We start from the raw sequence: 104,224 nt of genomic DNA, 5'->3' as shown, positions 1-104,224 counted from the left end.
ACGTACAAGGTCGCGCTACCGCTGCATCCGGAGTACCGCACCATGCCGATGGTCTGGTACATCCCGCCACTGTCGCCCGTCGTCGACGTGGTCCGGGAAACCGGCGAAGACGCCGAGAAACCGGAGAACCTGTTCGCCGCGATCGACGCACTGCGGATCCCGATCGAATACCTCGCCGAACTCTTCACCGCCGGCGACGTCGCCCCGGTCGACCGGGTGCTGCGCAAGCTCGCCGCGATGCGCTCCTACATGCGCGACATCAACCTGGGCCGCGACCCCAACGCCTCCATCCCGGCGTCGGTCGACATGAGTGAGGAGCAGATGTACGACATGTACCGGCTGCTCGCGCTGGCCAAGTACGACGAGCGCTACGTCATCCCACCCGCACACGCCGAGCAGGCACACGACCTCGAAGAGATCGCGTGTTCACTGGACTACGAAGGCGGCCCCGGCATGGGCGGCTCCGGTCCGTTCGGCGAGGGATCCGGCACACCGACACCGATCGCCGTCGAGAACTTCCAGATGCTGCAGGACCGTCAGACCTCGGACACCCTCGCGGCACCGAACGACAAGGCCGCCCGGGTGAACCTGCTCAACTGGGACGGAAAAGGCAGCCCCACCGGTCTGTTCCCACCCAAGTCCGACGGCCCCGCAGCAATAACCGACGCCGGGCCGCCGGACACCAGCCACGACGGGCAGACCGAACCCGGCGGGACCGGCGGACTCACCGGAGGGGCTGACCACCGATGAAGCGCAAGCCTCGCTTCCAGGGCGGGCTCACCGAGGAGCAACTGACGACGGCCTGGCAATCCGCGTCCCTCCTCCTCGCCTACCCCGACCACCAGCTCCCCGACCACCTCGATCTGATCCATCGCGCGTCCCGTCAGCTTCCGGACCGGGTCGGCGAACCGTTGGGCGCGACCGTTGGCCGCCTTGCCGACACCCCGATCGCTGAGCTCGAGGCCGACTACGTCGAAACGTTCGACAGCCGCCGCAGGCACAACCTGTTCCTGACCTACTTCGCGCACGGCGACACCCGCAAACGCGGAGTCGCCCTGCTGCGGTTCAAGCAGACCTACCTCGCCTCCGGCTACGAACTCACCGACAACGAACTGCCCGACCACCTGTGCGTCGTACTGGAATACGCCGCGACCATCGACCACACCCGTGGCCGCCAACTGCTCCTGGACCACCGGGCCGGCCTCGAACTACTGCGCCTGGCACTGACCGACACCGGATCCCGCTGGGCCGGGGCGGTCGAGGCCGTCACCGCGACGCTGCCCCCGTTGCAGGGCAACGAGGTCGAGGCGATCCGACGGCTCGCGGCCGAAGGACCACCCGCGGAAGAAGTCGGACTCACTCCATACGCAACGCCGGCCTTCGACACCGGCCCTGCCATGCCGAACCCCGGCGCACCGACCCCGCTGCCGATGCCGACCTTCCCCGGAGCGCGCTGACCATGGACACCTTCTGGTGGGTAATCGTCCCCTACATCTGCCTCACGACGTTCGTCGTCGGCCACATCTGGCGATACCGCTACGACAAGTTCGGTTGGACCACCCGGTCCTCACAGCTCTACGAGGACAAGCTCCTGCGGCTCGGCAGCCCACTGTTCCACTTCGGGCTCCTCGCGGTGTTCCTCGGCCACGTCATGGGCCTCGGCGTACCGAAGTCGTGGACCGAGGCCGTCGGGATCTCCGAAGGCCTCTACCACTTCATGGCGGTCTCGATCGGCGCTGTCGCCGGCATCGGCACCGTGGTCGGTATGGCGATCCTCATCTACCGCCGCCGTACCGTCGGCCCCGTCTTCTCCGCCACCACCAAGATGGACAAGGCCATGTACGCCGTCCTCGCAACGGTCATCCTGCTTGGGCTGGCCAACACCGTCTTCGCCAACATCTTCGGCCACTACGACTACCGGGAAGGCGTCTCGATCTGGTTCCGCGGTGTCTTCCGCTTCCAGCTGCATCCTGAGCTGATGGCCGATGCGCCGCTCACGTTCCAGCTGCACGGCCTCGCCGCGATGCTCCTGTTCGCGCTGTGGCCGTTCACCCGCCTGGTCCACGTCTTCAGCGCCCCACTCGGCTACCTCACCCGCCCCTACATCGTCTACCGCAGCCGCGACCCACAACTCGGCACCCACCGCTCCCGCCGCGGCTGGGACCGCGTGAACTGACTCACTCGTCGCCGGCGGGAGCAGCGATCACATTCGGCCCTCGCGATCGGGACCTACGACCTTTGCACCGACACGACCAGCCGCTGTACCAATGAGAGATGAGCACGCACGACCCAGAACACCGATGGTTCGAGCCGGCACTCTTCCAGCACCTGCCGCCCGAGGAGTGCCGAGACCTCCTAGCCGCCAAGTCAGTAGGACGAGTCGCCTTCAACGGCCCGGACGGACCACAAGTACTGCCCGTCAACTATGTGGTCCACCGCCGCAACATCGTCTTTCGGACCGCGAAGGGCAGCAGGCTGGCCGACGCGATGCGCAACAGCCGCGTCGCCTTCGAAATCGACGACATCGACGAATTCCTCCAAAGCGGGTGGAGCGTCGTAGCCGTCGGCGACGCCGACCTCATCGATGACCCCGACCTCCTCGTTGAGCTCTGGGGAGACCAAGGCCCCAAACCATGGGCGGTCGGTCTACGCACGCAGTTCGTGCGGATCACACCAACTCGTCTGACCGGTCGACGCGTCCTCCAGCGCTAGTGCCGTCGGCCACCACTCGAGGATTTCGTCCCCAATCGTGCGGACGTGTGGCCCTGATGAGTCCGTCTGCGCCGCAGCAGTCTCGACAGCAGCCTGAACGTCGATCTGGCAGTGTGTCCGCCGGTGCCACCGAGCACGGCCGCCGGCACGGCGTGTCCGTGATCGACGGCGGCTGCCTCTGCCTGTTCGATCCGACGGCGGACGTCGGCCACAAGGCGATGCGTGCCGTCCTCACCCTCTCCGGCACGACCCCTCGACGAGTGTGAGCCACGACCGCGCCGACGGGCCCCAGTCACCGAACAGGAGCAGAAGACCGCCAACGGTGTAGCAGACCATCACCAGCAGCAGTGGCAGCTGGCCGCTCAGCGCTCCACGCCGGGGAAACAGCCTGACAGCGGTCGTACGCTGACATGACACCGAGGAGGTGACCACCGACAACAGCGGCCATCTGAACAGTGGCGATGACGGTGACGTGAGCGGTGATCCCGGTGTTCACCTCACGGTGAGCCGTTCTGAACACGTTCCACCCCCTGCTGAGCGGATCGCTCAGCAGGATCAGCGTGTGCTGGCCCTCGAGCAGGAACATCGTTGCGTAGTGGGCGATCACGTAGCCGAGAACGATCGGTACGACGGAATGCGCGAACGGTCCCGGCAGCGCGGTCGGGTGCGTGCTGTCTGCGGCGAGCGGGTGCAATGCCGTTCTCCTAGGGTGAGCTCACGGGAGTGGTGCGCGGCTGCATCCACGGAACGTCGTCGCGAGCACCCGGCAATCGAGCTGACGGTCTGCCGCGACGTCTACCGACGCAAAGGGCCTTGTGGCCCATGGATCTGGCCCCTTCGGCCCTCATCCGGCATGCGTCGGCGGGCTGTAATGGCAGTGGGCGAGGGAAGCCAGGCACAAGGGTACGGAGAAGCGGGAACCATCCGCGCACCGTACAACTCGGCTCGCTGCAGTAGCGGCGATGGGCTTCCCTCGCTCCGGGAGGTCAGCAGGCGCGGATGACCAGGCTCGACCCGAACCAGCGCCCGCTGAGATGCGCTTGCGCCGGACAAGCAGCATTGCGCCTGGCCGGGACGGTGGCGGTCATCGCGTCAGGCACACGATGCCCAGGCATATGCCGTCCGTTGCACTCAGCACCCAGCCCCATGGTCCTACGCCGACCTCCGCACGCCCAGAGCCGGACTCAGCGAGTTCGATGCTCGCCCCGGACCACGTGGCTTGCACCGCTCCTGCACGTGACCGCGCAACCACGCAGATACGAGACGCGCCTTCAGCCAGACACGCGCCTGATTGATGCCGTCAATCGTGTCGTCGGAACTCAGGAGGCGGCAGGGCCCATGGACGCTGGCCGAGCTCCCAGAGGTCCCCACCCGGCGGGACCCATGCCACCCGGCTGAACGAGGGGGCCGCCAGGCCCTTCGGTCAGGGGTCAGGCGACCCTTCGGCGGGACCCACCTCGGCCACATGCTGAAAGTAGGTAAGAGGAGGCAACGAATGAACACCTGGACACGTACAGGACCCGTCGTCGTCGAGGTCGACGGCAGTACCGACGGGCCGCGGATCGTCGGCTATGCCGCCCGGGAAGCACTCCGCGCCGGGGCTGAGCTGGTGCTCGTTGCGCCCCACCACAATTACTCGCCGTACGCCCCGATGATGCCGCTCTGCGACCCGCAGGGGCCGGCGGCAGCGGCGGAAGAGATTCTCCGGCAGGCGGTCGAGTTCGTGCGGCACTCATACGGTGACGACCTGGAAGTCAGCACGACGGCGAGGGAAGGCTCGCGGCTCAGGGCCATGCAGACAGCCGGCCGCGACGCACGGGTCCTCGTCGTCGCACGTGAGCATGACAGCGGTCCGGCAGGAATCGTCTCGGCACAGGGCAACCTCGCCCTGGCCGGGCGCACCTGGTGTCCCGTCATCGTGGTCCCGGCAGGCGGGACGCCGCGCTCGGCCGAGAGCGGCGTCGTGGTCGGGATCGACGGTACGCCGTTGTCGCTGGAAGCTGTCGAGTTCGCCTTCCGGACCGCGGCCGAGCGCAGTGTCAACCTGACCGTGGTGCACGCCCACCACCATCCGTACCGGCATCTCACCGCGGACGACGGCACCTGGCAGGAGCGCGGCGCCCTGACCGTCTCCGAAACGCTCGCCGGATGGCACGAGGAGTATCCAGAGGTGAAGGTGACCCGGCTGCTCACGACCCGCCCGGTCGTCGCTGCGCTGGCGCACGAGAGCCTTCAGGCCGCTCTGGTCGTCGTCGGCGCTCACGCCGGCCCGTTGCCCATCGGCGATCCCGTCGCCCGCCAAACCATCGCAGAGATGACCTGCCCGGTCGCCATCGTCGCCCATCACGTCACCCCGGCCGAACACGCCCGAGGGCGCCGGACGCTGTCCTCCAGGCCGGACGTGGTCGTCCCAACCTCCTGAGAGTTCACCACCAGCGGCCGAATCTGGATGTTCGTCCGGCTGTGGATGATCGCGGGCCGACCAACGCCTCGATGGCAGCGCCGGTCCCCTGTCTCGGCACTACTCACCGCGCAGCAGAAGATTCGCGCCACCTGGGCACCCTCGTACGGAACGGACACGCTGCCGATCGAGCGAGGAGTGGGTCCGTCGCGACTCTGATCCCTCCATCACTACCCGTCTGCTCGACCAACGACTAGGTTGCAGGAGCTGCGCGCCGCGACCGGCTTGTCTTCGGAGCACGAGTTCGCTCGCGGCGGCCCGACCACAACAACCGCTACTCGGCCCAGCCCTCCATGGCACCAGCCTCGTCGTGTGTCAGATGCATCCGGAGAGCCTCTCAGACCGAGGAATGGCGCGCCCTCCAACTACTGCCGCGCACGTCCGCTTCAAAGGCGAAGGTCTGATCCACAAGAGCACGAAGTCACGAGCCGGCCTGGGTCAAGCTGCTCGATTTCGAGACCACCCCAACCAAGGCGGTCGAGGACCTGATCGCTGCAGTCCTGATCGCGGTAGTCGTAGTACTGCAGGAACATGTCCACGCCGGTGTCGATCAGCCGCTGCGTTGTGTGCGGGTCCAGAGTGTCGCTACAGGTGCTGGCGACCAGGTGCGGGTAGAGGACCAGTGCGTACAACTGGAGGATCGCGGTGTCCACGTCAGGCATGGTCAGACGGCCGGCCGCGATCAGACGCTCGAAGGCGCCGCGAGGGTGGGGCGGGCACGGTCGGGGCCGTGCTCCCGCCAAGCCGTGCCGAGCTCAGGGAAGCGCCGCACCTCGCTCGTCACGAGCCTGCGCAGAGCCAGCACCTCGGGTTGGATCATGCTGGCCACCCACGCCGCCGCGGTCCACTTGAGCGCGGCGCGCAGGTCGTCGGACTCCGCCAGGCGCTGCGCCGTACCGGCGCTCGCCTCGCCGAGGGCGCGCTCGAGCGCGTGGTCGGCGCGGCTGTGCTGATCATCCTTGGGGTGAAGGCGTGGCGGAGCTGCGGGGCTGAGGTGACGCCGACCGAGTCCCGGCCGGTACGGGTGGAGGCTGGCGGCGCTCGTTCCGCATGGCACTCCTGGTCTCCATGTCCAACCCGAAGGCGGCTGGTGTTCATGATCGCGTTCTATCCACATTTCGGGCCGGCCGACCGGCCGCTGATGCCCACCACGGCCCTTCTCGGCACAGTCCAGGTGACGCTGGAGACGGCCCTCCACCTCGGGGCTCGCCGCGCGGTTGCCCGCGCCGGCAGGTGGTTCCGGCGGCCGAAGATCCGGCGCCGGCTCGAGACGGTGAGCGGCAGCGTGCTGGTCGCGCTCGGCCTACGCGTGGCGGTCAGCAGCCACTGATCGGGACCACCGGGTCCCCCGCTACGTACGGCGCCGCTACCTGACCGTTCACGTCGCCCGGCGACTCCATCGAGAACGCCGACGCGGCCTTCCGCGCCCGCCGCAGCCGGGCGTCACCGCATCCCCCCGAGAGGTCCAGCGCGCCCACGACATCCGCAGATCCACCGGCCGGGTCGCCCTCGTCGTGCTGGCCGCCATGTCCGGCATGGAGCGCGAATTGTCAACGCAGCCTCATTGAGACTGGTCGGGTTCGGCTCGACCCCGGCGAGGCTACCTAGCTTGCTGACCTCTACAGGCTGTCCCGGGCCGACCGGACCTCGCTGCTGGAACTGACCGAACTCGCCGGCATGCGCTCGCTGGCTGACGAACTCGGCTGGGTCACCGCACACGTCTTCCGGAAAACCACAGCGACCATTCTGGAGGAGTCGGGCCAGTCACCGCGACAGATCGCAGACCAGCTGGGTCACGCGCAGACGACAACGACGGTGGACGACTACGTCGGTCGACGGGCCCGAAACCCGGAGGCGGCTCGCCATCTCGAACAGGCTCTCCGCGACATCCACGAGCAAGGGCGTCTAACGCCGGAAGGACCTGCGATCTAGTGGCACCGCGGAGCGACCGATAATCGCAAAGCGGCGAGTAAGCGGCGAGTTCGGACCCGGAAGTTCATCAGTTCCGGGTTATATGGCCAGGTCGGAGAGCCGGTGAGGGGACTCGAACCCCTAACCCCCGCTTTACCAGGCCATACCTCTCGTCGTGCCGCAGCACTACCCGAAAATAGCCGTTGACCTGCTTACTCTCCAATGGAGAGTATGCAACTGTTGACCACCGTGCTCGACATATTTCGTTCAATCCGGTGAGTAAAACGGTGAGTTGCCGTGAAGCGCTCGCTGGAACCTGACGAGGCTGGGCCGGTCGCTTTCGCAAGGGCGGCCGCTAGTGTCGTTGGCCCAACTGCATGCAGTGGTCGACCAGTGGAAACCACACTTTAGAGATCGCTGATGCGGTCGACGGTCTGAGCTAATGCGGCTGTCGAGAATCGACGAGTTGAGAGTCAGAGGCCCGTGGCTGGCCCGGACGCGCGACCTCCGCTGCTCGTCGGTGAGGTCGGCGGCGTTCAGTTCGGCACGGACGAGATCTGCGTTGAATTTCCACTTTATAGACTAAATGAAAGCAGCGCATAATTCCGGTTATGCGCTAGACTATGGCTGTGGATGACTCAGCCGACGACACACCCGGCCCCCTGGCGTTCCGCCCCGCCGAAGCAGCGGTCGAGCTGCCACGGCCCGACGGGACGACCGAGGCCGCGGTACGGCGGACCCTCGGGCAACGTCGACCGCTACGGGCTCCGCATGGCTCGCCCATGGTCGACCGGCTCGACCTGCTCGCCAGCGCGCTGACACCGGAGCTGACTGCGCTGGTCGTGCTGTGGCTCGGTGGCACCCGGCGCGGCAGTCGGGACACCCGGATCGCCTACGCCGACGACTTGCTGCTGTGGGCCGACTGGGCCCGCCACGATCTCGGCCGAGAACCCTTCAGCCTCGACCTGCACCGGGGCGAGGTCACGATCTGGCTCACGCGCCAGCAAGACGCCGGCGCCGCCGTCTCCTCGATCTCCCGGAGGCTGTCGACGCTCTCAAGCCTCTACAGCTACGCCGCCAGCTGGGGACTCCCGGTCGTCTCTCCCATCTCCGTCGACGACCACCGGCCCAGGATCGAACGTGGCCGCCGCGCCACCTCGGCCCGCGTGCTGGAACCCGGCCAGATCATGGCCATGCTCGCCGCAGCACGCGACGTCCGCGACGCGCTCGTCGTCGGCCTGCTGTTCACCGACGCCCTGCGCGTGTCCGGGATCTGCGCAGCCAACGACGAAGACCGCCGCGATGAAGGCCGGCGTACCTGGCTCAAGGTCACCGTGAAGGGCGGCACGACCAAGCTCGTGCCCCTCGACACCACGGTCGCCGAGCTCCTCGACCTCTACATCGTGACTCGCCCGGCGTGGACCGGCCCCGGGCCGGCACCGCTGATCGTCGACGCCAGCGGGAAACGGCTCGACCGCCACGACGTCACCCGCATGCTGCGCCGGCTCGCGCGCGCCGCGGGCATCCCCCGCCCGGAGAAGGTCACCCCGCACTCAATGCGCGCCTCGGCCGCCACCGACCAGAAGCGCCGCGGTCTTGCCGCCGAAGACATCCAGGAACTCACCATGCACGCCGACGTCCGCACCGTCATGATCTACCTCGACAACGACGGCCGGAACGAACGCGTCGCCGCCATCACCGACGACCTCGGCCGCGTCATGACCGCCGTACCTCAGCACCTTCGCCGTCCAGATTAAGGACACCCCTAGGTGTTCTGCCCTTCCGGGTGTGCGCCACTCGCATACTTGCACGCGCACTCCTCGGAGCTTCGGCGCGTGCTCCACACCACACTGGGGCGGGACCCTCAGTGCTGCGACCCAGGCCCCTGCAACGTTTTCCCCTGTCAGCGGCAGTAGTGGGTGCGCGCAGCGAGTTGCACCGGCAAGGAGTCGGTCAGCCTGAGGGAAGGTCGGCATGGGAACTAAGTGGGAGCAGATCACCGAAAAGGTACGCAAGTACGCGCTGCCGATCGTGCAGACGGTCTCGGCGGTCGTGAACATTGCCAGATTCATCAAGGACTTCTTCGACCTGTAGGTCGTGGGCCGGTCCGCCGGGAGGTCTTCCCGCGCGGGCCGGCCCTGCAACGTTTTGGCGCGAGCGCGGCAGTAGTAGGTGGCAGCGTCCAAGTCTTGTGTAGGAGGTGAGCCGCGTGATGGGTTGTCTGGACCAGCTCTGTGTGGTCTTCGTGCTGCCGGTTCGACGGCGGTTACGAAGGCCTGGGGGGAACCAGGCGAAGCGCATGGACTGGCGACGTCATGGATGAGCCACGCGCACCGGAGACGATTGTGGTGGATCGTGCCCAACAGGCGATGCTGACGCCTGCCGAAGAGGCCGCATTTGACGCGTTCTACAGGAAGAACTGGAAGAAGGTTTGGGCTGTAAGCGTCCGACGAAGTGCCGGTGAACGGGAACTTGCCGACACAGTCTTCCAGGAGGTCTTCGTCCTGGTCGGCCGGAAGTGGCGCGAGGTCCAGGGCATGAAGCCGGCGCGGCAGCAGGGCTGGCTCTTCACCTCTCTCGGGAACATCGTCAGACACGAGTACGCAAAGCAGCTCACGCGGCTGGGGCGCGAGTGTCCAGCCGGCGATGACTATGACCTCGAGTCAGATCCCGTCGCGCGCAACGACATCGGGGTACGGCAGCGTCCTGTGGACGACGTGGTCCTTGATCGTGTCACCTATCAGCAGGTTCTAGCGCTGGCGCCCAAGGTGCTGAGCGAAAGGGAGTTCTTGGTGGTCGTCATGACCCATATCGACGGCTTCCCGCGAGTCGAGATCGCCGGCATGCTCGGCGAACGTGCGGGCACGATCCGGTCAGACCTGCACAGAGCCATGAAGAAGCTGAGAGAAGCGCCGGAGCTTCGACGACTGATCGAGCATTTCAAGGAGGGACGACGATGAAGCGCACGCACCTAGCTCAATGGCTCCGGCGGCGCTCCGAAACGGCCTTCTGGAAGCGAATCAACAAAACAGCCCGAGACTTTGAGCGCGAAACTCCCTTCGACTCGCGGGCCACTGACCGGCTCTGGGCACGCCTTGCTGCCGAAGGCATCGTTGCGTCCGGCCAGACCCAGACCCAGACTGACGAAACCCACTCGGTCAGAGTTGACGATCCCGGTCGTGATGCGAGTTTTCGCAGCGCACCGGCACCCACGCCAGCGGCGCCAAAACCCAGCTCGCTGAACGGACGTCCCGCAACATCAAGCTCGAGAACGCAGGATACGAACCACGACCGCGATCAGAAGCGACCATGGCACTGGTCGCACATACTGCTGAGCCCGCTGACGGCCGCCGCCGCATGCATCGCTTTTCTAGTCACGTTCTCGCTCAACGGCTGGCAGGGCGTGCAGGTTTGGCAATCGGGCGGCGACGGCTGCTGCGCTATGCAAGGTCCTATCTCGACCCCAACTCCGACGTACTCGAGGGCCCCGGTTCCTAGGCCGGTACCTGAATGGCATCCGTTGCGCCCAATCAAGCTCCCGACTGGATGGAAATGGGACGACTTCCGGGTCGCCGTCAAGCACCCGGATGCGACGGTAGCGACACCGCCTCCCGTAGTACGGATTAACGGTGTTGGTGGTTCGATCACTTCGTGCAGTGCTGTCGGAGCCCAGTCGATGTATTTCGAGGCGCCGAACGCAAACGCCGTCCAGATCCAAACAGTCGTGGGCGTCGTAACGCGCTCTCAACGGGTGTACATCAAGGTCCTGGCGGACGGCCGGCAGGTCGCCAGCAGCATATTTGTGACCGACTGGAGCACCCGTGTCCGGATCCCGCCGGATGCTGGTCGGTTGGAGGTCGTGGTGTCGATCGAGTCCTCCGCTGGCTGCAAGGCTCTCCCCGTCCCAGTCGTGCTGAGGCTGACCGCCGTCAGCTGAAAGGGCACTTCCCTCTCACTCACTGAGCGCGGGAGGAGTACGGCTCGTGCCCGACCAGCTTCGCCCGCCCTTGAGCCGACCCGGCCAAAGGGATTGTCTGCTGACTCCGCGGACGTGATCGGCAGGTGGGCTCATCGCCCAATCGTCGCGCCCAGGTGGCCACGTGAAGCAGCCAAGGGAACGTAAGTCGGCAAGGCTGAGTTCCCACGGAGAGGCCAGGGCGTCAGGTCTCGATCGGCAATGGCTCCAGGAGCTCGGGGCCGACCAAGCCCTAGCTGTTACTTGTCCAGTTTCGGATCTCTCAGCAGAGCGTCTTCCACCTGGACCTTGCGCGGAAGATCTGGTGCCCAGCCCACGCCGCTGTGGGTGAGTGCGCCGTGCAAGAACGCAATGACGAAAAACAAACGAAGATGTCGACGATCACGATCGGGATGTAGGCGCCTTCCGGCACAACCAACAACAGACTCGCAACCAGTGCAGCGATCAGCAGTACGACGATGCCCCATCCGAAGGACCGCAGCCTGTCCCTGCGGACCTCCTGCACGCTGGCGACCTCGACAAGAATCAGGGTTCGGCAACCAGGGCAGGTCCTGGTTTCGACGGCCGAGCCTTCCTGTGGTGTGGTGAATTCGACCGGGCTTATCACGTATTTGGTGGTGTACTTCACCTCGGTCACCCGCCACTCGGCCGCCTGGCTCCGGACATGACCCAACTGGTACCGCACGACGGGCTTCAGGAACAGTCTCATTGCGTCACCCCAGTGCGTCTCTTCGCGTGAGCCGAGAACAGCGTACTAGGCGACCCGTCCGCACAAAGATTGAAAGGGCTGACAACCGTTGCCCCCGGCCGGTTTTGCGCAAGGACAGCAGGTAGCCGTTGCGTCGCGACGTGCAGCCAGCAGATTTACTGCGAGGGGTCGGGCGATCACTTCGCTGTACTACACCGTATCGTCCGCAACACTGAATACCCCTATGGGAGGACACGACGTCACTCCACGGGGTGTTTTCGGTCGATTCTCACGATCTCTAGCGTCGCCTCAACGTTCTCCCAAGGAGAACCAAGGGACGAGGAGGTCCTGAGTTGAAGACCTTACTGAAGCCGCGGCAGTGGTTGCGCGGCGGTGTGCTCGCCACCATGCTCGCAGTGGTCGGCACCGCGACCGCGATCACGTCGGCGTCGGCGGCCACCGCCGGATGCTCCGTGGTTCCGTTCACTCCGAGGGTCGAGAGCGGTTACAGCGTCGTCGCAACGAACAGCACGGCCTGTACCGGACCGGTCTACAACGTTCGAACGTCTGTGAAACTGCTGCAGTACAAGCTCGCCTGGATCACCGCCGCGAGCAGCAGCGCATCATGGGGAACGGTCTCGGTGTCGCGCTACGGCTATGTCAACGCGTGGATACATCCGCAGCCCACCGCGGCCTGCTACCGGTACATCACCCAGGCGTCGGTGAGTTGGACCTACTCCAATGGAAGTCCAGGAGTCCAGACGCTGTACTCGCCCACGACGACACTCCGGCTGGGTGGCACCTGCTGACGCCCTCAACCGCAGGCGCCACAGGCCTCTGACCCCGAGCGCTTCCGTGACCGGCGTGGCTGCGAGTTCCGCCGGCCATCGCGGGAGGACGTTGCTGGAGCACGATCCGCGCACGTCAGACGCTCGCTCTGCACCTGCCCACGCAGGAGATCCCGAATGAGAGGAGGTGAACGACGATGTCGACCAACCCGACAATGACGCTCGATCTCGAGGATCTGGAGGCACTTCGCCTACTGGACCCGAACGACCTCGAGGTAAGCGAAGCGCAGTCCTACGAATTGCCGCGTGCGAGCCTGATGCCGCAGTGCGGCGGCACTTCGTGCGATCCGGGCGCTTCTTGCTGCGAGTTCAGCATGTGAACAAAGGTCCTCTGCGGTCGTTCAACGGCAAGCGGCCGCAGAGGATCGCAGCGCGGAATGCTTCGCGCCCCTGGGCCGCGAGATCGTCGCCATCGCTTGGGACTTCTCATGCTGCGCTCGATGCCTTGTCGTGCAATTGAGCGCTTCGATGTCCGAATCGGACGTTCAGGTCGGGCTCGGGAGCCGCGAGTCGGCGGAGTCAGATCTTCAATCCAGGAAAGGAGCGGACCACATGAGTCGTGAAGGACAGCCGACCTTCGTCCGAACACTGCCTTGGCTGATGGCCAAGGCCGACGCCGACTCAGTAACGCTGATGGCGGGGGTTCGAGCTCTTAGCTATCGGGGCGGCGCAGCGCGGTTGCTGAAGTACGTCCTTCCCCTGCTTGACGGACAGCGGACAGCCGTGGACATCGCGGAGTCGGTAGGTGCGCCGCACCTGGCCGAACCGATCGCCAGAATGTGCCGCCGGATGGTGGCGGACGGGTTCGCCGTGGATGTCAACGACGGCGCGGCTCAAGGCTGGGCACCGTGGGCTGCCTCTGACGTTCCCGCATCCACGCGTCCGCTCCATGTCGTTGGTACGTCGGACGAGTACCGGGCGTTCGCCGCGGCGGCGCCCGCTGGGTGGTCGCCTGAGCACGTTCACATCGACAAGCTTGCGGATGCGGACAACGACAGCGGCGCGATTGGCATCGTCTGGGTCGCGGATCGCAACAGCCGCGACGTCGCGGAGTGGAACGAGGTCGCGTGCGCCAAGCGGCTGCCGTGGTTGCCGATCAGCCATTTCGACGGCCAGATGGCCGCGGTAGGTCCGCTCATCGTTCCCCCGGACACCGCGTGCTTCGAGTGTTACCGCCGTCGCCGTGCCGCTGCACTGGGCCTCGGCCTGACGGGTCTGGAGGTGAGTTCGGTCGCGAGCACCCATCCGGCAGACGATGTCGCGATGCCGTTCCTAGCCGGGTTGGCGATGCTGCTGGTGCATCGCTGGGTGACTCGTGCGGACCCATACGTGCCAGGCGCGGTGTGGACCGTGATCCCTGGCCACGGGGTGCAGGTCGGGACGGAATTCGTGCTCCGTGTGCCGCGCTGCCCTGTGTGCCGGCCGACCGCCGCCACGTCCCGTACTGCGCCGTGGTCGGACTACGCGGTGAACGAACGATGATCGGAATCGAGCGACTGGCAGGTCAGTTCGTCGGCCTCTGCCCTGCGCCCCACGAGATGATGTACTCGGCCGGTGGGCCGCGGATGAGCGCGATGGGTACACAGCTGCACCACCCAGAACCGACGTTGGGTCGTCACACCGTCGCGAAGGGCTGGGGCCGTGCCATGGACCGCGAGCAGGCGCGTCTGGCCGCGCTCGGCGAGGTCTTCGAGAGGTACAGCCTCAAGATCGGCGACCCGTCGAGGATCAGCTTTGGGTCGACTGCTGAACTACGCCAGCGCGGGCAACGCCCGATCGCACCGCAAGCGTGGAAATGGTACTCCGAGAAGCAGTACCGGGACGGGTTCGGCCTCGGCCCGCCGCCCGACGAGGAGGAGACGATCGCATGGTTGCCTGGCTTCGACCTGGCTCAGGGACAAGAGGTTCTTGTTCCGGCAGACACATGCCTCTTCCGGACTCGCAACAACCGGCCGTATGACGCACGGTCCCAGGAACGTAGCTGGCCGTTTTGGATGGCGACCACCAGCAACGGCGCTGCCTGCGCAGCCGACGCATTTACCGCATGTCTGTCGGGACTCTACGAACTCCTCGAACGCGACGCATTCATGCTGATGTGGTACCACCGACTCAGCTTGCCCCATGTCGTCCTTGATCCACACAGCAGGGCCGGTCGCGTCGCAGAACGAATGCTGGCCCCGGCACGGATCGAGTACCGGTTGATCGACCTCAGTTTCGTGCACGGCATCCCGACGCTGATCGCGATCGCCTCCCGAAGAGTTCTCGACCGCATGGTGTACGGATTCGGCGGTGCCGCCGGCGGGGACCCTGAAGCCACCGCCGTCAAGGCCCTGACAGAAGCCGCAGCCGGGTTCGATTTCCTCCGCATGATGACGGAGGCCGACAACGTCCCGACAATGACGGCTGGTGACGTGCGTGACTTCCTCAAACACACGTACTACTACGCAGATCCGGCTCACCACGACGCGCTCGAGTTCATGCTCGAGCCGCCCGCCCGGCGATCGATCGCGGAGCTTCCACGCGGCCCCCAGGGTTCTCCGGTCCACAGACTCCGCACCCTTGGCCGGCAATTGCAGGCTCGCGAGATCCAAACCGTGGCCGTCGACGTCACACCCGTCGAAGGTCCGAGTGTCGGTTTGGTTACGTACAAGGTCGTTTCGCCGCACCTGGTTCCGCTCGAGTCGGATCACAACCGTCGTTCATTGGGCCACGAGCGGCTGCGCTGTGAGCCGACTCGACGAGGCTGGCGCACGGGGCTGCCCGAATGGCAAGAGCTCAACCACGAGCCACATCCGTTCCCGTGAAGAAGGAGGATCTCGTGCACCATGTTGCCACGGTCAAGGGCCTGCGGAGGCTACGAGACGAGACACCCGATCCGGCCGACCGAGCGGAAGAATTCCACGAAGCCTCGAAGTTCCATCGGGCAACGTTCGGCAGGATGGTCCATCACCAGCGGTTGTCTGTCGACCCCGACGTCGCGGCCGGCGCCCGGCTGGGAGCGCGGACCCTGTCGCACTTGCCGCAGCGGCCGCTCGACCGCGACGATTTCGAGGCGGCATCACGGGACCCGCGTTTCGCCTCGCTCGTGCGCGCACCCTCGTGCCGCACATTCACCGGCGAAGCGCTCCCGCCGCAAGTTCTCAGCCGCCTTCTCGGACTCAGCTATGGCGCCTACCCGCAGAAGGCCGCCACGGGTCGTCGTCGCCGCCCGCTTCCGTCCGGCGGTGCGCTGTACCCGCTGGAGATCTATGTCGTCGGCGACGTCGACGGCAGTGGGAACAAGGGCGCCTACCACTACAACGTCCTGGACCATGCACTCGAGGAGGTTCAGCGTGGTCTGCCCGCCGAAGCTGTGCGAGGGCTCGGGATTCAGCAAGATCTACTAGAGAATGCGGCGCTGATCGTCATCATCACAGCAGTGTTCAACCGCTCCCGATTCAAGTACGGACCCCGTGGCTATCGATTCTGTTTGATGGAGGCCGGGTCGCTTATTCAGCAGCTGCAACTCGTGGCGCAGGCGCTGGGCCTGGGTTCCGTTGCGTTCGCCGGACTCCTCGATGATGCGGTCGAGGACTTGCTGCGCATCGACGGAGTCGATGAGTCCTTCGTGAATGCCGTGCTGGTCGGCCGAACCAGTGTCGATGCAAAGCTCGGGGAAGGTGCGTCCGGTGCGCAGACAACTTGACGGCCTCCCGGCTCTCGGCGTTGGCCTCGGGTATCGAAGGGAGCTCGCGGAGCAAATCACAGCCAACAAGCAACACATCGACTGGCTGGAGATCATTACCGACGACTTCATCGACGATCCGCAAGGGTTCGCCTCACTCGCCGACCTGGCTGCGAACTTCCCCGTGGTGACCCACGGCGTGGACATGTCCATCGGCTCGACGGATCCCCTCGACATGGCCTACGTGGAACGTGTCGCCGCGGTTGCCGCGGAGGTCGACGCACCGTGGGTCAGCGATCATCTGTGCTTCACCGCGGAGGCAGGTGTAGATCTGGGCACTCTCACGCCGGTCCACCGCACCCGGGACCGAGCAAAGGCCATCGGCCGGAAAGCACAGCAGGTGCAGGATCGCTTGGGCAGGCCATTCCTACTCGAAAACATCACCTACTACGTAGACCTGCCGGGAACCATGACGGAAGCACAGTTCATTACCGAGGTGCTCGATCATTGCGATGCCGGCCTGCTGCTGGACCTGGAGAACGTCGTCATCAACAGTGTCAACCACCAGTTCGACGCTTGGGAATTCGTCGATGCGTTGCCGCTCCAGCGAGTCGTGCAGGTACACGTCGCCGGGGAAGGCCGTGATTCCCAGGGCGCCGGTATGCGCATCGACAGTCATGACGGGCGCGTGTCCGCCGAATGTCTGCGTCTTCTGACACATCTCGTCGACCGAGCCTCTGTGCGGGCCGCGATGGTCGAACGAGACAGCAGCTTTCCGGAGGACTTCACCGAGATCCTGGATGACCTGAATCGAGTCAGAGCCGCCTTTCATGGACGGACCGCCAATGCGTCAGGATAGTGCTGAGGCCGTGCAGGCCCTGTTCGCCCACCTCCTGACGCAGCCGCTCCACCGTGAAGTGACACAGGATGCGACCGCAGCGGTACGCCTCAACTGCGACGCTGCGGCGGCACAGCTGATCGAAGGCCTCAACGAAAATCACTTGCGGATCGCCAGCCATCAGGTGCGCGCCGGCCGGAAGCATCGGCTGCTGCGGATCGTACCGCTCAGCATCGCGTCTCTCGGAGACGTAGGTGAGCCAATCATTGAGGAGTACCTCGACGTGCCCCTCGAAGCCGGGGACCGTGCGAACCGCGCTACCAATGATGCGCTGCGATTTGCGGCGCATCTACAGCGTCTGCCCGGCGTCGCGGTGTCGTATGGTGACGTCTGTCGCTTCGAGGCGCTCCTTCGGGATGTCGCCGGACGTTTTCTCCTCTCCCGCGGAGAGAAGGCGGTAGGGCAGTGTCCGCGGCTCTCCACACTTGCCGAGGTCGCAAGATTCGGCCACAAAGCGGCCGACGGATATGACCGGATACGGCAGGGCGAGCCGATCGACGAGTTGCCGGCCCGGGTGACTCGCTACGTCTTCGCCTGCCGATCTGGTCGGGTAGTCGTCCACGAGGTATCCGCCCCGATTGCCCTCGTGCTCGAAGCATGCACCGGCTCGCGCAAGCCGGCCGACCTCGCCGATTTGTGCGGTGTGCGAGCGGCTTCTGTCGAATCCATCCTCGCCTGGGCCGACGGCCACTCCCTACTCACGTGAGTGCGCGGTTTCCGGTCCTGGCATCCCACAGGACCTGATAGCGGCGCCGCCCCTGCGGGCATCTGGGGATGCATCGGCCGTGTGGACGTCACCCCGGAGATGTGGGCCGAAGGCATCGACACGCGGCCTCTCGCCACCGGATGCAAGTGTGACCGGGCTACACCGTTGGGCAGCACATTATGCACTCCGTCCTCGCAGTCGCGGTCAGCCTCCCCATCCAGACCCTTGTGCCTCAGTGTTGGATCAGGCCCACGACCGGGACGGGAGGGACGTGGCCAGTTGCCGGAAGGGTCTGCGCCAGGGCAAGGCCGACGTCGACCAGCGATGATCGGCGGAGGCGAATGACCTCGGGGATCGGAGTCCAGACCGACTCGATGGTGTCGCCGTTCGGCTCGGGCCGGAGTTGACCGCCAGTGACACGAACTTGGTAGAAGATGCCCAGATTCTGATGTTCGACTCCTGCATGCGCCTCGGCCGCAGGGATCACTCGTGAGTCCACGCCCAGCAGTCGTTCGACCACTGCGTCGCAGCCCGTCTCCTCAGCCAACTCACGGATCACCGCGTCGAATGGATCCTCAGCGTGCTCAACCCGACCGCCCGGAAGAGTCCAGCAATTTGACGCGGCAAGGGCGAGCAGGACTCGCCCGTCCTCGATGCACACCGCGTACGCCGCCAGCCGAAAGGTTCCCCGCTTCGACTCCCCTGCGTTCGCAACGGCTGTACGGTCTGTTTCTTGACTCATTGGATCCTCTTTCCGCTTCCATTGAAACTCGCAACCGAACACCGGGACAGGGAGGGCCTAGCTCGGGAGAAAGCCGCCGGCTGCTCTGCGCCCAATGGGCTTGCCTCGAATCCGATCACGTTACTGGTCGATCCGAACGTCTGGGAGTTCTTTCCCATCGGCGTCGTGGGATGCTCGTCGTTCGTCTGAGAGTCCAGCAGCCGCCAGGAGCTTTTGGATCATCACGTTCTTGCCCTGGCCGTACTCGTCGATATTCTCCGAGGCGCCGAGCCGGCGCTTGACTTCGGAGTACTCGTCGCGAAGGACCGGATCCGAGCGCAGGATGTCGCGGACGGCCAGGTGGTTGCGGAGCGGGAGCGAACCTTCGACGACCACATACGTGTTCGTTCCCGCCAGGCGCTTCGGCTCCTTGAATGCCCACCGCAGCGGAACCCCCGACTCGCCGAGGGAGTCGAAACCGAGCCAGCCCAACGTGGCGGCTGCCGCAGGCACATCCTGTTCCGCGACCACGATGTCGCAGTCGATGACTGGCTTTGCGGCGAGGCCCGGAACCGCTGTGCTACCTATGTGCTCGATCGCCATAACGGGCACGCCAGAGGCGGACAGTGTGTCCGCGTACAGTTGCCGCAATTCCTCGAATCGCTGAGGCCATCGCTCGTCGTACTCAACTACCTCAATCACGTCGACTCACCATCCAGGCGTGCAAGTTCTGCGGCCGGCCGGGCCACACCTTCTTCAAAACTGACCAACCCCCGGATACGCACGGAGAGCGAGCAACGTTCGCGCAAGGCCGCACCCATCATCGGCGGTCGGCCGGGCCGTTCGCCCAGGGCAACTGAGAGCGTGAATCGTTGCTCGCTGTCCTTGCGTAGGCCGCGCTACGGGTGCACAGTGCGCGAATCGGCGACGATGTCGGCCAGGACGTGCTCGCGCGCACAGTCGGAGTCATTGCCCGGATACGGGCCATGGCAGAACGAGTTGCCGCCGTTGTTCCACCACACGGCGCCTGCGAAGTGCTGGCCGAGCATGCCCTGCCACGCGTCTCGCATCAGGGTTGCGCCGGTTGCGGCTGGATCGCCGTCCGGCGGGTCGGCTTGAACGCCGAACTCTCCGACGACCGGGTTCTTCGGTGTGTATCCGTCGGTTGCCATCTTCGATGTCACCGGCGTCCAGTGGTCGGCGAATGGGTTGGGATTCTTTGTCCCGATGTAGATGTCGAACGCATCCGCGTCGATCACCGAGCTCGTGCCGGTGTACCAGTCGGCGACCGTGTGAGTGTTGCCACCCTTCCAGTCCGGGTGCCACCAGCGCCAGTCTCGGGCAGACGTCGCTGGCTTGAAGGTGAAAGGGGCCATGAAGAAGGGCGACAGCCACGCGACGTTGGTCCCGCCAATTGCCCGGCACCGGTTGACGGTACGGCGAAACAGTGCACGATAGTCGGCCGCGGCAGTGGCGGTGCTGATGTTTTCCTCCGGCTCGTGATAGATCGACGCCCAAACCGGGTGCGGCGCGACTGACTTCAGATCCGAGCAGACCTTGTCGACGGCCGAGTTCGGCACGGTGGTCAGCCTGTACGGACTGAGCTTCCATGAGGTGACCGGGATCCGGCCGGCAGCGACGTCGTTCTGCACCGCCGCCAGATTCACTCCCCAGTTGGTCAGGTTGTAGGACCGACGGAGCATGAACGGATGAGACATGTGTGCCTGGACGGTGCCGAACGTCGGATTGTCGTTGATACCCGTCGCGAGCTTGTTTGTGCCGGGGTCGCCCGGGAACCGCCCGGAAGTGTCGACGATCAGCGAGTTCGCGGTCTTGCCGAGCTCGGACGTCGACGTAGGCGACGAGTACCACAGACATCGGTAGCCGTAACTGGAGTAGGGATCGCCGTCGCGTTGGAACGTCACCCGTCGCACAGTCGTTCCGGAGATCATTTGACGTGGCGTCTCAGCAGTGTCCGTACCGCCTGGACGGACCCGCCAGGACCGGCCCAGCACGTAGATCGTGGCCCCGCCCGGATCGATGTCACAGCTCCACGAGAAGTTCGACCTGTCTGGTGAGTCGAGTGTCGCGAGGTTCAGCGTTCCGGTCACCGCCGCACTCGCGGCGCCACCGCTGGCGATCACCACGGCGACCGCCACGGTTGTGGCGCCCACCAGGGCGACCGAGAATTTCGGGGGCTTCATAATGCTCCTTCACAACGGCGCCGGTCTTCGCGGCGTACCCATTCGGTTGTCTCTCGGACACGCCTATGCATCAGCCAGCCACTGAGCCGCGCAACCGCTCGCGATGCCGGTACTCGTCGACTGCTCAATCCTCGGATCCCCTTTCCGCTTGTGCGCCCCGTTCCGTGTCGCGCGTCACGAACCGTGATCCGCTCATAGCCACGCGCGGCCCAGTTCGCCGCGACCTTCACCCCGACAGATCTGACACTGAGCGCCGAGAAGAGCAGCAGGGCCATGATCTGGTCGGCCGGCTGGCCGTGGATGTTGGTGTTCGCAGGCACGATCGGCACCAAATCATGAGGACCGATGTCAATGCGGTCAGTGCCCTCCGAAACCACGTACCGGAACGGACGTAGGTCACTAGCCCCTCCAGATCTAGACAGCAGAACGGGCTGATCCCGACCCGCTGTGGGAGCGTAGGAACGTTCGCGGCAACTCGAACTCACCCTCAGGGGGGAATCGAGATCCCCCTCCAGTGGTACGCGCTGCCGCGTCCAGCCAGATTGAGACCGGGGCTCGGAGCAAGCCTGCGGGCTGGATCCTGCAGCTCTGCTGACAAATTGCTGATATCGCCATGCCACCGCTGCCACTCGGGGGTGACCTCGGGCTCGAGAGGGCTCACGGTCGGACCTTGCCGTCCGGGTCTGCCAGGGCAGTGGTTGCCGGTGGCAAATGGGAGCCGGCGGGTTGCGCTGAGACGACGTGGCGTGTACCGCTGGAGGGGGAGGTGGGTTCACCCAGCAAGGTGATGGCGGGACGAGATGACAGACCTATGCTTTCCCGTCGTGCCGAGATCAGGCGAAGGCTGTAGGAAGTAACTGCAGGCGCAGTTCGAGGTCCGCGGCAGGTGCAGTGCACCCCTCACGAACGAGGGCGTGACCAGTCCGCCGCTGGCCGAACGTGGAGACGACGATGGACCACCAGGATCACCGCCGGACACCGGCTCAGGTACGCAACGAAGCGGACCTGGCGGCGTATTACGACAACGAGGTGCAGGCCAGGGTCGACCGCGACCTGTCGCCGGAACGTGTCGCGTGGCGTGCGGCGTACATCGAGCTTCTGAGGACCGAGGGCCTGACGTCGATCCTGGAGATCGGATCAGGTCCAGGCCGCGACGGTCAGGCATTCGCTGCCACAGGCCTGACATACACCGGGGTTGATATCGCGCCGCGCAGCGTGGCGATGTGCCGCAAGCTCGGTCTCGACGCCCAGGTCGCTTCCGTGTTCGACCTCCCGTTCGACGATCGCTCGTTCGACGCCCGGATGGACGATGAGCACGCTCCTTCATGTCGCTGACGAGGACCTCGATTCGGCACTCGCCGAGATCATGCGGGTCTTGCGGCCACAGGCACCGCTGGCGGTCGGTTTGTGGGGCGACCGTCGTGGGGGCCGGCAGGCCTGGGAGGACGAGACGAGTTTCGGTCCGTCCCGGTTTTTCAGCTTCCGTACCGACGACGGCCTGCCGGCGGCGCTGCAGCGGCACGGCACCATCGAGCACTGGACGACGTGGACCGATCGGGCCGCCATGCATTATCAGTGGGCAATCATTCGCCGCGGCGCCGATTAGCTCGCACGGGGTCCAGTCCATGAACAAACTGATCTACCGGTTCGAGATCATCTGTCACGGCTGTCTCCGCGGCGAATTTCCGGAGCAGGCCAGGAGAGGCGCCAAGCGGTCGCATCTTAATCACCGACGAGCTGGTGCGGACCGACCTGATCGACCGGCTAGGGACGATGACGGCGGTCAGGCTATCCGCGGAATTGTCGGCGGCTACGCCATCACACCAGAGTCGACATACCTCGACGTCGTCTGTCACCGGCCGACACCTTCGATCCGTCAGTGCTCCGCGGATACCGGCCACTCGCCGACAGGATTCGAGGCGGCCACCCTCGCCTACCTACAGGGCGAACTGGACATGACCGTCAGCCCGGATGTCGGCGGACGTACCACTGTAGGAGGAGGACCATTCACCCCAGAAGGGTGATTGCCTTGTACAACCGCCGATCTACCGTCGTCGTTGTGCCGCGGTCAAGGCGGCCCGGCGGTCTCGCTGGGACCGTCGCAATCGCCACAGGTCGCGCCGGAACGCCGACGCGCAGCCATGATCCCCCGTCACTCCTCCCGGCTGCGCGTCGGCTCCGGTGCGATCGTCTCCCGCGCTCAGTCGCCAAAGCACACATGCCCACTGGACCGGCGAGGTCAATCATGCATCAGGGTAATGACGACGGGCTGCGTAGCATCGGGGTCTCGCCGTTCGACGAGATCGTCTACCGCAGGCTCGTGCAGGATCCGAGCTCGACACTGACCGGCTTGGCGAGCAGGACCGGCGCAACGACCGCCCGACTGGCGAGATCGCTGCGCCGGCTGGAGAAGCTCGGCCTTGCCATCCGGCGCGACGGACCGTCCATGTGTTTCGTCGCTGCTGATCCGGCTGTCGCAATCGAAGCGCTGGTACACCAGCGTCAATCGGAGCTGCTGCGGACCGCGCGCGTGACAGCCGAACTGAGTACGGCGTATCGCGAGAGCCATCAGGAGATTCCTGGACAGCTGGTCGAAGTCCTGACCGGCCACGATGCCGTGGCAGAACGGTTCGAGGAGCTGCAGCGCGGCTGCCGTACGGAGATTCTGCTGTGCGATCGGCCGCCGTACGTCAATCCGCCGGGCAATCCGCTTCAGGACGCGGTGCTGGCGCGCGGCGTGAAGTGGCGCACGATTTATGCGCCCGAGTCCCTGGACTCCGAACCGGCACTCGGGCGAGCCGCTCACCTGCGGGTTTGTGGTGAGCAGGCCCGCCTGCTGCCGGGTCTGCCGATGAAACTGATGGTCGTGGACCGCCGGATTGCCTTGATGCCGTTGGCGATGCAGACCGGCATCGAGCACAGTGCCGTCATTCAGCGGTCGACTTTGCTCGATTCGATGGTCACGCTGTTCGAGGTCTTCTGGAGCCGTGCCCTGCCGCTGGATCAATCGATTGCGGCGTCCCAGGCCGAGCTGCCCGAGACCGAGCGCCGGTTGCTCGATCTGCTGGTGATCGGAACCAAGGACGAGGCGGTCGCCCGGGCCCTGGGTATCAGTCTGCGAACTCTTCACCGCCGGATGCATCGATTGCTGCAGACGCTCGATGCCGACACCCGGTTCCAGGCCGGGCTGCAGGCAGCCCGTCGCGGGTGGGTCTAGCCGGCGCGTCCACCTAGGCGTAGCCATCAGCGCAGTCGATACGCGTCGTAGAGAGTCTGCTCGATGCGGTTGCCTTCCGCGTCCCATGCGACGGCTCTGAGGCTGACTTCTCCAGTCCGGCGCGGGTTGTGCACGAGTCCGACGAAGTCGCGATCAACTCCGCCGGCAGGCTTCGCCGTGACCGCAACGGGTGTCCACTGGCGGCCTCCGTCATAGGAGACCTCAAGGGTGAGGCCCTCGATCTGCGGACCGTGGCCTGCCTGACGATGGGCTGTTATCCGCACGTCCTGCACCCCTGGATTGCGTACGGCGTTGTCGAGACCCAGGCCGGCGTCGTATCGCAGGAAGATCAACGGTTCCGGCCGGCAGGGCGCCGTAGAACCCGCGAGCAATGTCTTGACGCAGGCGAAGCCGGGCGGAGTCTCGTCATCGGTGACCTCGCTCGAGCTGAAGTCCCAGGCGGTGCTGGTCTTCTCGTCGGCGATCGTCAGGTGATACCGAGCTCGCTCAGGAGACAACTCGTAGTTGACAACGTCGCCCATCCAGGGGTCCGCCTTCGGTACTTCGAGGCCGTCGCGATAGAGGTGAACATCGGCGTCACCCGTCATCGCGCCGAGTGCACCGGCATCATGGCGGTCGGCTTGTGTCAGAGCTACGACTGGGAAGAACGTATTGCGCTGCCGGCAGCCGGAACATCCCAGCTGCGTCCTGGGCATATCAGCCGGTGCTGCACCGATCCCGGGATCGGGGACGCCCGGCGCGACTGGAGCCGAACCCCAGGAAGCCTCGATGTGCCTTCGATCGGGCAGCAGGTAATAGCCGTCCTCGCCGTTGGCGGAGACGGTATGTACGGCGTCGCGATACAACGGCCCGCTCGCCACGGCGATCGTCCGCCGTGTCGGCACCGGCCCGTACACAACGGCCCGGAGTTGCTCGTCGGTGGCCCGGGTTGTCATCCATTCGACCGTCGTGGTGCTCGGCTCGGCGGCCGGCAACGTCATCGTGACGGTCGCGAGATCGGCGGGCGTGAAGTGGTAGTCCAGCCCTTCCGGAATCCGGTTGGTCTCGTACGGCTTCAGCGTGTACAGGTAAGGGCTGTTCCCGGGCGGCGTCGCTTGCATCGCAAGTTCGCCACCCCCGGCGCTGAGCAGCTTCGCCAGGGATTCTGCCTCGTTCCCAGGCAGAGTCGCCCATGGAATTTGCGGAACGAGGTGTGGATCCGTCACGCCGATGCGCTGGACGTCGGCGTGGCCGGCGTCGAACAGTACGCCGGATGCGCCCGCATCGAGGGCGCGCTGCAACTGTGCATTCGATACGATCGGACGGTTCGGATCCTCGAGTCGCATCAGCACGAGACTCCCGGACACGGAGACTCGCGCGAAGTCCTCAGCGCTGCCGTGTCCAACTGACACGATCGGCAGCTTTCGCGAACCGGAGAAAGGCAAGGAGTTTCCGTAGTACGGAGCGAACGGATGCAGCGCCGGTCGCCCAGGGCCTTCGACGGACAGCTCCAGGCGGGGCGCCGCCAGCATCCAGTGATGCGCCAAGGTGAAGGAACCGGCGGTCGAGGCTTCGACTGGTGTCACCCAACCGATCTCGCTACCGAACATCGACTCCTTCGTGAACGTGGTGCTCCCGCCGCCCTGCGCCCGTGCGGTCAGCGTCAGCCACTGGCTGTCGGCTTCGGCGGGTCGAGGAGTGGACAGCGCGATGTGCTGGGCCAGGTCGGCGTCCAGCCGGATTTCGGTGTCACCGTCGACCCTGGCTCCGGGCTCGATCAGCAACGCCTGCTGCAGTCGACCGCCCGCGGACCAATCGCTCAGTGTGCGGATGAAGTAGACACCGGCCGGCGCCCGGAAGACGACGGAGTGGTCCCTGGGCGCCGGTTCAGTCCAGCACACCCGATGGTCCCGGTAGGCGGTTCCGTTGCCACTCAACTCGAACATGATTGCCGAGGCGCACCGTGGGCCGGGTTGCACCGGGTCGACTCCGAGCGATCGGCGGCTGATGGTCACCGTTACGTCATACAACTGCGGCTCGATGGTGTAACCGATCGGAATCCTGAGCCGCTCGCCCGCTGGGGACGAGATCGTGACGCTTCCTGTGTAGCGTCCTGACGGCAGGCCTGCAGCGTTCAGGGCAATGGTGACTTCGGATGATCGATGTGCCGGCATGGTTTGGTGCTCTGGCACACTGAGGGCACCGTCGACCGACGGCCCGCCTTCGACCCGGCGCAGGTCCGCTGTCAACTGGACCGTGACAGGCTGATCCCCTGCGTTGCTGATCGAGACACCCCTTTGCCGGGCAACCGGCCGTTCGTCGAACGCGATGGCACCGAATCCTGCGCTGCCGGTCTCCGCCACGAGAAGCTGACGCGCGGCCGCCGCCACATCGACCCGCCCCGCGCCCTGCTCGTCGGCGGAGTACCCGTCGTCCTTGGCCGTGCTCATCAGAGCTGCTTTCAGGGCAGCCGGCTTCCAGTCCGGGTGCCGCTGAATCAACAAAGCCGCGGCACCTGCGACGTGTGGCGTGGCCATCGAGGTTCCGGAGAGGCTCGTGTATCTGGCGTCCACCGGCGTGCCGAGGTTCGTTCCAGCCGCTCGCGCGGCCACGATGCCGAGACCTGGTGCCGTGATGTCCGGTTTCATTGCAGAGTCCGTCCGGGGACCGCGACTGGAGAAGTCAGCCAGCCGGTCCGCCTTGTCGACGGCGCCCACCGTCAACGCGGCGTCGGCAACGCCCGGCGCACCGACCGTGCTCGCGCCCGGACCGCCGTTGCCTGCCGCAACGACGAACAGGGCTCCTGTCTGCTCGGTCAGGCGATCGACCGCGAGACTGGCCGGGTCGGTTCCGTCGCTCGGTCCGGAACCGAGGCTGAGGTTGACCACGTCAGCGTGTTCGGTCGTTGCTGCCCACTCCATCCCGTCGATCATCCACGAGGACAGCCCGGCACCGTCGTCGTCGAGGATCTTGCCGATCGCCAGCGCGGCACCTGGTGCGACTCCGGTGTACTTCCCGCCGCTTCCGTGGCCGGTGCCGGCGAGGATCGACGCGACATGCGTGCCGTGTCCGTTGTGGTCCCGAACGCCCTGCCCCGGGACGAAGCTCGCGCTGGCAGTCACCTGACCGGCCAGATCGGGGTGGGTGTCGTCGGCTCCTGTGTCGAGTACGGCGACCTTCACCCCACTTCCGTCGTAACCGGACGCCCACACCTGCGGCGCACCGATCATCGGCACGCTCTCGTGCAGGTCCATCCGCGTCCGCCGATCCAGCCAGACCTTGGCGACCGAGGGCCTCAGGCCGGCCGAACCGATGCCGTTCGTGCCTGGACCGATGTCACTGAGGCTGTCCCAGAACACGTTTGCGGATTTCGTGTCGACGGCCATGGCAACAGCGTCGATGCTCTCCAGCTCGGCGGTCACCGACGCGCTCCGAAGTAGGCGAGCCGAACCAAGCCTGTCCGAGGCAGTCAACTGCCGGGCGTAGGCGACGATCACCGGCAAGCTCGCGGTGTCGTCGTAGCCGTTACCGGCAAGGTACGTGACGTCGAACAGTCCCGCATCCAAGCGGCCGGTGTCGACCAGCGATGCCACGTCGTCAGGAATCGCGTAGACATCACCGTCGCCGCGGTTGGACACCGATACCGACGGTCGTGAACCGTCCGACCGTGGAGCAACCGCAATCGCGACCGCATCACGGTTGCCTGCGCCGCGCGTCAGCGTGACGACGTCACCTGTCATCAGAGTCACGGTCCGGCTGCGCGTTGTGACATTGCCCAGAATCGGTGGGTCTTGCTCAAGTGCCGCGGCTGCTGTTGCGCCACCCGCTGATGTCGGCACGGCCAATAGTGACGCCAGTAACGAGACAGACGTCAGCACGGCAAGGCGGAAGCGAGCCATCACAGGATCTCCTGGGGTCAACGCCGGCAGCAGTTCGCTACGCGGGCGGAAGGGGCCGGAACGACCATCGCATCGCACCCGGCGAACGTCCATGGACAACAGTGGCGGCAAGTTGCCATTGGCAAGTGAGGGACAGCGGCCCCCCGGTGTCCGGTGCTCTGTCCTGGTCCGCTCCGCGCCGCAGGGACTCAGTTTCGGTCGTAGGCGCGGCCGGCTTGAACCAGGCCGGCCTCATAGGCCAGGATGACGGCCTGGACGCGATCGCGGAGATCGAGCTTGCCGAGGATGCGTTTGATGTGTGTCTTGACTGTGGACTCCTCGACGACGAGCACGTGCCCGATCTCGGCGTTCGAGAGCCCTTGGGCGACCAGCTCCAAGACGTCGCGCTCGCGAGGTGTGAGCTTCCGAACCCGCCGTTCCGCGACGGGGTCCCGCTGCGGCTGCTGCACCATCTGATCGATCACCGTGCGGGTCACCGACGGCGACAGCAAGGAATCCCCGGCCGCGACCGTGTGGATGGCTGCGATCAGATCCTCCGGTTGGGTGCGCTTCAGCAGAAAACCCGAGGCACCGGCGGTCAACGCTCCGAAGATGTAGTCCTCGTCCTCGAACGTGGTCAGCATCAGGATCCGTGACGACATCCCGCCACCGGTGATCAGGGAGGTGGCGGCGATGCCGTCGAGGTCTGGCATCCGCACGTCCATCAAAATCACATCGGGAACGAGTTGCTGGCTGAGCTCGACCGCCGTCCGGCCGTCTGCGGCCTCGCCGACCACCTCGATCGCTTCATCGGTCGACAGGACTGCACGGAGACCGGCACGCATCAGGTCGTCGTCGTCCGCGATCACCAGCCGCAGCCGGCTCACGGGCTGCTCCTCCGTTCGGGAAGCAGGGCATGCAGGCGGAACGTGCCACCGTGCGGGCCGGCGTCCAGCTTGCCGCCGAGCAAAGTAGCTCGCTCGTGCATCCCGACGATTCCGTGTCCTCCGCAGGACGCCGTGCCGCTCCTGGAGCCGATCGGATTCGTGACGGTGATCTCGAGCTCGTCCGGCCGGAACGCGAGGACGACCTCAGCGCAGCCCTGTCCGTGTCTGGCGGCGTTGGTCAGGGCTTCCTGGAGGATGCGGTGAGCCGCGAGAGCGACCCCGCGCTGGAGCAGACGCGGCTTGCCATGGACGGCGGAGCTGACGGAGAGACCAGCGTCCCGGTGCCGGTCGAGCAACTCATCCAATGCGGTCGGCTCCACCGGCGCGGGAGGCTCGATGCCGCGATCTTCGCGCAGGGCACGGACCAGCCGGTCGATCTCGATTATGGTGCCGCGGGCAACATCTTCGATGGTCCCTATCGACCGTCGCGATCCTGCTGGATCGCGGTCGAACAGCATGCGGGCGGCGCCGGCCTGGACAAGGATCACGTTGATGGCGTGCCCGGCCGAGTCGTGGAGTTCCCGGGCGATCCGGGTGCGCTCCTCGGCGGCCGCCAGGCGGCGGTCCTGCTCGACTGCCTGCTCGGCGCGGATCGCCCGTTCCTCGAGGCTGCCGAGGCGTTCGGCCTGCAGTCGCGAACGGTCACCCGCGATCCAGGTCCCGGCGATCACGGCCGCCCAGAACGCCATCGCCGGCAGAATGGTGTCCACATGGCCACCGCGGAGCGCGTAGGCCGCAACGGTGACGGGGACGAACAATGCGACCGAGCCGATGACCGCCCATCGACGCCACAATTTCGCGTCTCCGCCGAACGCCGCAGCCAGGGGATGAATCGCCAGCAAGACACCTATGGGTATGTCGAGGGCATAGTCGAACCGTACGAGAGTCACGGTTGCCGCGGCCACGACCACGTAGACGGTGCAAGGGAACCGCCTGCGGACGAGCAGCGGAACAGCCGCGGTCGCGGCAAGGATCATGCCAGGGAGATCCAAACCGCGACTGCTCGGATCGGGGGATCCGAACCCGTGCGTAGCGACGAGCAGCACCGACACGGCCAGGGCAAAGGCCGCCGGACCCACATCGATCACCATGTGTCGCCTACGCACGATCTCAGGGTAGACCTGCGACATTCGCCGCCGCGTCGCCCGCGGGGAGGCATCCTGGTCCCCCCGCAGGGGGAGAACCAGGGCAACTCCCCCTGGGCGAGGTCCGAGGTCCTCCCATGGAGGGACGCAGAGATCGCCCTGGCGGGCGTTTCGGCCGGCCGTCGCCGTCACATACCGTCACTGGCGTACCCGTCGACTCGGAGGTTCAGCGATGGCCGTTTCACTGCGGGAGGATGCTCGCGGCAGCGCATTCGAACGGCTCGCCCTGGTCGCACGGCACGCTTGGCTGGCGCTGACCGTCTGGATCACGGTGACGGTGACGATCAGGGCACGGACCGTCGGCACGGCTCATCACAACGACTTTTCGTTACCTGGGACGGAATCAAACAGGCCCTCGCTCGAGGATCTGGCCCCTCCAGGCCGGACCCTGGATGACGCACGAGGACCTCGGCATGATGGGCCGGTCCGTCGTCGTGCATCCCGGCGAGGCCCCGGCTCGCCTGACGAACACGGCATGGCTCTCCATTCGAGCGAGCTGGCGCACGACTCCGACCATCACTAGACCTGCTCAACCGTTGGATCTCCTCTCCAGCGGAAGCAGGATCGGTCGCGCCGGTGGGACCGTTCAATCACCGGCGCGGCCGAGTCCTCCCCAGCGCACCTGGGACCAGGTGCGGAACAAACGGAGGTGATGCGGTGGCGGGGCACTCACATGTCGTGCCAGACGGCTTCACCGGGTCGTGGTCGGGAAGCGCGACTAACCATCCATGCGCGCCGCTCGCCTCGACAAAGCGGCTGTTCTTCGCGGGACGCCACGAGTGACGGCCGTCGTAACGCAATCGTTGCTGGGAAGGCGACCCCGGTCCGGATCGGCTCTTGTCGATTCCATTCGCAGTGATTTGCCGCACGTCTGAGAAACTGAATGACGAGGTGCGATCTGATGAGACGCTTGACCGTTCTCGGCAGCTGTGGTGCCTGGCCGGAGCCGGGCCGGGCGTGCGCGGGCTACCTCCTGGAGTATGACGGCTTCCGAGGACTGCTGGATCTTGGATATGCCGCTCTACCTCGACTCCTCAGATACTGTCCGGACGGTCAAGTCGACGCGATTTTCGTGACACACTGCCATCCGGACCACTGTGTCGATGTCAGCGGTCTGGCCCGGGTCCGGCAGGACGAGGTTCCCGACGCGCCGCCTATCCCGTTGTACGCGGCCCCGGGCGTCGTCGACGTACTGCAGGCCATCGAGCCACAGCCCCATCCTGGGGAGGTGTTCGATGTCCAAGAGTTGGGCCCTGCGGAGGTCGGACCGTTCCGGATGACGGCGATCCGGCTGCCGCATGGCGTGCCGAATCTAGGGGTCCGGCTCGAAGCTCCAGATCTCGTCGTCGCTTATACCGGCGACAGCGGTCCTTCGGAGAACCTCAGTGGCCTTGCCGACGGAGCAGATCTCTATATCGCCGACGCCACTCTGCAGGGCGTAGCGCCCCAGAGAAGGTCTCGCAGCGTGATGACAGCCACCGAAGCTGCCATGAGCGCCGCAGGGGCGAAGCGCCTGCTACTGACCCATTTCTGGCCGAGGAGCGATCGATCCGCCGCCGCCGGAGAGGCTGCCGCAGTGTTCGACGGCGAGATCATCACTGCGGACGAGGACCTGGTGATCGACTTGGCGTAAGGCGTTAAGTTCGGGTCAGCTAACCGTGATGCCCGTTCTCAGGGGTTGTAGGCGGTGCGCTCAAGCCCTGGCGACCAGACAGGTTTCGTCGAGATGCAACGCCTCTCTACGGGGGCTAGTCGGTCACGTTGTGATCGAACAGTTCCCGTGTACGGCGTAGCAGCGCTGCCCGTACGTCGTCGGGTGACAGGACCCGCAATGGTGTGGCCAGGCTGAGGAGATACTTGGCGAGCCCGTCGGGGTCGTGGCCGCCGATGTGGACAATTGTGGAGTTGGGGCCTTCGGGGCGGTGAGTACCGACCGTTGGCGGGACCAGCCTCAAAGCCTGCTGTACAGGCAAAGGGAGGCGGATCGTCACATAGAGCGGGTAGGCGCCGGTCGCGATGGAGCGGGAGACAAGCAGCGCCGGGTCGGGTGGGTCGGTGAGTTCCACCGGGACCCCGACTGGCTGAATCTGGCCGACACGGTCAGCCCGGAAGGTACGCCACTCGTCTCGCGCCACGTCCCGCGCGACGAAGTACCAGCGGCGCCCCGTGTGCACCAGGCGGTACGGGTCGACCTCCCGTATCGAGGCCTTCCCGTCCTGATCGCGGTACGTCACGCGGGTGCGCTCGCCCCGGCGACATGCGGCGGCCAGGCGCAGGAGCATGCCGGGCGCGATCTGGGGCTCACCGAGTCTTGTGGTGTGAACAACGGCGGCGTCCATTTCGCTCAGCCTGTCCGAGATTTGGCGTGGCAGAACTTGGCGCAGTTTCAGCAGAGCAGACAGCGCGGCCTGGTCTTCACCGAGAACGCCGCTCAGTGCGGCTTCGCGCAGCCCGACGGCCACGGCGAGTGCCTCTTCGTCATCGAGACTCAACGGCGGCATCCGGGCTCCGGCACGGAGGCGATAACCGCCCCACGGCCCGGCGTCGGACTCGACTCCATAGCCGAGTTCTCGGAGCCTGGCGACGTCCCGCCTCACTGTGCGCTCGGCGACTCCCATCTGGTCGGCCAGCTCGCCGCAGGTCCACGACGGACGGGCGGACAGCAGTGAGACCGGGCGCAGCAGGCGGGCGGATGTACTGATCACGTTCCGAAGTGTCCCGCATGACCAGGACCGAATCTGTCCTCATCACGTCATAGCCTCTTTCCATGCACACTGAAAATGCGTCGGCACCCGCGATTCGCTACTCGGCTGTCACTTTCGACTGTTCGGACCCCGCCGAACTGGCTCGTTTCTACAGCGACGCCCTTGAGTTGCCGATCGCCTACTCCAGTGACGACTTCGTCCTCCTTGGCCAGGAGGGCTCGGCCGGACTGGGGTTCAACCGGTTGGCCGGCTACCGCCGCCCTACCTGGCCTGACCCTTCCCAGGAGAAGCATGCCCACCTTGAACTGGGCGTCGATGACTTGGATGCGGCCCAGGCCCGGCTGCTCGCCCTGGGGGCAGTCGAGCCCGCCGCTCAGCCGGCGCCCGATCGGTGGCGCGTCCTACTGGACCCCGCAGGTCACCAGTTCTGCATTTCCACCTTGGTCTGACCATGATCGGCAGACTGATGACGATGTCAGCGGAGCCAGGCAAGGGCGGCGAACTCGCAGCCGTTCTGCTGAGCGTGGCGCAGAGGCTGCGCGGCTTCCCGGGCTGTGAGATCTATCTGATCAGCCAGGACGCGGCCGATCCGGACACGGTGCATGTCACCGAGGTCTGGCGGGACGACGCCAGTGCACAGGCAGCTCTCGCCGCTTCGTCGCGCGCCGGCGGTCCGACTCCCGGAGATGTTGTCGCGCTGCTGTCGTCCGCACCGCACCGCACCGACCTCATCGTCCTGGGCGGAGTGGGCCTCCCCAATGCCGACGACCAGCCGTGAGACCCCCCAGCGACAAGAATGGCCCGGCCGTGCTGCCGCGGACAGGACCTGTCTACTTGCGCTCTGCTTGAAGTTGTTCGCCGGCGCGACCTCTCGGCCCGGAGCCACCGTCCGGCACGGCATCATGCCTGATCGGCCGCTGCGCTCTCCTGTCGTCCAACCAACGACCTTGGGTTCAGGTGGACCGGCCGGCCGCTGCCGTCGAGCGGCGCCGGGCACCGGTCGTTCCCGAGGCAGCGGGGCCTAATGTTGCTGCCGCCAGCGCGACTACCGCTGCGATGACCAGCCAACCGATCGGGCTCCAGGTCACCGTGAGCGCGGTGAAGGCGGCCGGGGCGAGCATGAGCTGCAACTGGTGGCCGAGCCGGAACGCGCCCTGGTATTGGGCACGCTGGTCCGCCGGTGACAGTTCGCTGGCCAGTCCCCAGGCGCCGGCCGACTGGAAGAGTTCGCCGAAGGTGATCGCGACGTACCCGACGAAGAGTAGGGCGATCGTCGTCCACCTGCTGGCTGCCGAACTGGCCAGCATCGCCAGGCACCAAACCGTGAGTGCGACGGCCGCCAGACGTGAGGCGCGAACGGCGCCACGAACCGTCTCGGCACCCCGCGCTGCCCAGACCTGAAGGCTGACGGCAAGGAGGGTATTGAGCCCGAACAGCCAGGCAACCACCGCGTTCGGGGCATCTGTGCGTTCGACCAGCCAGAGCGGAAATACGACCATCAGCAGTGCATGGTGCGAACCGAGGATGCCGTTGAGGAGCGAGACCGCGAGGAAGGGTCGGTCACGCAGTGCCGAGAACCGAGAGACCCGTTCACCTCGTCGCTTGTGATTGGTTTTCGGCAGCCGCGAGATCAGCAAACTGTTCAGCAGCATGAGCATGCCGGCAACGAGCGGAATCGCGGTGATCACCGTCCGGCTGCCGGCCGCGAGCGCGAAGCCGCCGAGCAGCCCACCGAGGGTGAATCCCAGGTTCAGGGCCGACCGGGTGTAGGCGAGCACCCTGACGCGCTCGCTGGACGCCAGAATGTCGAGGGTGTAAGCGCCTCGACCGGAGTTGCCGGCGGACTCGGCCAGAGCGAGCGCGACGACGATTCCGAGAAATGCGGCGAATCCTCGGGCCCACGGGTAGGCCAGATAGATGCTCCCTTCGACCAGCGCGGCGAGGAGCCAGGCCCGTCGTGGACCGACGTGGTCGACGGCAGAGCCGAGCGGAACCGAGACCACGAAGCCGAGGATTCCGGCGATCGAGATGCCGAGGCCAACCTGGGCGGCGGAGAGGCCGACGACCTGGGTGAAGAAGACGGCATTGCCGGAGAGGAAGACGCCCGAGCCAACGGCGTAGAGGGCCGACTGTAGGCATAGCGGCCGGGCCATTCCGGGAGGGGGTAGGAACCGGTGCCACCAGGCGGACGCGTGAACATTCATGCCCAGAATCGAATCCCACTAGGTCTCGATCGGGGAAACGATTCACTCTCCGCTGAATCGTCGGCGATAATGGACACGTGTTGATCACTCGCTTCGGGGTGGACGACCTGGCCGCGACGCGGTTCGCCATTTCTCCGCTGTGTGACACGGTGGCGAGCCGGTGGTGCGTGCACGAGCCGGCCAGGAACGCGATCCACCTGCCCTGGCTGAAGACGGCGGTGCGGGTCGATCGGTCAGCTGAGTTTCGTCCTCACCGGGCGCTGATGGACGCGCTGATCCGTCCAGGCGTTTGGCTCCCCGACTTCCTCACCCCGCCGCCGCAGACGCCGCTGACCGACGTGCACAGTGAACTGGCCGTGCTTGCCGCGACCTCGCCGGAGACTGTGAGGGCCGACTTGGAGGCGGTCGACAGCCACACGCCGTTGACAGACCTCGGGTTGCGCGTCCACGCGGAACCCCAACGCTACGTCCCACTGCTCGTCGACGCCCTGGAGACCTGGTGGCAGCTGGCGATTGCGCCGGTGTGGCCCCGGATGCGGACCCTGCTCGAGGCCGACATCGCTTATCGCACGCGAACCCTTGCCGACCACGGTCCGAAGCAGATGTTCGCCGAACTGCACCCGGCTCTGAGGTGGAACCAAGGAAGCCTGGAGTTGCAGTTGCGCTGGGACATCGAGCGCGACCTGCGCGGCGACGGGATGCCGCTTGTTCCCAGCGTGTTCCTCGGCAGTCGTCCCGCGCTCAACGTCCGGCGCGAGTCCACGGTGGCGATGTACTACTCGGCTCGGGCGGTCGGGACTTTGTGGGAGCGGTCGCCCTCTCCCACCGCGCTGCCGCTGATCCGGTTGCTCGGAAAGACCCGAGCCAGGATGCTTGCGATCTTGGACGCGCCGCAGACGACCAGCCAGCTGGCGGCCCGGTTGGAGCTAGCGCCCGGCGGTGTCTCGGCACACCTCAAGGTGCTGCACGAGGCTGGTCTGCTGACCCGTCACCGCCAGGGCAAGCAGGTGGTTTACGTCTGCACCGAGCTGGGTCGCGACCTGATCGGTCAGTGACGTTCGCCGTACGACGAGATCAGAAAGGGGTGACGGGGATGCAGTAGTCGAGGACGGTGCGGGTCTTGGGGCCGGGTTCGGCGGTGTGGTGGGAGATCTCCAGGGGTAGCCAGTCGCCGTACTTTCCGCCACAGGTGCGGCCGATTGCGCGGGATCGGCGCGGTCTATGCGCAGTACGGCGTACCCGCCGCCGAGATCAATTAGGCCAGCGTCGACGTTCATCAGCAGTCCCGGCCGGACCGGGCTCGCCGGACCGAAGTCCTCACTGTCCGACTGTGCGCCGGCAGCCGGAACGTCCGTCATATGCGGTTCCCCCTCGGGTGCACAGTCCGGATCCGCGGCGGCGCAGCCAGTACCGCCGCAGCCCGTGTATCGAGGATGGCGCTCACCAGAGAGGCCAGATCAGCTAACAGTGGTGGCTACAGGTGAGCTGGGGTGATTCGCCGGGGCGGAGGACGACGAACTGGCCCATCATGCCGAGGTCCTCGTGCATCATCAGGTGGCAGTGGTACATGTACGGCATCGTGCGGTCGGCGTAGTCGCGGAAGTGCATGATGATCCGGACCGTGCGCTGCGGCGGTAAATAGACGGTGTCCTTCCAGCCGGCGAGCTGCGGGGACGGCTTCTGTCCGTCGATCGTGAGTACGGCGAACTGCACGTCGTGCACGTGGAAGCTGTGTGGCAGCTCGTTCTGGTTGGTGATCTCCCAGATTTCGGTCGTGTCGATGGTCGTTGCCACGTCGACGCGGTCCATGTCCATATCGTGGCCGTTGATCTCCATGTCGCCCATCCGGAATGTCCGTGTGGTGACAGCGTCGGACTCGGACGGATGCCGAACCTCGACCAGCCGCCTGGGCACCTGCGCAGACGGCGTGAGCTGTCGCCCAGCGCGGAGCTCGAGGACTTCGAACGTGTCAAGACCGCCGGCCAGACGGGTGATGCCGTGCTCGGTGCCCAGCTCTGGAGGTGACGAACGCAGGACCAGACGTTCACCGGGTTTGACCGCGACAACGATCTGGGCCCGCTCGGCGGGTGAGAGCTGAATGCCGGTCGCCTCGATCGGCGTCGGCAGGAGGCCACCGTCGGTACCGATCAGCTCGAAGCTCCGGCCGTCGGCGAAGCCGAAGTTGTAGATCCGTGCCGTCGACGCGTTCAGTAGCCGCAGCCGGACCCGCTGGCTCGTGACCGGCAGGTACGGCCCGACGGTGCCGTTGACGACGAGCGTGTCGCCGAGGAATCCGGTCGGCCCGTGGTCCTTCTCGTCGAGGCTTCCGTCGTCCTCGAAGTTCTTGTCCTGGACGATGATCGGGACGTCGTCGATGCCGTACCGCCGGGGCAGGTCGAGCGCCCCCTCGACCTCGTCGTCGATGACGAACAGTCCGGCGAGCCCGCGGTAGGTGTGTTTCTGGGTCTGACCGTGCGGATGCGGGTGGTACCACAGCGCGGTGGCAGGCTGGTCGATGCGCCACGTCGGGGACCAGGTCGCGCCAGGCTCGATCGGCTGGTGCGGGCCGCCGTCGTACGCCGCCGGCAGATGCATCCCGTGCCAGTGCACGGTCGTGGTCTCGCCCAGTTCGTTGTGTACGTCGATGCGCACGGTCTGCCCGCGGCGCGCTCGCAGGGTCGGACCGAGGTAATCGCCGTTGAAACCCCAGGTCCCGGTACGGCGACCTGCGACGAACTCCCGCTCGCCGCTCCGGGCGGTCAGATCGAAGACGAGGGTCCCGTCGGCTGCGACCTTCGGCTGGAGCAGCGGCGGTACGGCCAACCGCTGCTCGAACGCGACACTGGCCGGCGCCTTCCCATTCTTGCCATTGCCTCCGTTGTCCTCGCTGCCTCCGTTGTCCTCGCTGCCGCCGTTGCCCGGAGCAGCACAGCCGTGGACCGCGAGGGTCAGACCGGCGCCTGTCGCAAGGCTGAGGAGTTCGCGTCGGCTGACGACCTTGCTCATGACGCACCGTCCATCGGTGCACCCGCAACCTGAGTCGTGTGCTGACCCTCGAGCGCCAACCGGGGCAGGCGCTGAGCCAGCGATCCGGGCAGCCACCATGCTCTGGCACCGAAGAGCCGCATCACGGCCGGCAGGATCAGGCAGCGGATGACCAGTGCGTCGAGCAGAACGGCGATCGCCAGTCCCAGCCCGAACTGCTTCAGCATGCGTCCCGGATCGAGCAAGAACGACGCGAAGACGACCACCATGATCGCGGCCGCGGCGGTGACGATCCGGCCGGTGTCGGCCAGCCCCTCGCGGACTGCGCGGCCGGCGTCTCGGGTGTGCTCCCATTCCTCGTGCATCCGCGATAGGAGGAACACCTCGTAGTCCATCGACAGACCGAAGGCGATCGCGAAGATCATGACCGGTACGAAGGCCTCCACCGGGCCCGGTTCGACGCCGATCAGGTGGCCCAGTACGCCATGCTGGAAGACCAGCGTGATGGCGCCGAGCGCGGCGCCGACGCTCAGCAGATTGAGGACGGCCGCCTTCACCGGGATGAGCACGGACCGGAAGACCAGCATCAACAACACGGCCGACAGCCCGATCACGACCAGTACGAAGGCCGGCAGCCGGTTCGCCACTGCGTCGGCGAAGTCCTCGGTGGCCGCGGTAGGTCCGCCTACCAGGAATGTCGCGCCGGTTTGCGCAGCCAGGGGCGGCAGGACGTCGGTCCGCAGCCGCGTGACGAGTCCGCGTGTCGCGGAGTCCTGCGGCTTCCCGGTGGGTACGACGATCAAAGTACTGAGATCCGGCTTACCCGCCGACGACGGTGGTGTGGTCACGGCGACGCCGGCCGTGCTCGAGAGCACGTGTTGTGCATGGCCCGCCGCCTCGGCCGAACCCTTCACCACGACGATCAGAGGTCCGTTGAAACCGGGACCGAATCCCTGCGCGAGCAGGTCGTACGCCTGCCGGCTGGTGCGGTCCTCGTTGTTGTTGCCGGCATCGGCGAATCCCAGCCGCATCCCCAGCACCGGAGCCGCGAGCGCGAGCAGCGCGAGTACGCCGGCGATCGCGATCGGCAGCGGTCGCCGCTGGACGAAGTCCGACCAGCGCCGCCACCGCGTGCCTTCCTCTTCGCGGCGCTTGTCCGCCCGCCGCCGTATGCCGCGTTCGATCCGGCGGTGCATCACGGTGAGCAGGGCGGGCAGCAATGTCAGCGACGCGATCATGGTGACGAGGACCGTCAGCGCCACTGCGACTGCAACCCCTTGCAGAGAGCCGAGCCCGAGGACGACGAGGCCCAGCAGGGCGATGATCACGGTGCACGCCGCGAAGAAGACGGTCCGGCCGGCGGTGTCCACCGCGGCACGTACGGCACCGGCGTGATCTCCGCTGGTCAGCAGTTCCTTACGGTAACGGGAGAACAGCAGCAACGCGTAGTCGATGCCGACTCCGAGGCCGACGAGGATCATCAACGGCGTGGTGAAGTCAGCCACCGTCGCCAGGTGGGATGCGAGGACGAGCAGACCGATGGCGCTGCCGACCGCGAACAGGGCGACGATGATCGGCAGGCTCGCGGCCAGGAACGAGCCGAACAGCAGGATCAGGATAATCAGGGCGGCCAGCAGGCCGACGCCTTCGGCCGGTCCGCCACCGCCCTCCTCGGCGCCGGCGATCGCCTCGCCGCCGAGCTCGACCCGCAGACCGTTGCCTTCGGCGCCTTGTGCGGTGTCCATCAGTTTTTGGACGTCCGCGGTCGGCACGTCCTGTGCCTGGCCGTCCAGAATCACGCCGGCGTAGCCGATCGTGCCGTCCGACGACAGCGCATGAGGCTGTTGGTAAGGACTCTGAACGTCGACGACGTGCGGCACCTGCCGTACCTCGGCAAGCATCCGCTCGACCCGCTCGCGTGTGCCCGCATCGCGTAACCCGCCCGAGGCCTGTACGACGATCTGCACCGTGGCACCGGCACGGTCTGGCGCCTGCGCTTTGAGCGTGTCGAGGGCCTGCTGCGACTCGGTTCCGGGTAGCGAGAAGTCGTTGTGGTAGTCCGTACCGGCCGTCCGAGCCCCGATGGTCACGGCAACCAGAACGGCGATCCAGACGAGCAGAGCGAGCCACCGATGGCGTTGCGACCATCCGGCCAACCGCTCGAACCTGCTGGCGCGGACTTCGCCCCGGGGTGAAGCGGGCATCACTGAACCTCCGAATCGACGAGTTACCACAGTGACGGTAAGTAGCGGTGATGCTCAGCGGAAACGCCCGCGAGGGCGAACCACGCGTACCTCCACGGGGGGACGGAACCGTTACCGAGGGAGGATCCGCCCCTGGTTCTCCCCCCTGGAGGAGCACTCGGCTGTCTCGTCGCGGGCGACGTGGCCGCGCACGTGGCGGTCTGGCCTGAGATCGAGCGCAGGCGACAGATTGTGTTCGACACACCTCAACGAGGCCTTTGGGCTGCGCTGTAGTCAGACCCAGCCGGGGCGGCCTCCTGCAATCCGGGTGTCGGCAACTCACGGATCTGTGTGAGTGAGTCGGCCAGCGTCGACTTGCCGTCCAGCGGATTCGAAAATCAGTAGCCATGACGTCACACCGGCCCGCTAGCGTGGTGAAGTATGGCGCATGCTGCTGGGGTCCGGTTGCCCTTCGAGAAGCTGCCCGCCGCGGTGCGGGCCTGGGTGGAGCACTCGCTCGGCTCAACCGTGGTGTCGGCCGTCACCCAGCACGGCGGCTTCTCCCCCGGCGTGGCCGCCCGTCTGGTCTCCGCCTCCGGCCGCCAGGCCTTCCTGAAGGCCGTCGGTACGCCGCTGAACCCCAAGACGCCGGAGCTGTTCCGCCTGGAGATCACCGCCGTGCAGGCGATCGGCCCGCTCCCGATGACCCCCCGGCTGTACGACGTGTACGACGACGGCGACTGGGTCGGACTGCTCTTCGAGGACGTCGAGGGCCGGCTGCCCGCCCACCCGTGGGAACAGTCCGACGCGACTCGGGTGCTGCACGCCCTGGATGAACTGGCCGACGCCCTGGACCCGTCACCCTGGCCGGATGCACCGGTGGCCGCCATACGCAGTCATGACTTCCTGAGCCGCTGGGAGAACGTGCTGGAGGACGGCCTCGCCGTGCCGGATTGGATGGACGGCCGGGTGGAGGAGTTCGCGGAGCTGTCCCGGTCCGCGATGCGGGTGCTGGCCGAGGGCAAGGCGCTGGCGCACTGGGACCTGCGGGCGGACAACATCATCCTGGCCGGCGACCGGGTCGTGTTCATCGACTGGGCTCACCCGGCACTGGCGCCGCGCTGGGCCGACACCGTGATCCTGCACGCGGACATGCGGGGGTCGGTGGACCTTCCGGCGCTGCCCGACGACGAGGCGATCACTGGATTCATCGTGGCCATCGCCGGTGGCCAGTGGTGGGGAGCGGCGCAGCCCGCGCCACCGGGCCTGCCGACCATCAGGGAGTGGCAGCGAGAGCAGGCGCTCGTCCACCTCAACTGGGTGCGGGAGCGGATGCAGCGTTTCTGATCGCCGCGTCTTCTGGGGCGTGACGAATGGTGAGCATCGGACGCTCGCCGCCTGCGCAGGCCGCTGTGTCGGAGCTCTACCAGCTCCACTGTCGGTGGTCCCATTCACACTGTCACCCACCGTTGGCTCCGGGATCGACGGATTGGGGCGCGACGTGAACCTGTCTCATGCATGGTGGCGAGATGTCGAGCCGAAGGACTGGGCTCCGTTCGCAACCCAGCGGTAAGATCTCGCGAGCGGTACGTCTCAGCCCCACGCGTCGCGCCAATAGTGTTTGTCCTTGAAGGCTGTCGCGAGATCGCAGAGTTGCTCGCGCAGCACCGGCGCCTCCGGAGCGCCCGCGTCCCGGGCCTCGTCGTACCCTACGAGTACGAGTCGCAGTGCCGCGCACTGGCGGTGGATGTTGAGCGCCCAGCGCAGGAACGCGGCGGAGCCCGGACCCTTGCTGTATTCGCGCGCTTCGGTGGCGACCTCGAGCAGTCCTCGGCCAGACATCGACCGCGGTCTCGAAGGCAAAGTCCGGCACCGTCGAGGAGCTTGGGGCGGCGCGGACGAGGGCGTCGATGTGTTTGTTGAGTGCCTTGATTTCTTCGTCGAGTGCCTTCCAGCGGCGGGCGAGGTCGCGGAGCGCGGTCTTCACTCCGGCCATCAGGAGCCGGTCGGGATCGGTGATCAGGGCGAGAAGATCCTCCGCGCGTCAGTACGGTGTCCTCGAGTGAGTTGTCCGGCGGGTTCAGACACGGCGGGCGGTCGCAGAGCAGAATCTCCGCACGGCATCCGCGCCGATGCTCCTAAAATCGTTGGGCCACGGTGCCGTGGCCGGTCCGAGATTCTCCAAGCGATGCAACTATCTCGTTACCCGTCGGCCGTCGCGCCGGTCCTGTCGGCAAAGCCGGAATGGAGACGGTCCTGTCGAGTCTGCGGTTGAACGCCGATGCACCGGAACCGCGAAGACAGTCGTCATCAGCAGGCATGCTCCACCGCGGTCTTTCAGCGGGCTGGGTGCTGCCGGTAACGGGGTGGGCGGTTGCGCCAGGACGGCGCCGTAGCCGGTGGAGGATATCCGGGAGGATCACGGCTTGGGGCAGCGTCCCGGCGCAACCTGATGACCGCGATGTTCGCGGTACCCGACGACCCTAGGCAAGTAGTAGCAGCACGCAATCACCTTCGGAGATGAGGAGTGGGTCCTCCCACAGTGGTACGTGATCGGAGCCTTCACTCCGAGGCGTTGCCCGGTACGTCGACGTACATACCGGCTCACTCTGCAAAAATGCCAGGCACAATGGCGACTCCAGATGCGCTGATGTCGGGCTTCAGCGTGCCACTGATCCGCATGCCTCGACTGGCGAACTCGGCCAGCAGGTCCGGCTTGTCAACAGCTCCAACGGTCAGTGCCGTCGCGACCACCCCCACGACGTCCGCATACCCAGTCGCCGCCGCCGGTTCCATCTCGTCGATGATCCAGGACGACGGGCCGGAGGAGGCACCATCGCAGGTCTCTCGGAGTCGAACGGCCGGGGGTGGACCCCGATGGGCGAGACGGCAGAACAGCCGGATCGACCGTGGCCATCGCTGATCGCCCAGGTCCACCGAGTGCGTGGGCCCGCATGTGCCATTGGCAAGTGCGCGCCACAAGCGAAGCATGTCGCCCCGCTCGCCTGTACCCCTACCGGAGGACACCGGGTCCTCCCCAGGACGATTGCCGACGAGGTGCCGACGCTGTCACTCTCATGCCGGACGACGAATAGGGCGGTCAGCGGTTGCCTGGGTAACCACGGCGCCACGACCACCGCGGATGCGATATGGACGCATCTGACGGAGTCGTGCTCCGCACGAACAGGCAACCCGACATGGATGGATCTGGTAAATGACCAACAGCGCAACGCAGCGCCTGATGAGCCTGGTCTGTGCGACCGCCTTGGCCCTGACGGCAGGATGCGAACGGCATCCTGATGGTGCGGGAGGCAGTTCACCCGAGAGCCCGGCGACCTCCTCGGTCACCGCGTCGACGCCACTCTCGCCGACCGTTGACACCACCACACCGGCCCGGGCCGGGGGGCGATGTGGTCCGGCGCAGGTGCCGATGCGACCGATCGGCCTGCGCACGTCCGACGGGGTCCAGATCGCGGCCGCCGAAGCGGGAGCCGGAGCCCGAGGTGTCGTACTGGTCCACGAACTCGGTCGCCAAGGTATGTGTGGATGGTGGGACTATGCCGCCTACCTGTCGACTCGCGGCTTCCACGTGCTGCTGTTCGACCACCGGTGCGTCGGCGACAGCGGATGCCCCGCCGGTGGCAACGACCGCAACGGACTCATGTCCGACATCGACACAGCTGGTCGGTTCCTGCGCCTGCACGGCGCTCGAAAGCTCGTGCTGATCGGCGCCTCGCAAGGCGCATCGGAGGCCTTGATCGCCGGCGCGATCCCGCGCCCACGCATCGACGGCGTCGTCGCACTGTCGGCCGACGAGCTGGAGCTGCCACTGACCGCCCCCCCGTACCCACCGACCGCGCGAGCTGCCGCGCCCAAGCTGCGCCTGCCTGCAATGCTCGCGGTCGAGGCGGCCGACCGATACGTGTCCGTGCACGACACGCGCCGGCTCGTGGCCGGAATCAACTCCCGGGACAAGCGGCTGATCGAACTGCCGGCCGGCGCTGGTCACGGATGGAACCTGGTCGCCACCGACGGGTCCGGCAAACGCCCGCCGCTCTCCGACACCGTCGTCGCCTTCCTGCGGCGCGTCACGACTTGAGGACGGGCTCCTCACCAGGTGTCGCGCCGAAGGACGGCGTCAAGAAGTTTGAGGACGCGCTCGGGGAGAAGGCGCCAGGTCTACGGGCGTTGGGCGAACCGCTCAACAGACTGATTCCGTACGGCGATCCGCTGGTCACGAGAACCGCACCGAACGCCAGTATTCTCTCGCCGCGTGCCTCCATTTGCCGCGCGGCTTCACAACGTGCTCACAGTGACGCTGCCGTTCTCGCGAAAGGCAGTTCGGAGCGCCCGGAGATCTTCGAGGCTCGTATCTCATCGGCAGGCATGCCCCACCGCGTCCTTCAGCGGCCGGGGACGGGGCCAGTAGCGGGGTGGGGGCGGTCGCGCCGCGACAGGCGCCGTAGCCGGTGGAGGATATCGGGGGGATCACGGCTAATCGGCGACGACGTGACTCGAGCCCGTGGTCGATCGGCGCGAGACCGTCTGCGGATCCAGTTGGTGTTCCAAAACTCCTCTGCGTCGCTCGACCCGAGGATGACTGTCGGCTCGCCGACGCGATCCCGGCCGGCTCCCGCGCCGCCCCGGACCGCCGGGTGGCCTGCGAGGGCGAGGTGCGGCGGCTTCTCGAACGGTTTTCGGCCCGGACCGAAGGACTCTCCGGGTCGATTGGGCCGAAGGCAACGATTTGCCTCGTGGCGATTCTGTTTGTACCACTGCGGGGGGACGCAGATTCACCTCGCAGGATGATGTGCTGGCCGTCGCTGCGTACCTACGCTTGTTGGTCGACGCTCGCGATCTGGTTGCTCAGCCTGGCTCGCATTCGGCGATCGCCGGGCGGCGGGCGTCAGGAGGAAACGTGACCGCGGCTCTGCAGGCCCAGGGATTGGGCAAGAAGTACGGTCGACGCTGGGCGTTGACCGACTGTGATTTGGAAGTGCCGGCCGGGCATGTTGTCGGGCTGGTCGGGCCGAACGGGGCCGGCAAGAGCACGTTGCTGAACATGTCGGTCGGGATGCTCCGGCCGACGACTGGGGCGGTCGACGTGTTCGGAGCGCCGGCCGGGACGCAGCTGGCGAAGGTCGGGTACGTCGCTCAGGACACTCCGACGTACAGCCGACTCAGCATCGCCGACCATCTGAAACTCGGCGCCAGGCTCAACCCCGCTTGGGACGAATTCCTTGCGCAGCAACGGATTCAGCACCTTCAGCTCGATCCGAAGCAGCGGGCCGGCAGGTTGTCCGGTGGTCAGCGCGCTCAGCTCGCGCTCACGCTCGGCCTGGCCAAGCGCCCCGAACTGCTGATCCTCGACGAACCCGTCGCCGCGCTCGATCCACTGGCCCGTCGGGAGTTCCTGCAGGATCTGATGGAGGCGGTCGCCGAGCAGGAGCTCAGCGTCGTCCTGTCCTCGCATCTGGTCTCCGACGTCGAGCGCTCGTGCGACTACCTGATCGTGCTCGTCGGTTCACGAGTACAGGTCAGTGGCGAGATCGACACCCTGCTGGCGACGCACGTCCGGCTGACCGGACCGCGACGCGATCCGAAGGACCTGCCGAGCGACCAGCACATCGTGATCGAGAGCCACACCGACCGGCAGTCGACGTACCTGGTCCGGATCGAGCGGGCGATCCTCGACCCGACCTGGACCGTCACCCAACTCACGCTCGAGGACCTGGTGCTGGCCTACATGCGCCGCGAGCTGAAGCCCGAGCATCCGGTTCTGGAGGTGCGGTGATGATCTGGCTGACCTGGCGGCAGTTCCGCGTTCAGTTCCTTGTGGTCGCCTCGGTGATCGCCGCCACCGCCATCACTCTCGTCTTCACCGGCCCGGGGCTCGCTGACGACTATCGACGGTTCGCCGACTCGTTCATCCAAAACCTGGGCTTCCAACGCCTGAACCCGCTGCTGTATCGGATCGGCCAAGTCCTCCTGTATGCCGCTCCCGTGGTGATCGGAGCGTTCTGGGGCGCATCGCTGATCGCGCACGAATTGGAGGCCGGGACGCATCGGCTGGCGTGGAGTCAGAGCATCGGCCGCCGTCGCTGGCTCGCGACGAAGTTCGGAGTCACGGGTGGCGCCGCGATCGCCATCACCGGGCTGCTCAGCCTCGCGGTGACCTGGTGGGCCGATCCGATCGACAGCGCGATCAACGCCGGTCAGTACTCGAATAGCTACCTGCCGCGGATGTTCCCGGGTGTTTTCGGCGCCCGCGGCCTGGTCCCGATCGGGTACGCCGCCTTCGCCTTCGCCCTCGGTGTCGCGGTCGGTCTCGTCATCCGTCGTACGCTCGTCGCGCTCGCGGTCACGCTCACCGCGGTGATCCTCGTGCAGGTGCTCGCGCCGTCACTCATCCGGCCGCATCTGCTGACGCCGACGGATCAGTACATCGTCGCGTCGGCGGAGAACATCGTTGGCTTCGGGTTGAGCGGTGCCGAACCGAATCCTCAGGTGAAGCAGATGGAGGTCGCACCCGGGGCCGTCGGCGCCTGGAAGCTGTCCGACCAGACTGTGGACAAGTCGGGCAAGGAGCTGACCACGCTGCCCGACTGGGCCATCAAATGTGCGCCGGTGCCGCCGGGACCGCCACAGGAAACCAGCTCCAACCCGAAGCGGGATGCGTGCTTCCAGCGGCTCGCCGATGAGGGCTACCGGCAACATGTGCGGTACTACACCGCGGGCACCTTTTGGGATCTTCAGTGGCGAGAGTTCGGGCTGTTCATGCTGCTGGGGTTCGGACTGACCGGGTTCAGCTTCTGGCGGATCCAGCGGGATCTGTCCTGACTGCTCGCCGCACGCTCAAAGCAAGGCGAGGAGTACGGCCGCCACCCACCGCGGACGTCCACGGCAAGACGACCTGGGCAGCGCACGGTTCGGTACGGGGGCGAAGGTGTAGTCGGCGACAGCGATCGGGGGCGCGGCGCCGGCCAGGGCCCCTACCGGTACGCCGCCAGCTGGGGATTGCCGGTCGTCTCCCCCATCTCCCTCGACGACAATCGCCCCAAGATCTAGCGCGGCCGCCGACCGGGATCGGCGCGCGTCATGACCGCCGACGAGATCATGGCCCTGCTCGCGGCCGCCCGCACGTCCGCGACGCCCTGGTCGTCGGGCTGCTCTTCACTGTCGCGCTCCGGGTCTTCGCGATCTGCGCGGCCAACGACACCGACTGGTACGACGAGGGGCGCCGGACCCGGCTCAAGGTCACCGTGAAGGCGGCAAGGCCAAGCTCGTCCCGCTCGACACCACCCACCGTCGCCGAACTTCTCCACCTCTACCTCGCCCACCGGCCGCCATGGACCGGTACGGGCCCGGCCCCGCTGATCGTCGACACCGCCCGGAAGCAGCTCGACCGCCACGACGTCACCCGCATGCTGAGCCGGCTCGCCGACAAGGCCGGTGCCAAACTCCTCCTCGTCGGCGACGACGCCCAACTCGGCGCCGCCGACGTCGGCGGCGCCTTCCGCCTCATCGCCAACGACACCAACGCGGCCGAACTCGGCGACGTCTGGCGCTTCACCAACCAATGGGAGCGCGAAGCCAGCCTCCAACTCCGCAACGGACAACGCGATGTCATCGATCTCTACGACGAGCACAATCGGCTCTCACACGGATCCCTCGAAGACATGGAGACCGCCGCCTACCGCGCCTGGCAGGCCGACACCGCTGCGGGCCAAACCAGTCTCCTCATCGCCGCCGACAACGCAACCGTCGCTCGCCTCAATGGCCGCGCCCGACTCGACCGAGTTGCCACCGGCGAGGTTGAACCAGACGGAATCGTCCTCCACGACGGTACCCGTGCTGGTCTCGGAGACCACATCGTCACACGCCTCAACAACCGCCGGCTACGCATCGGCCGACGCGGCTTCGTCCAGAACGGCAATCGCTGGACGGTCATCCGCCGCTGGGACGACGGCTCGCTCACAGTCCAGAACGACGACCTGCAAACCGTCACCCTCCCGAGCGCCTATGTCCGCGAATCCGTCGAACTCGCCTACGCAACCACCGCCCACCGCGCCCAAGGCGCAACCGTCGACACCGCACACCTGCTCGTCACCGACAAGCTCACCCGAGCCCTCATGTACGTCGGCATGACCCGCGGCCGTCACAGCAACCGCGCGTACATCGCCACCCACACGACCACGGCCGAGATGCACGAACCCCAATTCCCCCAAACCATGCAGGACGTCCTCGAGGCCGTCCTGGATCAGGACGGAATCGATCGCTCCGCCCACGAGACCATGCGCACAGAACTCGACAACGCCACCCGACTCGACCGCCTAATCCCCATCCACGAACACCTCTGCCAATTAGACGCCCGCGAACGCTACCGCCCTGCCATCACCAACAGCGGCCTCGACCCCGTCGACCAAGCTGCCCTCCAGTCTTCCCCCGCCTTCGGCCCCCTCATAGCCGCGCTCCGGCGAGCCGAACTCCTAGGCCTCGACGTCCCCACCATCCTCCACAGGGCCGTCACCCAGTCCTCCCTCACGACGGCCAACGACATCGCATCAGTCCTCCACGCCCGCGTCGAACGAATCATCGCCCGAGCGGAACGACGCACGCGCTCGACAGCACCGGCGCTTATCGCCGCCCTTCTCACGCCCGCCGTACACGTCTCCAACCCCACCTACAAAGCCGCCCTCCAAGAGATCGAGTCACAGATCGCCCAACGCGCGGACTGGCTCATCGAACAAGCTGCCTCGGCCAACGAGTCGTGGTACCGACAACTCACGGACTCCGTGCCAGAGCAGACCGAGCTACGGCACCAACTCATCCGTGACATCGCCGCCTACCGCGAGCGCTATCAAGTCCACGCACCGGATCCTCTCGGCCCAGCGCCACTCACAGCTCACGGCCAACAGCGCAACCACAGCCACCTCAAGCGAAGGTTGCAGGAGATCTCCGGCGGCGTGCCGGTAGCACCGGCAACACCTGATCCAGCCTCAACCACTCGTTCCACCACCTCCAAGGCGATGCCGACGATCGACCACTGACCGCTGCAAGATAGCCGACGCCTGCGTCTGATGGTCGGTCTCCGTCGGCACCCCGGGCGGGCTGTCAAGGGTCCATGGAAGCGGCCGCACATTCGCGCCTGGCATGTCTGAAGCGAAGATCATTGACCGGAAGCGGGGATTCGCCCTGTTTCAGCGCACCCACGGCCCACGCCTCGCATGCAAGAGGTGTGTCAGTGGTCAACGACCCCTTGCTCGACCCCACCATCGGTGCGACGCTCCCGTTTGGCCGCTGCGGTTCTCCTGGGACAGGACCGACGTTGCCTGGTCCCGCCATCACTCACCCACGTTCGACCGCCGTGAAAGCAAATGTGGCCTCAGCTCGGAGGTCACTGGGTCCTCAGTGCATCGGCGCGAACGGGTCCTCGTGGTCAGCGTCGAGCGTCCAGTAGTCGTAGCGGGTCTCGAGCACACCGAGAACCTCGTGGGCGCGCAGCCCACCGGGATCCAATCCGTAGCCATTTGCGGTCGCGAAGTATGACACTGTCAGATGGTCGCGAAGCGACTGTGCTGTAACAGCCGAAACATCGATCTGCAAGTCGGCGGGATCTTCGGGCTCCCAGCGAGCAATGCGTTCCATCAGGGCGGGATCATTACCGTCTTGCCCGCGTTTCGCCAGGCGATAGTTGAGGACCTGGCTGAAGAGGGCCATCAGGACGTGCCAGTCCTTCCAGCCGTCGTCGCGTAGCTCCGCGGCTACCTCGCGGATCCGGCCGTCCTCCAGGAGCCTAGGCAGCGTGACTTCCAGGCTGCGGGTCAACAGCGGATATCTTCTGGCGGTTCGCTCCTCTGGTGACTCGTCTGTGAACACAGGTCCGCGCGTAATCCGGGGCGATAGATAGGTCGATGTGAGTACGTCACCGAATCCCGTGGTTGCGAGTGGGGTGGTTGACCGCCGCTTAGCCGCCGCAAAGCTATCGCGTGGTAAGACCGCGTACGCCCTGTCGTACCTGATGTGCGGCATCACCGCTCGCGCCAGAGCACCTTCAGCCCCGATGCGCGACAAGATGTCTTCGATCGAGGCCTGGGGTAGAAGCGACGCTGTCACGCAGAGAGCCCCTGCAACACTTGTCACCTCGGCAATGGCTGCCTTGAACTCGACAGAATGCGGTCCGAGGTCGCGAGTCAGCGTCGCCCTCCAGAGCAGAGCACCGTCTTCGGCCCGCCCACGGTCCTTGAGATGCCGTCCAAGTCCTTGCTGAGTTGCTGGTGCTGGGCGCTCGGTTCGGACGTCGACGTCCATCGTCACGGTTGCGAGTACGAGGTCGTCCTCGCCGAGCGCCGCGACGATGATCTGGATCACGGCGGCGAGCCGTTCGGCCGCTCTCACGTCGTCGTACGTGTTTCTGGTGCGTATGCGCCACTGAACCTCGCGGGTGGTGAACGTCATCAAGCGATGACGGCCGCCATCGGCAAACGGCGCTTGGCCTAGCTCCGACGCCACGCGGTCGATCAGTCCACCATCAGGGATCGCCGTAGCCAGCTGGCTGAAATCCAGATGTGCCTCATCTCCCTGATCAACTGGTAATCGCTCGTAGATCCACTGCGTCAGGTCGGGATCCCCCGCCTCGTCGACGACTGCGGCGACCGTTGCCAGTGACCGGGCAATCTCGACGGTGTCGTCCCACAGAATGGGCTCGTCGGCGGCGATCCGAAGGTCTGTATGTGCGTCGGCCGCCAACGGAAGTATTGCGATGAACGAGAGCCAGTTGCCGGCAAGGAAATCGCACCGGGCCGCGAGCAGCAGGCTGTCGACCACGAGTGGCTCCGGCTCCTCTCGCTCCATTGCGGCCACCGCTCCTGCTGCCAGTGCGTAGTACTTTGCCGCGTACAGCAGGCCGAGCTCCTGGTAGATCGCTGCAGCGTCGAGCATCGCCTGCGCACCCGCGCGATGGTCGCGCCCTGAGAGCATCGCTGATCGTGCCTCGTGCAGCTCCGCAAGTGCAGCGAACGGCTTACGTCTCGTCAGAAGACTCGATGACCGTGTGCGGGCCAGTTCTGCGACAGCGAGATTTCCAGCTGCTGCGGCAACCATCGAATCCAGTTGAGTCCGAACCGTCGGCCAACGCGGATCTTCCTCAACGCTTGCGGCGTGCCATGCGACAGTCATTGCAAAGGACTCGACAGGGAAGCGCGGTGCCTGGTCGGCGAGTCGCACCGCTTCCGACCACGCGTCGAGTGCGCCCCCTGGGTCGTGGACTGGCAGGATGAACCGCGGTTCTGTGATCTGGCGGGCCAGCAACTCGTCCCACTCGGTCGAAGACATCGGTGGTGGCGGTGGGACCTGGCCGCGGGCGAACTCATCAGTGACTAGTCGATGCAGGTCGACGCGGAGACGCGCTCGGCCGAGGAGCGCGTACAGCTGGCAGGCGCGGTCGCGATCTGTAGCTGCCAGCGCCAAAGAGGCGATTTGTCGCTCCAAACCGTGGCCGAACTCCTCGAGCTCGACAGCCGTCAGATCAGTCGCCGCGTACATCCACGCACCTCGCGCATAGGTAGCGAGGAGTTCCGCCGAATCCAGCTCTTCGGCCGACTCGGAGCCCACGGCATCGGTCAATGTGAGCCGTACCAGGTCATCAGCCGGACGCAGGTCACCCAGGCCACGCCACGTTGCTACGGCGATTTCGTACCGCGCACGACGGCGAATAATCTGGTCTTGACTGTCCAGCAGCGGAGACATACGGGACAGCCAAGTCGGAACGTCACTGCGAACAGCCTCGGTGAAGGTAGCGAAACGCAGGCACCCCGTCAGTTCGATCAGGTCGCCGACAGTTGTGGCTTGGGCCGCACGGGATAGCCATCTTGCGTGACTTTCCGCGTACCACTGGGGTCCGGCACTCGGTGGTGCAAGGTACGCAGGGATGTCGAGAAACTCCACCGCGATCCAGAACGTGTCTCGGTCACAGAGCAGGCCAGTGAGTGTCTGTCCATCGAGGATCTCCAGCCGAACGTGGTGCAGGTCTTCGGCCTCTTGGATGAGCTGGTGCCGAGTTGCAGTAGGAATGTCCGGCTCGGCGAAGTACACGACCGCGTCGACTGCTGATCCGAGCGAGACCGCTCGAGCGATGTCACGCCTGATCTTGCCAGCCAGATCCGTGCGCCCGAGGGTGCAGCAGAAGACGATGGTGTCATCGCGTTCGATCCCAAGGCGAGTTCCGAGATCGCGAACCCGCCCCGGCACGTATCCGATGAACGTCTCGAAGTCTCGTCCTTGGTCCCCTCCCGATGAAACCGGACCCGTGCCTGCCACGATGTTGGGGGTGATTCGCTGTCTGGCCAGCGCAGTGCAGAGATGTTCGAAACGGTGGTGCTCGTTGCGGCTGAGAAGCTGTGCCAACGCAAATCTGACGAGCATCTGTAGTTGTCCGCGCCCAACCGCAGGATCATCAGCAGCCAAGAAGTCACCCCCTGTGAGGGAAGCACGATACCGCGCCGGATGGGGCGAAGCTCGAGCCCGCACGTTCGTGCGGTTGTTCCTTCACGGCGGGTTGCAGCTGCTCAGCTAATCGGAGTCCTGATCTGCGCGCCCAGGTTCCGAACCGGCAGGACCGACGCGAATCTCAGGTTCATGGACGACGTACCAATGGCCGCCGTGCAGTGTCGGCTCCTCGATGTGAACGGTGGCGCGGACATGTTCTTTCGCCGCGAGTTGCTTCAGGTGAAACGTAAACCCCTCCACTGACCGGCTGCCGCGACCGGCGAGGGCTTCGATGTCCCCGAGAGCCTGCCGCGGTCGTGGATATGTAAGTGCCGGAGAGCCCTTCGGAATGGCCTGCCTCAGACCAGGGGCTCCATTTCGCTGGCGTCGAGGTAGACGAGTTGTCGGTGCTCTTCCGTCCCGGCTGGTCCGGCATCGATCGTGAGCGACCGCCCGAGTTCCTCGGTGGGGCTGCGACGGAATCCGCCGTCGCCGTCAGGGACGAGCTCGATCAAGTCGCGAGCCTCGTACTCACCCTCCCCGCGCACCTCGCTGAGCATCTCCATAACCGTCCTCGCGTTGAATCGCCGGCTAGACGGAAGGATGCCGGATGGCAGCCGGACGAGCTGAGGCCATCCAGGGCGGCCGCAGTGCTCGAGTTCGTCCCAGAAGAGGCGCCACTTCAGCGGACGCATGTGGACTGGCGGCCGAGTTGCCCACGTCTCCCGCCGGAGGGGGTGGGGAACGGACATGTCGTACCGCACCAGACGTGCACTGGCGTTACGGCCGGGCTGAACCCGCGGGTCGAACTTGGGCCCTAGCACGTCGGCGACGTCGGCCGCCGGCATGACGACCATCCATTCGGCGAACCACCAAGTGCGCCCACTTCGCTGGTATGCGAGTTCTGCCGCGACAATGCCGTGCTGTGCGGCGGCTTCGGTGAGCAAACCTTTCCAGGTCGGGCGCGGGAACGCGTAGAAAGGCTGTCGGCTCAGCGGAAGTTGCAGGTATTGCCAGAGCTGTCCCAAATCGATCCGAACGTCGTGCAGGTCAGGTCGGGTGACGGTCGTTGTCTTGAGCTCGATTTGGACGGCCTTGCCCGGTCGGCGTGGTAGCCATCCGATGTTGATGTCCTCCCCGTAGGCCGGCCACCAGAGCGATGCCTTCGACCTGTACCGGTAGTTCAAATGCTGGCTCGACCAATGCTCGAGTGTCTTCTCGGGTACGGAAACAAATCCCATGAATCAGTTGCGCTTCCTGTCTGTGACTGTCACCTTGCCGTCGCCGAACTTGAGATACCCGCTCCAGTCCTCCCGATCGAAATCGGCGCCTTGGTAGGAGATCCATTGGATCGCGATGCGGTTGCCCTGGACCTTGAAGGAGCGTACGTCGCTGTGCTCGGCTTCGACGTACTTCCCGAGGTCAACGGACCCGAGGAGCGTCGGACCGGGGCCGTAGACGGCGATGGTCTGGGGCCAGGTCACGCCGCCCGCTGAGCAGTCGTAGACGGCAACGGTCTCCTGGACGCCGTCGGAGTTGAGGTCAGTCGTTGCCAGCGGCAGTGGCGAGGTGTACTGGACGCCCTTGAGTCGAATGGCGACGTAGCCCTGTGTCAGGGGATCGGCGAGCGGTAGGCTCCCGTTCACCAGGCGACCTGACGGGTGCGTGCACATCGCCGGCGCCTGGGCTCGCAGCAGCGACTTGGGGGTAACGCCGCTCAGGCTCTTCATGATGGCGGTGGCGACGATGCTCGCCGCCTTCTGATCTGCCCAGTCAGTCGGCAGCAGGCTTGCCAAGCCGGATCGATGGCTCTGGCTGCAGTCTTCGAGTGGCTCCACCGCGGTCTCGGCTGCGTCCTCGAAGTCCTTGAACTGCCATAGCTCCTTGCTGGTGTCGGCGAATCGATCCTGGAGCGCGAGGTTCCGGTAGAGGCGGTTCGAGTCCGTGGACAGTGAGGTGCAGGTCGGCTTCCAATGGCCCAGTACCTCGGGTGTACCGCGGCCGTTGATCGACCAGGCGAGCGGTCCGACGAGGGCATTGGCGAATTGGTCGGACAGGTAGAAGAGGATCTTGCCGACCGTGATGACGCGGAAGACGCTCACGAGTTCCCGGGCGACCCGGTTCGACTGGATCGCTGCGGTTTGGGACAGCCCACCCTTGGCGATCAGTGCCCGCGAGAGTTTCTCGAAGCGGATGCCGAACTCGCTGTCAGGCTCCATCAGTTCCTTGGCGCAGCCTCCGATAGCGTTGGCAACGGTGCGCCCGAGCTCGGCGACGTCGCGGAGGTTCGGTTTGTCGAGCAGTTCCTTGCCGCCGCACTCGTACAGTGCCTGGATGGCAGCAGACACAGCAGGACTGTCGACCGCGACGCGCGATTCGTTGGCACCAAAGGCGACAGCGTCAGCGAGCACCGTCAGGAGATCGACCGATGCCCTGGCCTCGATGTGGTAGCTGCCGGGTGTCTTCGGGCGCGCGATGCCGACAGCGTGTGTCTTCAAGGGTGGGATCAGGTGACGCGTCGAGGTATCGAGAACCTGCTGCGCGATCGAGTAGACGATCCACTTCGGGTCGTACTCGTCATCACCGCGCCATACCCAGGCCCATGGCTGGCCGCCATGGACCATTGACATCTGCTGACTGAAGGTTCTGTTGTTCGCGATCCGAACCGTGACTCTGCTGTCCTTGTCAGGCTCAAAGCACACCCGGATCGCCGACGCCGCCAAGTCCTTGTCCGGATCGACGGTGCCAGTTACCCATGGAGGCAGCTTGTTGGTGCTGCACTTCGGCTCGTCGACCCTGGTTCCGGTGATCTGCCCTGTCGTCTGGCCGATGTCCGCGAACCAGGTCAGGATCGAGAACTCGCGCACGGCGGCGGTCAGGACGTTGCCGCGCCAGACCGGCCGTTCAGGCGTGTACGCCCAGGCATTGGCCTGGGGATTCCAGCGCCCCAGAACGACACTCGCGCGCTGCGTAGCGGTGAGGTCCGGCAAATTCCACGACAGGGTGAGCGCATTCCGAAGGGGCTGGTCATGATCCACCGCCACGGGGAGTCCAACGAGTTCCTCGCCGTACGGTCCTTTGACAGTTCCGATCGCGCTTCCGGTGCGGACCTCGATGGTGTGGCCCGCGGCTACGGCGCCGGCCGGTACGTCGACAGTAACGCCAGGCCAGTTGACGCGGCCGCCGGTAGCGTCGACCGACCGTGGGTCGCCTGTCAGCTCTGGCTGCACCTCAGCTGATGGCGTCGCCGGCTGGGGCGTGTTCGACGTCGACGGTTGATCAGTCACGGCGCGCGGCAGCTGCGTGCATCCGCCGACGATCAGGATCAGCAAACCAAGAGCGAGCACAATCCGTCTCACATGTCCCCCCAGACATCCCCGAGTACTGACTACATCGTGTCGCCGGGGCGAATGGTTACCGTTTGTTTGCCACACGGTCTGATCCAGAAGAGGCACTCAATTTCAAACGGGCAACGTGGTAACGCAGCGACGTTCTGCGGCGATGTCACAGCCGGGCGTCGCAAATCTCCGCGGCGTGTTTTGCCGGCGGCACCTATGGGGGGACCAGAAAATGCCGTACAGAAGGCGCACGCTCGCGCTCGTCCGCGGGTTGTCGCTCGCGCTGGCCTGTCTGCTCACGATCAGCTTGTTGGCCGGTCCAACGGCACATGCGGACGAGTCGCCGGGGGTCACCAGTACGCCGACCCCCGTCGATCCGCCGTCCCCGATCGAGACATCGCCCGCGAAGCCGTCCCCGACGAGTACGCCGTCGCCCGCCGTGACGCCGCGAGAGTCGGAGACGCCGAGCCCGTCGGCAACACCAACACAGCTGCCAGCTACCCCGGCGCCGAAGCCGACGGCGAAGTCGGCGGAACAGGAGGCGGCTGCTGACGACACCTGCGAGACAGGTTCGCTCGCGCAGTGGGGAGCGCCGCTGCCGTTCTCCGGCACGCGTGGTACGACGACGTCCGAGTGCTTCCAGGTGACGACCGGCGCCTTCGGCATGTATGCCTGGCGGCTAGTGCAGGCGTCCTCCAACTGGAGCGCGACACTGCGCATGTACGACAGCTCCGGCACGTTGGTGTACAACGGCTGGGCGGGCAGCGGTTTCGACACGGTTCGACTACTCGCCGGACGCCAGTACACACTGGAGATCTCTGGCAACGTCGGTTCCAACCCGGCCGGATATCAGCTAGGTCTGTTCGAGATCGCCGCGGGCGGGCCCTGCGCGACCGCAGCCAGCACAACATTCGGTACGACGCCGCTCAGCGGGATGTTCACCGACGGGACCGAGCTGACCTGTCGGGAGCTGACCGAGCCGTCTGGCTCGTTGCTCCGCGTCGACACGCAGGCGACCACATCGGGCACGTCGACTGTAGTGCTCGACTCGACGGGCAACTCGATCTGTAGCTGGACCGCGAGCTCGTCCGCTATGGACTGCCGCTTGTCCGGCACGGCGCCGTACCGGGTCGTTACCCGCTCGTCGAGCGGAACCACCGCGGTACCGGGCAGCTACAAGACCTGGGCCGACAACGTCACGTCGGCAGCGGGCTGTGAGGCCTCGACGCTGACGGGCTGGAACTCCGCGCCGAGCATCACCGGTAGCCGATCGGCCAACGCCGCTGACTGCTACACCGTCTCCAGCGCGACCTTCGGCCAGTACGTGGTGCGATCGACCCAGGAGAACACCAGTTGGACGGCGCGTGTCGCGATGTACGAGCCGGGCGGCGCGCGGGTGTTCGACAGCTTCTCGGGCTACAACACCGTCGAGCTCAAAGCCGGCTTGAACTATCGAGTCGTGGTGTACGGAGACCCGAGCGGTTACCCGGCCGGATATGCGGTCGCGATCGCACAGATCAACGGCTCGGCGGGCTGCCCCGCGGTCGCGTCGGCGGCTTGGGACTCCGCAGGCACGGCGATCTCGCTGACCACCGGAGAGGAGCTGGACTGCCGGCAGTTCGGCGATGCCCAGAACTCGATGGTGCGCATCAGGCTCGGAGCGAGCGCGCTGTACGCCGAGGTGTACAACGCGTCCGGCGCCTCGCTGTGCTCGGTGGCCTCGAGCAGCGACACCGACTGCCGGCTCTCCGGCGCGGCGCCGTACAGAATCGTCACGCGGTCGGGATACGGCAGCAATCATGACCCTGCCACGGCCACGCTCTGGACCTACAACATCGCCAGTACGACGGGATGCTCGAGCAACTCGCTCGGGACCTGGCAGCAGCCGCTGCCGGTGTCGGCCGACCGGTCGGAGCGCGCCGCGGACTGCGCCCTGGTCACCACCGATGCCTTCGGTGACTACGTGCTCCGGTACGCGCAGGACAACGGCAGCTGGTCTGGCCGAGTCACGATCTACGAACCGACCGGGGCCCGCATCTACTCGGCGTCCGGCAGCGACTTCACCACGCTGCAGCTCAAGGCGTCGACGACGTACCGGGTGCTGTTCACCGGCGACACGAACGGCTATCCGCCGGGCGTCGACTTCGGCCTGTATCGGCTGACGGGCAGCGGCAGTTGCCCCGTACTGTCTGACGTGACCTGGAACGCGACGGCAACGTCACAGACCTTCAGCGCTGGAACGGAGCTGGGCTGCCGCGAACTGCCCGGCGCCCCCGGTACGACGTTCCGCATCACGTCGCCGTCGAACGCCGACGGCCAGTACCTTCGCGGTTTCGTGTTCAACGCGGCGGGCTCCCAGGTGTGCGACACGTCGTACACAACATCAGGTGAGAGCTGCACGCTGTCCGGCAGCGCGCCGTACCGAATCATCACCAGGCCCGTCGGCTCGCGAGCCGGTACCTACACGTTCTGGGCGAACGACTTCAGTTCGACAACGGGCTGCAGCTCGATCGACTCCACTGCGCCGATCTCGGCTCCGGCGGCCGGCGGGACGATGACACCTGGCAGTGCTGCTGCCTGCTGGACGGTCGGCTTGGCGCGGGACGACCGGGCTTGGTTGAGCCTTGTCTCGACGACCTCCACGACGTTGCGGGCAAACCTGTTCAACGGCGCCGGACAGAGTCTGTGTTCGCTGGGCAGTTCGTCGTCGCATGCCGACTGTGCGCTGACGCAGGCAGGACCGTACAAGTTGCTCGTCACCGGTCCGGCCGGTGACGACAGCGGCTACCGCGTTGCGTTACGACGGACGAACAGTCCGGTCGGCTGTCAGCGCGTGGACGGTGTCGCGTCCGGAATCGCCGAGCAGCGCGGAGACGTCGGCGCCGTCGATCAGTTGGCGTGCGTCCGATTCGGCGAGGCTGCCGGCGACCAGATGAACTTCACGGCGGTCAACCCAGCGATCGCGGGCAACCCGACGCACTACGTCGATGTGCACGGCCCGAACGGCGAGCTGGTCTGCAGCCCCCGCTCCTGGTACACCTCTCCGCAATGCACCTTCACGACAGCCGGCGACCACACGGCGATCGTGTCTGCGGGCAGCTATCCAGGCAAGTTCCTCTTCAGCTCGACATGCGTCAACCCCGCCTGCGGGCCTGAGGTTTTGACGCTCGCCGGCGTCACACCCCAACGCGTCGGAGCTGCAGCCGCCACCACGGTCACAGTCCGTGGCAAGGCACTGGCGACCTCGCAGCAGGTCGAACTGGTCCGCGGTACGACGCGGATCACAGGTCGGCCGATCGCCGTTTCCGCCGACGGCCGCGAATTGCAGGTCTCGTTCGACTTGACCAACGCGGCGCTCGGTCTGTACGACGCCGTGGTCACCTCGCCCTCCGAAGGGACCCTGCGTGCAACCGGTGCGCTGACGGTCGAAGGTATCCGTCCGGCGCACATCGAGACCGGTCTGGTCACACTCGGCCGATTCGTCGCCAACCGGCCGCAGACGGTCTCTGTGACGGTGAAGAACACCGGCAACGTCGACGCGCTGGGCGCACCGATCATCCTCGACGGCCTTCCGGCTGGATCCGTCGTCACACCGCAGTTCGACCTGGTCGGAGCTACCGGGCCGATCTCTTCGGTCAGCACGATGGCATGGCGGCCCGAACACTCCGTCTACACCGGCAAGGACGGCAAGCTCGGCGTACCGCTCTTCATCGGACGGATCCCGGCTGGAGCCAGCCACCAGTACGACTTCACGGTCACTGTCCCGACCGCGTCGAACTACAACCTCTCGGCGCTGACCTCGGACTGCATGGTGTCGTCGACGACGAGTCGCGCGGCCGCGGCGGACTCTGCCAAGGACAGCTGCGCGGATGCCGTCTTCTCGCTCGGCATCGATGCCATCGGCCTGATCCCCGGGAGCTCCTGCGTGACGTTCGCCCTGGACGCCGAGAAGGCGATCGTCGAGAACATCGCGGACAACGCGCCTCCGTTCCAGGCATCCTCGACCTCGGAGATGTTCGAGTCGGCGCTCAGTGCCGTGGAATGTGTGGCGGACGTGACCGGGCCGCTCGGCCTGGTCTTCAAGGTTCTCGACGGGATCAGCGCGGCGAAGGACATCGTCGCCGTCGGCTCGAGATGTTTCGGCGGGCAGTCCGCACAGCAGACGTCGGTCGCGTCGTTGGACCCGAACGAGTTGGTCGGGCCGGCTGGTGGCGGCGCCGCACACGCGGTGACCACGAGCGGTGCGCACACGTTCGCTGTGTACTTCGAGAATGCGAAGACAGCCAGCGCCCCGGCGCAGGAGGTGCGCGTCACTGATCATCTGAACCCAGCACAGTACGACCTGAGCACCCTGAGATTCGGTGCGGTGCAGTTCGGCACCACGCGGTGGACGCCGGCGTCGGAGTCCACATCGATCGGACAGGCCCTTGAGCTCGGCGACGGATTGCAGCTGAACATGCAGGCGTCGTACGACGCCCTAGGCGCTGTGAACTGGACTCTGAAGACAGAGGACATCGTCACCGGCGCCCTTCCGGAGGATCCGCTGAAGGGGTTCCTGCCACCGAACGTCGACGGCACCGAGGGACAGGGCGTGCTCTACTTCACCGTTCAACCGAAGACCGTTGCCGACGGCACCGTCCTGAGCAGCCGCGCGGACGTCGTCTTCGACCTGAACCCGCCGATCGCCACGAACACCTGGACCAACCTGGTCGACAACACGGCACCGATCGCCAAGGCGAGCGCCCCGGCATCCGCGACGACCAAGACGTTCACGGTGTCCTGGAGCGGATCGGACGCGACGTCCGGCATCGCGTCGTACGACGTACTGGTGGCGACCGATGGCGGTCCCTACGCCACCTGGAAACAGGGCGTTCCGGCCAGCAGCGCGACATACACCGGCGTATCCGGGCACGTGTACCGCATCTCGGCGATCGCCCGCGATGTCGCGGGCAACGTGTCGCTGCCACCGCCGACGCCACACGCGACAACGGTGATCCGCGACGCAACACTGCTAACCATCGGTAAGCCCGCCACCATCAAGTACGGCGGCTCACTGGTCGTGGCGACGCAGGCGAAGGACGTCGCGACGGGTGCGGTGCTGGCCAAGGTCCCGGTCGTGCTGTACAAACGAGCGTCGTCAACCGCCGCCTGGGTCAAGGTCGCGACGCTGACCACGAGCGTGACAGGCGTCGCGACAAGCACCCAGGTGCCAAAGGCCTACACGCAGTTCCTCTGGCAGTACGCAGGCGACGCGACGCACTCGGCCGTCGGCTCGGGCATCCAGGTGGTCTCCGTGATGCAGATCGTGTCTGTCCGCGCAACCGCGTCGTCGGTGGCCCGGGGAACCGTAGTCAAGCTCTACGGAGCGGCGGCCCCGGTCGTCACCAACCAGGTCGTCTACCTGCAGCGGCTGGTCGGCTCGACCTGGAGGACCGCCGGGAGCGCAAAGCAGATCCGGCAACGAATGCCGAACGGCGCCTTGGCCACGGGCTACCTCTTCAGCCTCAAGTTCTCCTCGGCCGGAACGTTCGCATACCGCGTCTACAAGCCGGCCGTGACCGGCCTGTCCGCCGGCTCATCAGCAACCGTCAGCATCCGAGTGAGGTGACGGTGGGCTCAGGTCCATATTCGGGAGCAGGGACAGATGACCCGAGCCGACGGCCAAGTTGAAGGGAGGCGCAGTCGACGCGGCGGGCAGGAATCGTCCCTGCTTTCCTGAATCCTGGGTAGGTGTTCCCAAAACCGGCCTCGCGACACTCAACTGTCGGCATGGTCATGAACTCATGATCGGCGTGGGCGGTGGCACGTGAGCAGCCCTCGAACGTTGTGTCCACGCTATGGTGGCGTAAGGGAAATGGCGGTGGGGAGAGCGGTGGCCTGGGGGTCTGTGTGGACGAGGATCGCGGCGACGCCGAGCGCGTCGCGCAAGAACTGCGGGCTGCGGCAGATGCTGACGCGGATCGTGGGATCGCGGCAGAGAAGCGATCAAGCCAATTTGGCGAGGCGCTGAAGGCTGACCGGTTGCGTGCTGGGTTGTCCCCAGAGGACCTCGCGGAACGAACTCACATGCCGATCAGTGTCGTCTATGAACTGCAGGGGAAGCTGCCTCCAGAGTCCGAGAACATTGAAAAGTTGGCTACTGCGCTTGCCGCCCGTGGCGGTGCTCAAGCAGGCTCCGCCGAGGGGCCGATCCCGGAACAGCTTGAGAACGACGCACCCCATGAGATGAAAGTGAGCGGCAATGGCAAGCCGGTGTGGGATGTCGCGGGCGCGCTAGCAGCCATTGCCCTGGTGGTGGCCGTGTTTCAGGTAGCCAAGGGGTTGCCTGGTCTACTGCTATCGGCCACGTGCTTGACTGCTCTGATCCTTGCGCTCGCCGCTGGCCACAGGCCGGTCGCGTGGCAACGTAGTATCGCGAAGGCCGGCTTCTTCATCTTTCTCGTTGCCTCGGTAGTCCTCTTCGTCGTCACCGGATCAACGGATGCTCAGACGAGCTCGTCGGCTGTCTCATCGTCAACGCAGCCCCCCACACCGACGCCTCTCGCGCCGAGTTCCTCTAGCACGACATCTCGCACCATCGCTACACCGACGTCTTGGGAGCCGGCCGAACCCCCGAGGCGATATGCGATCCGCGAAGGCAGTTCCGTATCGCTTTTCGGTGGCGCATTGGTGGTCGGGGTGACGTACGTTTTCGACGGTTGGGCAGCTTTGACACTTTCAACCCGCGGCCCAGAATGCCAGCCGAACCTCGAGCCCGGCCGCAAGGCTCTCATCGCAGATCCCGACCGGAATCGCTGGTACGAGGTCAGGCTGACCACCCTGGACGGAAAGCAGGTGACGGTCTCAGTCGAATGGGGCGCCGGGAACCGACCGTCGGAGCCCTGCTAGTCGTGCAGGCGTCAGCGCCTCATTCCTGAGACCCCGGAACCGTGTCCGTTACACGGTGACGGCGAGTGGCCAGGCCACCTCGAGGGGCCTGTTCGGTGCGGCCAGACGCATCCTCGCGCAACCGGGGCAGGGCCTTTCCGCGGCCGCTCTTAGTCGGTTGGGCGCATGGAAGAGGTCCGGGAAGCTCGACCCGCGTGTCGATCAGGCCTCGGGGCGGTGTTCGGTTCTGGAGCAGCCGAGGCGGGAGGTCCATTCTCGGAGGCGGCGCTGGGCTAGGTCGAGTTCTCGGTGGAAGGCGAGAGGGCTGGAGGGGGCGGCGTCTTCGAGGTATGAGGCTTCCCAGAGGGTGCGTAGGGCGGAGAGTTCTTCGACGAGGGCGCCGTGGTAGTACCAGCAGGGTGGGATGAGTTTGTGGTCGAGGTTGTAGCGGCCGGCTAGCCAGTCGACCCAGTCGGTGAGGCGGTCGAGCTCCTCGGTGGCCGTCGCCGAGTCGAGGTCGCGCCAGCAGATGATGAATGGATCGTCGGTGGCTAGGTCGAATGACTTGAGCAGGTCGTCGCGCGGGCTCATTCGGTCGGCTTTCCGCGGAGAGCTGCGTGGCCGATGCTGGCGCGGATTCGGTCGGCGTCCGGTCTGGCCGGCCATGGCGTCATGTTCAGGAGGATCGGTGGTGCTGTGCGCGCGAGCAGGATGCCGGTGCCTAGTGGGAGGGTGCGGATGACGTCGGGCGGGAGGATCGGAATGCGGCGAGTGCTGGTGGAGATGGTGCGGTTGCCGTCGGGGCCGCGGCTCCAGTTGCGGATCTCCTCGTCGCGGTCGCCGCAGACAGCGGCGAGGTCTTGCAGGTCTCGAGGTTGGGCTGAGCCGCCGAGGATCAGGCGGAGAGTTGCGGCGTCCCACAATGCGGCGGCAGCCTGCTCGCCCCATTTGTCTCTGGCCTGGGCGAGGGACTGGATGACCACGAGGGTGGAGATACCCGATCCGCCGCCGTCGGCCATCAGTGAGGGAAGCGACGGCACGGCGCAAAGGTTGGCGATCTCATCGAGGATGAGTGCGAGCGGCGGCTCGAGGCGGCCACCGGGGTTGCCGGCGGCTAGTTCGCGGGCAGTCTCGGTGATGTCTTCAAGAAGGGCCGCGATGAATGCTGACGTGGCGCTCGCTCCGACGCCGGTGCCGAGGAGGTAGATGGTGCCGCGGTCAGCGAGGAAGGTCTTGGGATCGAGTCCCTCACCTTCAGCAGGGTCGAATGATCGGCGTACGGCGGGATCCGCGAGCGCCGAGAGCGCGGCGCGCACGCCCGCCCAAACGGCGTCTCTGGTTCGGCCGTCCATTCGGACGATGCCGTCGAGCGTGTCGCCCCAGCCTTCCGCAGCATCGTCGGAGCGGTTCAGGATGGTGACTGCTTCGATTGCTGAGGCTGGTTCGAGGCTCCATCGGTAGAGCTGCGCGACGCCAGCACCGTCGATGGCGGCGGCATGGAGCAAGCCCCGCAACGCCATCTCCGTCTGCCCGTGCCAGAATGCGCCGTCGGATACACCGCCCTTTGTGAACCCTGCTCCCGCCGCGAGGCCGCTGGCGCGAACGATGGCAGTGGTGGGGTTCTCGCAGCCGCGGACGGGCGACCAGCGGATGCCTTCGACCTGTCCGAGGCCTTGTGGGTCGAAGATCGCGACTGGTCCTGCGATTCGGCGCAGTTCGACGGTGGCGACGAGGTTGTCCGGCCGGGTGGACGTCGTCACGACGGCGCCGGGCGCGTCGATGATCGCACCGATGATCTGGTGAAGACCTTTGCCGGAGCGAGGCGGTCCCAGCACGATCTCGGAATCCTCGACCGAGGACCAACACTCTCGTCCGCGGGATCGTCCCAGGTACCGACCGACGTCTGACGGCTTCGGTCGACGTACGGCGGGGCGGGCGGACTGACCTCGCCGCAGTACCTGGCTTCGTCCAACCGAGGCATCGACATCGGCAGCGGTAGCGAGGCCAGGACGCCTGGCAAGGGACCTGATACGGCGTGCGGCGGCAGCATCTCGCTTGGTCCATAGATAGCGGCCAACGCCGGCGCCGGCAACTGGAACGATCAGTATGACCACGAGCACGATCCAGTAAACAGCCGGATGAAACGCGCCGGGATGCAGCCCGAAAACGCGTGCCGGATCGCGTGGGCCGAGCACCACCTGGAGTGCATCAGGCCACGACGTGCGGACCCATTCGTGTGTTGTGAGCAGGCTACTGAGTCCGCCGGCGACGTAGAGGATCCCCGCGCAGGCGAGCAGTACTCCCCCGCCCATCATGATCAGGTCCGACAGATCTCGGGGCGATCGCCCACGAACGTCCATGTCACATCCTTCCGTCAGTGTCGAACAGCCGAACCTCGCGGGCATGGCGAACGAGCTGTACGACGAACGATCGGCTGGGCAGCCGCCACAGGGCACGGCCCTTCGGGAGTTTCGCGATCGTGGACAGCTCGACGTCCGTGAGTCCGAGCAGTGTTGCCGTACGGGCAAGCTGATCGGGTTCTTGGCGAAGCATGATCCGTGTGGAGCAGTCCGCCAACAGTCCTTCGGCGAGAGCGCGGGCCTCGGAGCCGAGATCGCCGACAGCTGCAAGGTCGGACAAACGGTGGACGATCAAGACGTTGGAGACGCCCCAGGCGCGGGAGAGCTTCCACTGTTCCTGCATGCGACGCAGCAGTGCGGGATCCCGCATCACCCGCCATCCCTCGTCGTATACGATGAACCTCTTACCGCCGGCCGGATCTGTAACGGCCGCCTCCAGCCAGGACGATGCACAGGCCAGCGTCAGGCGGAGCGCCTGGTCATTGCCTCCAGCACCGATCCATGAGGAATCGAGCGTCACCATCGGCAGCGACGGATCGAATCGGGTCGTGGACGGACCGTCGAACATGCCCGCGAGGTCGCCATGCACGAGTCGCCTGACCGCATGTGCGAGCTCTCGGCTGTCGGCCTCCGACGTACTCTTGCCGCTCTCCGGCGAGAACAAGGCCCCGACGACGTCAGGGATCGTCGGGACCGGGAGCTGAGATGCTCTGTCGATGGCAACGTCGAGGGCTGTGTGCTCGACCGGCGTCAGCGGACGGCCGAGCGTGGATTCGGCGAGGGTGCCAAGCAGTGCGCGCCGTCGCGACCTGACAATCCGGCTCCAGTCGTCGTCAGTCACTTCTCCCGGGCGGCTTCCGGCGTCGAGTGGGTTCAGCCTCGTCGACAGGCCTGGGCCAAGTTTGATGACCGATCCGCCGAACGCCTCCGCAACCGGTGTCCACTCGCCTTTTGGGTCGCACGGTACGTAGGCCTTGTGGCCGAGCGCGATCGATCGCGTGATCAGGGCCTTGGCGGTAGTGGACTTGCCGCTGCCGATGACCCCAGCCAGGAGCACATTAGGGTTCGTAATGATGCGGGCCTGGTAGAGGACCCAGGGGTCGTAGACGAATGATCCTCCGCTGAAGACGTCGTTGCCGATGTAGGTGCCATCGGCCCCCAACCCCCCTTCTGCGAGGAACGGGTAGGCGATCCGAAGGATTCGGGTCGTCGCGCGATGGTCGTCGACCAGCAGCGGTAGTCGGCGGCGTAGACCGACGGTCTCAGCCGGCGCCTGTTCGGGCGGAGCCTCAGTGGGCACGACGTACGACGCACGACGCTGAGCCGAGCGACTCGCTCGACGATTGGCACGTCTGGTTCGGCGGTCTGTCTCACTAGGCTCGAACCAACCGGTACTCGGCGTCATCCGAGACCAACTCCAAACGGCAGGGCCGCAGCCAGGAACCCCTCGACCTGCTGGCCGACGAGACGCCGTACGTCGAGCAGCGCCTGGGATGCCGCGATCTCGATCTCGGTGCACGCTTCGTCGAGTGCGTCCTCGGTGTCAGCTGAAACGGCGATCAGTCCGAGCCATCGCACATCGCCATGCCCGGCGGCTAGATCCTTCTCCCGTTGGGCAACGTCGGCGTCGAGCTGACGGTCTTCCTCCGTCTCCAGTTGACCTACACGCTTGCGGGTTGCGCGGTCCGTCACTCGCTCGACCTGGTGACGACGAGCGTCACGAAGTGCCTTGCCGACTGGCACCGGCTGTAACACGAGCGAGAAGGTTCGCCGGATCCCGGGCTTGAGCAGGAGCGGACTCAGGAAGGACGCCGTCGCCCGTAGGCGCGGCCATTCGGTCACGACGTAAACGCGATGAAACGACGAGTCGGTGCGCAGGTGGTCCCAGGTGGCGTCGACGGCGAGCGGTGCGGCGTCGGCAGGGTCGATGTCATCGAAGAGAGTTCGCGTCGCCGCGGGATCAAAGGCAACTCGCAGGCTTGATGCCAGGTCGGCAGCGTTGAGCCAGGCCCCGGCAACGCCGGCGGCGGCGAACGAGGTCTGGAAGGCGCGCGATTCCGAGTCGAGGACTGCCATGGCTCCGGCCAGTCCCCCGCCGTACTTGCGAACCTCCTTGGACACTGCGTCGAGGTTCAACGCGAAGCTGAACAGGGTCTCGTGCCTGGCCGCCGCGGGAGCTGCATGCTGCAGCAAGTCGCTGTAGATCGCTCCGGCTGGACTGGTCGTGTCGAGACTGCGCTTGCGAGCCCACTCGCCCAGCCCATCACCCGGGTCCGGGATCGTCCGCTCGAGAATCTGCGCTCGCGCGATCCGATTGCTCTGGCACAGCCCAGCAACCATGCGTCCGTACGCCGCTACACGTCGATCCTGCTCGTCAGAGTTCTGGAGCAGATGTGCGGGCCCTTCGATCCTCGCGACCGCGATTAGCCGTCGGCGGCGCGGATCGTGAACCGCGCCGATAGACGATCGCGTGTCCAGGATCCGCAGCGGACTCGCTTCTCCGGGCAGTTGCAGGTAGCCGTGCCGTCGAGGCGTGAGGACGTTGGCTCGGTACGACTGTTGTTTGCGCCCACTTCGCATGACATGAGCCGTACGCAGGACGACCCACCGGTACGCCGGCAGACCCTCGAGCCGTCCGAATGCGATCATGCCGCAAAGCAATGACGTGGCTAGGCCGACCAATCGCGGCAGGGCTGGCCAACCGGAAAGCAGTGACAGCGCGGCCAGGATGATGCCGACGACCAAAAGCATCACCTGGATCGGTCTGAGACCGAGCAGCAGCGAGTTACGCTGCGGGCGTGGAAAGCGTGCGGAGAGCGCGCTCGGCATCCTCAGCCTCCTTGTCCCGAGGCCTGGCCTGCGCTGCCTGTTGCGCCACCTGCCGGGCCAGAGTCCTCGCCTGCCGTCGCCGGTGTTGCTGCCGAGGGTTGGACCGCCACATCTGGAGTGCTCGTTGACTGGCCCTCGCCGTCGACCGTGCTTGTCACGGAGTCAGATCGTTCGATCGACTCATCACGTCCGCCGCTTGCCGACTCGTCATCAGGCGTGTCCCCGTCGCCAACGACCGGTGACGGCTCGTCCTCGTCCGAGCCGGTGAGGCCTGCGGCGACCCACTCTTGAAGGCGTTCGAGCTCCTCCTTGCCCTTCTCGACTCCAGCCGACCCTTCCTGGAACACACGGGTCATCGCGTGTCCCTGATCGCCAGCCCAGTGAATGAACGAGTAGGTGGCCAAGGGGGCGAACGCCGCCATGCCGACCAGCAGGATCCCGGCGAAGAACGTGCCAAGGTTCGACGCATTTCCTTGTCCGGACACCCCAACGGCGGACAGGCCCAAGGTGAACACGAGAGCCATCGCGATCTTCGAGAACAACAGCGCGCCGACGATTTCAACCCACCGGCGGAGCCAGTGCCTGGTCGCCGACCAGGTCCAGCTGGCCATCGCGACCGGGGCGAAGACAACAAACGCCACCAGTGCGACCTCGCGTACCAGCATCACGAAGTACAGCGAGAACATCGCGAGCAGCCCGAGCTGGACAGCCAACAGCAGAATGCCGCCGGCCGTCCCCGCGGTCAGGAATCCCGTAATGTCGGTCATCCTCTTGATGCCGTCGGCTGTAGCGGCCTTGCCGAGGATGCCGGTGGAGATCTCGTCGACAAGCTTGCCGCAGCTCGCGATGACGCCGACTGCCAGCGGCACACCCGCTGTTCCCAGTAGCGCTCCGAGGGCTGCTTGCCCGAGGCGGCCGGGTTCGCGGCGGATGGCGGCTGAGATGCACTGCAGGGTGAAGACTGCAACGAGAATCGGAAGCGACAGTCCGACCATCAGATCAAGGTTGTCCTGCCACCACCGTTGGTCGAACCTTGGCGAAGTGCTCGTGCCGAAGGTGTGAAACACCGTCGCCGAGAGATCGGCCAGTCCGTTGGCCGACCATCGGAGGAATGAGTCCCATGCCGAGTTCGCGGCCTTCTCGCCGACACTGCCGACGACGCAACTGACAGGGTTAAGGAGGCAATCGCTCCAAGCCATTGGCTGGTCCTCCTAGCCGATCTGGATGCCGCTGAAGAAGCGGATGATCGGGTTGGCGGAGGCGATGAGAATCGCCGCGCCTGCTGCGATCAGGCAGCCGAGCTTGCCGCGGCCGGCGTAGTGGGAGTTGTTGCCGAAGCTACCCACCGCCCATGCGGCTGCGGCGATCACGAATGCGGCCACGCAGATGACGAGGCCAAAGGTCTGCAGCGCACCGACGATCTGGCGCAAAGCGGGCAGGCCGGGGAGCCCGTTCGAGTTCGGAGTCACCCCGGGGTCTTGGAGGTAGAAGAAGCTGAGCATGCGTTTGCCTCCTGGCGCGGGACAGCGCCAATGGGTTGGTTTCATATGGTGGGGTAGATGGGTGGCGCCCAGCCCAGGTAGGTGGCACCCCAGCGTTGTTCGATCGACTCGACGTCGACGAGGTACACACCTCCCTGGCCGGGAACCCGGTCGCCGATGTCGTTGGACACGATGCGGCCGTTGCCGACGTACACGGCGACATGCCCGTACGGCCCGTCCGTCGACCAGAACAGCAACGCGCCGACTGGTGGCCGGCGGTCGTCAGGGTGCGCGTTCCCGCTGTCGACCATCTGGGTCCATTGCTCGGCAGCAGACGTGTAGCCGGAGTGTGAGCGTCCCCAGATGTTCGACGCCAACCGCGCGCACAGTTGGTAATAGCCCTGACGTCCAACCAGCTTCAGCGCCCGATCGACGGCGGCCTCAGCACCCGGGATCTGGCCGGTGTCACCAGCGCCCCAGCTGCCGCACGCACCAACCGTTGGCGTCGCGCCCACAAGATGGACCGCCGCCTCATAGTTGCTGCGGTAGTTGTCCCCGTCCGCGAACGCCGACCTCTGGACTGCCTGCGCGGCCATCCACGGCTCCATCGAAGTCCAGCCAGGCACGTTCGCCAGCGCGGCGTAGAACAGCTCTGCCGCGCCGGCTGGGTCCATCCGAACGTAGAGAGGCCCCCAGCTGTCGCGCTGCTGGAACAGACCACGTGAGTCGGGCCCGGCCGTGTCGCCGTGGTCGATGTTCCGAAGCGATGACTCGGTCATGGCCGTCATGACCGCGATGACCTTGCCGGCAACGCCTACCTCAAACCTGTCGCCGACGCCGACGATCACCGCCAAGTTGGAAGCCTGCTCAGCATCAAGGCCGACCGCGTTCAAGGTCTGGACCGCCTTGCAGGTATCGGCACCTTCGCCTGCGACGGCCAGTGGTGCCATCAGAGTGGCGGCGGTGACCAGCAGGGCACCGGCTGCCGCGAGTTTGATGATCACTGCGGCAGTTCGTTGGATGCGGACCAGAATGTGCACCGTGGACGGCAGATCACCCCGATCGTCAGATGCCGTGCCATCCTGGTCGTCTCGCCGTCGACCACACTGTCCTGCGTGCCGCGGACCACGAACCCATGCCAGCCCAGGGGTGCCCGGGGATCCCGAGCGAGTGCTTGCAGCTCCGGAGTTGTCGCGGCGGTCACGTCGCGCACGATGGCGCGCGCGTTGTGGACCTTCAGCTCCTCCCACTGGCTGACGTACGGAAGCATGCTGCGGGCAACCCTGCCCGCGTCCGGCGCGTCCACTGGGTCCGCGAAGATGGTGACCGCGTCTTGCCACTGGGCGTAGGTGTGGACCGTCGAGTCGTAGGTCCAGATCGTCGTACCGAACGCAACGGCGTATCGCTGCGGGTCCGTGGTCACCGGGCGAACCCACGCAGCGAGCTGCCCTTCGGGCGTTGCCGGTGTGCTGGTTCCGATGACCTCACCACCGCCAGGCCGGTCGGGCGTCCCGCGTGCCACGTCCGGCGTGTCGTCCCAGCGGATCACGAGGGCGAAGATCACGACGACGAGCAGGACGAGGATGATGAGTGGGACGGCGAGCTTCGAGTTCATGACTCGACGCATGTCAGAGTTCCCTCCGTATCTTCACCGGCCGGAGCCGGACGATGAGTGCATGTGCGATCGGCGGCGGGATGATGCGGATCGCCGATTGCAGGCGCAGGTAAAACCGGAGCTGCGCGCGGTAGTACCGGCCTAGCCAGCTGCGGCGGCGTGGACGTGAGCCGATGTTGTTCATAGGAGCTCAACGTTTGAGCCTTCGTGACCCTTAAGTAACTTCGGATCAGGCAGTTCGAGCGAGGCCCAGTCCGCAGCGGTCATGCCACGCGGTGCCCGGCGGCTGGCCGAACCGAGCGCGTCTGACGGGCGTCCGAGGCGACCTCCCGGCGGCCTTGTTGATCCACCGCTGAACGGCTAGATCCGCGAAGACGACGTCGGGCGGCTGCCCGCACGCGAGGCGTGAGAGCGCGGACTTCCGGATCTCTCCGGCGTGAAGCAGCCAAGCCAGTCCGTCAGCTTGATCTTTGGGTACGCCGATGCCGCGGACACGCGCGGCGATCGCGTGCCTTGTGAAGCTGGGTCCGTCGGCCGCGACCTCCAAGCGCCGCCGTACCTCGCCGACCGCAAGCCCGGCACGCTCCAACCGGACGCCGATCCGATCGAGCAGCGTACCCAGCTCCATGAGCATGCTCGGCTGCTCGGCCTCGGGTATGAAGTCGATCAGGGGATGCCGCTGACGGCGCCTCGCTTCCTGACGTACGACGTCGGCCAGCCGCCACCGCACCATGTTCGCCAGATAGCCCCAGGTCACCCGACCTGTCGGAGGCTTCTCGGCCAGCCGGCGACAGCGTTCCCACGCGAGAACTCGTGCCATCTGCGCCGCCTCATCGTTGCCCAGCGCGGCGCGAAGCCGGCTGGGCAGCTCGGCAACGATCCGTCGCTCGATGGCCGTGGCGAGTCGTGTGGACGGCCCCTCTGCCCAGTCCGAGTCCGCAGCTTCGACCAGGAGCGCCTGAAGTTCTTCAGTCATTGGCTCACTCCGTATCCCGATGTCTCGGACCGTGGCCCGAGATTGACCTCTTGTTTGCTTGCGGCACCAATCTCGGCGTACGCCGGACTGATCTGAACCCGGAGCACGAAGTCCCGGACTCCTGGAGTTCTTCACAGCGCCGGACCGACCGGCGACGGACTCGGGTCGTCCAGCTCCGGCAGGTGCTGGCGCCGCGGCTTGTAGTCCTCCAGCGGCCGCGTCGACACCATCGCGTCGTACAGCCGCTGAGCGCCGTCCTCGGTCTGCAGCAGACTCGACGGCGTGTGTCCGTCCGGGATCTCTACGGCGCGGACGCGCTTGTAGAAGTAGGACAGGTCTGGATGGGACGCGAGAGCCCTGCTCCGCCACTCCTGATCGCCATCCAAGGCCACGATCACCGTGTCGGTCACCGTGTAGCGGTACAGGATTTTCGCCTGCGCCGACGACATCTGTGAGCCGCACAGCGGGATGCCGGCCCATCGCTCGCCGGCCTTTCGGCCGAGGTTCTCGATCGCCATCGCATCAAGCGGATCGTCGACCACAACCACCAACGCGCCCTCCGTGAGGATCTCCAGCTGCTCCTCGACGCCGACGAGCGCATTCGACGGACGGTGGATCAACGTCGTTGGCGACGCCTCGAAGGCCGGTTTCGCGCCCTGGCCGATGCCGACAAACCCGACCGGGTCCAGCCGTTCATCCCGCGCCAGGATCATCAACTGATCGCGGAAGACGTCGACCGCTGTCCCCTCTTCGGTCCACTCGGCCAATCCGGCTCTGATCAGGGTGCGGAAGTCGAATCCCTTCTGCAGCAGGTGATCGGTGAGCCGTGTGTACGAATCGGGTGCGTAGCCGATCTTCCACGTCGATTCTGTGCTCAGAACCGCACTGGCGCCGCGGTCCTGGAGTTGCTCGGGAGGCCAACCGACATTTTGCTTGAGCAGCTCCATCCGGAAGAACGTCCTCGCCGCCAAGTGAGCGACCATCATCCGCTGACGCTCACCACTGACCAGCTCACTCTCGGAATCAGACGACACCGCATTCATCAGGACCTCCGTTAAGCCGACAACTCGATGGCTACGAAGGTCGTCCCACTACGGCTGGCAAAGAACCCGGACTTCGACATCAAGGACCACCGGATTCAGCGATTCCGACGTCACAAGGAGGGCCCGGGGTCAGGCGGATCGGATGCTGTCAACGAGTCCAACGGACGGTTCGGCAGAGCCCTTCGCGTCGATCGCCCCAGGGTCTCGACAACCTCGCGCGAGACGATGTCCTGATCGAGCTCCAACACCTTCGCGAGCTCCCCCAGTTGTCCAGCAACCTTGTCGTGCGGCAGCCGCGCCACGAGCGGAGCCACTCGACGCAAGGCATTCACCCGGCCGCTGATGTGATCTAGTACCCGCGACCACCGAGCCAGCTCGACCTCAATCGCCAACTCAGCAAGCGGCCTGGGAGAACTCAGCGCCTCGAACAGCCGATCCGCACCAGCCGGTGTCTCAAGCAACGACGAAGGATCGTGCCCCGACGGGAACTCCGCCACAAGCACCCGCTCGAACACGGACGACAAGTCATCCAGCCACCTCACCGCAGCAAGGCGACCGCCACCGTCTGCATCGACTCCCACGATCGCGGTCTTGCTGCCGGAGCACTGATAGACCATCGAAGCCTGATGAAACGAGAGCCCTGTCCCGCACACCCCCAGACCGGCCCATCCTCGAGACGTCAGCCGACTCAACTCATCCACCGCCGCCGCATCCATCGGACCCTCAACAAAGACGGGCGTTGCACCGCTCTCCAAGAGATCACGCTGCTCGACGAGTCCGACCAGCGTGTGAGACTTCTGATAGATCCGCGTCGTCGGCGAGTTCAAGTACTTCGCACGTCCACCCCGAGAACGCCCAACGAATCCGACTAGCTCCTCCGCTGCATCCCAGGCAGGAAAAATGATCCGGTCCCGGAAGCGATCGACCAGGTAGCCCTTCTTGGTCGCGCTCGCCAGACCTGCGGACAGCAGAGTCTTGTCATCGAAGCCGTGTGACCTGAGATGGTCGACCAACCGCGCCCAGCCATCCGGCGCATACCCAATCTTCCAAGGCGAGCTGGACCTCAGGACGTGCCCAAGCCCACGCTGAGCCAAGTGCGCGGCCGCCCATCCCATTCCGGACCGCAGCAGCTGCTCACGGAAGAACAGCCCTGCCGCGAGGTGCGCCTCCATCAACCGACGATCGTCACTGGTCACCGCGCCATCACCCAGCCTCAAGCCGACACTGACATCTCCTCGAAGCTCGGCGGTGACGGTCGGCAGCGGAACCCAGATCTCCAAGTCAAGGAGTCTTGGATCAGTTTCGCGAGGTCATGCGATCCCTGACTCGAGCAGTGGAGCGCGCGCTCTCAAGGCAGCTCTGGCCCACGCACAGCTTCAAGGCGCTCACCATCGATCGGCGGGCCGTGCTCATCGACCGGCGCACGTCGCGCCCGCCGTCGTACGTCGTTCGCGTCTGGGCGCGGGCTCGACCGCTCCTCTGGCGAGTCGGCATAGAGACCTGCCGACCGGGCCAGCTGACCGCCCATCTTGTCGATCGCCTCGTCCAACAGCTCGATCGCGTGCCGGATCGACCACCTCAACGCCTCCGCATCGGCGGGCAGTTGGTCGCCCGGTGGTTCCATGTCGCGACTCGATGCCTGGGGCTCTGGCCGCATCGCCGCCTCCACTGTCACTCATTGCCGACGACAACTTCTTCACGTCAGGCTCGATGGAACGCCGGGTGACCGACACCCAGACAGCGACATCCAGGAGTCCTGGAGAAGGCATCGGTAAGGGCCGACCTACGCGGTCGACTGCGGCTCAAACGTTGAGCAGTCCTCTGGGCATGCCGTGAGAGGCGGTACGTAAGACAGGAGGCCTGCGAATGGCAAGGGGACCGTTGCCCGTCGGAACGTGGGGTGTGATCACGTCTCGTGTTGTCAGCCGAGACGAGAAGGGTCAGGCGCGGAAGTTCGAGGCGCGTGCGTACTTCCGTGATATGGATGGACAGACCCGGCTGGTTGCGAGGTGGGGAAACACCGCAGACCAGGCCAAGAACCGGCTTCGGGAAGCTCTGAAGGCTCGCCAGCGGATCGCGGGCGCAGGGCATCTGAAGTCGACCGATCGGGTGTCGACCGCCGCGGAGTTGTTTCTGGCAGAGGTCCAAGATCTCGTTGACCAGGACGTACTCGCGCCCGGGACTTACCAGACCTACAGGTACCAGTACGACAAGAACCTCGAGTCACGCATCGGCGAGCTGCGTCTGATCGAAGCGAGCACACCTCGCGTCAGTGACGTCATCAAGGCGATCAGAGACGAAGTTGGCGCCGCCACCGCGAAGACCTGCAAAAGCATCCTTACCGGCACGTTCGTGCTCGCGGTCACACACGGCGCGTTGACTGCGAATCCAGTGCGAGAGATCAAGATCCGGGCCACGTCCACGAAGCGGCTGCCGCGGGCGCTGGAGGTCGATGAACGGGAGCAGTGGTTCGACCTGCTCCGTCAGGACGAGCAGGCAGTCAAGGCCGACCTGATCGATCTCAGTAAGTTCATGATTGCCACCGGCGAGCGCATCGGCGAAAGCTTGGCCGTCACGTGGCGGGACCTGAACCGCGAGACCGGTGAGATCGACTGCAGCCACCAGATCCAGCGAATCAAGGGCAAAGGCCTGGTACGGCGTAGGGTCAAGTCCTCAGCCGGGGATCGCATCGTCGGGTTGCCAACCTGGGCGCTGGAAATGCTACTCGCCCGATGGACACCAGGAAGTTCATTGGACGCACCGATCTTCCCGGACAGCAAGGGCGGATTCCGGGACCCACACAACGTCCAGAAGGCCCTGCGCAACGCCCGCCGGCCGGTCGGCGGCCAGCGGCGGCAGCAGCTGGGGAAGATTCTCCGCGACCACCGCCGTAAAGCCGGTTTCACGCAGGACCAGATCATTGCAATGCTCGGCTGGCGCAAGACGCGGATCAGCCTGCTCGAGACCGGACGTGTGCGGCTGACGGCCGAGGAGGCGGTCACCCTGGCCGATGCCTACCGTCTCACCAGGATCGACCGATCCGCCCTACTCGAACTCACAGAACTGGCCGGCATGCGCTCGCTGGCTGACGAACTCGAATGGGTCACGGCCCACGTGTTCCGGAAGACCACCGCGACGATCCTCGAGAACGCCGGGCAGACGCCCCGACAGGTCGCCGACCAACTCGGCCACTCCCAAACCTCAACCACGGTCGACGACTACTTCGGCCGACGACGCCGAAACCCCGAGGCCGCCGAACACCTCGAGTTCGCCATGAGACACATCCACGACCAGGATCGCCAACCATCGGCCGAGCCCGAGTTGTAGCGCAAACCGCTTCCACGAGTTCATGTCGGTCTGATCGGCCGCGACCAGCGCGAGGTTACCTGTGGTACAGAGGCGTTCGACCAGGCTGCGCCAGGCTCGTCATCGGTTTCGCGACAAGACTCACCGCATTGCCGAGTCGTCCAGCTTGCGCCGCACCTTTGCAGCCAGGCGCCATGCGGCACTCTCATCAACGTCATAGGCGCGGATCGCGGCGGCAAGGCCAGGATGTATTCCGACTTCTGCTGCGAACGCCACCACCTCTTCCCGACTCTCAAGCTTGATCAGCTGCCTGATTCGTCCCTGGAGAATGGTTGTCTTCGCAAAGTTGTTCGCCGCGGTTTCGCCGCCATCCTCGTCATCCGCGCCTTCGAGTTCGATGACGCTCTTGCGCCGCGGGTGCAAGACGATATGCCCGGATTCGTGGAAGAAGCTGAACCACAGGCTGTCTTCGTACTTACCGCGGTCGGTGAGCGCGATGAGCGGGCGCTCGGGACCTAGCCAACGCACCGCAGCCGAGGCACGAGTGCCCTCGATGCTCGGCGTGTACACGACGGCTACACCCGCTCCCGCACAGCGCGTCTGAAGAACCTGGAACGACTCTTTGAGCGGAGCAACAGTCAGCGTTGGCAGTTCCGTGAGCAATGCGGAGAACCGTGCCTTGTCATATGGCGCGACATCGAGACCGTCGGCCTTCCGTTCTGCGAGCCTGAGCCACAGAGAGGTCGCATGCGGATTTGCGCTCCACTGTTGCGCCCGGCGGAACGACAGCACTGTATCGGCGTAGACCGTGTCGTACGCCTTGGGTTCGGCCACCCCAAAGAACTCGAGAAGTTCCTCGATCTGGGTCTCAATCGCGCTTCCGGCCGTGATGATGTGGTGCTGCAACAGAACGTTGCGTGGGAACTCTGCGAACCAAGTTCGGTGTTCGGTAAGCGCCGCGTGGGCCTTCGCTCGTTGCTTGTTCGCCTGATTGATCGCGTCTGCCTGCGTGAGGATCACGGCCGGGATTCCAAGGGCACGCTCCAGCCGCAAGGCAGTGTCTGCAGACAAAGGGACAGCATCCTGAACGACCTGATTGAGGTGCTTGGCCGAAACTCCGGCGCGCGCGGCGAGGTCCGCTTGGCTGAGGCCGCGTGCTCTGATTTCCAATCGGAGGAGCTCGCCGGGGGTGACGCCGTAGTCATGCTCGAGCGGCTGGGGTGTCGCCGCTGAGTGTGCGGTGCGCGGGGTCATGAACGGATCGCCTCTTTCAGTGACAGGCCGACCGCCAGTATGGCGACGGAGAAAACGGCGCTGAGGTTGGCTGAGTTGTGGTCGACCGCTAGCTGAATGCCTTGGTCGTCGATGGGCCGCAGGACGACGCCGGTGATGTCCGTGCCGTAGTGGAAGTCAGACACGTCCGAGTTCGCGAGCCTCGTCAGGCTGATGCCCCGGAAGGCCGCCAACTGGACCATGGTCTCGGCGTACTTGATCACAGTGAGTGTGATCCGCAGGTCGTTCCTGACTGTCACCTCGAGGCAGGTGAGTGACGAAGGCCTGATCGCCTCCGCGACATCGTCGCCAAGAGGAAGGATCTTCAAGGCGTTCCACCTTTACCGTTCCGGTAAATCCATTTGGTCTATACTGATCTCGTAAAGCATACCGCCGGTTCGATCGCCGACCGGTGCAGCAGCACCACTTAGGAGGACAGATCATGCGGGTCTACGTACATGACTCCGAGGGTAAGCGGGTGATCGAGGCCGACGAGGACTCCTCGCTCGTGGAAGCGGCAGGCATCGATGGTGGTGACGCCCGGATCTGGATCGAGGACACCGACGAGCCGGTTGCGGTCGACGCGAAGGTCGGAGTGCTCTCCGACCGTGCCGTTGCCGCGATCCACGTCGGCAAGGGCCAGATCACGGTGTCCGTGACGTACAACGGTCAGACCAGGTCCGACGCCTTCGGGCCGGGCACCAAGATCGACAAGGTGCTTGACTGGGCCGTCGGCTCGCACGGTTTTGACATCCCGGTGGGCGACCAGGACGACTTGGTACTGCGCGAGCACGGCAGCCCGGAGGACCTGGACCCGGACACCCACATCGGGACCTTGGCCGGCAAGGGCGACACCCTGGCGCTCGATCTGGTCCCCGGCGAGCGGTTCGCCGGCTAGATCGGGAAGTGGACAGTATGGATCCCGATGAGAGGGCCCTCGTCGATGACCTTGAGTCGATCCGGTTCCTCGCTGCAAGCGACCGCGGCTACTGGCGGCTGGTCGCGCGCGACAACACCCTGGTGACCTTCGAGTTGGCGGCCCGCACGGGCCGTCAACTCGGCGTCCGCCTGGACTGCGCCGGATATCCGGCCGTCCCACCGACCAGTCAGCTGTGGTCGGTCGAGGCCGATCAGCCGCTGCCTGTCGCTGAATGGCCGACAGGCGGACGGGCGAGCCAGGTGTTCAACCCAAACTGGAGCCAGCGGTACGGCGGGGCGTTCTACTACCCGTACGATCGCCGCGCTCTGGAGGGCCATGGCGGATGGGCGAACGACCACACCGGCCACGTGTGGACCGTCGATACGACCGTCGTTGATGCGCTCTACCTGCTCCGCGAGATCCTCCGCAGCGCCACTGGTCCCGCGCCGAAAGAACTCGCGGCTGGGGAGGCCTCGTGAGCGCCGCCGGGAGCAACGGCGTCATCGACGCAGCGGTCGCCGCGGCTCCGTTCCAGGTGTCACGGTGCCAGTGGAACCGCCTCCTCGCTGAACTGGCCGAACGCGGGGACGACCGGCGGGAGTCCGGCGCATTCCTTCTCGCGGACCGCGAAGGCACCCAAGTGCGGGCGGTCGCCTACTACGACGACCTCGACGCCCACTGCCTCACCGGTGGCATCAGCTTCGCCAGCAGCGGGTTCACTGAACTGTGGCGTATCTGCGAACAGCAGCGGCTCACTGTCGTGGCCGACATTCACACCCACCCAGGCGAATGGGTCATGCAGTCCAAGATCGACGCGACCTACCCGATGATCGCCCGCCGCGGACACGTCGCCGTCATCGTGCCGAACTATGGGCATGCCAAATCCGTCACCGAATGTGGCGTACACATCTACGTCGGATCCCACCAGTGGATCGAGGTCACACAGGACGACGTCAAGGCGGTCGTAAATGTCTACGGCATCTTCACCCGCGCCCAGGTCGAAGAGTGGAAGGCTGCTGGCGCTCGACGTTTCAGTCGGCTCCGCGGAGGCAGCCTGTGAACATACAGATCCCGAGCCCTCGGGAGTTCTCCAGGCCGGCCAAGGCCCTCGTCGACGGCGGCGCCGTCGCAACGTTCGGCGACGCACAAACGCTGCTGGCAAGGACCCGTCCGCAGATCATCACTGGCCCTGATTGCGTCACCGTGGCGCGCCACGCGGCACTCCTCACCGCTGTGGAGACGACCCGGCGGGCGTTTGGTGAGGTCGACGTCCACCTCCCACGCCGGGTCGCAGACGCCCTGTGCACCATGCCCGGTCAAAACCACTCCACCGTCGCCGAGGTCGTCCGCGATTCCGGCGGCCGCCTCGTGACGATCGACGCCCTCGCCACCACCGTCCCAACCATCGTGATTGGCACCACAGCCTGGGTCGCCGACATCACTCTGCAGGTGACGTGGGATCGCTGGGTCGCACACGTCGACCATGGCGGTCGTCATTTGCCCGAGCGCGGCAACATGACACTGTCCGCGGTCGCCGCGGCGGCGCTCGCGGTGACTGAATGCTTCAAGAGGACACTGGGCACACTCGAAGCCTGCCATCGGAACCGAACACTGAACCTCTGGCGGCCCGGACAAGACCACCACGCCGACAGCATGGCTCCCGCTGACGATGACACCGCGGGGCCTGATCTTCGGCACTTGCCCTCAGCTGTGTGGTTCGTTGGTCTCGGACATCTCGGCCAGGCCAATGCGTGGTGCTGGACGCTCCTCCCGTACGCCGACGCTGCCGAGTGCGAGATCTATCTGCAGGACTTCGACAAGGTCAACCGCGCCAATCACACGACCGGGATGTTCGTCAGCGCGAGCGACGAAGGAGTCATGAAGACCCGCGTCGTCGCCGACGCCCTCGAACAGGCCGGCTTCGCGACGCGCATGATCGAACGCCGCCTACTGGCGGAGACTCGGCGGCATGACACCGAGCCGGGGCTGGCGCTCCTCGGTGTCGACAAAGTCGAACCTCGACGCCTCATCAGCGATATCGGCTGGAAGCTTGCGATCGACGTCGGGCTCGGGTCTGGGCCGATCGACTTCACCGCTGTGAGCATCCACACCTTCCCCGCCACGAAACACTCCAAAGACGTCGCCGCCTGGCAGACGAACGGGTCGAGTCGCCGCTCGGAGACTGCCCAAGAACAGAAGGCATACCGAGACGCCCGCGCAGCGGGAGCAGACGCATGTGGCCTCATCCAGCTCGCTGAGACCGCTGTCGCGGCGCCGTTCGTCGGTGTCGTCGCAGCCTGCCTCGCAATCGCGGAACCGCTCAGGATCCTGCATGGCGAGCCTGCCAACACGAGCCTCACGTTCGACATCGGCCGCCTCGCGCGGCCGCGCTCAACCCTCGGAACCACCACGCCACGAATCGGATTCGTCTCGGCAGCCACGCTCGCTGACGTGTGACCAGGCTGCCCATCCGCTCGGCGGTCCTACCGCAGAAACGAGGATGGGCCTTGGGACGGCAAGCTGAGCCCACGCGATAGCTGTCATCAAGCCGTGGCATTGCCGTTCACGGTTGCCCGCAGAGTGACATCCTCGGGCCAACTCTTAGGCAAAGTAGTGAGTAAACCATGAGTTTGGGCCCGGAAGTTCATCACTTCCGGTTTATATCCCCAGGTCAGAGAGCCGGTGAGGGGACTCGAACCCCTAACCCCCGCTTTACAAGAGCGGTGCGCTGCCAGTTGCGCCACACCGGCCGGTGTGCGGATACATACTAGAGGATTGTGTGGGGCGTGCTGCGGGGGTCGGGGGCGTTTCGGGCGTTGTGGGGGGCTCGGGCGGTGTCCTTCTTGGGGGACTCGCTGGGGCTTGTCGCGTTGCTGTTGTATGTGCAGGCGTCGACGGGGGCCGCGATCGCGGTGGCGCTGCTGCTGTTGGCGGGGGACTTTGTGCCGGGGTTGTTCGGGGCGTTCGCGGGGGTGGTGGGCGATCGGTTCGATCTGAAGCGGGTGATGGTGGCTTGCGACCTCGTCCAGGGCGTGCTGACGGTCGCCATGGCCCTCATCCTTCCGCCGCTCGCGGTGCTGCTGGTGATGGTCGCGGTCAGGAGTGTCACGGCGCAGGTGTTTCAGGCGGCTTCGCGGAGTGCGATGCCGGCGCTGGTGCGGGACGATCAGCTCGAGGCAGCGAACTCGGCGCTCGGGGCGGGGACGAACGGGCTGGAGGCGGTCGGTCCGATCATCGCGGCAGGGTTGTTCCTGGTCACCGACGTACGCGGGATCCTGCTGATCGACGCGGCGACGTTCTTCCTTTCCGCGGGCCTGCTCACGAGGCTGCCGAAGATCTCACCGCCCGAACCGACCAAGAACAGTGTGTTCAAGGACGCGCGTGACGGGCTGGGATACATCCTCACAACAGCCCCGATCCGCGTCATCGGGCTCGGGTTCTTCGCCATCGTCGCGTTCAACGGGGTGGACGACGTCGCGATGGTGTTCCTCGCGAAGGACGAGTTGCACGGGAGCGACTCGGCGTCGGCGACGTTGTACGCCGGGGTGGGCATCGGGCTGATCATCGGCTTCGCGATCCTGGCGCGGTACGCGGGCCGGCTGAAGATGCCGGTCCTCATTGTCCTCGGGTTCGCCGTCAGCAGCGTCGGCAACCTGGTCACCGGGCTGGCCTGGGCGATCTGGGCGGCACTCGCGCTGCAGGTGATCCGCGGGCTCGGGATCGCGGGCATCGACGTCGGCGTCAACACCCACCTGCAACGCGTCGTGCCGCCCCAGTTGCGCAGCCGCGTCTTCGGCAATCTGTACGGCGCGATCGGTCTGGCGGCCGGGATCTCGTACGTGTGCGGCGGGCTGCTCCTGCAGCACACGGACGCCCGTACGACGTTCGTCGTCGCGGGCGCCGGCGGGTTGATCGCTACGGTTGCGACTGCGCTCGGAGTTCGGCGATCGGGCGACGAAGAGCGCGAGCGCCCGGTACGGCGATGAGCGCGATCACGGCCATCACGAGGAACGCCGCCAACGGGTGACCGACCAGCAGGCCGACAACGACCGCGACGACCAGGCCACCGAGGTTGCCGGCCATCCAGATCAGGCCGGCGGCGGTCCCTTCGGCTTCTCCGGTACGGCGCTCGACGAGCTCGAGCACGATCGGCAACGCCGGGAGAAGGAGCAGGCCGATCACGGTGATCGCCACGAAGCCAGTGACCGCCCCGGGGGCGAGGGCGAGTAGTACGCAGGCTGCGGCGGTCACGGCGAGGCTGACGACGAGGAGGCCGGATTCTGCGCGGCGGCGTACGACGAGGATCGGGATGGTGGCGCTGCCCACGACGCCGGCGATGACCTGCAGCAGGAGGATCGTGCTTGCGGTGCCGCCGCTGACGCCGGCCGGTTCGAGGAGCGCTTGGGCGAAGGTGCTCATGGCAACGAAAACGCCGAACGGGAAGATCGCGAGCACGCACAGGCGGCGGATCAACGGGTCGCCCCAGGCGGCCGCCAACGCACCGCGGTCGGGGCGTCGAGCTGCGGTGGTGTGGGATTCGACGGGGCCGCGGATGGCGGCGGCCAGAACGATTGCCGCCAGGACGCAGAAGACCGCGCTGACGGTGAGCATGGCAGGGATGGACGAGGACGTGGTGAAGACGGCGGAGAGCAGGAAGGCGATCACCATGCCGGCGAAGATGCTGGCGGTGCCGATCGCGATGCCGGTGGGCCGGTCCTTCTCCTCCAAGTAGTGGCCGGTGATGCCGGTGACGGCGTTCAGGACCAGCGGCTGCGCGATCGACGCGAGGATCTGACCCGCGAGCAGCCAGCCGAAGTCGTCACCGATCAGCCGCACCACGGCGCCGACAGCAGTCAGTACGGCGCCCGCGATCAGCGCGCCCCGGAACCAGCGGTCCAGGGCCAGACCGCACGGGATCGCGAGTACGACGTACAGCAGCGGGAAGACCTGGGCGAGCCAGCCGATCGCGCTCTCGGACACGCCGTACCGGGAGGCGGCGACGGTGGTGACGCCTGCGAAGTTCAGCCAGACCAGCTGGGTCGCCGCGCCGACCAGGGAGTAGCCGACGATCGCCGACCACCGGCTCCGGATTTGCATGGGCGCACTTTACGGCCTAGGCGTAGAAATGAGACATGGTTGATTGGGAGGGGCCGCTCGGAGAGGCGTATGGGCGGGCGACGGCGTACCTGGAGGGGCTTCCGGGGCGGCGGGTCGGGCCTCGGGCGAGTGCCGGGGAGCTTCACGAGACGCTCGGTGGACCGCTGCCGAGCGGGCCGTCGGATCCGCGCGAAGTGGTCGCGCGGCTCGCGGAGGGGGTCGAGGACGGGCTGCTGCCGAGCGGGAGCGGCCGGTTCTTCGGGTTCGTGTTCGGCGGCGCCACACCGGCGTCGCTCGCCGCGGACTGGCTCACGACCACGTGGGATCAGAACGCCGGTCTGTACGCCGCCTCGCCGGCGGCCGCCGTGGTCGAGGACATCACCGCGGGCTGGCTCGTCGAGCTCTTCGGGCTCCCACGCGGTACGTCGGTGGGTTTCGTGACCGGCGCGCAGATGGCGAACTTCACCGGGTTGGCGGCCGCGCGGCACGAGGTACTGCGGCGAGCCGGGTGGGACGTCGAACGCGACGGCCTGATCGGCGCGCCGCCGATCCGCGTGCTGGCCGGCGCGGAGCGTCACGACACGATCGATCGCGCACTGCGGTTCCTGGGGCTGGGGACGAGCTGCATCGTGCCGGTCGCGGTCGACAGCCAAGGGCGGATGCGCCCGGACGCTCTCGCCGAGGCGCTGAACGACGATGGCCCACAGATTGTCTGTGCGCAGGTCGGCAACGTGAACACAGGGGCATCTGACCCAATAGCCGAGATCTGCGACCTGGCGCATGCACACCTGGCCTGGGTGCACGTCGACGGCGCCTTCGGCCTCTGGGCAGCGGTCAGCTCGCAACTGCGCGGACTCGTCGACGGGATCGAGCTGGCCGACTCGTGGGCGACCGATGCGCACAAGTGGCTGAACGTGCCGTACGACTCCGGCCTCGTCCTGTGCGCGCACCCCGACGCCCACCGCGCGGCGATGTCGATCCGCGCCGCCTACCTGATCCAGGACGAGGACGGCGAACGCGACTCGCTCGACTTCAACCCGGAGTTCTCGCGACGGGCTCGGGGCATCCCCGTGTACGCCGCGATTCGGGCGCTCGGTCGCACCGGGATCGCCGAGATCGTCGACCGCTGCCACGCGATGGCGCAGCGGTTCGCAGGCATCCTCGCCGCCAACGACGTGCAGGTGCTGAACGACGTGGTCCTCAACCAGGTCCTGGTCCGCTTCAGCGACGACGACGCGGTCACCCGGCGGGTGGTCGCCGAGGTCCAGGACGAGGGCACCTGCTGGATGTCGGGCACCACCTGGCAGGGCCGGGCCGCGATGCGCATCTCGGTCTCCAACTGGACCACCGGGCCGGCCGACATCGACCTTTCGGCGGAAACTGTGCTCGCGGTGTTGCGGAAAGTTTCCTGATCGTCGGTGTCGATTTCCGCGGTGGTCACCCGACGCAGGGGTGTAGGACCACCACCCCAGGAGGAAAACGATGTCGTTCCAGGCGTACTTGGACAAGATCGAGGAAAAGACCGGAAAGACCCCGCGGGAACTGGTCGACGAGGCTCATCAGCGCGGGTACGGTGCCGCGGACGTGAAGGCCGGCACGATCCTCGACTGGCTGAAGGCGGACTACGAACTCGGCCGCGGCCACGGGATGGCGCTGGTGCACGTGATCAAGAACGGCGCGCAGATCAGCGACAAGCACGTCGGCACCACGGGCACGCACTCGGACCCGAGCAACATGCTCTGGCTGGACGGTAAGAGGTCGAACCCGGCGCTACGGTAGGCGGGTGGATTCGAAGAAATCGCCGCGCGACAAGTGGATCACGGTCTACGGGCGCAAGCCCGTGCTGGAGGCGCTGCACGATCCGAACCTGTCGGTCGCGAAGGTCGTGCTCGCCGACAACGCGACCGGCAACTCGATGCAGGAGATCCTGCGCGCCGCGGAGCGGTACGGGACGCCGGTCGAGCGCGCGACCGCCAGCCGGGTGAAGTGGCTCGCTGGAAACGGTAAGCACGACCAGGGCGTGGTCGCGGACGTGGACGCGCCCCGGATGACGCCGCTGGAGGAGTTCGTGCGGGCCCGCGGAAAACGGCCGACCAACGTTTTCCTGCTCGACGGCGTGACCAATCCCGGAAACGTCGGAATGATTCTGCGGACCGCGACCGGCGCCGGGTTCGACGGTGTCATCCTCCCTCGGGCCGGTACGCCGCATGTCGGGCCGCTCGTGATCAAGGCGTCGGCCGGCGTCGCGTTCCAGGCGCCGATCGTGAACACATCGACGGCGAAGGCAGCGGTCGACGTACTGCGGACCGCCGGGTATCACGTCTACGGGCTGTCGGCGCGTTCGCAGGACTCGCTGTTCAAGACCGAGCTCGCACCGCGCGCGGTGTATGTGCTCGGCGGCGAGACCAACGGGATCACGGTCGCCACCGACTCCGACCTGCAGATCCCGCTGCACTCCGGCGTCGAGTCGCTGAACGTCGCCGTCGCCGCGGCAGTGGTCGCCTTCGAGGTCACCAACCGCTGAGGCCAGACAGCGCCTAGCCGGTGATCTTCTTGGCGAGGGCCTCGGCGGTGTCGCGGGTGTAACCACCGGAGATCTGGACCTGGCCGCCGGTGATCGCGGACTGCACGGCTGGTGCCGCGGCCACCTCGCCGTGGACGACGATCGCCAGCAGGTTGGCCGGCGGCTCCTGCTTGGCGATGCTGGCGGTCAACTCACCGAACAGCTTGGTGCCTTCCGGATCGAGGTTGAGGTTCACGTACCAGGAGGTGCCTTGCGCCGGGTCGAATCCGGCCTTCACCTCGGACACGTTGCTGCCGTCGAGCTCGACCTTGCCCAGCGTGTAGAGATTGCCCCGGTCGTCACACGCCGTACCGGCCGGTGAGGGGGTCGCGCAGTGGCCGGGCTTCGAGGTGAGCACGCGGCGGAACTCGACCGCCTTCGGATCGGACGGTTTGGTGCGGGCCGGCGGGGTTGACTCGTGGCCGATCGGTTTGTCTTCGCCGCGGTTCCCCAAGAACAGTACGAGGCCGGTGACGATCAGTACGACGAGAAACAGGATGAGACCGGCGACGATGAGCAGCGGGCCTTTCGACCGCTTGGGAGGAATCTGCGCGTACGGCGGTGGTCCGGGTGGATAAGGACCAGGCGGCTGCGTCATGGGACACCATGCTAGGTAATCAGGAAGTCACCTTGAGCATTCGTGCGGCGAGCTCGGCGTTGCGCCGGGCGAACGGCTGCCACAACGCAGGCGTTGCCGCGACCCGCTCCCGGGCAGTCGCCTCGCCCACCGCGCGCTGCGTCCACGTGCACATCCGCCCGCTCCTCAGCTCGAACCGCACGAGTACGCCGTCCGCCCACCCGTACACGTCCGCGTCCCGCGGCTCCATCCACGCAACCTTCTGCTCGGAACAGATCCACTCGAGCGCCTCGAGCTCTCCCTGTACCTTCGCCGCGAACTCGTACCGCAATTCACCCGCGGCTCGGTCACGTCGTCGTACCAGCTCGCTGCGCAACGCCTCTACCGCGGCTGGTTTCTTCAAAAGTACGGCGATCGCTGTCCGCGCCAACGCGTCCCGATCCGCGGGCCCGATCCCGAACAGCCGACCGAACTCCTCCGCCGAGCCGTCACCCGCCACGGTGTACTGCAACGGCAGCACCCGATGCAGCCCCGAGATCGCCTGCCGGATCCGCAACCCACCGAGGTACGGCCCGAAATGCGGGCCGCCACCGTTGACCGTGTGCTCGAAACGCAAGCCTGGCTTGGATCCGTCGGCGAGCCGGATGTAACCGACGACCTCCGCGCCGCCCTCGGTACGGTTCCAGCGCGGCTTGGAATGTTCGAGCAGATTGCGTTCGAGCCACGCCGCTTCGTGTTCGGAATCGCACCAAACACCTTCTACCCGGGCGATCCGCCGTACCATCCGCTGCAGATGCGGCCGGTCGCCGAGATTCACCCAGTACGACTGCACGCGCCGCCGCAGATTACGGGCGCGTCCGATGTACAGAACCTTCCCGGAGTCGTCGCGGAAGCGATAGACACCCGGCCCGGCCGGCAACTCCCGAACGCTGCGAATCATCAGCCCAGTGTGCCCGACCAGACCGGCGGAGTGACCGCCCGGTTGATTGTTTGAAACGAATACAGGCCGGGGCTTGCGCGCACCAGGAGCGACGGTCATGCTGGCGCGATCCGAGTGCCCGCAGGGGGTTGTGAGGGGCCGGGCACCGGACCTTGGTCCTGGGGGATTCGTGAGGATTTCTGCCCGTTGGCTGCGCGCTGCGCTGCCCGCACTGTGCGTCGTACTGCTGTCGCCGTTCGTCACGATCGGTCCGGCACAGGCTGCTGTCACGCCCACCGGTTTCAGTGAGCAAGTGGCGTTCAGCGGACTGACCAATCCGACGAACGTCGCGTTCTCGCCGGACGGCCGGGTGTTCGTCGCCGAGAAGAGCGGCCTGATCAAGGTGTTCGACTCGCTCGACGATCCGACGCCCAGCGTGTACGCCGACCTGCGGACCGAGGTCTACAACTACTGGGACCGCGGCCTGCTCGGGCTGGCGCTGCATCCCGATTTCCCTGCAGATCCACGGATCTACGTGCTGTACACGCACGACGGGCTGATCGGCGGGCCGACGCCGAAGTGGGGTACGCCGGGCATCGACGGCGACCCGTGTCCGTCGCCGCCCGGGCCGACCGGTGACGGATGCCAGGCCAGTGCGCGACTCTCGGTGCTCAACGCGAACGGCGCCGAGCAGGTGCTCGTCGAGGACTGGTGCCAGGTGTACCCGAGCCACTCGATCGGCTCGATCGAGTTCGGCCCGGACGGGTTCCTGTACGCCGGCGGCGGTGACGGCGCCAGCTTCAACTACGTCGACTACGGGCAGGACAGCCTCCCCGCTTCTGATCTGACGCCCGACAACCCGTGTGGTGACGGGCCGGCTCCGGTCGGTGCGACGCTCACTCCGCCGACTGCCGAAGGCGGCGCGCTGCGTGCGCAGGACCTGAGAACCGCAGGCGATCCGACCGGTCTGGACGGCTCGATCATCCGCATCGACCCCGACACCGGGCAGGCCGCGCCGAACAACCCGTTGGTCAGCAGCCCCGACCTGAACGCCCGCCGGATCGTCGCGGAAGGTCTGCGCAACCCGATGCGGTTCACGTTCCGGCCGGGGACGAGCGAGCTGTGGATCGGTGACGTCGGCTACCAGACCTGGGAAGAGATCGACCGCGTCGTCGCCCCGACGGCGGGCGTCACGAACTTCGGCTGGCCGTGCTACGAGGGCACCGGCCGCCAGCCCGGGTACGACGGCGCGAACGTCAACATCTGCGAGAACCTCTACGCGGCAGGCTCGTCCGCGGTCGCGTCGCCGTACTACACCTACAAGCACACAGACCAGATCGCCGGGACGTGCTCCACCGGCAGTTCGTCCATCTCCGGGCTCTCGTTCTACAAGGGCGGGAACTACCCGGCGGCGTACGACGGCTCGCTGTTCTTCACCGACTACAGCCGCAGATGCGTGTGGGCGATGATGCCCGGGAGCAACGGTCTGCCCGACCCGGCGAAGATCCAGCTCTTCGCCTCCGGGTACGGCGCCACTCGCCTGCAGACGGGTCCCGGCGGCGACCTCTTCACGGTCGACTACGACAACGGCCGGATCCTGCGCTACGTCTACAACGGCACGAACAATCCGCCGACGGCCGTGATCCACGCCGACCCGTCGAGCGGGCCGACGCCGTTGACGGTGACGCTCGACGGGACCGCGTCCGACGACGCCGACGGCGATCCGCTCACGTACGCGTGGGACCTCGACGGCGACGGGGCGTACGACGACTCGACAGCAGCCGTTGTGCAGCACACGTACACGGTCAGTGACACCGTGACCGTGCGACTGCGGGTGTCCGACGGGACGGCGAGCAGTACGACGAGCACGCAGATCAACGTCGCGAACACCGCACCGACCGCGACGATCACCTCTCCCGGTCCGGCGACGACGTGGAAGGTTGGTGACACCATCAACTTCTCGGGTTCGGCGACGGACCCCGAGCAGGGGACGTTGCCGGCATCCGCGTTGACGTGGTCGCTGATCATGCATCACTGTCCGAGTGACTGCCACACGCATACGATCACGACGGTGACCGGGGCGAGCAGCTCGTTCACGGCACCGGATCACGAATATCCGTCGTACCTCGAGCTGAAGCTGACGGCGCGGGATGCTCAGGGGCTGACGGATGTGAAGAGCGTGCGGCTCGATCCGAAGACGGTCGGTACGACGTTCGCGACCACACCGACCGGGTTGCCGGTGACAGTCCTCGACAAGAGCGGGAAGAGTCCGCTCCCGGTCACGACGATCGTCGGATCGAGCGTTTCGGTGGCGACGGATCCGGTGCAGAACGTGGTCAACCAGCTCTACCGGTTCGGGTTGTGGTCGGACGGTGGGGCGCGTGACCACAACCTGGTTGCGCCGGCGACACCGACGACGTACACGGCCGCTTTTGCTACGAAGCGAAACCTTGCCCGCGGTCGTCCCGCGGTTGCCTCTAGCACCTATCTTGCCGGGCGCGAGGCGGCGAAGGCCGTGGACGGTTCGATGAGCACCGCGTGGTCGAGTGCGCGTACGGATCCGCAGTGGTTCCAGGTCGATCTCGGGTCGGTCCAGGTGGTCAACCGGGTGATGATGAACTGGTTGTCGACTGCGTACGCGAAGTCGTACCAGGTCCAGGTGTTGGCGAGCGGGCGCACCTGGAGGACTGTGGCGTCGACGGTGAGGGGGGACGGCGGGACGGACGTCGTCACGTTCGCACCGAACTACGCGAGGTTCGTCCGGCTGGTCGCGACGCAGCGAGCCGTTGCCGGGAGCTACTACTCGTTCTGGGAGTTCGGGGTTTATCAGGACACCGGGCCGGCCACCGGGATCGCGGGCCAGTGCATCGACGTCTACCAGGCCTCGACCACGGACGGTACGCCGACCACGCTCTACACGTGCAAGGGCGCGGTCAACCAGCAGTGGACACCGTCCACGGAGGACGGAACCGTGCGCACGATGGGCAAGTGCCTGTCCGCGCGCGGCACCGCTCTCAAGACCCCCGCCGTGCTGTGGACCTGCGACAACTCCCCCGGCCAACGTTGGATCCCCCAACCGAACGGGTCCCTCGTCAACGCCGCCGTACCCCTCTGTCTCGACGCCACCGGCGCCTCCTCCGCCAACGGCACCAAACTCATCCTCTACACCTGCAACAACGGCCTCAACCAGAAGTGGACCTTCCCGTAATTCGATCGCCTGTGGGACCTATCGTCCATCGAGGGGGTGCCAGGTGTAGGTGGGGCCGTTGCGTTGGACGTGGCCCAGGCCTGGGAACGGGAGGTGGTAGGCGTGGATCAGGAGGTGTTCGTCGGCGGCGCGGGACAGGAGTTGGCGGCGGGTGGTGATCGAGGCCGGTGCGTCCAGGTCCCACGGGGTGGCCCAGGCCGGGTTGATGAGTTGGAGCGGGTCGTAGAAGGTGTCGCCGACGCAGAGCAGGCGTTCGCCTTGGGACTGCAGGAGGATGGCGGAGTGGCCAGGTGTGTGGCCGGGGGCGGAGAGCGTGTGTACGCCGGGCAGGATCTCGGCGTCGTACTCGAACGGCTGCAGCTTCTCGCCGAACAGCCGGATGGTTTCTCGAGCAGCATCGAGGTGCGGCTGCGCCGACGGGAGGTCGACGGAGCCTGTCCAGAACGCGACCTCCGACGCATGCGCGAACGCGCTCGCCGCGGGGAAGGTCAGCTCGCCCGACCAGATCGCGCCGCGCGCATGATCCTGGTGGAGATGTGTGAACACGACCGCAGCCAACTCCGACCGTGCCAGTCCGGCGCTGCTCATTCCGCTGTCCAACTGTCCGACGAGCGGCTCGATGTACTCGCCGTACCCGAGGAAGCTCGCCCCCAGCCCCGTGTCGATCACCGCTGTACCGTCCGGGGTGCTCACGAACAGACAGTTGTACCCGCAGGTCAGCGTCGAACGCCCCTGACACGAGTCCCGCAGTACGTCGTCCGGCACACCCGACTCAGGTGTGAAGAAATCCTCCAGCCGCGGCTCGAACGGCGGCCCCGGCTGGCCGTCGCTTACCACCACACACTCCAACCGCCCCACCGAGAACCGATAGATCATCACCCCACCCTCCCACCTGGCCGCGCGGATGAGCGACGGGAGCCTCCGCTAGGCGACGATGGGCGGATGACGATCGAAGAGCAGGTACGCGCGGCGGCGGCCGAGTGGGATCGGATCGTTGTCGGCAACGACGCCGACGAGGTCGGATCCTTCATGACGGACGACTGGGTGTACGTCGACTCGACCGGGCCGGTCACCAGAGCCGACATCCTCGGCTGGATCGCGAGCGGGCGGCTCGCCCATCACAGCATGCAACTGGTGAGCGAACAGCGGACGGCGCGCACCGGGGATGCCGTCGTGCTCACGGCACGCAAGACCAGTACAGGCTCCTGGGAAGGTACGTCGTACTTCGCGGACGAGTGGATCAGCCAGGTCTGGGTGCAGACGCCGACGGGCTGGCGGTGCGCGTTCAGCCACAAGACCGACGCACAGACGAAATAGCCGCGCGTTTTGTGATGTGGCGTTGTTCACGTCACATGGGCCGCTCGGCAGGCGTCAGGTGTTTGTTCGATGAGGGCAAACGCAAAGGAACGTCATGAGCGCAACAGTCGAAGGATTCGCTGGAGAGATCGTCGGGCCGGAGGACCCCGGGTACGACGCCGCGAGCAAGACCGTGCTGGTCGGGGGCAGTCCGGCGTACGTCCTCAGGCCGACGACCGTCGAGGACGCCCAGAAGGCCGTCCGGTACGCCGCGGGCAGCGGGCTGCCGCTCGCGGTGCGCGGCGGTGGACACGCGTTCCCAGGATTCGGGACGAACGACGGCGGGGTGGTGATCGATCTCGTCAACCTGGCGGGCATCGAGGTCGTGGACAAGGACAAGCACATCGTCCGGATCGGCGGCGGCGCCACCTGGGGGCAGGTCGCGGCCGCGCTGGCGCCGCACGGGCTGGCGATCTCGTCGGGTGACACCAAGAGCGTCGGCGTCGGCGGGTTGACGCTGAGCGGCGGCATCGGGTGGAAGGTCCGCAAGTACGGTCTCGCGCTGGACAGTCTGGTCGCCGCCGAGGTCGTGACCGCCGCAGGTGACGTCGTACGGGCGTCCGCCGACGAGAACCAGGAGCTGTTCTGGGCGATCCGCGGCGGCGGCGGGAACTTCGGGATCGTGACCGCGTTCGAGTTCGCGGCGCACCCGACGACCGACATCCACTTCGGCAAGGTGGTCTTCGGTGCGAACGAGATCGCCGACGTCCTGCCCCGCTGGGCGGAGTACGTGCGGACCGCGCCCCCGGAGCTGACCTCGATCGCGGCGTTCGCGAACCCGTTCCTCGGCGGTCCCGAAGCGCCGCTGGAGATCCAGGTTGCGTACGACGGTGACGACGCGGAACTCGCCGCGCAGGCGATCGATCCGATCCGCGCACTCGGCACCGTGATCGCCGACGATGTCACGCTGACGCCGTACGCCGAGGTGCTCGTGGACGGCGCCGTACCGCCGCCCGGCATCCAGTTCGCCACCCGAAGTGCCTTTGTCGACAAGGATTCCGTGCCCGAGGTACTGCGGATCCTCGCCGAGGCCGGCACCTCGCAGGGCTCTCCGATCATCGCCGTCCGCAGCGTCGGCGGGGCGGTGGCGCAGGTCGCCGACGACGCGACGGCGTACGCACACCGCCAGGCGGAGCTGATGTTCGTCACCATGACCGTCGGTCCGCCGCCGGTGATCGAGGCGACGCGTCCGGCGCGGCAGCAACTGTGGGATCGCCTGAGCCCGCTGGTCAGCGGCGCGTACGCGAACTTCCTGTCCGAGGCCGAGGACGCTGATGTCGCCGCGGTCTACCCCGCCAAGACCTACGAGCGGCTCGCGGCGGTGAAGCGCGAACTCGATCCAGAAAACGTTTTCGCCGGCAACCACAACGTCAAGCCATGAGGCCAGAAGAGAGCAAGGTCTGGTTCGTCACCGGCTCCTCTCGCGGCCTCGGCCGGAGCTTCGTCGAGGCCGCCCTGTCCCGCGGGGACCGGGTGGCCGCGACGGCGCGCACGAGCCTCACCGAGTTGACGACGACGTACGGCGACGCAGTACTCCCACTCACCCTCGACGTCACCGACAAGGCAGCTGTCTTCGCGGCCGTCGAACAAGCGCACGTGTACTTCGGACACCTGGACGTGATCGTCAACAACGCTGGGTACGGCCTGTCCGGAGCGGTCGAGGAACTCGAAGAGACGCAGTTGCGCGATCAGTTCGAGACGAACTTCTTCGGTCCGCTCTGGGTCGTCCAGGCCGCGCTGCCGTATCTCCGCGACCAGGGCGACGGTCGCATCATCCAGATCTCCTCGGTAGCCGGCCTGACGGGGCTCCCGATGGGCGGTGCGTACTGCGCGTCGAAGTGGGCCCTCGAAGGACTGAGCGAGGTGCTCGCCCAAGAGGTCGCCGGCTTCGGCATCAAGGTCACGGTGGTCGCGCCCGGCGGTTACGCGACCGACGGCGTCACCGGCGGAGTCCGCTCCGATCCGAACCCGCTGTACGACGACCTGCGCGACGCACTGTCCGCGTACGTGGCCTCGGCCGACTTCGGCGATCCTGCCGCGGCCGGCCGCGCGATCCTCGAGCTCGCCGACACTCCCAACCCACCCCTCCGCATCTTCTTCGGAACCCAGGGCTACCCGATGCTGCAGCAGGTGTACGCCGACCGCCTGAAGACCTGGGAAGCCTGGCAGGACCTGGCAACCGAAGCGATGTAAATGACCCCGGCGCCTCGAGATACTGGGGTATGCGTCGATCGGGAATGTTTGCCGCCCTGACCGGTTGTCTCCTCCTGGCCGCGTCGCCGCTGACGGCACACGCGAAGGAGGAGGCCACGACCGTGAAGGCCCTGACGTTCAACATCCATCACGGCGCGGGCGTCGACGGCAAGCTCGATCTCGAGCGGGTCGCGAAGACGATCGAGGCGTCCGGCTCGAGACGTTGATCGACGTGAACGGTACGCCGTTGCGCTTCGCCGACACGCACCTCACGACGATCAACGACGGCGAGCGGATCGAGCAGGTGAACGCGATCGTCGCGTTGCTGAAGGACGCCCCCGAGGCGACGCTCCTGGTCGGCGACCTGAACGCCGTACCGACGTCGACCGAGGTGAAGACGCTGACGACGCACTGGACGGACACCTGGCCGCAGAAGGGCTTCGGACTCGGGCTCACCAGCCCCGTGCCGGTGCCGACGAAGCGGATCGACTACCACCTGCACAGTGCGCAGCTGGTGCCGACCGCCGCAGCGGTTCCGGTGAGCTTCGCGTCCGACCACTTCCCGGTCGCGGCCACCTACTCGCTCAGCTGACGCTCGTACGCCTCGGGAGACCAGCTGGCTGCGGTCTTGGTGACCATTTTGGCGCCGAGGCGTTCGTAGAAGCGGTAGCCCGCCGTGTTCTCCAGACGCAGGCCCCAGCCGATCGGCAGCCGGTCCGGCAGCGCGTGCCGGGCCAGTTCCAGCATGAGTTTCCGTCCGACGCCGGCGTCGCGGAAATGCTCCCGAACATAGAGATCGTCCAACGCCAGTTGGTCCCCGCCGACCCACAGGTACGGTCGCCGCAGCGCGGAAACGTACCCGGCCGCATCGCCGCCGACCTCCGCGATCAGCACGATCACGTCCTCGCGCCCGAGGAACCCTTGCCAGTCCTCGACGCTCGCCGTCAGATAGACGCCCTGGTCCTGGTAGTCGGCCAGCTCTCGCATCATGGTCAGCACGATCTCCGCATCCGCGACCACCGCGCGGCGAATCTCAGTGGGCATGTACTTCTCCAGTCGAAGGCTTGAACGCCGGTACGACGACCAGCGCGAGGGCGGCCGCCACCGCGGCGGTGACCGCGGCGAACGTGAACCCACGAGTGAATCCTGTCGACACGGTCCCCGCAAGACTCGCCGCCGCGATGCTCGACACCACAGCGACGCCGAGCGAGGCGCCGAACTCGTGGAACGTGCTGAGCAGCCCGGACGCCAGACCCGCTTCGCGGTAGTCGATCTGCGCGAACGTCGTGGTCGACGACGCAACGAAGGCGGCACCGAGCCCGACCGTCCCGACGGTCATCCCGATCACGACCACGGCAGCACCCTCCCAGATCGCGGGGACAGCCACGCCGGCCGCGGTGATCAGGAACCCGGCCATCGCGATCGGCCGTGCGCCGACCCGGCCGACGAGATGCCCTGCGATCTGCGCGCCGACGATCGCCGCGATCGCCACCGGCAGGAACAACAGCCCGGTACGCAGAGCGCCGTACTGCTGGAAATGCTGCAGGTAGAACGAGCCCAGGAAAAACATCGAGATCATCAGGGCGGTCGCGACCAGGATCATGAAGATGCCTGCGGTGACAGGCCGGCGGGTGAAGATCCGCAGGTCCATCAGCGGTGACCGTACGGTGCGCTGGACCCAGGCGAAGACGCCGTACAGAACGAGGGCTCCGGCCAGCGTGCCGAGGGTCGCGAGCGAGAGCCAGCCGCGATCGCCGGCGTTGATCAGTGCGTAGATCGCCGTACCCGTGCCGGCCGTGACCAGCAACGCACCCGGTACGTCGAGACGCCCCCGCTGCTCGCTCGGCGTGTCGGCGGGAAGCATCCGGATCAGCAGCGCGAACACGACCAGGCCGATCGGCAGGTTGATGTAGAACACCCACTGCCAGCCCGGGCCCGCGGTGAGCAGACCACCGAGCAGTACGCCGATCGCGGAGCCGCCACCGCCCATCGCGGACCAGATGCCGAGCGCCTTGTTGCGCTCGTCCCCGTCGAACGTCTTGGTGACGACGGACAGTGCCGCCGGCGACAGCATCGCTGCCCCGATGCCTTGCGCGACGCGGCCGCCCAGCAGGACCTCAGGCCCACTGGCGAGACCTGTGACGAGCGAGGCCAGCGTGAACACCAGCAGGCCGGTCAGTACGACGCGGCGCGAGCCGAGCAGGTCGGCGGCGCGACCGCCGAGCAGCATCAGGCCGCCGAACATCAGCGTGTAGGCACTCACCACCCAGGTCAGCGTCTCGCGCTGCAGGTGGAGGTCGGTCTCGATGTTCGGCAGCGCGATCGCCACCACGGTGACGTCCAGGATCAGCATGAACTGCGCGACGGCGAGCAGCCCCAGCAGCCGCCACCGCCGGGGGTCGGGTTGAGTCATGGTCTCGTCCTTAAGTTGAACAGCTATGTACGGGTTATGTTCGGTACGGTAACTCGTACACTGGTGTTCGACAAGAGGAATTCGTACAGTGGTGTTCGAGATCAGGGAGGGCCGATGGCTGTCACCACCCGGCGCGCGGACGCGCAACGGAGCATCGCGGCGATCCTGACCGCGGCGGCCGAGTGCCTGGGCCGGGATCCGGCGGCGAGTACGTCGGAGATCGCGAAGGCGGCCGGGGTCGGGCGAGTGACCCTGTACGGCCACTTCGCCTCTCGGGCCGAGCTGGTCGACGCCGTCTTCGTCCAGGCGATCGCGACCGGCGAAGAGACCCTCGGGCAGGTCGATCTGACCGGTGATCCGCGCGAGGCCCTGACCCGGTTGATCGAGTCGAGCTGGCACCTGGTCGACCAGTATCGGGCGCTGCTGCTCGCGGCTCAGGACGCGCTGCCGCCCGGAAGGGTGCGCGAACTACACGCCGATCCGATGGCGCGCGTAGAAAGGCTGCTCGAACGCGGCCGTTCCGAAAACGTTTTCCGTACCGACCTGCCGACGTCGTGGCTGGTCAGCGTCATGCACAACGTGATGCACGGCGCCGCGAGCGAGATCCAGGCCGGACGCATCACGTCCGACCAGGCAGCGCCGTACATCACCGCGACCCTGCTGGCCGCGTTCGCTCCGCCGAAGGACGAGTAGCTACTCCAGCCAGGTGGTTTCGAAGGTTGGGTTGGCGTGGATGTGCACCGCTTCGTAGCCGCCGGGGCCGGTGCGGAACTTGTGCGGGGTCTCGGCCGGGACGACCAGGATCTGGCCGGCCTTGCCGACGATCTCTTCGGTGTCCACGGTGAACGTCGCCGAACCGCGCCGGATGATGAACGTCTCGGCGTACGGATGCAGATGCAGGCGCGGCCCGACGCCCTCCTGCGTGGTCGACTCGAGAATCAGCGAGACACCGGCGCCACCCGGCAGCTCGGTGTAGTTCTCGGTCCATTCCTCGCCGTCGTCCCGCCCGTCCGCCCGGCTGATCACCGCAGCCCCGGATTTCGCGATCTCCGTCATGCCACCCTCCTCGATCGGTTCAGCCACCGTAACCGTTGCAGTAGGGCCTTTCACATCCCTTTCGACGTACGTCGACGGGGCCGCACTCAGTCCAGTTGGCGGCTCGCTCGGGGACTGGCGACGCGGTCGGCGACCGGTGCGAGGCCGGCGACGACGACCGCGATGACGGCGACAGCACCGAGGGCGACGGGCAGCGACCACACGGACGAGACCGCGCCGACCGCCGCCGGGCCGATCAGGAACCCGATGTAGGCGATCGTGGTCACCGTGGAGATCGCTCCCGCGCGCCGCTCGGGTCCCGCCCAGGCGCCCGCCATCCCGATGACGGTCGGCGCGCAGACCGACGTACCGAGGCCGGCGACGCCGATCCCGACGAGTGCCGTCCAGGGGTTGTTCGCGGTGGCCGCGACGAGTGAGCCGACGGCAGCGACGGCACCGCCGACGACCAAGAGCCGGCACCGGGCGGACCCGCGCGAGCAGAGCGTTACCTGCGAAGCGGCCGGTGGCGGCCGCAGCAGCGAAGACCGCGGGAGCAGTGGACGCGAGACCGGGCGAGGCGTTCAGCGAGGTGTCGAGATGTACGGCGCTCCAGCTCTGCCACGCGTTCTCGACCAGGTAGGCCAGCGCACACAACACGCCGAACACGAGAAGCACCGGTTCGATCCTGGCTCTCGGCTTTCCGGCGCGCGTCCTCGGGGTCCCGGTGACCTTGGTTGCTCCCGGCGCGAGGACGGCAACCGCGGTAATCAGGATCAGCGTCGCCGCACCGGCCAGCACGGGCACTGCTCCCACACCGGCCGCCCGGAGTCCCGCCGTACCGAGGCTCGCCACCACGACCGCGACCGAGAACATGCCGTGGGCGAGGTTCATCACCGGACGTCCGGTCTCGTGTTCGGTGTGGGATCCGGTCGCGTTGATCGCCACGTCCGTCGCACCAGAGGTTGCTCCGAGCAACAACAGTGCCGCGCTCAGCGTGCCGACGGAACCGGCCAGGGCGGGCAGTACGCCGCAGAGCGCGAAGAGCACGGTCACCACGGGAAGCACGACGCCGCCGTACCGGTCGATCAGATAGCCGGTGAACCGCATCGACACCAGCGCTCCGAGCCCGATCATCAGCAACGCCACACCGAGCTCACCGTCGTTCACACCGGCGCCGGCCCGGATCGCGGGCAGGATCGCTCCCCACGCACCCCAGAACAGACCGAACGCTGCGAACCCGGCGACTGGTTTGAGCATCCGTTCACCCTAGTTGGACACGTGGCCCCCGCTCGCGCCTAGGCTCACGGCATGGAGCTGACCCGGTCGTTCTCCGACGAGCAGTACGCGCGTGCGCTCGAGTCCTGGACCTTCCTCGAACTCGACGGGCTGGTGCCGGTGTTCACGTCGCCGTTCGGGGACGTGTTCTTCCAGGCGGCGGACGGGTTCTGGTGGCTGGACACGCTCGAGGGGACGCTGGAACTCACCTGGGCGAGCGCGGACGAACTGCGGGACGAGCTGAACACGGAGGACGGCCAGGACCAGTACCTGCTGGCGGGCCTGGTGTTCGGCGCCGCGAACCAGGGCGTCGTACCGGGTCCTGATCAGGTCTACTCGTTCACCCATCCGCCGCAGCTCGGCGGCGAACTCACGCTCGACAACGTCGAGGTCCTGGACTTCGTGGTGTCGCTCAACATCCTCGGGCAGATCCACACCCAGATCCGCGACCTGCCTCCCGGCACGCCGATCTCCGGGATCACGCTCACATAAGGTGTGGCGCATGCCGCTGTACTCGTTCGAAGGTAAGCGCCCGACCGTCCATCCCGACGCGTGGATCGCGCCGACCGCCACGCTGGTCGGCGACGTGGTCGTCGAGGCCCGGGTGTCGATCTGGTACGGCGCGGTGATCCGGGCCGATCTGGGCACGATCACGATCCGCGCCGGTGCGAACATCCAGGACAACACGGTCATCCACGTCGGCCACAACGGCTGCGAGATCGGTCCCAACGCGACCGTCGGTCACCAGTGCCTCGTCCACGACTGCACGATCGGCGAGCAGGCCCTGGTCGGAAACGGCGCGATCGTGCTGGACGGCGCGGTCGTCGGCAAACGGTCACTGGTAGCCGCTGGATCCACGGTCACCCCCGGCACGGTCATCCCACCGGAGTCGGTCGCGATGGGCAGCCCCGCCAAGAAGGTCATCCCGCTGGACGGCACCGCCAAACTCTTCGTAGACCACAACGCCACCGTCTACCACGCCCTAGCCGAACGCCACGCCACCTCCGTCGAACTCGTCGAGGACTGAAGAAGCTCGAGGCCCGTCGCAGTACGACGTACGCCGCCCCCTCACCCCAGCCCACCCGCTCCACACCCGTCGCCCCCCCCCCCCCCCCCCCCCCCCCCCCCCCCCCCCCCCCCCCCCCCCCCCCCCCCCCCCCCCCCCCGCCCACGCACCGTCGCATCCCGCCCACGCGCCGCCGCATCCCGGGCATTGCACAGGTTCTGGGGGCACTGCACGTGTTATTGCCTGTTCACTGCCCCCACCACGCCGGCGTACCCCCAACAGGCAGCGTTCACGCCCCACAGACACGCCCACCCATCAAATTCGGTGGCGGGGGGTGGGGGTCAGGGGCGCCAGGTGTAGCGGCGTTCGGGGCGGCCGGTGGTGCCGTAGCGGAGGGATACTTCGGCTTGGCCCTGGGCGGCGAGGAACTCGAGGTAGCGGCGGGCGCTGACGCGGGAGATGCCGACCTTTTCGGCGCATTCGGCGGCGGAGAGGTTGTCGGGGGTGGCGCGGAGGGCGGCGGTGACGAGGTCGGCGGTTTCCTGGCTGAGGCCTTTGGGGAGCCGGTTGACCAGCTGGCGGGCGGGCGCCAGGACCCGGTCGACGTCGGCTTGGGAGGTGACCTGGTCGGGGACGCTGGCGCGGCGGCGGGCGTACTCGCGGAGCCGCGCCCGGAGGTCCTCGAAACCGAAGGGTTTCAGCAGGTAGTTCACGACGCCCTGCCGCACAGCCCCGCGGACCGCGTCCGCCTCGCGGGCGGCGGTGATCACGAGGATGTCGACGTCGGGCTGGACGGCGCGCAGGCGGGCGATGAGGTCGAGGCCGAAGACGTCGGGGAGGTAGAGGTCCAGCAGAACCAGGTCAGGAGAAAGCTCACCGAGCGCCGCCACGGCCTGGTCGCCGGAGTTCGCCGTACCGACGACCTCGAAGCCGTCCACGCGGTCGACGAACCCACGGTGGATGCGGGCGACCATGAAGTCGTCGTCGACGACCAGCACCTTGATCATCGGGCTCCCTCCGGCGTGCGCTGGGTGGACATCCGCGCGACGAACGCCGCACCGCCCTCGGTCAGGTTGGTGACCGCCACCTCGCCGCCGCGGCGCCGGCAGATCAGGCGGGTCATCGCGAGGCCGATCCCGCGTTCGCCCTCGGCCGCGGCCTTGGTGGTGAAGCCGTGCGCGAACACCTCCTGCGCCAGCTCGGGTGCGACTCCCGGCCCGGAGTCGCGGACCACGATCTCGACACTGGTCGCGTCCTGCCGCAGCTCGACCTCGACCCACGCGGGCGACAGCGGCGTACCGGACAGCGCGGCCGCGTCGACGGCGTTGTCGACCAGGTTTCCGAGGACGGTGGCGATGTCGGCGGAAAGCGCCGGATCGAGGCGCAGCAGCGTGGTTCGCTCGGACACCCGGAGCTCGACGCGGCGTTCGGCCGCGAGCGACGACTTCGCCATCAGGAGAGCGGCGACCGTGGTGTCGTGGACCCGCCGGGTCACGGTCAGGTCGAGCGATTCACGATAGCGGTTGAGCGCGCCGACGTACGTGACCACTTCGTCGTACTCACCGATCTGGATCAGCCCGGAGATCGTGTGCAGCTGGTTCGCGAACTCGTGCGTCTGCGCCCGCAGCAGCTCTGCGGACGAACGGAACGACCCCAGCTCCCGCTCCAGCTGCGCCAGCTCGGTCCGGTCCCGCAGCGTGGTGACGGATCCGAGCGACCGCCCGTCCTTGGTGACACTCATCCGGTTCATCACGAGCACCCGCCCACGCCGTACGACGACCGCGTCGCGCGCCTCGTCCTCGCCGGCCAGCACTTCGCGCAGCCGTCCTTCGACACCCAGTTCCCGCAAGGACTTTCCCACCGCGTCGGAAGGGAGATCGAGAAGTCGCCGCCCGACGTCGTTCACCAGCGTCACGCGCAGATGCGGGTCCAAGGCAACGACTCCCTCGGCAAGCCCGTACAACATGGCTTCCCGATGCTCCGCCAGTCCCGCGATCTCCCGCGGTTCGAGCCCGAGCGTCTGCCGCTTGATCCGGCGGGCGAGCAGCCACGACCCGAGCAGCCCCAGTACACAGGCGATCCCGAGATAGATCGCGAGGTACGACGACGCGCCGCGCAACCGCTGCAGTACGGACGGAGCGCGCTCACCGACCATCACGGTCCCGATGTGGTCGCCGAGCGTCCCGTCCAGCTTGCCGTTCCCGTCCCTGCCTTCGCTCAGCACCGGGACCTGGGCCACCAGCTCCATCCCATCGTCGCCCCGTAGCTGACCCGACCAACCTCGACCGTCAGCAACCTGTGGGACACCCAGCGTGAGCTTCGTCCCGATCAGGCTCGGATTGGTTGCCGCGACCACCTTTCCGTCGGCGTTCGCGACCGTGATCGAGGTGACGCCGGACTGCGCGAGGCTGGTCTGCAGCGTGGGTGCGAGCATCTCCGCAGGCGCCGGGTTGCGAACGTTGAACCGCAGCGCGGGGTTCGACGACAACTGCTCGGCCAGCAAGGTGACGCGCCGGCCCTCGACCCGGTTGAACGTCGCGGCCGACTGGGCGAGCGAGACCGCGGCGACGGCCACGAGCACGATCACCACGATCGCCAGCTGCAGCACCAGCAGCTGGCCGGCCAGGGTCGGCCTTCGTCCCAGTCGTACCGCCATGTTCACCTCCTCGCACGTCCTGCCGCATGATCACCGCTCCAGCGGCCAAGTGCCACACTTCAACCAGGTTCCGCCTGTGACCACAATGAACTCAACCACCGCTGCGGCCACAACGCAGACTCCCGTACCACAGGAGGTCCACGATCGTCGGCACCTGAACCATTCCCGAAAGGACTCCGCCGATGAGGTCTAGGCCGATGCTCTGGGTCACCACGGCGCTGGTCGCGCTGGTGACCGCGACCGCGTGTGGCGCGACCGCGGAAAAATCCGACACATCGAACGCCGACAGCGGAAAGCCGGCCACCGGCCTGCGGCTGATGGTGCCGAACACCGCGGGCGGCGGGTACGACACCACCGCCCGGACTGCCGCGAAGGTGATGGACGACGCCAAGATCGCGACCGGCGTCCAGGTGTTCAACCTGCCCGGCGCCGGCGGCACGGTCGGCCTGCAGCGGATCGTGAACGAGAAGGGCAACGGCAAGCTCGCCATGCAGATGGGGCTCGGCGTGGTCGGCGCGACGTACACGTCGAAGTCGAAGGCGACGCTCACCCAGACCACCCCGATCGCCAAGCTGATCGAGGAGGCCGGCGCGATCGTGGTGCCGAAGAACTCGCCGTACAAGACGATCCAGGACCTCGTCACCGCCTGGAAGGCGAACCCGAAGGGGCTGGCCGTCGGCGGCGGCTCGTCGCCGGGCGGACCGGACCATCTGCTGCCGATGCAGCTCGCCCAGGCTGTCGGCATCAACCCGAAGGACGTCAACTTCGTCTCGTACGACGGTGGCGGCGAGCTGCTGCCCGCGCTGCTCGGTAGCAAGATCGCGTTCGGGGCCAGCGGATTCGGCGAGTTCCTGGACCAGGTGGAGAGCGGTCAGGTCCGCGTACTCGCGGTGACCAGCGAGAAGCCGATCGACGCGCTCAAGGACGTGCCGACGCTGAAGGGCTCCGGGATCGACCTGGTGTTCACGAACTGGCGTGGCATCGTGGCGCCGCCGGAGATCAGCGACGCGGACAAGAAGGTCTGGATCGACGCGCTGACCAAGATGCACGACTCGCCGCAGTGGAAGGCCGAGCTGCAGAAGCACGGCTGGACTGACGCGTTCGTGACCGGTGACGAGTTCGGCAAGTTCCTCACCGAACAGGACAAGGCCGTCGCAGACATCCTGACGAAACTGGGTCTGGCGGCATGAGTACGGCCGAGGCTCACGGCGAGGCTCGGCGGGACACAGCGCAGTACGGAGTATGCGGGTTCCTGGCGGTGGTCGGCGCCCTGGTGATCGTCGACGCCGCCCGGATCCAGCACATTGCCAACAGCAACGATCCGATCGGCCCGAAGCCGGTCCCGATCGTGCTCGGCGTACTGCTGCTCGTGGTCGCCGCG

The 104,224-nt window shown here is 66.4% G+C and carries 97 protein-coding genes, 1 tRNA gene and 2 pseudogenes (1 of these 100 cut by a window edge); 53 read left to right on the top strand and 47 right to left on the bottom strand.

Features of this window, described 5'->3' with window-relative positions; all coding sequences use genetic code 11:
• From narY to EV651_RS41495, 5 genes and pseudogenes are all read left to right on the top strand, one after another.
• Window positions 1-750, top strand: a pseudogene (gene narY / locus EV651_RS23560) (nitrate reductase subunit beta); the annotation flags it as partial.
• Window positions 747-1,457: a nitrate reductase molybdenum cofactor assembly chaperone gene (gene narJ, locus EV651_RS23555; RefSeq protein WP_133787395.1), complete on the top strand. Its 711-nt coding sequence runs from the start codon at window positions 747-749 to the stop codon at window positions 1,455-1,457. The pseudogene narY and the gene narJ, both read left to right, overlap by 4 nt.
• A 2-nt stretch (window positions 1,458-1,459) precedes the next feature.
• Window positions 1,460-2,176, top strand: coding sequence for a respiratory nitrate reductase subunit gamma (gene narI, locus EV651_RS23550; RefSeq protein ID WP_133787394.1), 717 nt, complete (start codon window positions 1,460-1,462; stop codon window positions 2,174-2,176).
• Window positions 2,177-2,274: 98 nt separating this feature from the next.
• On the top strand, window positions 2,275-2,712 hold the full coding sequence (locus EV651_RS23545) for a pyridoxamine 5'-phosphate oxidase family protein (RefSeq protein WP_133787393.1): 438 nt from the start codon (window positions 2,275-2,277) through the stop codon (window positions 2,710-2,712).
• Window positions 2,713-2,825: 113 nt separating this feature from the next.
• Window positions 2,826-2,978 (top strand): hypothetical protein, encoded by a 153-nt coding sequence (locus EV651_RS41495; protein WP_166658704.1) that lies wholly within the window; start codon window positions 2,826-2,828, stop codon window positions 2,976-2,978.
• 26 nt (window positions 2,979-3,004) lie between these two features.
• Here the strand turns inward: EV651_RS41495 and EV651_RS23540 are convergent, their stop codons facing one another.
• Entirely contained in the window at window positions 3,005-3,406 is a 402-nt protein-coding gene (locus EV651_RS23540; protein ID WP_202870469.1) for a hypothetical protein, read from the bottom strand.
• Window positions 3,407-4,207: 801 nt separating this feature from the next.
• Between EV651_RS23540 and EV651_RS23535 the strand changes: the two genes are divergently transcribed.
• Window positions 4,208-5,134: a universal stress protein gene (locus EV651_RS23535; RefSeq protein WP_166658732.1), complete on the top strand. Its 927-nt coding sequence runs from the start codon at window positions 4,208-4,210 to the stop codon at window positions 5,132-5,134.
• 425 nt (window positions 5,135-5,559) lie between these two features.
• Here the strand turns inward: EV651_RS23535 and EV651_RS43010 are convergent, their stop codons facing one another.
• Together EV651_RS43010 and EV651_RS43005 are read right to left on the bottom strand one after the other, a co-directional pair.
• The gene (locus EV651_RS43010; RefSeq protein ID WP_133787391.1) at window positions 5,560-5,835 is read right to left on the bottom strand and encodes a hypothetical protein; all 276 of its coding nucleotides are present in this window, start codon (window positions 5,833-5,835) and stop codon (window positions 5,560-5,562) included.
• A 20-nt stretch (window positions 5,836-5,855) separates the two neighbouring features.
• Window positions 5,856-6,230 (bottom strand): TetR/AcrR family transcriptional regulator C-terminal domain-containing protein, encoded by a 375-nt coding sequence (locus tag EV651_RS43005; protein ID WP_133787390.1) that lies wholly within the window; start codon window positions 6,228-6,230, stop codon window positions 5,856-5,858.
• A gap of 39 nt (window positions 6,231-6,269) precedes the next feature.
• On the opposite strand from EV651_RS43005, the gene EV651_RS23520 reads away from it, so the two are divergent.
• Window positions 6,270-6,503: a hypothetical protein gene (locus tag EV651_RS23520; protein ID WP_133787389.1), complete on the top strand. Its 234-nt coding sequence runs from the start codon at window positions 6,270-6,272 to the stop codon at window positions 6,501-6,503.
• On the opposite strand, the gene EV651_RS41490 is transcribed toward EV651_RS23520, so the two are convergent.
• Window positions 6,490-6,651: a hypothetical protein gene (locus EV651_RS41490; RefSeq protein ID WP_166658731.1), complete on the bottom strand. Its 162-nt coding sequence runs from the start codon at window positions 6,649-6,651 to the stop codon at window positions 6,490-6,492. The two genes, EV651_RS23520 and EV651_RS41490, sit on opposite strands and share 14 nt — an antisense overlap.
• A gap of 199 nt (window positions 6,652-6,850) precedes the next feature.
• Between EV651_RS41490 and EV651_RS23515 the strand changes: the two genes are divergently transcribed.
• The 4 genes from EV651_RS23515 to EV651_RS23500 all read left to right on the top strand — a co-directional run bounded on the left by EV651_RS23515 (window position 6,851) and on the right by EV651_RS23500 (window position 11,021).
• Window positions 6,851-7,105, top strand: coding sequence for a tyrosine-type recombinase/integrase (locus tag EV651_RS23515; protein WP_133787388.1), 255 nt, complete (start codon window positions 6,851-6,853; stop codon window positions 7,103-7,105).
• Between the two features lie 608 nt (window positions 7,106-7,713).
• Window positions 7,714-8,841, top strand: a complete 1,128-nt coding sequence (locus EV651_RS23510) for a tyrosine-type recombinase/integrase (protein ID WP_166658730.1) — start codon at window positions 7,714-7,716, stop codon at window positions 8,839-8,841.
• Window positions 8,842-9,399: 558 nt separating this feature from the next.
• Entirely contained in the window at window positions 9,400-10,044 is a 645-nt protein-coding gene (locus tag EV651_RS23505; RefSeq protein WP_133787386.1) for an RNA polymerase sigma factor, read from the top strand.
• Between the two features lie 716 nt (window positions 10,045-10,760).
• Window positions 10,761-11,021: a hypothetical protein gene (locus EV651_RS23500; protein ID WP_133787385.1), complete on the top strand. Its 261-nt coding sequence runs from the start codon at window positions 10,761-10,763 to the stop codon at window positions 11,019-11,021.
• Between the two features lie 301 nt (window positions 11,022-11,322).
• Here EV651_RS23500 and EV651_RS23495 read toward each other — a convergent pair whose 3' ends face one another.
• A complete protein-coding gene (locus EV651_RS23495; protein WP_133787384.1) occupies window positions 11,323-11,769 on the bottom strand; it encodes a hypothetical protein in 447 nt (148 codons plus the stop codon).
• A gap of 332 nt (window positions 11,770-12,101) precedes the next feature.
• Between EV651_RS23495 and EV651_RS23490 the strand changes: the two genes are divergently transcribed.
• From EV651_RS23490 to EV651_RS23460, 7 genes are all read left to right on the top strand, one after another.
• Window positions 12,102-12,557 (top strand): hypothetical protein, encoded by a 456-nt coding sequence (locus EV651_RS23490; protein ID WP_133787383.1) that lies wholly within the window; start codon window positions 12,102-12,104, stop codon window positions 12,555-12,557.
• A 176-nt stretch (window positions 12,558-12,733) separates the two neighbouring features.
• Window positions 12,734-12,916, top strand: a complete 183-nt coding sequence (locus tag EV651_RS23485) for a hypothetical protein (protein ID WP_133787382.1) — start codon at window positions 12,734-12,736, stop codon at window positions 12,914-12,916.
• Between the two features lie 232 nt (window positions 12,917-13,148).
• Window positions 13,149-14,078 (top strand): TOMM precursor leader peptide-binding protein, encoded by a 930-nt coding sequence (locus tag EV651_RS23480; RefSeq protein WP_166658729.1) that lies wholly within the window; start codon window positions 13,149-13,151, stop codon window positions 14,076-14,078.
• 164 nt (window positions 14,079-14,242) lie between these two features.
• Window positions 14,243-15,400, top strand: a complete 1,158-nt coding sequence (locus EV651_RS23475) for a YcaO-like family protein (RefSeq protein ID WP_166658728.1) — start codon at window positions 14,243-14,245, stop codon at window positions 15,398-15,400.
• Entirely contained in the window at window positions 15,397-16,281 is an 885-nt protein-coding gene (locus EV651_RS23470) for a SagB/ThcOx family dehydrogenase (RefSeq protein WP_166658727.1), read from the top strand. Before EV651_RS23475 ends, EV651_RS23470 begins: the two co-directional genes overlap by 4 nt.
• Window positions 16,265-17,119 (top strand): DUF692 domain-containing protein, encoded by an 855-nt coding sequence (locus tag EV651_RS23465; RefSeq protein ID WP_202870468.1) that lies wholly within the window; start codon window positions 16,265-16,267, stop codon window positions 17,117-17,119. The genes EV651_RS23470 and EV651_RS23465 overlap by 17 nt, the downstream gene beginning before the upstream one ends.
• Window positions 17,120-17,129: 10 nt before the next feature.
• Window positions 17,130-17,864 carry a hypothetical protein gene (locus EV651_RS23460; protein ID WP_133787377.1) on the top strand — a complete coding sequence of 245 codons (735 nt, stop codon included), beginning with the start codon at window positions 17,130-17,132 and terminating at the stop codon, window positions 17,862-17,864.
• 232 nt (window positions 17,865-18,096) lie between these two features.
• Here EV651_RS23460 and EV651_RS23455 read toward each other — a convergent pair whose 3' ends face one another.
• The 3 genes from EV651_RS23455 to EV651_RS23445 form a co-directional block, all read right to left on the bottom strand.
• Window positions 18,097-18,606, bottom strand: coding sequence for an NUDIX hydrolase (locus EV651_RS23455; RefSeq protein ID WP_133787376.1), 510 nt, complete (start codon window positions 18,604-18,606; stop codon window positions 18,097-18,099).
• A 120-nt stretch (window positions 18,607-18,726) separates the two neighbouring features.
• Window positions 18,727-19,287 (bottom strand): GrpB family protein, encoded by a 561-nt coding sequence (locus EV651_RS23450; protein ID WP_133787375.1) that lies wholly within the window; start codon window positions 19,285-19,287, stop codon window positions 18,727-18,729.
• A 197-nt stretch (window positions 19,288-19,484) separates the two neighbouring features.
• Entirely contained in the window at window positions 19,485-20,789 is a 1,305-nt protein-coding gene (locus tag EV651_RS23445; protein WP_133787374.1) for a hypothetical protein, read from the bottom strand.
• Window positions 20,790-21,740: 951 nt separating this feature from the next.
• Here EV651_RS23445 and EV651_RS23440 point away from each other — a divergent pair.
• From EV651_RS23440 to EV651_RS23430, 3 genes are all read left to right on the top strand, one after another.
• Window positions 21,741-22,124 carry a bifunctional 2-polyprenyl-6-hydroxyphenol methylase/3-demethylubiquinol 3-O-methyltransferase UbiG gene (locus EV651_RS23440; RefSeq protein ID WP_133787373.1) on the top strand — a complete coding sequence of 128 codons (384 nt, stop codon included), beginning with the start codon at window positions 21,741-21,743 and terminating at the stop codon, window positions 22,122-22,124.
• Window positions 22,099-22,395: a class I SAM-dependent methyltransferase gene (locus EV651_RS23435; RefSeq protein WP_133787372.1), complete on the top strand. Its 297-nt coding sequence runs from the start codon at window positions 22,099-22,101 to the stop codon at window positions 22,393-22,395. The genes EV651_RS23440 and EV651_RS23435 overlap by 26 nt, the downstream gene beginning before the upstream one ends.
• A 639-nt stretch (window positions 22,396-23,034) precedes the next feature.
• Window positions 23,035-24,006, top strand: coding sequence for a helix-turn-helix domain-containing protein (locus EV651_RS23430; protein WP_133787371.1), 972 nt, complete (start codon window positions 23,035-23,037; stop codon window positions 24,004-24,006).
• Window positions 24,007-24,032: 26 nt separating this feature from the next.
• On the opposite strand, the gene EV651_RS23425 is transcribed toward EV651_RS23430, so the two are convergent.
• The 3 genes from EV651_RS23425 to EV651_RS23415 form a co-directional block, all read right to left on the bottom strand.
• Window positions 24,033-27,746: a S8 family serine peptidase gene (locus EV651_RS23425; protein ID WP_166658726.1), complete on the bottom strand. Its 3,714-nt coding sequence runs from the start codon at window positions 27,744-27,746 to the stop codon at window positions 24,033-24,035.
• Between the two features lie 347 nt (window positions 27,747-28,093).
• On the bottom strand, window positions 28,094-28,771 hold the full coding sequence (locus tag EV651_RS23420; RefSeq protein ID WP_133787369.1) for a response regulator transcription factor: 678 nt from the start codon (window positions 28,769-28,771) through the stop codon (window positions 28,094-28,096).
• On the bottom strand, window positions 28,768-29,937 hold the full coding sequence (locus EV651_RS23415) for a sensor histidine kinase (RefSeq protein ID WP_202870467.1): 1,170 nt from the start codon (window positions 29,935-29,937) through the stop codon (window positions 28,768-28,770). Before EV651_RS23415 ends, EV651_RS23420 begins: the two co-directional genes overlap by 4 nt.
• 940 nt (window positions 29,938-30,877) lie before the next feature.
• Between EV651_RS23415 and EV651_RS23410 the strand changes: the two genes are divergently transcribed.
• Window positions 30,878-31,609 (top strand): MBL fold metallo-hydrolase, encoded by a 732-nt coding sequence (locus tag EV651_RS23410; RefSeq protein ID WP_133787367.1) that lies wholly within the window; start codon window positions 30,878-30,880, stop codon window positions 31,607-31,609.
• A 115-nt stretch (window positions 31,610-31,724) separates the two neighbouring features.
• On the opposite strand, the gene EV651_RS23405 is transcribed toward EV651_RS23410, so the two are convergent.
• Window positions 31,725-32,681, bottom strand: coding sequence for a YafY family protein (locus EV651_RS23405; protein ID WP_133787366.1), 957 nt, complete (start codon window positions 32,679-32,681; stop codon window positions 31,725-31,727).
• A gap of 62 nt (window positions 32,682-32,743) precedes the next feature.
• Here EV651_RS23405 and EV651_RS23400 point away from each other — a divergent pair, with 62 nt between their 5' ends.
• Both EV651_RS23400 and EV651_RS23395 read left to right on the top strand, forming a co-directional pair.
• Entirely contained in the window at window positions 32,744-33,130 is a 387-nt protein-coding gene (locus tag EV651_RS23400; RefSeq protein ID WP_133787365.1) for a VOC family protein, read from the top strand.
• Between the two features lie 2 nt (window positions 33,131-33,132).
• On the top strand, window positions 33,133-33,459 hold the full coding sequence (locus EV651_RS23395) for a putative quinol monooxygenase (protein WP_133787364.1): 327 nt from the start codon (window positions 33,133-33,135) through the stop codon (window positions 33,457-33,459).
• Window positions 33,460-33,634: 175 nt separating this feature from the next.
• Here EV651_RS23395 and EV651_RS23390 read toward each other — a convergent pair whose 3' ends face one another.
• Window positions 33,635-34,834, bottom strand: coding sequence for an MFS transporter (locus EV651_RS23390; RefSeq protein WP_166658724.1), 1,200 nt, complete (start codon window positions 34,832-34,834; stop codon window positions 33,635-33,637).
• A 128-nt stretch (window positions 34,835-34,962) separates the two neighbouring features.
• Between EV651_RS23390 and EV651_RS23385 the strand changes: the two genes are divergently transcribed.
• Window positions 34,963-35,940, top strand: coding sequence for a helix-turn-helix transcriptional regulator (locus tag EV651_RS23385; protein WP_133787362.1), 978 nt, complete (start codon window positions 34,963-34,965; stop codon window positions 35,938-35,940).
• A 406-nt stretch (window positions 35,941-36,346) separates the two neighbouring features.
• Here EV651_RS23385 and EV651_RS23380 read toward each other — a convergent pair whose 3' ends face one another.
• Both EV651_RS23380 and EV651_RS23375 read right to left on the bottom strand, forming a co-directional pair.
• Window positions 36,347-37,891 carry a multicopper oxidase family protein gene (locus EV651_RS23380; RefSeq protein WP_133787361.1) on the bottom strand — a complete coding sequence of 515 codons (1,545 nt, stop codon included), beginning with the start codon at window positions 37,889-37,891 and terminating at the stop codon, window positions 36,347-36,349.
• The gene (locus EV651_RS23375) at window positions 37,888-40,074 is read right to left on the bottom strand and encodes an MMPL family transporter (RefSeq protein WP_133787360.1); all 2,187 of its coding nucleotides are present in this window, start codon (window positions 40,072-40,074) and stop codon (window positions 37,888-37,890) included. The genes EV651_RS23380 and EV651_RS23375 overlap by 4 nt, the downstream gene beginning before the upstream one ends.
• Before the next feature lie 420 nt (window positions 40,075-40,494).
• On the opposite strand from EV651_RS23375, the gene EV651_RS23370 reads away from it, so the two are divergent.
• A complete protein-coding gene (locus tag EV651_RS23370) occupies window positions 40,495-41,400 on the top strand; it encodes a phosphotransferase family protein (RefSeq protein WP_133787359.1) in 906 nt (301 codons plus the stop codon).
• Between the two features lie 246 nt (window positions 41,401-41,646).
• On the opposite strand, the gene EV651_RS23365 is transcribed toward EV651_RS23370, so the two are convergent.
• Both EV651_RS23365 and EV651_RS42495 read right to left on the bottom strand, forming a co-directional pair.
• Complete coding sequence (locus EV651_RS23365) at window positions 41,647-41,895, bottom strand: hypothetical protein (protein ID WP_133787358.1); 249 nt, start codon at window positions 41,893-41,895, stop codon at window positions 41,647-41,649.
• A gap of 762 nt (window positions 41,896-42,657) precedes the next feature.
• Entirely contained in the window at window positions 42,658-42,849 is a 192-nt protein-coding gene (locus tag EV651_RS42495; protein ID WP_238157138.1) for a S8 family serine peptidase, read from the bottom strand.
• Window positions 42,850-43,483: 634 nt separating this feature from the next.
• Here EV651_RS42495 and EV651_RS23350 point away from each other — a divergent pair.
• From EV651_RS23350 to EV651_RS23335, 4 genes are all read left to right on the top strand, one after another.
• On the top strand, window positions 43,484-44,152 hold the full coding sequence (locus EV651_RS23350) for an alpha/beta hydrolase (protein WP_166658723.1): 669 nt from the start codon (window positions 43,484-43,486) through the stop codon (window positions 44,150-44,152).
• Between the two features lie 819 nt (window positions 44,153-44,971).
• Window positions 44,972-45,847, top strand: a complete 876-nt coding sequence (locus EV651_RS23345) for an ABC transporter ATP-binding protein (protein ID WP_133787355.1) — start codon at window positions 44,972-44,974, stop codon at window positions 45,845-45,847.
• Window positions 45,847-46,893: an ABC transporter permease gene (locus tag EV651_RS23340; RefSeq protein ID WP_133787354.1), complete on the top strand. Its 1,047-nt coding sequence runs from the start codon at window positions 45,847-45,849 to the stop codon at window positions 46,891-46,893. The genes EV651_RS23345 and EV651_RS23340 overlap by 1 nt, the downstream gene beginning before the upstream one ends.
• Window positions 46,809-49,103 (top strand): AAA family ATPase, encoded by a 2,295-nt coding sequence (locus EV651_RS23335; protein WP_166658722.1) that lies wholly within the window; start codon window positions 46,809-46,811, stop codon window positions 49,101-49,103. The genes EV651_RS23340 and EV651_RS23335 overlap by 85 nt, the downstream gene beginning before the upstream one ends.
• Before the next feature lie 358 nt (window positions 49,104-49,461).
• On the opposite strand, the gene EV651_RS23330 is transcribed toward EV651_RS23335, so the two are convergent.
• The 3 genes from EV651_RS23330 to EV651_RS23320 all read right to left on the bottom strand — a co-directional run bounded on the left by EV651_RS23330 (window position 49,462) and on the right by EV651_RS23320 (window position 55,583).
• The gene (locus EV651_RS23330) at window positions 49,462-52,518 is read right to left on the bottom strand and encodes a hypothetical protein (protein WP_133787352.1); all 3,057 of its coding nucleotides are present in this window, start codon (window positions 52,516-52,518) and stop codon (window positions 49,462-49,464) included.
• Between the two features lie 380 nt (window positions 52,519-52,898).
• Window positions 52,899-53,486, bottom strand: coding sequence for a hypothetical protein (locus EV651_RS23325; protein ID WP_133787351.1), 588 nt, complete (start codon window positions 53,484-53,486; stop codon window positions 52,899-52,901).
• Between the two features lie 297 nt (window positions 53,487-53,783).
• Window positions 53,784-55,583, bottom strand: a complete 1,800-nt coding sequence (locus tag EV651_RS23320) for a hypothetical protein (protein ID WP_133787350.1) — start codon at window positions 55,581-55,583, stop codon at window positions 53,784-53,786.
• Here EV651_RS23320 and EV651_RS23315 point away from each other — a divergent pair.
• From EV651_RS23315 to EV651_RS23305, 3 genes are all read left to right on the top strand, one after another.
• The gene (locus EV651_RS23315; protein WP_133787349.1) at window positions 55,569-55,778 is read left to right on the top strand and encodes a hypothetical protein; all 210 of its coding nucleotides are present in this window, start codon (window positions 55,569-55,571) and stop codon (window positions 55,776-55,778) included. The genes EV651_RS23320 and EV651_RS23315 overlap by 15 nt on opposite strands.
• Window positions 55,779-56,109: 331 nt before the next feature.
• Window positions 56,110-61,485 (top strand): hypothetical protein, encoded by a 5,376-nt coding sequence (locus EV651_RS23310; RefSeq protein WP_133787348.1) that lies wholly within the window; start codon window positions 56,110-56,112, stop codon window positions 61,483-61,485.
• 281 nt (window positions 61,486-61,766) lie between these two features.
• Window positions 61,767-62,765, top strand: a complete 999-nt coding sequence (locus EV651_RS23305; protein WP_133787347.1) for a helix-turn-helix transcriptional regulator — start codon at window positions 61,767-61,769, stop codon at window positions 62,763-62,765.
• Between the two features lie 201 nt (window positions 62,766-62,966).
• Here the strand turns inward: EV651_RS23305 and EV651_RS23300 are convergent, their stop codons facing one another.
• The 13 genes from EV651_RS23300 to EV651_RS23245 form a co-directional block, all read right to left on the bottom strand.
• Window positions 62,967-63,335: a hypothetical protein gene (locus EV651_RS23300; RefSeq protein ID WP_133787346.1), complete on the bottom strand. Its 369-nt coding sequence runs from the start codon at window positions 63,333-63,335 to the stop codon at window positions 62,967-62,969.
• On the bottom strand, window positions 63,332-64,579 hold the full coding sequence (locus EV651_RS23295; RefSeq protein ID WP_202870466.1) for a type IV secretory system conjugative DNA transfer family protein: 1,248 nt from the start codon (window positions 64,577-64,579) through the stop codon (window positions 63,332-63,334). Before EV651_RS23295 ends, EV651_RS23300 begins: the two co-directional genes overlap by 4 nt.
• A 526-nt stretch (window positions 64,580-65,105) precedes the next feature.
• Entirely contained in the window at window positions 65,106-66,404 is a 1,299-nt protein-coding gene (locus EV651_RS23290) for a VirB4 family type IV secretion system protein (RefSeq protein ID WP_133787344.1), read from the bottom strand.
• Window positions 66,405-66,505: 101 nt separating this feature from the next.
• A complete protein-coding gene (locus EV651_RS23285; RefSeq protein WP_133787343.1) occupies window positions 66,506-67,933 on the bottom strand; it encodes an SCO6880 family protein in 1,428 nt (475 codons plus the stop codon).
• Between the two features lie 2 nt (window positions 67,934-67,935).
• On the bottom strand, window positions 67,936-68,928 hold the full coding sequence (locus EV651_RS23280; protein WP_133787342.1) for a hypothetical protein: 993 nt from the start codon (window positions 68,926-68,928) through the stop codon (window positions 67,936-67,938).
• Window positions 68,929-69,144: 216 nt separating this feature from the next.
• Complete coding sequence (locus tag EV651_RS23275) at window positions 69,145-69,435, bottom strand: DUF6112 family protein (RefSeq protein WP_133787341.1); 291 nt, start codon at window positions 69,433-69,435, stop codon at window positions 69,145-69,147.
• Window positions 69,436-69,476: 41 nt separating this feature from the next.
• Entirely contained in the window at window positions 69,477-70,418 is a 942-nt protein-coding gene (locus EV651_RS23270; protein ID WP_133787340.1) for a CHAP domain-containing protein, read from the bottom strand.
• Window positions 70,415-71,041: a hypothetical protein gene (locus tag EV651_RS23265; RefSeq protein WP_133787339.1), complete on the bottom strand. Its 627-nt coding sequence runs from the start codon at window positions 71,039-71,041 to the stop codon at window positions 70,415-70,417. The genes EV651_RS23270 and EV651_RS23265 overlap by 4 nt, the downstream gene beginning before the upstream one ends.
• A gap of 1 nt (window position 71,042) precedes the next feature.
• A complete protein-coding gene (locus EV651_RS41485) occupies window positions 71,043-71,213 on the bottom strand; it encodes a hypothetical protein (protein WP_166658720.1) in 171 nt (56 codons plus the stop codon).
• A 45-nt stretch (window positions 71,214-71,258) separates the two neighbouring features.
• Window positions 71,259-72,005: a hypothetical protein gene (locus tag EV651_RS23260; protein ID WP_133787338.1), complete on the bottom strand. Its 747-nt coding sequence runs from the start codon at window positions 72,003-72,005 to the stop codon at window positions 71,259-71,261.
• Window positions 72,006-72,136: 131 nt separating this feature from the next.
• A complete protein-coding gene (locus EV651_RS23255; protein WP_166658719.1) occupies window positions 72,137-72,991 on the bottom strand; it encodes a hypothetical protein in 855 nt (284 codons plus the stop codon).
• 167 nt (window positions 72,992-73,158) lie between these two features.
• A complete protein-coding gene (locus EV651_RS23250; protein WP_238157137.1) occupies window positions 73,159-74,328 on the bottom strand; it encodes a toprim domain-containing protein in 1,170 nt (389 codons plus the stop codon).
• A gap of 68 nt (window positions 74,329-74,396) precedes the next feature.
• Window positions 74,397-74,672 (bottom strand): hypothetical protein, encoded by a 276-nt coding sequence (locus tag EV651_RS23245; protein ID WP_238157136.1) that lies wholly within the window; start codon window positions 74,670-74,672, stop codon window positions 74,397-74,399.
• A gap of 278 nt (window positions 74,673-74,950) precedes the next feature.
• Here EV651_RS23245 and EV651_RS23240 point away from each other — a divergent pair, with 278 nt between their 5' ends.
• Window positions 74,951-76,375 carry a helix-turn-helix domain-containing protein gene (locus EV651_RS23240; protein WP_166658718.1) on the top strand — a complete coding sequence of 475 codons (1,425 nt, stop codon included), beginning with the start codon at window positions 74,951-74,953 and terminating at the stop codon, window positions 76,373-76,375.
• 120 nt (window positions 76,376-76,495) lie between these two features.
• Here EV651_RS23240 and EV651_RS23235 read toward each other — a convergent pair whose 3' ends face one another.
• Window positions 76,496-77,608 (bottom strand): helix-turn-helix domain-containing protein, encoded by a 1,113-nt coding sequence (locus EV651_RS23235; protein ID WP_133787334.1) that lies wholly within the window; start codon window positions 77,606-77,608, stop codon window positions 76,496-76,498.
• Entirely contained in the window at window positions 77,605-77,850 is a 246-nt protein-coding gene (locus EV651_RS23230; protein ID WP_133787333.1) for a hypothetical protein, read from the bottom strand. Before EV651_RS23230 ends, EV651_RS23235 begins: the two co-directional genes overlap by 4 nt.
• 218 nt (window positions 77,851-78,068) lie before the next feature.
• On the opposite strand from EV651_RS23230, the gene EV651_RS23225 reads away from it, so the two are divergent.
• The 4 genes from EV651_RS23225 to EV651_RS23210 are packed head-to-tail and all read left to right on the top strand — an operon-like array spanning window position 78,069 to window position 81,002.
• Entirely contained in the window at window positions 78,069-78,524 is a 456-nt protein-coding gene (locus EV651_RS23225; RefSeq protein WP_133787332.1) for a hypothetical protein, read from the top strand.
• Between the two features lie 17 nt (window positions 78,525-78,541).
• Window positions 78,542-79,024 carry a hypothetical protein gene (locus EV651_RS23220; protein ID WP_133787331.1) on the top strand — a complete coding sequence of 161 codons (483 nt, stop codon included), beginning with the start codon at window positions 78,542-78,544 and terminating at the stop codon, window positions 79,022-79,024.
• Entirely contained in the window at window positions 79,021-79,605 is a 585-nt protein-coding gene (locus EV651_RS23215) for a hypothetical protein (RefSeq protein ID WP_133787330.1), read from the top strand. The genes EV651_RS23220 and EV651_RS23215 overlap by 4 nt, the downstream gene beginning before the upstream one ends.
• Window positions 79,602-81,002, top strand: coding sequence for a hypothetical protein (locus EV651_RS23210; RefSeq protein WP_133787329.1), 1,401 nt, complete (start codon window positions 79,602-79,604; stop codon window positions 81,000-81,002). Before EV651_RS23215 ends, EV651_RS23210 begins: the two co-directional genes overlap by 4 nt.
• A 220-nt stretch (window positions 81,003-81,222) precedes the next feature.
• On the opposite strand, the gene EV651_RS23205 is transcribed toward EV651_RS23210, so the two are convergent.
• Window positions 81,223-81,295 (bottom strand) — tRNA-Thr (locus tag EV651_RS23205).
• 27 nt (window positions 81,296-81,322) lie between these two features.
• Between EV651_RS23205 and EV651_RS23200 the strand changes: the two genes are divergently transcribed.
• Entirely contained in the window at window positions 81,323-82,531 is a 1,209-nt protein-coding gene (locus EV651_RS23200; protein ID WP_370353191.1) for an MFS transporter, read from the top strand.
• Here the strand turns inward: EV651_RS23200 and EV651_RS23195 are convergent.
• Window positions 82,461-83,642 (bottom strand): MFS transporter, encoded by a 1,182-nt coding sequence (locus EV651_RS23195; RefSeq protein WP_133787328.1) that lies wholly within the window; start codon window positions 83,640-83,642, stop codon window positions 82,461-82,463. The genes EV651_RS23200 and EV651_RS23195 overlap by 71 nt on opposite strands.
• A gap of 35 nt (window positions 83,643-83,677) precedes the next feature.
• Between EV651_RS23195 and EV651_RS23190 the strand changes: the two genes are divergently transcribed.
• From EV651_RS23190 to EV651_RS23180, 3 genes are all read left to right on the top strand, one after another.
• A complete protein-coding gene (locus tag EV651_RS23190; RefSeq protein ID WP_133787327.1) occupies window positions 83,678-85,054 on the top strand; it encodes an aminotransferase class V-fold PLP-dependent enzyme in 1,377 nt (458 codons plus the stop codon).
• A 70-nt stretch (window positions 85,055-85,124) separates the two neighbouring features.
• The gene (locus EV651_RS23185; RefSeq protein WP_133787326.1) at window positions 85,125-85,421 is read left to right on the top strand and encodes a DUF4287 domain-containing protein; all 297 of its coding nucleotides are present in this window, start codon (window positions 85,125-85,127) and stop codon (window positions 85,419-85,421) included.
• Between the two features lie 4 nt (window positions 85,422-85,425).
• The gene (locus EV651_RS23180) at window positions 85,426-86,166 is read left to right on the top strand and encodes an RNA methyltransferase (protein WP_133787325.1); all 741 of its coding nucleotides are present in this window, start codon (window positions 85,426-85,428) and stop codon (window positions 86,164-86,166) included.
• 13 nt (window positions 86,167-86,179) lie between these two features.
• Here EV651_RS23180 and EV651_RS23175 read toward each other — a convergent pair whose 3' ends face one another.
• Together EV651_RS23175 and EV651_RS23170 are read right to left on the bottom strand one after the other, a co-directional pair.
• Window positions 86,180-86,803: a hypothetical protein gene (locus EV651_RS23175; RefSeq protein ID WP_133787324.1), complete on the bottom strand. Its 624-nt coding sequence runs from the start codon at window positions 86,801-86,803 to the stop codon at window positions 86,180-86,182.
• Window positions 86,804-86,822: 19 nt separating this feature from the next.
• Complete coding sequence (locus EV651_RS23170; protein ID WP_166658717.1) at window positions 86,823-87,722, bottom strand: GIY-YIG nuclease family protein; 900 nt, start codon at window positions 87,720-87,722, stop codon at window positions 86,823-86,825.
• Between the two features lie 169 nt (window positions 87,723-87,891).
• Between EV651_RS23170 and EV651_RS23165 the strand changes: the two genes are divergently transcribed.
• A complete protein-coding gene (locus EV651_RS23165; RefSeq protein WP_202870465.1) occupies window positions 87,892-90,909 on the top strand; it encodes a PQQ-dependent sugar dehydrogenase in 3,018 nt (1,005 codons plus the stop codon).
• An 18-nt stretch (window positions 90,910-90,927) separates the two neighbouring features.
• Here EV651_RS23165 and EV651_RS23160 read toward each other — a convergent pair whose 3' ends face one another.
• Window positions 90,928-91,785, bottom strand: coding sequence for an MBL fold metallo-hydrolase (locus tag EV651_RS23160; protein ID WP_133787321.1), 858 nt, complete (start codon window positions 91,783-91,785; stop codon window positions 90,928-90,930).
• Between the two features lie 66 nt (window positions 91,786-91,851).
• On the opposite strand from EV651_RS23160, the gene EV651_RS23155 reads away from it, so the two are divergent.
• The 5 genes from EV651_RS23155 (at window position 91,852) to EV651_RS23135 (ending at window position 95,050) form a co-directional block, all read left to right on the top strand.
• A complete protein-coding gene (locus EV651_RS23155) occupies window positions 91,852-92,226 on the top strand; it encodes a nuclear transport factor 2 family protein (protein WP_133787320.1) in 375 nt (124 codons plus the stop codon).
• Between the two features lie 94 nt (window positions 92,227-92,320).
• Window positions 92,321-93,646, top strand: coding sequence for an FAD-binding oxidoreductase (locus tag EV651_RS23150; protein WP_133787319.1), 1,326 nt, complete (start codon window positions 92,321-92,323; stop codon window positions 93,644-93,646).
• On the top strand, window positions 93,643-94,458 hold the full coding sequence (locus EV651_RS23145) for an SDR family NAD(P)-dependent oxidoreductase (protein WP_133787318.1): 816 nt from the start codon (window positions 93,643-93,645) through the stop codon (window positions 94,456-94,458). Before EV651_RS23150 ends, EV651_RS23145 begins: the two co-directional genes overlap by 4 nt.
• Window positions 94,459-94,487: 29 nt before the next feature.
• A complete protein-coding gene (locus tag EV651_RS23140; RefSeq protein WP_133787317.1) occupies window positions 94,488-94,685 on the top strand; it encodes a hypothetical protein in 198 nt (65 codons plus the stop codon).
• 5 nt (window positions 94,686-94,690) lie between these two features.
• Window positions 94,691-95,050, top strand: coding sequence for an endonuclease/exonuclease/phosphatase family protein (locus EV651_RS23135; protein WP_238157144.1), 360 nt, complete (start codon window positions 94,691-94,693; stop codon window positions 95,048-95,050).
• Here the strand turns inward: EV651_RS23135 and EV651_RS23130 are convergent.
• Both EV651_RS23130 and EV651_RS23125 read right to left on the bottom strand, forming a co-directional pair.
• Entirely contained in the window at window positions 95,035-95,502 is a 468-nt protein-coding gene (locus tag EV651_RS23130; RefSeq protein ID WP_133787315.1) for a GNAT family N-acetyltransferase, read from the bottom strand. The genes EV651_RS23135 and EV651_RS23130 overlap by 16 nt on opposite strands.
• Complete coding sequence (locus EV651_RS23125) at window positions 95,492-96,871, bottom strand: MFS transporter (RefSeq protein ID WP_133787314.1); 1,380 nt, start codon at window positions 96,869-96,871, stop codon at window positions 95,492-95,494. Before EV651_RS23125 ends, EV651_RS23130 begins: the two co-directional genes overlap by 11 nt.
• Before the next feature lie 114 nt (window positions 96,872-96,985).
• On the opposite strand from EV651_RS23125, the gene EV651_RS23120 reads away from it, so the two are divergent.
• Entirely contained in the window at window positions 96,986-97,564 is a 579-nt protein-coding gene (locus tag EV651_RS23120) for a TetR/AcrR family transcriptional regulator (protein ID WP_133787313.1), read from the top strand.
• Here EV651_RS23120 and EV651_RS43315 read toward each other — a convergent pair whose 3' ends face one another.
• The 3 genes and pseudogenes from EV651_RS43315 to EV651_RS43305 form a co-directional block, all read right to left on the bottom strand.
• Window positions 97,565-97,927, bottom strand: coding sequence for a cupin domain-containing protein (locus EV651_RS43315; protein WP_134003445.1), 363 nt, complete (start codon window positions 97,925-97,927; stop codon window positions 97,565-97,567).
• Between the two features lie 86 nt (window positions 97,928-98,013).
• Window positions 98,014-98,376 (bottom strand): MFS transporter, encoded by a 363-nt coding sequence (locus EV651_RS43310; RefSeq protein ID WP_370353216.1) that lies wholly within the window; start codon window positions 98,374-98,376, stop codon window positions 98,014-98,016.
• A 19-nt stretch (window positions 98,377-98,395) separates the two neighbouring features.
• Window positions 98,396-99,163 (bottom strand): annotated as a pseudogene (locus EV651_RS43305) (MFS transporter); the annotation flags it as partial.
• Between the two features lie 51 nt (window positions 99,164-99,214).
• Here EV651_RS43305 and EV651_RS23110 point away from each other — a divergent pair.
• Window positions 99,215-99,673 (top strand): T6SS immunity protein Tdi1 domain-containing protein, encoded by a 459-nt coding sequence (locus tag EV651_RS23110; protein ID WP_133787311.1) that lies wholly within the window; start codon window positions 99,215-99,217, stop codon window positions 99,671-99,673.
• A gap of 10 nt (window positions 99,674-99,683) precedes the next feature.
• The gene (locus tag EV651_RS23105) at window positions 99,684-100,208 is read left to right on the top strand and encodes a gamma carbonic anhydrase family protein (protein ID WP_133787310.1); all 525 of its coding nucleotides are present in this window, start codon (window positions 99,684-99,686) and stop codon (window positions 100,206-100,208) included.
• Between the two features lie 320 nt (window positions 100,209-100,528).
• Here the strand turns inward: EV651_RS23105 and EV651_RS23100 are convergent, their stop codons facing one another.
• Together EV651_RS23100 and EV651_RS23095 are read right to left on the bottom strand one after the other, a co-directional pair.
• A complete protein-coding gene (locus EV651_RS23100) occupies window positions 100,529-101,194 on the bottom strand; it encodes a response regulator (RefSeq protein WP_133787309.1) in 666 nt (221 codons plus the stop codon).
• Window positions 101,191-102,843 (bottom strand): ATP-binding protein, encoded by a 1,653-nt coding sequence (locus tag EV651_RS23095; protein WP_133787308.1) that lies wholly within the window; start codon window positions 102,841-102,843, stop codon window positions 101,191-101,193. The genes EV651_RS23100 and EV651_RS23095 overlap by 4 nt, the downstream gene beginning before the upstream one ends.
• Before the next feature lie 182 nt (window positions 102,844-103,025).
• On the opposite strand from EV651_RS23095, the gene EV651_RS23090 reads away from it, so the two are divergent.
• Complete coding sequence (locus EV651_RS23090) at window positions 103,026-104,033, top strand: tripartite tricarboxylate transporter substrate binding protein (RefSeq protein ID WP_133787307.1); 1,008 nt, start codon at window positions 103,026-103,028, stop codon at window positions 104,031-104,033.
• Window positions 104,030-104,224: the beginning of a tripartite tricarboxylate transporter TctB family protein gene (locus tag EV651_RS23085; RefSeq protein ID WP_133787306.1), read on the top strand. 318 nt of this gene lie beyond the right edge of the window; 195 of the gene's 513 nt are visible here — the first part of the coding sequence; the start codon lies at window positions 104,030-104,032; its stop codon lies beyond the right edge, outside the window. The genes EV651_RS23090 and EV651_RS23085 overlap by 4 nt, the downstream gene beginning before the upstream one ends.

Origin of the sequence: Kribbella sp. VKM Ac-2571, from assembly GCF_004362255.1 — a bacterium.
GTDB lineage: Bacteria > Actinomycetota > Actinomycetes > Propionibacteriales > Kribbellaceae > Kribbella > Kribbella pratensis.
This window is presented reverse-complemented; position numbering and strand designations above follow the sequence as displayed.

Coding starts and splice junctions, on each gene's coding strand:
- EV651_RS23395 (WP_133787364.1), top strand. CDS start 33,133: ATGATCGGCAGACTGATGACGATGTCAGCGGAGCCAGGCAAGGGCGGC.
- EV651_RS23160 (WP_133787321.1), bottom strand. CDS start 91,785: ATGATCTATCGGTTCTCGGTGGGGCGGTTGGAGTGTGTGGTGGTAAGC.
- EV651_RS23090 (WP_133787307.1), top strand. CDS start 103,026: ATGAGGTCTAGGCCGATGCTCTGGGTCACCACGGCGCTGGTCGCGCTG.
- EV651_RS23445 (WP_133787374.1), bottom strand. CDS start 20,789: ATGAAGCCCCCGAAATTCTCGGTCGCCCTGGTGGGCGCCACAACCGTG.
- EV651_RS23485 (WP_133787382.1), top strand. CDS start 12,734: ATGTCGACCAACCCGACAATGACGCTCGATCTCGAGGATCTGGAGGCA.
- EV651_RS23480 (WP_166658729.1), top strand. CDS start 13,149: ATGAGTCGTGAAGGACAGCCGACCTTCGTCCGAACACTGCCTTGGCTG.
- EV651_RS23505 (WP_133787386.1), top strand. CDS start 9,400: ATGGATGAGCCACGCGCACCGGAGACGATTGTGGTGGATCGTGCCCAA.
- EV651_RS23195 (WP_133787328.1), bottom strand. CDS start 83,642: ATGCAAATCCGGAGCCGGTGGTCGGCGATCGTCGGCTACTCCCTGGTC.
- EV651_RS23125 (WP_133787314.1), bottom strand. CDS start 96,871: ATGACTCAACCCGACCCCCGGCGGTGGCGGCTGCTGGGGCTGCTCGCC.
- EV651_RS23285 (WP_133787343.1), bottom strand. CDS start 67,933: ATGCCGAGCGCGCTCTCCGCACGCTTTCCACGCCCGCAGCGTAACTCG.
- EV651_RS23170 (WP_166658717.1), bottom strand. CDS start 87,722: ATGATTCGCAGCGTTCGGGAGTTGCCGGCCGGGCCGGGTGTCTATCGC.
- EV651_RS23350 (WP_166658723.1), top strand. CDS start 43,484: ATGCGACCGATCGGCCTGCGCACGTCCGACGGGGTCCAGATCGCGGCC.
- EV651_RS23145 (WP_133787318.1), top strand. CDS start 93,643: ATGAGGCCAGAAGAGAGCAAGGTCTGGTTCGTCACCGGCTCCTCTCGC.
- EV651_RS23380 (WP_133787361.1), bottom strand. CDS start 37,891: ATGAGCAAGGTCGTCAGCCGACGCGAACTCCTCAGCCTTGCGACAGGC.
- EV651_RS23440 (WP_133787373.1), top strand. CDS start 21,741: ATGGACCACCAGGATCACCGCCGGACACCGGCTCAGGTACGCAACGAA.
- EV651_RS42495 (WP_238157138.1), bottom strand. CDS start 42,849: ATGGAACCGGCGGCGGCGACTGGGTATGCGGACGTCGTGGGGGTGGTC.
- EV651_RS41485 (WP_166658720.1), bottom strand. CDS start 71,213: ATGAACAACATCGGCTCACGTCCACGCCGCCGCAGCTGGCTAGGCCGG.
- EV651_RS23310 (WP_133787348.1), top strand. CDS start 56,110: ATGCCGTACAGAAGGCGCACGCTCGCGCTCGTCCGCGGGTTGTCGCTC.
- EV651_RS23495 (WP_133787384.1), bottom strand. CDS start 11,769: ATGAGACTGTTCCTGAAGCCCGTCGTGCGGTACCAGTTGGGTCATGTC.
- EV651_RS43315 (WP_134003445.1), bottom strand. CDS start 97,927: ATGACGGAGATCGCGAAATCCGGGGCTGCGGTGATCAGCCGGGCGGAC.
- EV651_RS23100 (WP_133787309.1), bottom strand. CDS start 101,194: ATGATCAAGGTGCTGGTCGTCGACGACGACTTCATGGTCGCCCGCATC.
- EV651_RS23175 (WP_133787324.1), bottom strand. CDS start 86,803: ATGACGCAGCCGCCTGGTCCTTATCCACCCGGACCACCGCCGTACGCG.
- EV651_RS23255 (WP_166658719.1), bottom strand. CDS start 72,991: ATGATGGTCGCTCACTTGGCGGCGAGGACGTTCTTCCGGATGGAGCTG.
- EV651_RS23225 (WP_133787332.1), top strand. CDS start 78,069: ATGCGGGTCTACGTACATGACTCCGAGGGTAAGCGGGTGATCGAGGCC.
- narI (WP_133787394.1), top strand. CDS start 1,460: ATGGACACCTTCTGGTGGGTAATCGTCCCCTACATCTGCCTCACGACG.
- EV651_RS23375 (WP_133787360.1), bottom strand. CDS start 40,074: ATGCCCGCTTCACCCCGGGGCGAAGTCCGCGCCAGCAGGTTCGAGCGG.
- EV651_RS23535 (WP_166658732.1), top strand. CDS start 4,208: ATGAACACCTGGACACGTACAGGACCCGTCGTCGTCGAGGTCGACGGC.
- EV651_RS23150 (WP_133787319.1), top strand. CDS start 92,321: ATGAGCGCAACAGTCGAAGGATTCGCTGGAGAGATCGTCGGGCCGGAG.
- EV651_RS23515 (WP_133787388.1), top strand. CDS start 6,851: ATGCGCTCGCTGGCTGACGAACTCGGCTGGGTCACCGCACACGTCTTC.
- EV651_RS23370 (WP_133787359.1), top strand. CDS start 40,495: ATGGCGCATGCTGCTGGGGTCCGGTTGCCCTTCGAGAAGCTGCCCGCC.
- EV651_RS23095 (WP_133787308.1), bottom strand. CDS start 102,843: ATGGCGGTACGACTGGGACGAAGGCCGACCCTGGCCGGCCAGCTGCTG.
- EV651_RS23260 (WP_133787338.1), bottom strand. CDS start 72,005: ATGACTGAAGAACTTCAGGCGCTCCTGGTCGAAGCTGCGGACTCGGAC.
- EV651_RS23140 (WP_133787317.1), top strand. CDS start 94,488: ATGCGTCGATCGGGAATGTTTGCCGCCCTGACCGGTTGTCTCCTCCTG.
- EV651_RS23300 (WP_133787346.1), bottom strand. CDS start 63,335: ATGAGCCCGCGCGACGACCTGCTCAAGTCATTCGACCTAGCCACCGAC.
- EV651_RS23120 (WP_133787313.1), top strand. CDS start 96,986: ATGGCTGTCACCACCCGGCGCGCGGACGCGCAACGGAGCATCGCGGCG.
- EV651_RS23265 (WP_133787339.1), bottom strand. CDS start 71,041: ATGCGTCGAGTCATGAACTCGAAGCTCGCCGTCCCACTCATCATCCTC.
- EV651_RS23545 (WP_133787393.1), top strand. CDS start 2,275: ATGAGCACGCACGACCCAGAACACCGATGGTTCGAGCCGGCACTCTTC.
- EV651_RS23410 (WP_133787367.1), top strand. CDS start 30,878: ATGAGACGCTTGACCGTTCTCGGCAGCTGTGGTGCCTGGCCGGAGCCG.
- EV651_RS23390 (WP_166658724.1), bottom strand. CDS start 34,834: ATGGCCCGGCCGCTATGCCTACAGTCGGCCCTCTACGCCGTTGGCTCG.
- EV651_RS23315 (WP_133787349.1), top strand. CDS start 55,569: ATGATCCACCGCCACGGGGAGTCCAACGAGTTCCTCGCCGTACGGTCC.
- EV651_RS23275 (WP_133787341.1), bottom strand. CDS start 69,435: ATGCTCAGCTTCTTCTACCTCCAAGACCCCGGGGTGACTCCGAACTCG.
- EV651_RS23475 (WP_166658728.1), top strand. CDS start 14,243: ATGGACCGCGAGCAGGCGCGTCTGGCCGCGCTCGGCGAGGTCTTCGAG.
- EV651_RS23430 (WP_133787371.1), top strand. CDS start 23,035: ATGCATCAGGGTAATGACGACGGGCTGCGTAGCATCGGGGTCTCGCCG.
- EV651_RS23245 (WP_238157136.1), bottom strand. CDS start 74,672: ATGGAACCACCGGGCGACCAACTGCCCGCCGATGCGGAGGCGTTGAGG.
- EV651_RS23185 (WP_133787326.1), top strand. CDS start 85,125: ATGTCGTTCCAGGCGTACTTGGACAAGATCGAGGAAAAGACCGGAAAG.
- EV651_RS23435 (WP_133787372.1), top strand. CDS start 22,099: ATGAGCACGCTCCTTCATGTCGCTGACGAGGACCTCGATTCGGCACTC.
- EV651_RS23425 (WP_166658726.1), bottom strand. CDS start 27,746: ATGACAGGTGACGTCGTCACGCTGACGCGCGGCGCAGGCAACCGTGAT.
- EV651_RS23220 (WP_133787331.1), top strand. CDS start 78,542: ATGGATCCCGATGAGAGGGCCCTCGTCGATGACCTTGAGTCGATCCGG.
- EV651_RS23110 (WP_133787311.1), top strand. CDS start 99,215: ATGGAGCTGACCCGGTCGTTCTCCGACGAGCAGTACGCGCGTGCGCTC.
- EV651_RS23130 (WP_133787315.1), bottom strand. CDS start 95,502: ATGCCCACTGAGATTCGCCGCGCGGTGGTCGCGGATGCGGAGATCGTG.
- EV651_RS23155 (WP_133787320.1), top strand. CDS start 91,852: ATGACGATCGAAGAGCAGGTACGCGCGGCGGCGGCCGAGTGGGATCGG.
- EV651_RS23455 (WP_133787376.1), bottom strand. CDS start 18,606: ATGAGTCAAGAAACAGACCGTACAGCCGTTGCGAACGCAGGGGAGTCG.
- EV651_RS23340 (WP_133787354.1), top strand. CDS start 45,847: ATGATCTGGCTGACCTGGCGGCAGTTCCGCGTTCAGTTCCTTGTGGTC.
- EV651_RS23500 (WP_133787385.1), top strand. CDS start 10,761: ATGTATTTCGAGGCGCCGAACGCAAACGCCGTCCAGATCCAAACAGTC.
- EV651_RS23520 (WP_133787389.1), top strand. CDS start 6,270: ATGATCGCGTTCTATCCACATTTCGGGCCGGCCGACCGGCCGCTGATG.
- EV651_RS23280 (WP_133787342.1), bottom strand. CDS start 68,928: ATGGTCGGACTGTCGCTTCCGATTCTCGTTGCAGTCTTCACCCTGCAG.
- EV651_RS23365 (WP_133787358.1), bottom strand. CDS start 41,895: ATGTCTGGCCGAGGACTGCTCGAGGTCGCCACCGAAGCGCGCGAATAC.
- EV651_RS43010 (WP_133787391.1), bottom strand. CDS start 5,835: ATGCCTGACGTGGACACCGCGATCCTCCAGTTGTACGCACTGGTCCTC.
- EV651_RS23235 (WP_133787334.1), bottom strand. CDS start 77,608: ATGACCCCGCGCACCGCACACTCAGCGGCGACACCCCAGCCGCTCGAG.
- EV651_RS23105 (WP_133787310.1), top strand. CDS start 99,684: ATGCCGCTGTACTCGTTCGAAGGTAAGCGCCCGACCGTCCATCCCGAC.
- EV651_RS23400 (WP_133787365.1), top strand. CDS start 32,744: ATGCACACTGAAAATGCGTCGGCACCCGCGATTCGCTACTCGGCTGTC.
- EV651_RS23190 (WP_133787327.1), top strand. CDS start 83,678: ATGGTTGATTGGGAGGGGCCGCTCGGAGAGGCGTATGGGCGGGCGACG.
- narJ (WP_133787395.1), top strand. CDS start 747: ATGAAGCGCAAGCCTCGCTTCCAGGGCGGGCTCACCGAGGAGCAACTG.